This window comes from Dyella sp. LX-66, from assembly GCF_018599165.1.
In the GTDB taxonomy this organism is placed as follows: Bacteria; Pseudomonadota; Gammaproteobacteria; order Xanthomonadales; family Rhodanobacteraceae; genus Dyella_D; species Dyella_D marensis.
In genome coordinates, this window is record NZ_JAHFVJ010000004.1 from 173,015 (window position 1) to 288,357 (window position 115,343).

General features: G+C 67.5%; 58 protein-coding genes (2 of these 58 running past the window's edge). 24 read left to right on the forward strand and 34 right to left on the reverse strand.

Features of this window, described 5'->3' with window-relative positions:
* The 5 genes from KK141_RS09830 to KK141_RS09850 form a co-directional block, all read left to right on the forward strand.
* A protein-coding gene (locus KK141_RS09830) for a LysM peptidoglycan-binding domain-containing protein (protein WP_214570571.1) crosses the window boundary here: on the forward strand, nucleotides 1–4,576 show its 3' portion. The gene continues 5,693 nt to the left of window position 1, outside the view; only the last 4,576 of its 10,269 coding nucleotides appear in the window; its start codon lies off the left edge, out of view; its stop codon occupies nucleotides 4,574–4,576.
* Between the two features lie 138 nt (nucleotides 4,577–4,714).
* Nucleotides 4,715–5,101 carry a VOC family protein gene (locus KK141_RS09835; RefSeq protein ID WP_214570570.1) on the forward strand — a complete coding sequence of 129 codons (387 nt, stop codon included), beginning with the start codon at nucleotides 4,715–4,717 and terminating at the stop codon, nucleotides 5,099–5,101.
* 171 nt (nucleotides 5,102–5,272) lie between these two features.
* On the forward strand, nucleotides 5,273–5,707 hold the full coding sequence (locus KK141_RS09840) for a hypothetical protein (protein ID WP_214570569.1): 435 nt from the start codon (nucleotides 5,273–5,275) through the stop codon (nucleotides 5,705–5,707).
* A 131-nt stretch (nucleotides 5,708–5,838) separates the two neighbouring features.
* A complete protein-coding gene (locus KK141_RS09845; protein WP_214570568.1) occupies nucleotides 5,839–7,443 on the forward strand; it encodes a carboxylesterase family protein in 1,605 nt (534 codons plus the stop codon).
* Between the two features lie 21 nt (nucleotides 7,444–7,464).
* Nucleotides 7,465–8,988 (forward strand): S41 family peptidase, encoded by a 1,524-nt coding sequence (locus KK141_RS09850; protein WP_214570567.1) that lies wholly within the window; start codon nucleotides 7,465–7,467, stop codon nucleotides 8,986–8,988.
* Between the two features lie 46 nt (nucleotides 8,989–9,034).
* Here KK141_RS09850 and KK141_RS09855 read toward each other — a convergent pair whose 3' ends face one another.
* The 12 genes from KK141_RS09855 to KK141_RS09910 form a co-directional block, all read right to left on the reverse strand.
* Complete coding sequence (locus tag KK141_RS09855; protein ID WP_214570566.1) at nucleotides 9,035–10,168, reverse strand: hypothetical protein; 1,134 nt, start codon at nucleotides 10,166–10,168, stop codon at nucleotides 9,035–9,037.
* Between the two features lie 295 nt (nucleotides 10,169–10,463).
* Nucleotides 10,464–11,081, reverse strand: coding sequence for a LysE family translocator (locus KK141_RS09860; RefSeq protein WP_214570565.1), 618 nt, complete (start codon nucleotides 11,079–11,081; stop codon nucleotides 10,464–10,466).
* Between the two features lie 76 nt (nucleotides 11,082–11,157).
* The gene (locus KK141_RS09865; RefSeq protein ID WP_214570564.1) at nucleotides 11,158–11,952 is read right to left on the reverse strand and encodes an AraC family transcriptional regulator; all 795 of its coding nucleotides are present in this window, start codon (nucleotides 11,950–11,952) and stop codon (nucleotides 11,158–11,160) included.
* Between the two features lie 649 nt (nucleotides 11,953–12,601).
* Nucleotides 12,602–13,138 (reverse strand): hypothetical protein, encoded by a 537-nt coding sequence (locus KK141_RS09870; RefSeq protein ID WP_214570563.1) that lies wholly within the window; start codon nucleotides 13,136–13,138, stop codon nucleotides 12,602–12,604.
* 86 nt (nucleotides 13,139–13,224) lie between these two features.
* Nucleotides 13,225–14,046, reverse strand: a complete 822-nt coding sequence (locus tag KK141_RS09875; RefSeq protein ID WP_214570562.1) for a uroporphyrinogen-III synthase — start codon at nucleotides 14,044–14,046, stop codon at nucleotides 13,225–13,227.
* Entirely contained in the window at nucleotides 14,046–15,476 is a 1,431-nt protein-coding gene (gene cysG / locus KK141_RS09880; RefSeq protein ID WP_214570561.1) for a siroheme synthase CysG, read from the reverse strand. The genes KK141_RS09875 and cysG overlap by 1 nt, the downstream gene beginning before the upstream one ends.
* A gap of 31 nt (nucleotides 15,477–15,507) precedes the next feature.
* Nucleotides 15,508–18,219: a nitrate reductase gene (locus tag KK141_RS09885; protein ID WP_214570560.1), complete on the reverse strand. Its 2,712-nt coding sequence runs from the start codon at nucleotides 18,217–18,219 to the stop codon at nucleotides 15,508–15,510.
* The gene (gene nirD / locus KK141_RS09890; RefSeq protein ID WP_167256089.1) at nucleotides 18,216–18,557 is read right to left on the reverse strand and encodes a nitrite reductase small subunit NirD; all 342 of its coding nucleotides are present in this window, start codon (nucleotides 18,555–18,557) and stop codon (nucleotides 18,216–18,218) included. The genes KK141_RS09885 and nirD overlap by 4 nt, the downstream gene beginning before the upstream one ends.
* 4 nt (nucleotides 18,558–18,561) lie before the next feature.
* Complete coding sequence (gene nirB, locus KK141_RS09895) at nucleotides 18,562–21,144, reverse strand: nitrite reductase large subunit NirB (RefSeq protein WP_214570559.1); 2,583 nt, start codon at nucleotides 21,142–21,144, stop codon at nucleotides 18,562–18,564.
* Between the two features lie 10 nt (nucleotides 21,145–21,154).
* Nucleotides 21,155–22,489 carry an MFS transporter gene (locus KK141_RS09900; protein ID WP_214570558.1) on the reverse strand — a complete coding sequence of 445 codons (1,335 nt, stop codon included), beginning with the start codon at nucleotides 22,487–22,489 and terminating at the stop codon, nucleotides 21,155–21,157.
* Nucleotides 22,490–22,774: 285 nt separating this feature from the next.
* The gene (locus KK141_RS09905) at nucleotides 22,775–23,686 is read right to left on the reverse strand and encodes a hypothetical protein (protein ID WP_214570557.1); all 912 of its coding nucleotides are present in this window, start codon (nucleotides 23,684–23,686) and stop codon (nucleotides 22,775–22,777) included.
* A 1-nt stretch (nucleotide 23,687) separates the two neighbouring features.
* Nucleotides 23,688–24,095, reverse strand: a complete 408-nt coding sequence (locus tag KK141_RS09910; protein WP_214570556.1) for a hypothetical protein — start codon at nucleotides 24,093–24,095, stop codon at nucleotides 23,688–23,690.
* Between the two features lie 377 nt (nucleotides 24,096–24,472).
* Here KK141_RS09910 and KK141_RS09915 point away from each other — a divergent pair, with 377 nt between their 5' ends.
* The 3 genes from KK141_RS09915 (at nucleotide 24,473) to KK141_RS09925 (ending at nucleotide 64,176) form a co-directional block, all read left to right on the forward strand.
* Entirely contained in the window at nucleotides 24,473–25,318 is an 846-nt protein-coding gene (locus KK141_RS09915; RefSeq protein WP_214570555.1) for an efflux RND transporter periplasmic adaptor subunit, read from the forward strand.
* 123 nt (nucleotides 25,319–25,441) lie between these two features.
* Nucleotides 25,442–63,337 (forward strand): Ig-like domain-containing protein, encoded by a 37,896-nt coding sequence (locus KK141_RS09920; RefSeq protein ID WP_214570554.1) that lies wholly within the window; start codon nucleotides 25,442–25,444, stop codon nucleotides 63,335–63,337.
* Between the two features lie 203 nt (nucleotides 63,338–63,540).
* The gene (locus tag KK141_RS09925) at nucleotides 63,541–64,176 is read left to right on the forward strand and encodes a hypothetical protein (protein WP_214570553.1); all 636 of its coding nucleotides are present in this window, start codon (nucleotides 63,541–63,543) and stop codon (nucleotides 64,174–64,176) included.
* A gap of 54 nt (nucleotides 64,177–64,230) precedes the next feature.
* Here KK141_RS09925 and KK141_RS09930 read toward each other — a convergent pair whose 3' ends face one another.
* Entirely contained in the window at nucleotides 64,231–65,622 is a 1,392-nt protein-coding gene (locus KK141_RS09930; protein ID WP_214570552.1) for a hypothetical protein, read from the reverse strand.
* 69 nt (nucleotides 65,623–65,691) lie between these two features.
* The gene (bamE, locus tag KK141_RS09935) at nucleotides 65,692–66,009 is read right to left on the reverse strand and encodes an outer membrane protein assembly factor BamE (RefSeq protein ID WP_168648680.1); all 318 of its coding nucleotides are present in this window, start codon (nucleotides 66,007–66,009) and stop codon (nucleotides 65,692–65,694) included.
* A gap of 348 nt (nucleotides 66,010–66,357) precedes the next feature.
* Here bamE and KK141_RS09940 point away from each other — a divergent pair, with 348 nt between their 5' ends.
* The 5 genes from KK141_RS09940 to KK141_RS09960 all read left to right on the forward strand — a co-directional run bounded on the left by KK141_RS09940 (nucleotide 66,358) and on the right by KK141_RS09960 (nucleotide 75,033).
* Nucleotides 66,358–67,758 (forward strand): TolC family protein, encoded by a 1,401-nt coding sequence (locus KK141_RS09940; RefSeq protein ID WP_214570551.1) that lies wholly within the window; start codon nucleotides 66,358–66,360, stop codon nucleotides 67,756–67,758.
* The gene (locus KK141_RS09945; RefSeq protein WP_214570550.1) at nucleotides 67,755–69,602 is read left to right on the forward strand and encodes an HlyD family efflux transporter periplasmic adaptor subunit; all 1,848 of its coding nucleotides are present in this window, start codon (nucleotides 67,755–67,757) and stop codon (nucleotides 69,600–69,602) included. The genes KK141_RS09940 and KK141_RS09945 overlap by 4 nt, the downstream gene beginning before the upstream one ends.
* A gap of 3 nt (nucleotides 69,603–69,605) precedes the next feature.
* Entirely contained in the window at nucleotides 69,606–71,750 is a 2,145-nt protein-coding gene (locus tag KK141_RS09950; RefSeq protein ID WP_214570549.1) for a hypothetical protein, read from the forward strand.
* Nucleotides 71,743–73,731: a DEAD/DEAH box helicase gene (locus tag KK141_RS09955; RefSeq protein ID WP_214570548.1), complete on the forward strand. Its 1,989-nt coding sequence runs from the start codon at nucleotides 71,743–71,745 to the stop codon at nucleotides 73,729–73,731. The genes KK141_RS09950 and KK141_RS09955 overlap by 8 nt, the downstream gene beginning before the upstream one ends.
* Nucleotides 73,732–73,863: 132 nt before the next feature.
* Nucleotides 73,864–75,033: a Fic/DOC family N-terminal domain-containing protein gene (locus tag KK141_RS09960; RefSeq protein ID WP_214570547.1), complete on the forward strand. Its 1,170-nt coding sequence runs from the start codon at nucleotides 73,864–73,866 to the stop codon at nucleotides 75,031–75,033.
* Nucleotides 75,034–75,070: 37 nt separating this feature from the next.
* Here KK141_RS09960 and KK141_RS09965 read toward each other — a convergent pair whose 3' ends face one another.
* Nucleotides 75,071–75,454, reverse strand: a complete 384-nt coding sequence (locus KK141_RS09965) for a hypothetical protein (RefSeq protein ID WP_214570546.1) — start codon at nucleotides 75,452–75,454, stop codon at nucleotides 75,071–75,073.
* 55 nt (nucleotides 75,455–75,509) lie between these two features.
* Nucleotides 75,510–75,677, reverse strand: a complete 168-nt coding sequence (locus tag KK141_RS09970) for a hypothetical protein (protein ID WP_214570545.1) — start codon at nucleotides 75,675–75,677, stop codon at nucleotides 75,510–75,512.
* On the opposite strand from KK141_RS09970, the gene KK141_RS09975 reads away from it, so the two are divergent.
* Entirely contained in the window at nucleotides 75,676–76,035 is a 360-nt protein-coding gene (locus KK141_RS09975; protein WP_214570544.1) for a DoxX family protein, read from the forward strand. The two genes, KK141_RS09970 and KK141_RS09975, sit on opposite strands and share 2 nt — an antisense overlap.
* A gap of 91 nt (nucleotides 76,036–76,126) precedes the next feature.
* Here KK141_RS09975 and KK141_RS09980 read toward each other — a convergent pair whose 3' ends face one another.
* The 4 genes from KK141_RS09980 to KK141_RS09995 all read right to left on the reverse strand — a co-directional run bounded on the left by KK141_RS09980 (nucleotide 76,127) and on the right by KK141_RS09995 (nucleotide 80,369).
* On the reverse strand, nucleotides 76,127–77,875 hold the full coding sequence (locus KK141_RS09980) for a M4 family metallopeptidase (protein WP_250901672.1): 1,749 nt from the start codon (nucleotides 77,873–77,875) through the stop codon (nucleotides 76,127–76,129).
* A 480-nt stretch (nucleotides 77,876–78,355) separates the two neighbouring features.
* Nucleotides 78,356–79,297 (reverse strand): MBL fold metallo-hydrolase, encoded by a 942-nt coding sequence (locus KK141_RS09985; RefSeq protein ID WP_214570543.1) that lies wholly within the window; start codon nucleotides 79,295–79,297, stop codon nucleotides 78,356–78,358.
* A 75-nt stretch (nucleotides 79,298–79,372) separates the two neighbouring features.
* Nucleotides 79,373–79,774: a hypothetical protein gene (locus KK141_RS09990; protein ID WP_214570542.1), complete on the reverse strand. Its 402-nt coding sequence runs from the start codon at nucleotides 79,772–79,774 to the stop codon at nucleotides 79,373–79,375.
* 145 nt (nucleotides 79,775–79,919) lie between these two features.
* Entirely contained in the window at nucleotides 79,920–80,369 is a 450-nt protein-coding gene (locus tag KK141_RS09995; protein WP_214570541.1) for a nuclear transport factor 2 family protein, read from the reverse strand.
* Nucleotides 80,370–80,603: 234 nt separating this feature from the next.
* Here KK141_RS09995 and KK141_RS10000 point away from each other — a divergent pair, with 234 nt between their 5' ends.
* Nucleotides 80,604–80,948 carry a hypothetical protein gene (locus KK141_RS10000; protein ID WP_214570540.1) on the forward strand — a complete coding sequence of 115 codons (345 nt, stop codon included), beginning with the start codon at nucleotides 80,604–80,606 and terminating at the stop codon, nucleotides 80,946–80,948.
* Nucleotides 80,949–81,024: 76 nt separating this feature from the next.
* On the opposite strand, the gene KK141_RS10005 is transcribed toward KK141_RS10000, so the two are convergent.
* Nucleotides 81,025–81,783 carry an SDR family NAD(P)-dependent oxidoreductase gene (locus KK141_RS10005; protein ID WP_214570539.1) on the reverse strand — a complete coding sequence of 253 codons (759 nt, stop codon included), beginning with the start codon at nucleotides 81,781–81,783 and terminating at the stop codon, nucleotides 81,025–81,027.
* 183 nt (nucleotides 81,784–81,966) lie between these two features.
* Here KK141_RS10005 and KK141_RS10010 point away from each other — a divergent pair, with 183 nt between their 5' ends.
* The 4 genes from KK141_RS10010 to KK141_RS10025 all read left to right on the forward strand — a co-directional run bounded on the left by KK141_RS10010 (nucleotide 81,967) and on the right by KK141_RS10025 (nucleotide 83,999).
* Nucleotides 81,967–82,560, forward strand: a complete 594-nt coding sequence (locus KK141_RS10010; RefSeq protein ID WP_214570538.1) for a TetR/AcrR family transcriptional regulator — start codon at nucleotides 81,967–81,969, stop codon at nucleotides 82,558–82,560.
* 82 nt (nucleotides 82,561–82,642) lie between these two features.
* Nucleotides 82,643–83,044, forward strand: a complete 402-nt coding sequence (locus KK141_RS23080; RefSeq protein WP_345777829.1) for a response regulator transcription factor — start codon at nucleotides 82,643–82,645, stop codon at nucleotides 83,042–83,044.
* Between the two features lie 108 nt (nucleotides 83,045–83,152).
* Complete coding sequence (locus KK141_RS10020; protein ID WP_168648696.1) at nucleotides 83,153–83,689, forward strand: DUF4199 domain-containing protein; 537 nt, start codon at nucleotides 83,153–83,155, stop codon at nucleotides 83,687–83,689.
* A 52-nt stretch (nucleotides 83,690–83,741) separates the two neighbouring features.
* A complete protein-coding gene (locus KK141_RS10025) occupies nucleotides 83,742–83,999 on the forward strand; it encodes a hypothetical protein (RefSeq protein WP_214570536.1) in 258 nt (85 codons plus the stop codon).
* A gap of 80 nt (nucleotides 84,000–84,079) precedes the next feature.
* Here the strand turns inward: KK141_RS10025 and KK141_RS10030 are convergent, their stop codons facing one another.
* From KK141_RS10030 to KK141_RS10045, 4 genes are all read right to left on the reverse strand, one after another.
* Nucleotides 84,080–85,900: a hypothetical protein gene (locus KK141_RS10030; RefSeq protein ID WP_250901673.1), complete on the reverse strand. Its 1,821-nt coding sequence runs from the start codon at nucleotides 85,898–85,900 to the stop codon at nucleotides 84,080–84,082.
* Nucleotides 85,901–86,179: 279 nt separating this feature from the next.
* Nucleotides 86,180–86,572 (reverse strand): VOC family protein, encoded by a 393-nt coding sequence (locus KK141_RS10035; RefSeq protein WP_214570534.1) that lies wholly within the window; start codon nucleotides 86,570–86,572, stop codon nucleotides 86,180–86,182.
* 38 nt (nucleotides 86,573–86,610) lie between these two features.
* The gene (locus tag KK141_RS10040; RefSeq protein WP_214570533.1) at nucleotides 86,611–88,503 is read right to left on the reverse strand and encodes an alpha/beta fold hydrolase; all 1,893 of its coding nucleotides are present in this window, start codon (nucleotides 88,501–88,503) and stop codon (nucleotides 86,611–86,613) included.
* Between the two features lie 106 nt (nucleotides 88,504–88,609).
* Nucleotides 88,610–89,326 carry a GNAT family protein gene (locus KK141_RS10045; RefSeq protein WP_214570532.1) on the reverse strand — a complete coding sequence of 239 codons (717 nt, stop codon included), beginning with the start codon at nucleotides 89,324–89,326 and terminating at the stop codon, nucleotides 88,610–88,612.
* Between the two features lie 111 nt (nucleotides 89,327–89,437).
* Here KK141_RS10045 and KK141_RS10050 point away from each other — a divergent pair, with 111 nt between their 5' ends.
* Nucleotides 89,438–90,916, forward strand: a complete 1,479-nt coding sequence (locus KK141_RS10050; protein WP_214570531.1) for a PLP-dependent aminotransferase family protein — start codon at nucleotides 89,438–89,440, stop codon at nucleotides 90,914–90,916.
* Nucleotides 90,917–90,942: 26 nt separating this feature from the next.
* Here KK141_RS10050 and KK141_RS10055 read toward each other — a convergent pair whose 3' ends face one another.
* Both KK141_RS10055 and KK141_RS10060 read right to left on the reverse strand, forming a co-directional pair.
* Nucleotides 90,943–91,614 (reverse strand): glutathione S-transferase family protein, encoded by a 672-nt coding sequence (locus KK141_RS10055; RefSeq protein ID WP_214570530.1) that lies wholly within the window; start codon nucleotides 91,612–91,614, stop codon nucleotides 90,943–90,945.
* A 131-nt stretch (nucleotides 91,615–91,745) separates the two neighbouring features.
* Nucleotides 91,746–92,471, reverse strand: coding sequence for an SDR family NAD(P)-dependent oxidoreductase (locus KK141_RS10060; protein ID WP_214570529.1), 726 nt, complete (start codon nucleotides 92,469–92,471; stop codon nucleotides 91,746–91,748).
* A 112-nt stretch (nucleotides 92,472–92,583) separates the two neighbouring features.
* On the opposite strand from KK141_RS10060, the gene KK141_RS10065 reads away from it, so the two are divergent.
* The gene (locus KK141_RS10065) at nucleotides 92,584–93,018 is read left to right on the forward strand and encodes a helix-turn-helix domain-containing protein (RefSeq protein WP_214570528.1); all 435 of its coding nucleotides are present in this window, start codon (nucleotides 92,584–92,586) and stop codon (nucleotides 93,016–93,018) included.
* A 13-nt stretch (nucleotides 93,019–93,031) separates the two neighbouring features.
* On the opposite strand, the gene KK141_RS10070 is transcribed toward KK141_RS10065, so the two are convergent.
* Nucleotides 93,032–94,555 (reverse strand): FAD-dependent monooxygenase, encoded by a 1,524-nt coding sequence (locus tag KK141_RS10070; RefSeq protein WP_214570677.1) that lies wholly within the window; start codon nucleotides 94,553–94,555, stop codon nucleotides 93,032–93,034.
* Nucleotides 94,556–94,638: 83 nt separating this feature from the next.
* On the opposite strand from KK141_RS10070, the gene KK141_RS10075 reads away from it, so the two are divergent.
* A complete protein-coding gene (locus KK141_RS10075) occupies nucleotides 94,639–95,295 on the forward strand; it encodes a TetR/AcrR family transcriptional regulator (protein ID WP_250901674.1) in 657 nt (218 codons plus the stop codon).
* Between the two features lie 86 nt (nucleotides 95,296–95,381).
* Here KK141_RS10075 and KK141_RS10080 read toward each other — a convergent pair whose 3' ends face one another.
* Nucleotides 95,382–96,854: a carbohydrate-binding protein gene (locus KK141_RS10080; protein ID WP_214570527.1), complete on the reverse strand. Its 1,473-nt coding sequence runs from the start codon at nucleotides 96,852–96,854 to the stop codon at nucleotides 95,382–95,384.
* Nucleotides 96,855–97,267: 413 nt separating this feature from the next.
* Between KK141_RS10080 and KK141_RS10085 the strand changes: the two genes are divergently transcribed.
* A complete protein-coding gene (locus KK141_RS10085; protein WP_214570526.1) occupies nucleotides 97,268–97,636 on the forward strand; it encodes a hypothetical protein in 369 nt (122 codons plus the stop codon).
* 66 nt (nucleotides 97,637–97,702) lie between these two features.
* On the opposite strand, the gene KK141_RS10090 is transcribed toward KK141_RS10085, so the two are convergent.
* The 4 genes from KK141_RS10090 to KK141_RS10105 all read right to left on the reverse strand — a co-directional run bounded on the left by KK141_RS10090 (nucleotide 97,703) and on the right by KK141_RS10105 (nucleotide 113,006).
* Nucleotides 97,703–108,589 carry an autotransporter-associated beta strand repeat-containing protein gene (locus tag KK141_RS10090; RefSeq protein ID WP_214570525.1) on the reverse strand — a complete coding sequence of 3,629 codons (10,887 nt, stop codon included), beginning with the start codon at nucleotides 108,587–108,589 and terminating at the stop codon, nucleotides 97,703–97,705.
* A gap of 716 nt (nucleotides 108,590–109,305) precedes the next feature.
* Complete coding sequence (locus KK141_RS10095) at nucleotides 109,306–110,850, reverse strand: sodium:proton antiporter (protein WP_214570524.1); 1,545 nt, start codon at nucleotides 110,848–110,850, stop codon at nucleotides 109,306–109,308.
* 40 nt (nucleotides 110,851–110,890) lie between these two features.
* Nucleotides 110,891–111,613, reverse strand: coding sequence for a FadR/GntR family transcriptional regulator (locus KK141_RS10100; RefSeq protein WP_214570523.1), 723 nt, complete (start codon nucleotides 111,611–111,613; stop codon nucleotides 110,891–110,893).
* 190 nt (nucleotides 111,614–111,803) lie between these two features.
* Nucleotides 111,804–113,006 carry a glycoside hydrolase family 27 protein gene (locus KK141_RS10105; protein WP_214570522.1) on the reverse strand — a complete coding sequence of 401 codons (1,203 nt, stop codon included), beginning with the start codon at nucleotides 113,004–113,006 and terminating at the stop codon, nucleotides 111,804–111,806.
* Nucleotides 113,007–113,406: 400 nt separating this feature from the next.
* Between KK141_RS10105 and KK141_RS10110 the strand changes: the two genes are divergently transcribed.
* Nucleotides 113,407–113,955 carry a DUF488 domain-containing protein gene (locus tag KK141_RS10110; protein ID WP_214570521.1) on the forward strand — a complete coding sequence of 183 codons (549 nt, stop codon included), beginning with the start codon at nucleotides 113,407–113,409 and terminating at the stop codon, nucleotides 113,953–113,955.
* 603 nt (nucleotides 113,956–114,558) lie between these two features.
* On the opposite strand, the gene KK141_RS10115 is transcribed toward KK141_RS10110, so the two are convergent.
* A protein-coding gene (locus tag KK141_RS10115) for a hypothetical protein (RefSeq protein WP_214570520.1) crosses the window boundary here: on the reverse strand, nucleotides 114,559–115,343 show its end. 2,800 nt of this gene lie beyond the right edge of the window; the window shows 785 of its 3,585 coding nt (coding positions 2,801–3,585); its start codon lies off the right edge, out of view; the stop codon is at nucleotides 114,559–114,561.

Here is a 115,343-nt window from a genome sequence, read left to right on the forward strand (position 1 = left end):
GGAACTGATGCAGCGCATGCCGCGCTACCTGCCTTCGCGCGTGGTCAATTCGGCCTCCGGCGCGGAAAGCACGGTCACGCCGCTCACCGCCTTTGCCTGGGCTACCCGCGTCGACGTACAGATCAAGCGCATGCCGGCGCAGTCGCTGGCCGATGCGCAGCCGCAGGGCGAAGGCTCGGTGCCATCCGGCCCCGCGCTGGCGGCGTCGCTGCCGAATGTCTACGAACTGGTGGCGCCGGCCAGCGAAGTCGGCGCGCAACTGGCCGGCATGATGCGCGCGATGGCCGCGCTCGGCCCTTCGCTGACCTCGGGCGTGTCGCTGCTCTACAGCCAGGCCACGGGTGCCGCGGCGGGTTCCGGCGATGCGGTGGAGCTGGTCTCGCTGGGCGCCGCGGAATTCCTGTCCTTCATCACCCAGACCAATCTCTCCACCGAAGCCAATCCGATGGCGACCTTGCAGGCCGCGCGGCTGGGCGAGATCGAAGCGCCGCACGGCATCGCCAACTCGCCGTCCGAGCTGGCGCGCCTGCTGTGGGAGCTGTCGGTGGTGCGCAGCGGCGGCTATTTCCTGTATTACCGCGTGCTCGACGGCGACGCCGGCCTGCCCGCCTCGCTGTTCGACGCCAACGGCACGGCCACGCTGAGCTTCGTGTTTACGCTCGCCGCCAAGGGCGGCGCGTCGATCGGCGACACCCCGCTGGACTTCGTCAACGGCTTCGTCACCACCGACGACATCGACCGCCAGCGCGACATCGTCGAACTGGTGGCGCAGACCGCCAACACCACCAGCAAGCCGCTGGATGGCCAGGCGTCGCTGGCGATGCTCGCCGCGACTTACGGCATCTCGCCGGGCCGCATCGCCAGCGGCAATCCAAGCGCCGTGGTCACCGCCAGTACGCAGCTCACCATCGCCGGCATCCAGCGCCAGCTCGGCCCCGCCGACGTGGCGAATCCGGCGACGACACTGGAGACGCTCGCCACCTATTACTCGCAAGGCGCCGCCACGCCGATCACCGCGGCGGACATCGTCAAGCTCAATCCCGGCGTCGCGGTGGCGCTGGGCGCGGTGTTCTTTATCCCGGCGGTGGAATATGTGGTTGCCGCTAACGCCAAGCCCGGCCAGACCCTGGGCTCGATCGCGAACTACTACGGCCTCTCGCTCGACGCGCTGGCGGTGCTGATCGCCGCCGTGCCCCGGCTGCTCATGGCCGGCACCGTGCTGAATCTCGATACGCAGGCGCTGGAACCGCGCAGCACGATCGGGCCGGCCAATCTCGGCATCGCGCTGGAACGCGCCAACCTCGGCCAGCCCTCGCTGCCGGTCAACCCCACGCCGGGCGACAAGGAGACCTTCGCGCGCGCCTCGATGTACGCGCTGTACAACACGCTGTCGGCCGGCTTTGCCGCCAATGCCTACTTCACCGCCAGTCCGCTCGGCCTGCCGTTCGGCCCGCAGGCCGATGCCGCGGGCGCGACGCCGGCGCATCCGCTGCGTGCAGCGGCACACCGGCGCGACCGGCTCGCGGCAGCGCTGGAGGAGGATTTCCGTTATCGGCAGATGCTCGGCCTGGGCACCTTCGCCAAGGTCAATCCGGCGATCGATGCGCCGTATGCGCCGGCCGCCGACAATCCGTATGTCGGCGTCGGCACGCCGGCGCAGATCGCGCTGCAGTGGCAGGACCTGTTCGGCAATACCACGATCACGCCCTTCACCAAGGTGCCGCCGGGCTATACCGGCGCCATCAATGGCGAAGCGGTGGCGGTGCGCTACCGCGACACCCTGGTCAATCCCTCGGGCTGGCCGCAGGCGCTGCTGTACTACAACTACTCCGGCGATGCCGGCAGCGCGATGCTGGAGATCGAGCTGCAGCTCAGCGTGCAGAACTACACCGGCCAGCTCGACCAGGCGCGGCGCGATCTGGCGCTGTATCAGCTCGTCTACTACCAGCTGCACCAGGACTACAGCAAAAAGAACGTGCCGAACATCGACGGCAACGCGGTGAGCATACAGCTCGCCAATTCGCTGCTGGCCCAGCCGCTGCGCACGCTGAGCGACAGCGAAGCTGGCGTGATCCGCGGCTTCGTCGCCGCCTGCGCGGCGTATCTGGCCGCCCTGGTCGGCAGCGCGCCGCTGCCGGCCGCGCCGAAGGCCAAGCTGAGCGTGGCAGTGGATCCCGCGGCGCTGGCGGCCGGCGACCTGATCGAACTCGATCTCAGCCTGAGCCTGACCCGCCAGCCGCTGCTGGTCGATCCGGAAGTCGCCACCCTGCCCGGCGGCCTCAGCGTGGATTGCCCGGTGCTGCCCAAGCCGGACGGCGGCGAGAGCATCGCCTATACCGACTTCGCCAAGCGCTTCGAAACCGTGTTCCAGGACAGGACCTGGCGCCTGCGCGTCGGCGAAGGCCTGCGCGCGCAGAGCGATGCCGGCAACGCCAACAGCCGCCAGTTGTGGGCGGTGCGCTTCGGCGCGGGCGGCATCGGCTACAAGATCGGCGATGCCTCGAGCTATTACGCGCCGCGGCCGATCGCGCGCGCGCTGGTCAACCGCTCGGCCACGCTCACCCAGTACCCCGGCGGCGACAGCATCACCTCGGCGTTCACCGGCGTGGACCAGAACCTGTGGTTCCAGACCGTGCTCGATGCCATCGACACCTTCCTGTCCGGGCCGACGTCCACGTCGGTCTATGTGCTGGATGCCTTGCTCGGCGCCGACGATCCCCTGATCGACGGTTATCTGGGCAAGGTGCTGGCGGCCAAGCAGTCGCTGGCCGATTCGATCAGCGCGAGCGTGGCGCCGATCCTGTCCACCAGCGCGGACGACAGCTCCTCGCTGTGGGCCGCGCAGACCACGCTGCGCCAGCAGCTGCTGGCGCAGCTCGGGCCGGCCTATGCGGCCGGCGCCACCCTGGTGTTCGGGCTGGACAACGTCACCGGCGGCAGCGGCGACCTGCCGCCGCGGCTGTACGGCCAGCCGCGCGCCACGCTGGCGGCGAACTCCGCCAACGAGAATTACAGCCTGTCGCCCGCGCGGCTGCCGCTGGGTCCGACCACGGTGGACGGCAATACCTATGCACCGCGGCTGGCCTTCGGGCTGACCACCAAGAACGTGAGCGGCCAGGCCTATATCCCGCTGGACCTGCACTACCAGATCAGCCATATGGAATTCGGCCGCAGCGCGGTGCCGGGTATCGACGGCTATCTGCAGAGCCAGTGGCTGGCCTTCGTCAGCGGCCCGATCGACACCACGCTGGGCGCCAGCACCTCGAACGTGCCGGTGGTCAATCGCGCCCTGCCGGTGCCGCCCAGCATGACGCTGCAAACCGGCGACAAGCTGCACGACGAGCCGGCCAGCGCCGACCAGCTGCCGCTGTGGACCTACCGCTTCAGCTATGCGGGCGAACAGGCGGCGCAGGACCTGGTGTGCGTGACCATCGAGCTCAATGCGCCGATCGACAACCTGTTCGCGCCGCGCGCCAACGCACCGGACCTGTTCACCGCGCTGGCGCAGTTCGTGTCCAGCTATCCGGCGGTATCGGCCGACATGGCGCTGAGCCTGCCGGCGATCGGCGCCGGCACCGCCGACGAAGCGACGGTGGAGCTGGCGCAGCGCGCGGTGCAAGCCTTCCAGCAACAGGTCAGCGCCGTGGCCGCCGCGCATGCGGCCGGCGCGCCGAATGCGCAGGCCATGCTGCTGGTGGAGGCGCCGGCGCGAATCGAAATCACCATGAACACGCGGCTGGACCGCACCGGCCAGGACGAGGCGATCAGCGAGATTCTCGACCTGCAGATCAACAGCGTCGCCGCCACCTGGAACGCGGCGGCCGGCACCATCTCCAACGGCTCGATCGTGCTGCCCGCGCCGTGGATCGAGATCGCGCCGGAAACCTACGAAGCCGAACCGGTCTCGCCGCCGCCCGCCAATGTGGCGATCGCCTACCGCTATCGCGATGGCGAGGGCAATTACCTGTCCTTCGACGAGGCCAGGGCGATCGCCACGCGCAGCGTAGCCATGGAGGGACTCAACGTGCTGATGCACCAGCATGCCTGGTCGTCCCTGCTGGTGGAGCGCAACCGCATCCTCACGCCGATCGCCGACGCCGCGCGCATCAAGACCCGCGAAGACTTCGTGTTCCAGACGCCGACGGTGAAATTCGCCAACCCGCTGGTGCCGCGGCTGGAGTACACCAGCTTCCCGCTCGACGGCGTGGCGCCGCCCACGGCAGGCGTGGGCGAAGTGCTGGGCGCGTTCTATGCAGCACTGTTCACCGGCGGCAACGGCACCATCGATACCAGCGCGGCCATGACGGGCGCCTATTCGTACCGCGTGATCCCCGGCGTGCCGCGCACCGTGCTGCCGATCAGCATGGTGCCGCCGATGGATACGCCGGTGACGCCGACGCCGGCGCCTGCCTTCGTGGCGCCGTTCGCCGGCATGATCGACGAATGGCTGGCCATCGAGGACCCGACCCGCAAGGGCGATGCGCAGCTCAACTACACGCTCACTTTGTTCGCCACCACCGCCGCGCGCCAGCCGCTGCTGGTGGTGAGCGACCTGTGGCGCACGATGCCGCCGTAAACGCGCGCCGCTCTCCCCGCCTCATTGCGGGGCGGGGAGCGGCGGCGCTATTGTCGCTGCGTTTTGCCGCGGCGCCTGCCCAGGCAGACATCGACGCGCGCCCGTCCGCGCCACTGTCCCACTGCACTGGAGCAAGCCATGAAGCGAGTCACCGGCATCGGCGGCATCTTCTTCAAAGCCAAGGATCCCAAGGCGCTCGGCGCCTGGTACAAGACCCATCTGGGCATCGACGTGCAGGCCTGGGGCGGCGCCGCCTTCCGCTGGAAGGGGCCGGACAATCCCGACGGCGGCGGCACCACGGCGTGGAGCCTGTTCGCCGCGGACACCGATCACTTCGCCCCGAGCCAGTCCTCTTTCATGATCAATTACCGCGTCGACGACCTGCATGCGCTGCTGGCCGCGCTGCGCGCCGAAGGCGTGCAGGTCGAGGACAAGGTGGACGAGTCGGACTACGGCAAGTTCGGCTGGATCGTCGATCCCGAGGGCAACAAGGTGGAGCTGTGGGAGCCGCCGGCCGGCATGTAATGCCCGGAGATTTTTAATCTGTAAATCAATACATTACAATAATAATTGAATGTAGTTTCGCCTGGCCGTGCAACCGCTCGTGCGCAAGGATGCGCGCCGCCCGTTCGTGGCGGCACTCAAGTCCGCCGCGCATCGGCCGATGCAGACTGCGTAGCCTGAGCAGGAACCCGAGTGAACGTCAGTTTCAGTTTGTCCGGTGCGATCGCGCCGTTCCCCGTCAAACCCGGCGGCGCCGGCACGGCGCAGGCCGGCAACTCGCCGAAGAGCCATTCCGTCACCGCCACGCTCAGCGCCGCGACCTCCGGCACGCGCCCGTCGGCCGCCAAGAACAGCAGCGATTCGGACAGCGGCAGCATCACGGTGCAGACGCTGCGCAAGCAGCTCGAACGCCTGCAGAAGCAGCTCGCGCAGCAGGAGCGCCAGCTGCGCGCGGCCGTCGCCCGCGACAAGGACAACGATCCGGCCAATGCGCCGCGCATCGCCGCGCTGCAGTCCGCCGTGTCCACCACCATGGGGCAGATCGCCGAGACGGTGGCCAGACTCGCCGCGGCGATCATGGCCGAGAGCGGCAGCAGCAGCGGCGGACTGGTCAATTCGGCGGCCTGAGCGCCCTGCGCTCGCCCCGGCGGAAAAAACATAAGACGGCATGGCCGATATCTGATAAGCCTTGGGCTTCGTCAGATGCCGGCGATGCGCGATGATCGGGCGCCTCGCCTTTCCCACTGAGGGGTTCGAACATGCCCGATGCTTACTCGCTGAAGCGCCGCCGTGGCCTTGCGCTTACTCTCGCCATCTCCTTTGCCATGGCCTGCTCGCCGCTGCTTGCCGCGGATGCGCCGCCGGCGGCGACCGTTGCCACCGGCCGCCTTGCCGGCATCCACGACGCGAAAACCGGCCTGAACGAGTTCAAGGGCATTCCCTACGCCGCGCCGCCCGTCGGCCCGCTGCGCTGGAAGCCGCCGCAGCCGGCGCTGGCATGGAAGGACCTGCGCAAGGCCGACCGCTTCGGCCCGCGCTGCATGCAGCGCCCGATCTTCAGCGACATGGTGTTCCGCTCCGACGGCATGAGCGAGGACTGCCTGTACCTCAATGTGTGGGCGCCCGCGAACGGCGCCGGCAAGAAGCTGCCGGTGCTGGTGTACTTCTACGGCGGCGGCTTCGTCGGCGGCGATGGCTCGGAACTTCGCTACGACGGCGCCGCCCTGGCCCAACGCGGCATCGTGACCGTCACGGTGAACTACCGCCTGGACGTCTTCGGCTTTCTCGCCACGCCGGAGCTGGCCGCCGAGTCGCCGCAGCATGCCGCCGGCAACTACGGCCTGCTCGACCAGGCCGCGGCGCTGGCCTGGGTGAAGCAGAACATCGCCGCGTTCGGCGGCGATCCGGACCAGGTCACCATCGGCGGCGAGTCGGCCGGCTCCATGTCGGTGTCGGCGCTGATGGCGTCGCCCTTGTCGAAAGGCCTGATGCGCGGCGCGATCGGCGAAAGCGGTTCCGTGCTCGGCAATCTCGAACCGCGCCCGCTGGCGCAGACGCTGCAGGAAGGCAGTGCGTTCGCGCGGCGCGTGAACGCAAGCTCGCTGCAGCAGTTGCGCAAAGCCAGCGCACAGTCACTGCTGGATGCCGCCGGCCAGAAAGACGTGCCGGAATTCGGCCCGACCATCGACGGCTATTTCTTCCCGCGCTCGCCCACGGCTATCTATGCGGCCGGTGAACAGGCGCATATCCCGCTGCTGCTCGGCGCCAACTCGCAGGAAGGCAGCTACGTCAACCTGCTCGACAAGGCCACGCCGGATCCGGCCCATTACCGCGCCGCGGTACAGAAGCAGCTGGGCGAACACGCCGATGCCGCGCTCAAGCTCTATCCCGGCACCAACGAGGCGCAGATCAAGGCCAGCGGCACCGCGCTCGCGGGCGACCGGTTCATCGCCTACTCGACCTGGGCGTGGATGCGCGCCCATCGCCAGACCGGTCAGGCGCCAGTGTTCTATTACTTCTTCAACCAGGCACGCCCGGCCAAGCGCGATGGCAGCGCCGGCCCGGATGCCGGCGCGGTGCACAGCGGCGAGATCGAATACGCGCTGGGCAACCTGCCGGGCAACGCCGTGTATGCGTGGACGCAGACCGATCGCCAGGTCTCCGAAACCATGCAGGCGTATTGGGCGCAGTTCATCAAGACCGGCACGCCCAATGGCCCCGGCCTGCCGCACTGGCCGGCCGCGGCGGACAAGGACGGCGGCCTGCTGCGCCAGACCATCGGCGCGGACACGCGCACGCACGTCGACCGCGATGCGGCGCGCTACGAGCTCCTGCAGCGCGCGCTGGCGGGCGAGCATCTCTGAGTGGCATCGATGCGGCGCCGCATGCGCGGGCTTGCGCTGGCCCTGGCCATCATGGCGTCGCCCACCGGCGGCGCCACCCCCGCCACGGCGGCGGAACCCGGGCCGGCGGCATCCACGGCATTGACGCCGGCCCAGACCAGCGAAGACCTGGAGCTGGCCCTGTCCGCGCTCGAAGCCGCCCTGCCCGACCTCTACTGGCATCAATCGCGCGCGGACTGGCAGAGAGCCAAAGCCGCCGCGCGCGCCAGGATCGGCACCGTTTCGAGCGGCGAAGAACTGTGGCGCATCCTGATGCCTCTGCTGGCGCGGATCGGCGAAGGCCATATGAGCCTCGCGCCCAGCGCCGCGATGAAACAGCACGAGCGGGACACGGCCCTGCTGCTGCCGCTCGCCGTGCACTGGACCGAACGCGGCGCCTACGTCATCGACGGCTACGGCGAGGCCGGCGACATACCGCAAGGCACCGCCATCGTGTCCATCGACGGGAAGGACGCGCAGGCGCTCGCCGACGAACTGATGTTCGCCGCTACACGCGACGGCATCATTCGCACCGGCATCCTGCGCGAAGCCTCGGGCAAGGGCTATGGCGAGCTGCTGTACCGCATGACCGGCTCGCGCGCGAACTTCCACCTGGTCCTGCGCACGGCGGACGGCAAGCTGGTGGAGCGTGACGTCGCCGGAGTCGCTCCCGCCTTGCGCAAGGAACGCGCATCGGCCGCCACGCCAGACGTGGCCACGCTCGAATGGCTGGATGCCAGCACCGCGTATCTCGATGTCCCGACCTTCAGCAACAAGAGATACCGCGCGGCGGGCGCCGACTTCGCCGCCACCATGCAGCGGCTGTTCGACGAGCTGCACCGGCACGGCGCCGCCAACCTGATCCTCGACCTGCGCGACAACGGCGGCGGTTCCGAACCCAACGAAAGCATTCTGTTCTCGTACCTGGTGGAGCAGCCGCTGCATAAATACGCGGCGGTGGAGGCGCGCGGACGCCGCATCGCGGTCGACGATGCCAGCGGCAGGCCGTACGAGGTGGAAGTCTTCGACGGCGACGAATTGAAAACGCAGCGCCGCCTGCCGAATGGCCGGCTGACCCGGCGCAATCTTCCGCCGGAAGGCCTGATGACCCGCTGGCAGCGCGCATCGCCGGTGTATCGCGGCCGCCTGGTCGTGCTGGCCGGCGGTAATACCTTCTCCGGCGGCGCCGAACTGGCCTCGATGCTGTTCCACGTGCGGCGCGCCGTCTTCGTCGGCGAAGAGGTGAGCGGAACCCATGAAGGCAATACCAGCGGCTACCGCTGGTCGCTGGACCTGCCCAACAGCGGCATGAGCCTGCGCATACCGCTGCTGCAATTCCGCTTTGCCTGGCCCGGCCTGCCGCACGACCGCGGCGTGCGCCCGGACTGCGCCGCGCCGCCGGATGTCATGGAGCTGGGCCTGCGCAGGGATGCCGCATGGCGCGCCGCCAGGGACATCCTGCGCCAGCCGTGGACGACGCCAGGTGCAGCGACCTGCCCCGTCGAAACGATCGGCGCCGACGCTTAGCGCCGACCGCGAGGGTGTCTTCGAACACCCTCGCGGCCCCTGCGTTTCAATCCGCGTAGTCTTCCGCGTGGCTCACATCGTCGGTGGGCCACCAGTAGCGGCCGTTGTCAGCGGGCGACAGGTTGGTATTGCCGTCGCCGAGCCGCGCCTGGTAGACGTTGTTGCGCCATACCGATCCCTGCGCCGTGCCGCCCCACAGGCCGCCGTACACCGGGCCCCACAGTTCCTTCAGCTCCGCCGAGAACACATTGCCGGTCACCGTCAGGTTGGTGGCGTTGTTCTTCACGCCGAAGCTCAGCGCATAGCCATAGCCCGACACGTAGTTGTTGGTGAAGCTGATGCGGTCGTAGACGCCATCGCCCTGCAACGCCAGCGCATTGGTATTGCCCAGCGAGGCGATGGTGTTGTGGTCGATGATCATCGGCCCGCCGTCGCCTTCGCTCTGCGGCCCGATGCCGTCGTGGTGGTAGACGTTGTGCGAAGTGTCGGCCGCGTCGTGGATGTAGTTGTTGGTCCACGTCGACGGGCGGTCCGGAAAGCCCGTGGTCATCTCCAGGCCCGCATTGCCCCAGATATCGTTGTGATCCATCGTCGCCACCGCTTCGTTCATGGTGGTGACCAGCTGCCAGGACTGCTTGAACGGCGTGCCGGGCGTGGTGTGCGACGAGGACACCGTGCCGTCGTTGCCCGGCGGCAGCGCATAGGCGCTGGGCTTGAAGGTCGAATAACGGAAGGTGACGCTGCTCGCCGCATACAGCTGCACCAGGTTGTCGTTCGGGCTCTTGCCCTCGAACAGGCAGCCGACGAAGGTGAGGTCGTCGCCGTAGATCACTACTTTCGAAGCCAGGAAGCGGGTGAAGGCGATCACGCTGTGATCCGGATAAGTGACGATGATCGGCTTGCTCGCGCTCATGCTCGCGGCGTAGTCGGTGAGGTGGCCCGGATACGCGCCCAGCCCCAGGCCGCCGGTATTCGCCGGCGTGTTGGCATAGCCGGTGTTCGAGAAGTCGGGCCAGTAGCCGGAGCCGTCGTTGGGCCGCGCCGTGAGCGCGGTGGCGGCAGTGGCGTAGCGGCTTAGCGGATCGGTGCCGGGCGAGGCCGCATGGGCCGCGGCGGGTAGTTGCGTCAGCAGGAAGGCGGCGAACAACTGGGAACAGACAACGGTACGCGCTGAATGCATGGCTGATTCCTTGTGAACTTCAACGTGGGAACACGGCGCGGCGCACTGCCGGCCTTGGATCAAGACTTCCGACCACGGATGCACGGCGCTTCGCGGCAAGCGGCTGCCGCGAAACTGACGACTGGACGAGACAGCTGCCTTGCCTGTGACATGCAAGGCGATATGAGCGGTATGGATGGCCCCCGCGGGCTTGGTGAAGCCCGAGTCAAAATGACTATACACATTGTATATGTCGAGCCAGGCGGCCTTGCTGTCGACGCGCTCACACATTCCGCGAAGCGTGTCTTTCGCTCGATTACGTCCGGGTAGTGGCAAGCGCCAGCTTCAATCCGAGGCCGGCGAAACCCAAGGCAAACACGCGGCGCAACCACGTCGTCACCCGCGGGCGCGCAAGCACATGTGTCCGCATGAAGGAGGCGAACGCGCCATAGATCGCGAACACGATCAGGGTCATCAGCATGAACACGCCACCGAGTTGCAGCAGGCTGGCGACCGGCGATGGATCGTCCCTGGCAATGAACTGCGGCAGGAAGGCCAGGAAGAAAATCGGCAGCTTCGGGTTGAGCAGGTTCAGCAGGACCGCTGAGGCCACGATGCGCAACGGCGAGCGCGCTGCTGCCGCAGCGTCAGGATCGAGCGCACTGCGATCCCGCCACGTGCGCCAGGCCATATAGAGCAGATAAGCCGCGCCGGCATACTTGAGCAGTTCGAAGGCCAGGGCGCTGGCGTTGAACACCGCCGCCAGGCCGCATACCGCGGCCGCCATATGCGGCACGATGCCCAGCGTGCATCCGAGCGCCGCCAGCAGGCTGGCCCGCGTGCCGCGCGACAATCCGGTCGACACCGTATAGAGCACGCCGGTGCCGGGCGATGCCACCACCAGCAACGACGTGAGCAGGAAGGCGATGCTCATGCAGCCTCTCCTTAGAATGAGGGAGGCGCGACCATCGCAAAGGCAGCGCGGGCGGTCTTGAAGAAAATTGCGCGGCTCAGCGCAGCGCGTCGCGATAGCGCCCCGGCGTGATGCCGAACTGGCGCAGGAAGGCGCGGGTCAGATGGCTTTGATCGGCAAAGCCGGCGAGCTGCGCGGCTTCCGCCAAGGCATGGCCCTGGCGCAGGTAGCGGCGCGCCAGGCGCACACGCCACTGGATGCGATAAGCATGCGGCGTGGTGCCGACGTCGCGCAGGAAGCCGCGGATCAGCTGGAAGCGGCTCACATCGCATGCGGCCGCCAGCTCCGACAGCGAAGTCTCGGCAGCGGGTTCGGCGTCGATCCATTCCAAGGCACGCGCCACCGAGGGCGAAGCACAGGCCAGGCGCGGCCCGCTGAGGCGATGCTGCTTCACCACCCGCACGAGGCAGGCCAGCAGGAGTTCGTCAACGTGGCCGTCCGGCGATGGCAGCGCATCCAGCAGCTGCGTCACCTGCTGCGCCAGGCCACGGTCGTGCACCACCGGCTGGAGCACCACGTCGCCGCCGCCGAATTCCGCAGCCAGCTCCTGCGCCACCAGCGCGGGTTCCAGATAGGCGATATGCCAACCGCGCGGCCCACCGATCGGCGTACCGTCATGCACCTCGCCGGGATTGACCATGATCACGTCGCCCGCTACGGACTGCACCGCGCCGACCACGCTCCAGGACGTCTGCGCGCCCGCGGTGATCACGCCGAGGCCGAATTGATCGTGGGCGTGGCGGGGGAAGCTGTGCTCGCTGAGCAAGGACAGAGCTTCCACGCCGGGCAGGCCGGAGCGGAGTTGCACTACCTGGTGGATTTTCTTCGGCAAGAGGCGATCGGGCGCTGCGGCGATAGAACCTAAGCATAGGCTTTCTCGGCCCTCAGCTCACGGCTCCGCCCGGCCCCTCACCCCAACCCTCTCCCCGGCGGGGAGAGGGGGATGGAGGGCGCGGCGACAATCGAACGAAGAGCATGCGGCGCAGCCGCAGCGTTCCGCTTGCGCGCTTTTGCTCCGGCTCTTGATCCACCGGGTCCCCTTGGCGCCGGCGGTGAGGGCTGGACGAAAAGGCCCCGCAGGGGGCGGGGACACGATGTCCCCGCCTTTTTGATCAGGGCATGGATGCCCTGTCAAAAAGCCCGGCCAGCCCTCACGGACCCTCAGCAGCTTTGCTGCTGAGGGCGCCAAGCAGGGTGCCCTCTCTTTTTGGTTACTTTTTCTCTGGGCACGCAGAGAAAAAGTAACTCGCCCCGCGGCAGCGGGGCGAAACCCTCGCCAAAGGCGAGACACCCAACCGTCAACGCAACAACCGAGCGACAAAGTCCCTGGATTCCAGCTTTCGCTGGAATGACGAGCGAGGCCTACGCCGGGATGACGAAGTTGAGACGATGAGGCAAGACCGTTGCTCACCCCAACCCTCTCTCCCACGGGGACTACCTTCGAGTCGCCCAGAGGGGAGAGGGGGTACGACGTTCGCCCCTCAGATGGAATGCCGGTAAGGCTTCCCGGACTGGCAATCCTGCACGTCCTCCTGCGTCAGCCGCGCATACGGACGCAGGCTTTCCTCCTTGGCGATCATGACGTCCTGCGTCTGGCGCATCTTCTCCAGCGACGAGCAGAACTGCGGCGAATGCGGGATCTTCTCGGCATCGGCCTCGATGCCCTTCGATGCGCCGTCGGTGCCGTGGATCATCGAGCCGAACAGCAGCCGCGGCACCGCATACCTGGTCAGGCGCGAAGCCGCATCGAACGAGATGTCGATCACTTCCAGCGAGGCTTCGCGGTAATCGAGAATGGCCGAGCGCTGATCGGCGGTCAGCGCCAGCGGCTGCTTGTCGATGGTCACGCCGCCGGTCACGTCGATATAGGCCTTCGGTACGTCCTTGTCGCCGCGCAGTTCCAGCGGCTCCTGGTGCATCTTGATGCGGTCCGCTTCCATGTCGCGCCTGGCCGCGCCGGAGCACCCCGCAAGCACGAGCGCGGCAACGGACAGCAGCAGCAGGGGACGAACTTCCATGGCGCACTCGCATCGACTGGCAAGGCGCCGAAGATAAAGACGCCCCGCACCCCTGCCCCGTGCCAAAGGTCGCCCTCCCCCAGAAGTCAGGGCCGCGCCAGGGCCTCGGCCAGCGCCGTGCTCAACGGCTTCATGTAGTAGCTGTCTGCCGGCACCGCGTGGACGCGCACGCCATGCCGCGCGAGCGTGTCGGCCACCACCGGCCCGACCGCAGCCACCACCACGCGCGACAGGGCCTCCTTCGACACGTCGGCGCCGGCCAGCCGGAACAAGCGCTCCACCTGCTGGATGCTGGTGAATGCGATAGCGTCGATCTCGCCCTGGCGCATGCCTTCGAGCATGACCAGCACGTCGGCATCGTCGGCCGCATCGGCGTAGCGGTAAGGCGCCACCGGCAATACGTGTGCGCCCGCTTCGGCGAGAAACGCCATCAGCGGCGCATTCGGCTCGGTGCCGTACAACTGCACGCCGACCTTGCGTCCGCGCAGATCCAGCTCGCGCAGGCAGGCGATCACACCCGGGGTTGTCGCCGGTTCCGCCACCAGGCTGGGGCGCAAGCCCAGTTCGCGCAGCACGCGGCCCGGTTTGGGGCCGCGCGCGATGATCCGCACCCGGGCCAGGCGGGCGATAAAGCGCTCGCCCCACTCCGGTGCGTGCCGATCCAGCGCATCCAGCAAGCGGCTCAATCCTTCGCCGGTAAACAGCACCAGGTCGTCGCAGGCGCCGTCGTTGAAGCGGCGCAGCCAGTCCAGCACCGGCGCGGGGTCCGCGGCATCGCGGATCTCCACCAGCGGACAACGCAGCACGGTGGCGCCGCGGCGTTCGAGCAGCGTGGCGAAGACGTCCAGCGCGCGCGATTCCGGCACGGCGATGCGGCGTCCCGCCAGGGCCTGTTCGGGCGCCGCCATCAAGCCACTTCCATGCACGGCAGCGCCGCGGCGGTTGCTTCCGCCACCAGCGTGCCGAACCAGCTGTGTTTGCGCGCAAAAGCAGCTACTTCGCCCACGATCAGCAAGGCCGGCGTGCCCACCGCGTGCTCCCTGGCCAGCCTGGGCAGATCGCGCAGCACACCGACCACCACGCGCTGCCGCGGCAGGCTGCCATTTTCGATCAGGGCCACCGGAGTTTCCGGATCGCGCCCGCGCGCAAGCAGGCGCGCCGTCAGCATGCCGATCCGTTCCACGCCCATATAGACGGCCAAGGTCTGGCGCGGCTGGGCCAGCATGGCGTCGCTCAAGGTCTCCGCCGCATCCTTGCCGTGCGCCGTGACCAGGCACACCGACTGCGCCAGCTCGCGATGCGTCAGCGGGATGCCCGCATAAGCCGCGCAGGCCACGGCGGCGGTGATGCCCGGCACGATCTCGCAGTCGATGCCATGTTCGCGCAGAAAGGCCAGTTCCTCGCCGCCGCGGCCGAATACGAACGGATCGCCGCCTTTCAGCCGCACCACCCGCCGCCCCGCCAGCGCATGCGCGAGCATCAGCTCATGCGTCCGTTCCTGCGGCACCTGGCGGCCGCCGCAGCGCTTGCCCACGTCGATGCGTTCGGCATCGCGCCGCGCCAGCGCCAGGATGTCGTCGCCGATCAGCTGGTCGTGCAGGATCACATCGGCCTGGCCCAGCGCGCGCAGCGCCGCCAGGGTCAGCAGGCCGGGATCGCCGGGGCCGGCGCCGACCAGCGCGACGGAACCTCGGGGCTGCCTGTCCGTATCGCCGCTCAAGGCATCGAGCAGCATCCGCTCCGCTTCCTCGTGGCGCGCACGCCGCAGCAGCTTCAGCACCGGGCCATCGTGCAGCCAGCCATAGAAGCCGCGGCGCTGCGCCAGATCGCCGTAGCGCCGCGCGATGCTGCCGCGATGGCGCTGCGCCAGCGCCACCAGCGAACCCAGCGCATGATCCAGCACGCGCTCCAGCATCTCGCGCACGCGGCTGGCCAAGGCCGGCGCGGCGCCGGCGGTGGAAATCGCCACCATCAGCGGCGCGCGGTCGATCACCGCCGGCACGTGGAAGCGCGACAGCACGGCATCGTCGACCACGTTGACCAGGAGGCGCCGCGCCCCCGCATCGGCCGCGATCCGCGCATTGACCGCCTTGTCGCCGGTGGCCGCCACCACCAGCCACACCTCGTCGAGCCAGCCCGGCTCGTAGCCGCCGCGCAGCCATGCCACTGCGCCGTCCTGCGCCAGGCGCGCCAGCCCGGCATCGAGCTGCGGTGCTCCCACCCGCACGCTTGCACCGGCCTCGCGCAAGGCCGCCACCTTGCGCCGCGCCACCGTGCCGCCGCCCACCACCAGCACCGGCAAGCCCTGCAGATCGGCAAACAATGGATACAGCTTCATCGGTACGCCCTCCAGCCGCATCCGTGCCCGCTCATGCCGCGGTAACCGCGCGCGTCTCGGCGATCAGCCGCCGCAACTCAGGAATACAGGAACCGCAATTGCCGCCCGCGCGCAGCTCGGCGGTGATCTGCGCCGGCAGATCAAGATCGTTCGCGCGGATGGCGTCGAGAATGGTGTTGCGCCCCACGCCGAAGCAGGAACACACCACCGGCCCGGGATCGCCGCCACCGCCCGGCGGCTCGCCCGACAACAGGGCCAGCCGGTCGGCTTCGTCCAGCCGCTCGAGTGCGAACAGCGAGGACAGCCATTGGCGCGAGGGCAGATGCGGTTGCGCGGCCAGGAACAGGCAGGATTCGATGCGGCCATCGCGCAGGTGCACGGCGCGGTACACGCCGGTCTCGCGATCCTCGAAGGCCAGCCAGTCCGCGCCGGTTTCAGTCGCGCCCAGCCAGCCCTTCGCCCAGGCATCGCAATCGGCCGGCCGCTCGCGGTGCGCCAGTTCGTAGCGCAGAAAGCGGTCGCCGCGGATCAGGGTCCAGTAACTCAGCGCCGACGCCGGCAACGCCTGCCGCGCCAGCGCAAAGCCATACCAGCGCACCGCGAACGGCTCGACCCGCACCGGCGTGTGCTTGAACTCCGGTTCGCCGGAGACCGGATCCACCGCCGGATTCACTACCCCGCCCACGCACGCATCCGAAGCGAACTGATCGCTCCAGTGGATCGGCACGAACACCTGCCCCGCCAGGATGCCGCCGCCATGGCGCACCCGCCCCACCATCGCCCCCCAGCGCGAACTGACCCGCGCCAGCGTGCCTTCGCGCACGCCGCAGCGCAGTGCATCGTGCGGATGCATGTCGATAAAGGGTTCGCCGATATGGCCGTTGAGGCGCGGCGAGCGCGCGGTGCGCGTCATGGTGTGCCACTGGTCGCGGATGCGGCCGGTGTTGAGCACCAGCGGATACTCGCGGTCGACGGCATGCACCGGCGGACGCGAAGCCGTGATGACGAAACGCGCGCGGCCATGGGCATGGCTGAAGCGGCCATCCGCAAACAGGCGCGGCGTGCCCTCGCCTGCTTCCGTTACCGGCCACTGCACCGGCGCGAGCGTGTCGTAGGCCTGCCGATCGAGCCGCGCCAGGCTCCCAAGATGCAGGCGCCTGTACGCAGCCGGCACGCCGTCGGCGGCGGGCTCGCGGTTGCGGAAGGTGGTGAGCTGCGCATGCTCGACGAAAATCTCGTGCGGGTTGCCGAACTCGAAACCGCGCTCGAAACCCATCCGCCGCGCCACCTCGCACACCACGCGCCAATCCGCCCGCGCCTCTCCCGGCGCCGGCAGGAACGGCCGCTGCCGCGAGATGCGCCGCTCCGAACTGGTCACCGTGCCGTCCTTCTCGCCCCAGCCCAGCGCCGGCAGCAGCACGTGGGCGTACGCATTGGTGTCGGTGCGCTCGACGATGTCCGAGCACACCACCAGCTCGCAGCGCGCCAGCGCAGCGCGCACCTTGTCCGCCTCGGGCAGACTTACCGCCGGATTGGTCGCCATGATCCACAGCGCCTTGATCCGCCCCTCGCCCACCGCATCGAACAGCTCCACCGCCTTCAGGCCCGGCTTGTCGGCCATGCGCGGCGACTGCCAGAACGCCTGCACGATATCCCGGTGCGCCGGCTCGCCCAGCTCCATATGCGCCGCCAGCATGTTGGCCAGGCCGCCGACTTCGCGCCCGCCCATCGCATTGGGCTGGCCGGTGATCGAAAACGGCCCCATGCCCGGCCGGCCGATCCGCGCGGTGGCGAGATGGCAGTTGATGATGGCGTTGACCTTGTCGGTGCCGCTGCTGGACTGGTTCACGCCCTGCGAAAACAGCGTGACCACTTTCTCGTGCCGCGCGAACAGGCGATAGAACGCCACCACGTCCGCCGCCTGCAGACCGCACTGCTGCGCCACCTGGGCCGGATCGCCCGCCTCCGCCTCGGCGGCCGCCAGCGCCGCATCGAAGCCTTCCGTATGCGCATCGATAAACGCGGGATCGATCACGCCATGGCGGAACAGAAACGACAGCAGGCCGTTGAACAAGCGCACGTCGGTGCCGGGGCGAATCGGCAGGTGCAGATCGGCGCCTTCGCAGGTAGCGGTAAAACGCGGATCGATCACCACCACACGCGGACCGTCGCGGCCGTCGCGCGCCTGCGTCACGCGCTGGAACAGCACCGGGTGGCACCATGCCGTATTGGAACCGACCAGCACCACCAGCTCGGCCTGCTCCAGGTCTTCATAGCAGCCCGGCACCACGTCCTCGCCGAACGCACGCTTGTGGCCCGCCACCGCGGAAGACATGCACAGGCGCGAGTTGGTATCGATATTGGCCGTGCCGAGATAACCCTTGGCCAGCTTGTTGACGACGTAGTAGTCCTCGGTCAGCAATTGCCCGGATACGTAGAACGCCACCGCATCCGGACCGTGCTCCGCCACCACGCGCGAGAAGCCGTCCGCCACGCGCTGGATCGCTTCGTCCCATCCCGCACGGCGCACCACGCCATCCGCCTCGCGCAGCAGCGGATGCAGCAGCCGCCCTTCCATCCCGACCGTATCGCCCAGCGCCGAACCCTTGACGCACAGGCGCCCGCGATTGGACGCATGCGCCGGATCGCCCGCCACCCGCGCCGCACCGTCCGCATCCACACTGGCCAGCACGCCGCAACCGACGCCGCAGTAAGGACAGGTGGTGCGTACCGCTTCGCTCATGTATCGCGCCGCTCCACCTGCACGTCCTCGCCCTGCCGCCGCACCGCCCAGGTGCGCACCGCCTGCTGCGGTTGCTCCAGGCATTCGCCGGTACGCAGGTCGAAGTGCTGCTTGTGGATCGGCGACGCCACCACCACGCGCTCGCCGAGACTGCCGACCAGCCCGCGCGACAGCACCGCCGCGCCCGAGCAGGGGTCGAGATTGTCGATGGCGTAGAGCTCCTCGCCGATGCGGAATACCGCCACCTGCTCGCTGCCCACCAGGGCGCAGACGCCGGTGGACGGCACGATGTCGCCGATGGCGCAGATGGACATCCAGCCTGCCTGTTCGCTCGTCATGGCCTCACTCCGTCTCCACCACCACGGGAATGCCGCGCAGCACGCGCTTCTCCTGCACCGTCGCGGGCCGGATCTGCCCGCGCTCCGGCACGAAGGCCACGCGGTCGTCGCCAGCTTCGCTGTTGACGAAGTGGCGGAAGCGCGCGCGCACCGCGGGATCGGTCACCGCACGCTTCCACTCGCAGGCATAGGTGTCGACCACCAGGGCCATCTCGGCTTCGAGTTCCGCGGCCAGGCCCAGCTTGTCGTGCACGACCACGTCGCGCAGATAGTCCATGCCGCCTTCCAGCCCATCGCGCCACACGCTGGTGCGCTGCAGACGGTCGGCGGTGCGGATGTAGAACATCAGGAAGCGGTCGATATAGCGCACCAGGGTGGCCGTATCCAGGTCGCCAGCCAGCAATTCGGCATGCCGCGGCTTCATGCCGCCATTGCCGCAGACGTAAAGATTCCAGCCCTTTTCGGTGGCGATCACGCCCACGTCCTTGCTCTGCGCCTCGGCGCATTCGCGCGCGCAGCCGGACACGGCGAACTTCAGCTTGTGCGGCGAGCGCAGGCCCTTGTAGCGGTTTTCCAGGTCGATCGCGGTGCCCACCGAATCCTGCACGCCATAGCGGCACCAGGTGGAACCCACGCAGGACTTCACCGTGCGCACTGACTTGCCATAGGCATGGCCGGATTCGAAACCCGCCTCGATCAGCTCCTCCCAGATCAGCGGCAGTTGCTCCAGCCGCGCGCCGAACAGGTCCACGCGCTGGCCGCCGGTGAGCTTGGTGTACAGGCCGTAGGACTTGGCGATGCGGCCGATGGCGATCAGTCCATCCGGCGTGACTTCGCCGCCGGCCATGCGCGGCACCACCGAATAGGTGCCGTCCTTCTGGATATTGGCCAGGAAGTAGTCGTTGGAATCCTGCAGCGACGCGTGTTCCTGCTGCAGCACGAATTCGTTCCAGCACGAGGCCAGGATGCTGGCCGCCACCGGCTTGCAGATATCGCAACCCAGCCCCTGGCCATGGCGCGCCAGCAGTTCGTCGAAGCGGCGGATGCGCTCCACCCGCACCAGGTGGTACAGCTCCTGCCGCGAATACGCGAAGTGCTCGCATAGATGGCTGGTCACCGCCAGGCCCTGGCGCGCCATCTCCGCCTTCATGATCTGGGTGACCAGCGGCACGCAGCCGCCGCAGGTGGTGCCGGCGCGCGTGGCTTCCTTCAAGGCGCCGATGCTGGTGGCGCCCTCGCCCACCGCCTTGCACAACTGCCCCTTGGATACGTTGTTGCACGAACACACCTGGGCCGAGGCCGGCAGCGCATCGACTGCCAACCCCGGTTTCGCCTTGCCGTCCGAGGCGGGCAGGATCAGCGATTCCGGGGCCTCCGGCAGCTCCATGCCGTTGAGCATCATCTGCAGCAAGGTGCCGTACTCGGCGGCATCGCCCACCAGCACGCCGCCGAGCAGGCGCTTGCCGTCTTCCGATACCACCAGCCGCTTGTAGACCTGGCGGCGCTCGTCGCTGAACTGATAGCTGCGGCTGCCCGGCGTGGCGCCGTGCGCATCGCCCAGGCTCGCCACGTCCACGCCCATCAGTTTGAGCTTGGTCGACATGTCGGCGCCGGCGAATTCCGGCAGGTCGCGCGCCTCCTCGCGCGTCAGCAGGGCATGCAGATGCTTGGCCACCACGCGCGCCATCTCGTAGCCCGGCGCCACCAGGCCGAACACCTTGCCGCCCCACTGCGCGCATTCGCCGATGGCGTAGACGTCGCGGTCGCGCGTGCGGCAGAAGTTGTCGACCATGATGCCGCCGCGCTGGCCCACGCCCAGCTCGCATTGCCGCGCCAGTTCGTCGCGCGGGCGGATGCCGGCGGAGAACACGATCAGGTCGGTCTCCAGCGTGCTGCCGTCGGCGAACTTCATGGCGTGGCGTGCGCTGCTGCCGTCGACGCCGCTCCCATCGACAATGGCCTGCGTGTTCTTGCCGGTGTGCACCACCAGGCCAAGTTCCTCGATGGTCCGGTGCAGGATGCGCCCGCCGCCGTCATCCACCTGTACCGCCATCAGGCGCGGCGCGAATTCCACCACGTGCGTTTCCAGGCCCATGTCGCGCACGGCCTTGGCGCATTCCAGCCCCAGCAGGCCGCCGCCGACCACCACGCCACGTTTGGATTGCGCCCCCCATTCGGCCAGCTCGGCGAGGTCGTCGAGCGTGCGGTAGGTGAGGCAGCCGCGGCGGTCGTTGCCGGGGATCGGCGGCACGAACGGCGTGGAGCCGGTGGCGAAGACCAGCTTGTCGTACGGGACGACTTCGCCGTCGGCGGTGGTGACCCGCTTGAAGGCGCGGTCGATGCGCGCGGCGCGCGTGGCCAGCCGCAGATGCAGGCCGGGATGATCAAAAAAGCCGGGCGCCACCAGCGACAGCTCGTCCGCGCTGCGGCCGGCGAAGTAGTCGGACAGGTGCACGCGGTCGTAGGCGGGCCGGCTTTCCTCGCACAGCACCGTGATGTCCAGGCCGGGCGTGCCCAGCGCCACCAGTTCCTCCAGCAGCTTGTGGCCGACCATGCCGTTGCCGATCACCACCAGTCTCGTCGTCATGCGCGTCGCCTCAGTCGATGGCCAGGGCCGGCGCCGGCGTATCCACCGGCCCTTGCCGCAATACCCGTTCCTCGGCCACGTGTTCGCGGCTGAAGCGCACGGCGAGCGCGCACAGCGAGCCGGCCAGCACGAAGCCGCCCAGGTACATGAAAGTGAGCTGCACCGAGCCCAGCGATTTCTGCAGGAAGCCCGCCGCCACCGCGCCCACGTTGCCGCCGGCGCCGACGATGCCGGCCACGCCGCCCAGCGCCTTGCGGTCGATAAAGGGCACCAGCGCATACGTCGCGCCGCAGGCCATATGGGTGAACAGGCCGAAGGCGAGCATCGCGGCCACCGCGGTGGCCGCGCCCTGCGCGCTGGAGAACCACAGCAGCCCGATGCCTTCGAAGAACATCAGCAGGCACAGCAGGCGTGCGCGCGCCGGCAGGCCGTGCCGGCGCACCAGCCGGTCGGAAGCGATGCCGCCCAGCGCACGCGCGAACAGGGCGAGCAGGCCGAAGCCGCCGACGGCCAGCCCCGCATCGCGCAGGCTCAGCGAGAAACGATCCACGTAGTAGCTCGCCGCCACGCCATGCACGAACAGCTCGATGCCGAAGCAGCCGGCATAGGTGACGAACAGCAGCCACACGCGATAGTTGCGCGCCGCCGCGCGGAACGCCGCCCAGCCGCCGGGCTTGCCGCCGTCGATGGCGATGCCGCGCGCGCGCAGCTGGCGATAGTCGCCTTGCGGGCTGTCCTGCGTGCAGCGCCAATACAGGATGCCGACGACGACCATCAGCACGCCCGGCAGCAGCATCGCTACACGCCACCCCAGGCCCTGCCCCACGCCCAGCGCCAGCACACCGGCCAGCACCCATGGCATCGCCGCCTGCGCCGCGCCACCGCCAGCGTTACCCCAACCGGCCGCCGCCGCATTCGCCGTGCCCACGACCTGCGGCGCGAACATCACCGAGGTGTGGTACTGCGTGATCACGAAGCTGGCGCCGATCATGCCGATGGCCAGGCGCATCGCCAGCAGGGATGCGTAGTCGTGCACCAGCAGCATGCCGAACACCGGCAGCGAGCCGAGCAGCAGCAAACCGGTATAGACGCGCCGCGGCCCGAAGCTGTCGCACAGCGGTCCGATCAGCAGCCGGCCGAAAATGGTGACCGCGACCGCGGCGATATTGATGTCGGCGACTTGGCCCGGACTCAGATGCAGCTCGCCGCGTATCAACGGCATCAGCGGCGCGGCGGAAAACCACGCGAAGAAACACACGAAGAACGCCAGCCAGCTGAGATGGAACGCGCGCATCTGCGGCGTCCGCCATTGCAGCAGTTCGATCCGAGTCGCCTTGCCCGACATGCGCTTTCCCCCGCAGAGAACGAACACGCTGTGCTGCTATGCAACACGTGTGCCATGGGAGAAAAGCGATGGAATTGCGGTATTTGCTGAAAAGCCGGCGGATTTAGGCGGCTATTTGTGCACCAAGATCATTCGTGCGCTGCGGGCTTGCACCAGTGCAGTGCAGCATGAGCCGCCGCCGTAGGTTGGGGTGAGCCAAAGGCGAACCCCAACAAGCCCGCCATGCATCGCAACGTTGGGGTTCGCCTCTGGCTCACCCCAACCGACGGCGGCGACGGCGCTATCTCAGCGCGCCCCGCCCGTCTGCGAAAAACTCAACTCCGTACACTTCTGCGCGCGCGCCTGCTTGTCCGTATCGCTGCCCGCCGCCATCGCCGCGCCCAGGCAATTGGTATACGCATCGGTCGCCGCCGCGCGCCCCGCGCCTTCGGCCAGGCTCTGCGCCGCGATGCCGGTGGAGAACACCTTGCCGATCGCCAGGCCCACCGCGGTCGTCCCCGCATCGCTCTTGCCGTCGAAGCGGCCATACACCGACAAGGCATCCTCGCGCACCAGCCCAAGCTGCTTTGCGGCTTCCAATGCGGCGGGCCGTTTGGCGGAAGCGGCCTGCTCGGCCGCCGTCAGCGACGGTGTCAGCTGCTGGATCTTGCTGTCGATGGTCTGGTTGCTCGCCTGCGCGCTCGCCAGCTGGCCCTTGGCGTCCTGCAGCTGGCTGGCGGCTTCCTTGGTATCCAGCCGCGAGGCCTTCAATTGCGTCAGCCGCGACGACGCCAGCGCGAGCTGGCTTTTCAGCGGCTCGATCGGCGTCTTCTGGTTGCTCAGGTCCTGGATCGAACCCTTGGTGCTCTCCGCCGCCTTGGCCGCATTCAGATAATCGTTGACCTTGGCCAGATTCGCCGCGTCGGCGCTTTGCGGTTGCAGGTCGTTGGAGTTCGAATACTTGGCGCGGATCTGCTCCAGCACGAGATCCGACGTGCCCGCCTTGTTCGCGCCCGCCACCGACACCGGCACATAGGCCGCATCCAGCTGGTCGTAGCCGATGCTCAGCGTCGCGCCCGACGCGCTCGCCGGATTGGACGTGACGGTGACGCCGAAACTCACCCGCGACGAATACACCAATGCCGCCTGCGGCAACGGCGAGCACGCCGCCAGCGCCAACAGGCTCAATGCCACTGCCGTCCTTGCACGAAGATCCATGTCATCCCCCTTGATGTGTGTTGACCTCACAGACGTGCTCCAACGAAGCACCGCCTTTTTGCAGTTGCTGCCTGATCGCCTCCGCTTCCGCCGCCGTGCGGATCAGCACGATGAGCTGGCATTGCTGCGGATCCTTGCTGGCCACCACCAGTTGCCGTGTCCAGCCCACCGAGGTGCCATTAGCCACCGGCACCACGCCGAAACCAGTGGTCTGGATCACCAGCAAAGGCGCAGCCGGATCCGGCTCGACCCTGAGCACGCCGAACCGGTAAGAGACGGTGGTCTTTCCCCCTTCCACCACGCGCACCTGCGTGCAGGCCGCCAGCGCGAGGCAGGCGACGGACACGGCAAGCCGCGCGGGCGCAACCCGCGCCATCAGGCGCGAGCACGCGTCGCGAACGTCGAACAAGGCATTCCCCCTGATGGAATGGCCGCGGTCGAATAACACAGAAATCGATAGCCGGGCGTGAAACCGGGCCGCCCGGCGCCTAGGAATATTTCTGGTCCCCGGCACCCCGGCCAGGCTCCCGCGACGCCGCCCGCATCTGGCCCGAAATGACAATTCCAAGCCTTTCAGGCACATCCCCGGGCCCACCGAAAACCGCAAAAACTTACGTCAATCAGCCCCTTGCCGGCGCAGGAACGAGCCGCTAGTTTTTGTGAGCGCGGACACGCTTGGACGGGTCACAGGGGGCTCGTCGGCGGCGTCCGCGACTGAAGGGGGACAAAGGAATGACTCTTACGGCTGGGCCTTCGGGCCGCCGCCGGGCATGGAACCGCCCGCGCTTGGCGCGCGTTTGCGCGCGTGCGAACCGCCACCGCCATCTGCTGCCCCTGTACGCCCTGCTGGCCTGGTCCGCAGGCTCCGCGCAGGCCGCCAATCCGCCGTCCTACGACTGCCTGATCGAGCCGACCCAGACGGTCGAGCTGGGCGCGCCGGTGAGCGGGCTGATCGACCGCGTGCTGGTCAAGCGCGGCGACCGCGTGGCGCACAACCAGATCCTGGCGACGCTGGAATCGCATGCCGAACAGGCGGCGGCAGATCTTGCGCATTACAAGTCGCAACTTGCCGGTCCCAGCCAGCAGGCGCAGAGCAAGATCGAATTTTCCCAGCGCAAGTTCACCCGCCGCCGCGACATGGCGGCGGAAAAACTCATGTCCAGGCAGGACAGCGACGACGCCGAGGCCGAGCTGAAACAGGCCCAGGCCGAACTGGTCACCGCCAAGGAAAACCGCGAGGTGGCACGCCTGGAATACGTCCAGCAGAGCAGCCAGCTCGCGCTGCGCACCATCCGCAGTCCGTTCGACGGCGTGGTGGTGGACCAGATGATGTGGCCCGGCGAAATCTTCGAGCCCGGCGCCACCAAGCACGCCGTACTCAAAGTCGCGCAGCTCAATCCGCTGCGCGTGCGCGTGGTGATGCCGCTGCGCGCGTTCGGCGAACCCGCGGCCGGCATGGAGGCCAGCATCGCACCGGAGATTCCCGCCGGCAGCCATTACAGCGCGAAGGTGGCCAGCGTCGACCGCATGGTGGACGCCGCCAGCGGCACCTTCGTGGTCTTCATGGACCTGCCCAATCCCAAGCTCGACATCCCGTCGGGCGTGAAGTGCAAGGCCGTCCTGGCCAAGTAAGCCAGCACCGATTCGAAACGGCGACGCCAGCGCGGCGCCGGCATGCAGCACCGCACGCACCCTATTCATCTCAACGTCGATCGGCCACCGCGCATGCGCGGCAGGGCCTGCCAAGAGGGCAACATGGAACAGTCGCACGGCAACAGCAACGGCAAGCTCAACGAAACCTCCGCCGCGGAAGCGATCGACACCGCACCTGCTTCGAACACACCGGCCATCCGCTTCGAAGCGCTGGAACCGCGCGTGCTGCTGTCCGGCGACGTCAATCCCGCCGCGCTGTCCATCAACGGCGCGCTCGATGCGCCCGGCCAGCAGAAGCAGTACCAGTTCACCGTGCAGGACACCAAGCGCGTCGTCTTCGACAGCCTGACCAACCGCTCGGATCTCAACTGGACGCTGACCGGCCCGAACGGCACCGTGGTCAACGGCCGCCAGTTCTCCGACGACGGCAACAGCAGCAGCATGCCGGCGTTCGATCTCGGCAGCGGCACCTATACGCTGACCGTGGCCGGCTCCGCCGACGCTACCGGCAGCTATGCCATGCGCATCGTCGACGCCACCGCGGCCGCGAATCTCACGCCCGGCACGGCGGTGTCCGACACCCTGGTGCAGGGCAACGAGACCAGCGTCTATCGCTTCGACGCCAGCGCCGGCCAGCAATTCTTCTTCAAGAGCAACAGCGTCAGCGGCGGCTCCGCCTACTGGCGCCTGATCGATCCGTACGGCCGCCAGGTCGGTTCGCACTACAGCATCGGCAGCGACCCGGACACCTTCAGCGTGCCCAGCAGCGGCGAATACCTGCTGCTGGTGGAAGGCGCTTCGTACAACACCGCGCCGGTGAGCTACAGCTTCACGCTCAATCCGGTGGTCAATCCGCAGCTGCCGCTGACGTTGGACCAGGTCACCACCGCGGTGACCCAGCCCGGCCAGACCAACTACTACAGCTTCACCGTCAACGCCGACACCCAGATGGCGTTCGACGCACTGAGCAACAACTTCAACTGGGGCCTGAGCGGCCCCAACGGCGCCATCGTCGCGCCGCATAACCAGTCCGAAACCAGCAACGCCTTCGAACTGTCGGCCGGCACCTACACGCTGGCGGTGCGCGGCTACAACGACCAGGCGGGCAGCTATGCCTTCCGCATGCTCACCGATGCCTCCGCGCACACGCTGGCCGTCAACACGCCGATCAGCGGCACGCTGGACCAGCCCACCGGCTCGACCATCTACAAGGTGGCGCTGACCCAGGGCCAGAAGCTGTACCTGGGCAGCCAGTCGCCCACCGGCGGCACGGTCTACTGGCGGCTGCTCGATGCCTACGGCAACCAGGTGCAGAACAGCTACCTGGGTTCGGGCACGGCGCCGTTCACGGTGGCCTCGACCGGCACCTACTGGCTGATGCTGGACGGCTATATCTACAACTCGCCCACCGCGACCATCGGCTACAACTTCCAGCTCAACCAGGTGCCGGATCTCACCTCCGCGCTGAGCATCGGCACCGCGGTGAACGGTTCGATCCCACTGGCCGGCCAGTCGGCGGTGTATTCCTTCCATCTCGCCGCGGCCACGCAGCTGGCCTTCGATGCGCTGTCCAGCCGCAACGACATGCTGTGGTCGCTGACCGGCCCGCGCGGCCAGGAAGTCAGCAACCGCACACTGAATTCCTCCGACGGTAATTCGGGACAGAACATACTGGCGCTGCCGGCGGGCGACTACACGCTCACCGTGCAGGGTTCCGGCGCGGCCACCGGCGCGTTCGCCTTCAACCTGCTCGATCTCTCCACCGCCGCGGCGCTGGCGCAGGGCGCGCCGCTGTCCGGCACGCTGTCGCCGGGCAACAGCAGCACGGCTTATCAGTTCACCGCGGCGGCCGGCGACAGCGTCGCCGTGCATGCGGCCAGCGCCACCGGCGGCAGCGCGGTGTGGCGGATCGTCGACATGTTCGGCCGCACCGTCGGCAGCGGAAATCTGTCCGGCGACAGCGCGGCGGTGAGCCTGGCCAATGCGGGCAGCTACACGCTGTTGATCGAGGGCTATGTCGGCAACACCGCGCCGGTGAATTTCCAGGCGCGCCTGGACAACACCGGCAACACCGCCCCGGCACCGCTGCCGGCGGGCGATCCGCTCACGCTCGGCAGCGTCACCGCCGGCACCTTGGCGGCGTGGAACAGCACGCAGACCTATCGCTTCACGCTCGGCGCCACCACCCAGCTGCTGCTGGACGCGCAGCAGTCCGGCAACACCTACTGGAACCTGCAAGGTCCGCGCGGCACCGAATTCAACACTTGGGTTTCCAGCGGCGACCAGATCCTCACCCTGCCCGCCGGCGACTATGCGCTGACCCTGCAGGGCGCGCCGTCCAGCGGCTACAGCGCCGGCGCCTACGCCTTCAGCGCGGTGGACCTGTCCACCCTGCCGAACCTGCAGCTGGGCCAGCAGACCATCGCCCAGCGTTCGCCGGGCAGCGCCGCCGCGGGTTACCGCGTGCAGGCCAGTGCCGGGCAGACCCTGCTGCTCAATACCGACTACATCTCCGGCTACAGCCCGACCTGGCGCTTGGTCGGCCCGCAGGGACAGGTGCTGCAGGCGCAGTCCGGCGACAACCTCGGCACGCTGTTCCGCGTTCCGGCCGACGGCACCTACACGCTGCTGGACCTGGGTTACTACTACGACAGCTACGCCACCGACCGCGACACCTTCACCCTCAGCGCGACGGACACCAGCACCACGCCGCTGTCGTTCAACGACGTCGCGCACCTCACGCTGACCGGCCGCCAGTCGATCGCGCAGTACAGCTTCACCCTGGACCACGCGCAGACCGTGGTGCCGGACTTCCTCGCCGGCGCCAACGGCAATCCGTCCAACCTGCAATGGATGCTGCGCTCCACCGCCGGCACCATCGTCGGCTGGCAGTGGGCCAGCTACGACCAGGGCACCATGCAGCTGCTGCCGCCGGGGCAGTACACGCTGCTGTTCCGCAACAGCAACGACACGCCCACCGACCTGTCCTTCCGCGTGCTCGACCGCGGCGTCGCGCAGGAGCTGCAGCCCGGCACGCCGGTGCAGACCACCCTGGTCACCGACCAGACGCAAATCTTCCGTTTCAACGCCAGCGCGGGCGACCACTTCTACCTGCAGAGCGACCCCAGCTCGCAGAGCAACAATGCCGACTGGCGCATCCTGGCGCCGGGCGGCGCCGTCATCGCGTCGGGTTCGATCTACAACGGCTACGACAACGCCGACATCGCCGCGACCTATACCGGTGAGTACCTGCTGGTGGTCTCGCCCTACGTGGGCAACAGCGCACCGAAGTCGCAGCCGCTGAACTTCACCCTGGGCCTGCGCAGCGTGCAGAACGCCGCGCTCACGCTCGGCGCGGATACCGCCGGCGCGATCACCCAGCCCGGCCAGAGCATCCAGTACAGCTTCACTCTGGACGCGCCGACCGCGGTGCTGATGAACACGCCGGTCAACAACGGCTCCTACCTGCGCTGGAGCCTCACCGGCCCGCGCGGCTCGGAAGTGTCGCAGCGCGATTTCAGCTATTCGAGCCAGAACCTGCTCAACCTGCCCGCCGGCACCTATGTGCTGACCGTGGCCTATGGCGACCTCTCCACCGGCAATTTCCATTTCAGCCTGCTCAACCAGGCCGCCATGCCAGCGCTGGCGGCCGACACGCCGACCACCGCCTCGCTGCCGGCCGCCGGCCTGCCGGCGCCGTACCGCTTCGACGTGGCCGCCGACGGCGACTTCCGCATGGAAGGACCGCAGGACGGCAACTCCGAGCAGTGGCAGCTGCAGAACGCGCAAGGCCAGGTGATCGCCAGCGGCAACAGCAACTACGACAACGCCACGCCGTTCCACCTCGCCGCCGGCAGCTATGTGCTCAGCTGGCAGAACGCCTGGAACGCCAGCGCCGACCGCGCGGTGAACTTCGTGCTGCGCCACGTCGTCACCACGGTGCAGCCGCTGGTGCCGGGCACGCCGGCCACGGCCACCATCGCCACGCCGGGCCAGCGCTACGAGTACGACTTCGCGCTGGGCGCGCCGGGCGCGGTGCTGTTCCAGAGCCTGGCCCACCGCAGCGACCTGAGCTGGCAGCTGCAAGGCCCGCTCGGCAGCGTGGTCAACAGCGCGGCGATGGACGGCAGCGGCGACCTGCTGCTGCAGCTGGCCGCCGCGGGCAATTACCGGCTCACCGTCATCCCCAACGGCGCGGCCACCGGCGCCTTCGCCTTCAACCTGTTCGACTTCAACAGCACGGCGGCACTCAGCCTGGGCGCGGCGCAGACGGCGCGCATCGCACCGTCGGGCAGCAGCGTGCTCTACGCCGTGCAGGGTGCGGCGGGCGATTACCTCACGTTCCACTTCGACAGCATCACTGGCAGCGGCGCTTCCGCGCGCGTGCTCGATGCCAGCGGCAACGTGGTGCTCAACTTCGGCAATGTGGCCGCCGGCCAGGACCTGCTGTTCAAGCTGCCGCACGACGGCCGCTACCAGCTGCAGCTGAGCGGCAATGGCGATGGCGCCGAAACCGACATCGGCTACAGCGCCGCGCTGACCACGCCGGCGCATGCCGGCCTCGCGCTCGGCACCGACGTGCAGGGCCACAGCAGTGTGGCCGGGGTGCCGGACAGCTATGCCTTCGCCATCGCCGCGCCCGCCACCGTGCTGGTCGACGGCTTCGGCGATGCCGGCCAGCGCTGGAATATCCGCGCCGCCGACGGCAGCCTGGTGCAGACCGGCCACACCGGCACGGCATCCGCCTGCCTGCTCGGCCCGGGCACCTACACGCTGGAAGTGCTTGCCGACGATGCCTCGCAGCTCGGCGCCTACGGCGTGCGTATCGTCGACTTCGCCAGCGCGCTCGATCTCGCCATCGGTTCGTCCAGCGTCAGCGCCACCGACAGCCACGCCCTGCTCTACCGCCTCACCGCGGGCATGGACCAGTCGGCGATCCAGCTCGCCGTGAGCACGGCGCAGGCCAGCGGCGCCAGCATCCGCGTGTACGACGCCGGCGGCCAGCTGGTCGCTTCCGGCAGCGGCGCGCTCGCCTCCACCGTGATCGCGCAGAGCGTTGCCGCCGGCACGCAGCGTTATCTGGTGATCGACGGCGGCGCCGCCGACTACACCATCACCTCCAGCGAAACGCAGGCGCCGCCGGCGCCGCCGCTGGCCTGGGGCGGCTCGATCAGCGGCAGCTTCAACTTCGTCGGCGACAGCGCACGCTATCGGGTGACGATCGGCTACGCGCAGACCCTCGCCCTCGCCAACCTGCTGCGCGACCTCGGCTCGCACGGCGTGCACTGGCGCCTGACGCCGGCCGGAGCCTCCAGCGAAAACCCGTGGTCCGACGAAGACATGGGCGCCTACGCCGCGCTGCCCAATGCCGGCGACTACGTGCTGACCATCGCCGCCACCGCGGACCAGGCCAGCTACGCGTTCCAGACCGTCGACACCGCCACCGCCGCGGCCTTGCCCACCGGCACCGGCAACGGCCAGCTCGCCGCCGGCCAGGCGGCCCTGGTCTACCGCTACGAAGCGAACAGCTCCGGCGCGCTGCATATCGCGCTGGATTCCAGTGACGACAGCTCGCTGGCCTGGTCGCTGTACGACCTGGGCGGCAACCTGATCGCCTCCGGCGCGGCCGGCTCCGCGGTGGATACGCCCGTGCTGAGCACGGGTTCCTACCGCCTGCTGCTTGCACGCACCGGCAATACGGATGCCGCGTTCGCGCTGCATGTCGACGCGGTGGCGCCACCGGTCGCGCAGCCCGGCGACAACCTCGTCGGCAGCACCGATCCGGTCACCGGCTTCTCGGTCTACCGCATCACGCTCGACCGCGACATGCGCGTGCTGCTGCATAACCTGGGTTCCGACGGCGGCATCCAGTGGGGCCTGACGCCGATCGGCGGCGAGCCTGCGCTGGAGTGGCTGCAGAACAACAACCCGGGTTCGCTGGACGTGGAAAACAGCGCACCCTCGCTGCAGCAGCTCACCGACGGCAGCTACGAGCTGTGGATCCGCAGCGACAGCCCGGGCGCGCATTACGCCCTGCAGCTGCTCGATCTGTCCGACACGCCGGCCCTGCCTGCCGGCAGCGTGCAAGGCAACATCGCCGGCGGCGCGGCCGCCGTGGCGTACCACTTCACGCTGGCCACGCCGAGCGCGCTGCACCTGGCGTTCGGCCTGGCCGACACCTCGTCGCTGCGCTGGAGCCTGTTCGACACCTACGGCAACCTGATCGCGCAGGCCGTCGACGGCAGCGACACCGACCTGGCCACCCTGGCCAGCGGCGATTACGTGCTGGTGCTGAAGGGCCAGGATCCGAACGGCGCGGACGTCGCTTACACGCTGGCGCAGAGTGCCGCCACGCTGCCGCAGATCCAGCCGGGCCAGTACATCGGCGGCACGCTGAGCGGCAATCCGAACAACCCCCAGGGTTACCGCTTCAGCCTCGATCATGCCGCCAGCTTCCTGCTGAGCCGGCTGGTCGACGGCGGCAACATCCAGTACAGCATCTACTACAACGGCTACCCGTACGACGCGCACGTCCAGGGCGACCGCTATTTCCTTGCACCGGGCGACTACGACATCCGTGTCGCCGGCAACTGGAGCGGCGAGAGCTACGCCTTCGCGCTGACCGACCTGTCGCAGGCGCCGTCGCTCGACGCCACCGGCAGCGTGCAAGCGCAGTTCGACGCCAGCCATACCGCCACGGCCTACACGTTCACCAGCGACGGCCAGTCCACCTACGACTTCGGCATCTCTGGCGGCGATGAGGCGATCGGCCTCGAGTGGGTGCTCTACAACGAAAACGGCTACACGGTCAGCTCCGGCAGCAGCGGCTTCGATCGCCAGCAGCTGTCCTCCGGCACCTACACCCTGCTCGTCTACCCCGACACCATCGGCAGCACCGACCCGATTCCCTATACGGTCAAGGGCGCACCGGTCGCCGTGCCGGTGTACGCGCTGACGCCCGGCGCCGACCAGCCGATCGTGCTGGACGATGCGGGCAACTACCACGCCGACTACAGCTTCAGCCTCGATGCGCCCGGCCGCTTTATCGCGGCGGCGAGCAACCTGCCGAACCAGTCGATCTATTTCAACATCGTCGACGCCACCGGCCAGGTATGGAGCAACGGCGACGTCTACCTGCCGAACGGCCAGACCACCCTGCTTCAGCTGCCCAAGGGCAACTACACGCTGCGCATGTACAGCTACGGCCCGGTCGCCGCCGACGGCGATGCGGCGCCGAGCTTCCGCCTGATCGATGTGGACGCCGCGGCGGACCTGTCGCCCGGCACCACCGCCAGCGCCGACCTCGCCGACACTTCCGGCGCGCAGGTGTGGCATTTCACCGGCCATGCGGGCGACAGCATCGGCCTGACGCTGCAGGCCAGCAGCACCAGCATCGGTTCGCCGCAGGCGCTGTGGTACCTGTTCGCGCCCGATGGCAGCGTCATCTCCTCGGGCTGGGTCGGCACCGGCCTCGCCCAGCTCAACCTGGACCTGTCGGCCACCGGCAACTATGCGCTGGTGCTGTCCCATGCCAACGGCCCGCTGACGATCACCGCCGGCAATACGCTCACCAGCCATATCGATCCGCCGGTGCTGCCGACCGCGCCGCTCACGCTGGGCCAGGCCAGCACCGTCACGCTGACCAACAACGACGCGCGCGCCTATACCTTCACTCTCGATCAGGACTCGCTGGTCTCGGTCAACGGCTCGGCCACCACCTGGGGCATCCAGTGGCGCCTGCTCGATGCCAACGGCCAGGTGCTGTCCGGCAACTTCCCCGGCTATGAAGGCAGCTTCACCCAGCCCCAGCGGCTGGCGGCGGGCGACTACACGCTGGAGATCGACGCCTCGCTCGACGGCTCGGCGGATCTCAACTTCAGCGTCGCCACGCAGGCGCAGGCCACCGTCGCCGATGGCCCGCTCGCGGCGCCGGCGGTGCTCGGCCTGTACGGCTTCAAGGTCAAGGCCGGGCAGGACTACTACATCACCGGCGCTTCCGGCAGCCAGGTGCAGCTCTACGACGCCAGCCTGAATACGCAGGGCTCGTACTGGTTCAACAACAACAGCGACTACTACGTGGTGCACGCCGACAGCGACGGCACCTGGTACGCCGCGCTTACCAACACCTACTTGAACGACAACACGGCCACCGCGCTGCGCATCGCGGCGCCCACGCCGCTGGTGTCGGGCCAGAGCCTGGCAGACACGCTGCCGGCCGAAGGCGGCGTGAAGTTCTACAGCATCGACGTGGACCACGACCAGGTCATCAGCCTGTGGATGCCCAGCTACAGCGACGGTGTCTCCGCCGAATTCCAGGTGCCGGGCCGCAACTACCAGCTCAACAACAACGGCTACTACACGCTGTTCCTGCCCAAGGGCCACTACGTCATTCCCGTCACCAGCCAGGGCAACGGCGGTGGCGGCGGCGAGTCCTTCGCCGCGGCGATGAGCGAAGACGCCGGCGCCAACCCCGGCGACGCCAGCTACACGCTGATGTTCCAGAGCTTCGCCGACGCCACCGCGCTGCCGCTGGATACGCCGGCCACCGTGACGCTCAATCCCGGCCAGCTGCAGACCTACGCCTTCCAGGCGCAGGCCGGTCAGCGCCTGCGCTTCGTGCCGCAGGCCGGCAGCACCGGCGACGGCGCGTGGGAGATCTTCGACGCGCAGGGCCAGAACGTGTGGAGCGACAGCTCCTCCAGCAACGACGCGCTGCCGGTGTTCGCCAGCAGCGGCACTTATTACCTGGTGTGGTCCGCCACCGGCGACGCCGCCGGTCCGGCCAGCTACGGCTTTGCGCTGGACAGCACGCAGCCGGCCGCGAACGGCACGGCGCAGATCGGCGACATCTTGCAGATCGACACCCAAGGTGCGTCCGACACGGTCTACTACGACATCAACGTCGCGGCGCCCACGCGCCTGCTGCTCGACGCGCTCGCCAACACCGGCGCGGGCTACGACTGGCAGCTCACGCAGAACGAAAACTATCTCGGCTGGGGCACGTGGGTGCCCGGCAACGCCGCGGTGCAAGGCATCACCCTCGCCGCCGGCAGCTACCGCCTGACCCTGCGCGCCAAGGGCGCCGATGCCAGCCACTTGTCGCTCGCGCTGATCGACGCCGCGGCCGCCGCACCGCTGCCGCTCGATGCACCGCTCAACGACAGCATCGCCCCGGGCCAGGCCAAGGCCTACGCCTTCGACGGCCATGCGGGCGACACCTTGCACGTGGCGTCGCTGGATCACGGCACGCTCAGCGGCCAGTGGATCCTGCTCGACCCGAACGGCAACATCGCCGCCAGCGGCGACCTGGCCAGCGCCACCGACGTGGCGCTGAATGCGAACGGCCAGTACGTGCTGCTGTACCAGGCCGATGCCGGCAGCGACACCACGCCGGTGGCATTCCAGTTCGAACTGAGCCACGTGCTGGTGCAGCTCGGCGACGTGCTGCGCCCCACCGGCCCGAGCACGTACAGCTTCCATCTCGACCGCGCCACCCACCTGCTGCTGGACCTGGGCTATCTCAGCAACGACGGCTACCTCAACTGGCACATCGCGCAGCATGGCCAGACGGTGTTCAACAGCCAGGATGACGCCGCCCAGCCCGATACCGCCTTCGACCTGGAAGGCGGCGACTACCAGCTGGTCATCGACAGCATGCCGTACGGCTTCGACAACGCGCGCCTGCGCCTGCTGGACCTGGACACCGCCACCGCGCTGACCACCGGCACCGCGACCACCGGCAACACCGTCGCCGGCAATGCCGAGCTGTTCCGCTTCGACGCCAACAGCGGCGACACCGTCACGCTGGACAGCAGCGACAACTTCAGCTGGACGCTGTACGACGAGTTCGGCCACTACCTGCAGCAGGTGCAGGGCGCCGGCAGCATCGCCAACCTGCCGCGCACCGGCAGCTATTACCTGGTGCGCGAGACGGAAGACGACGGCAGCGCCACCGCACAGAGTTACGACTTCACGCTCACCACCTCGCACCTGCTGCCGGCGCTGCCGCTCGGCAGCGCCGTGCAGGGCCTGCTGCAGAACGGCAGCCTGGCTTATCAGCTGCAGGCGACCCAGGCCACCTCGCTGTGGGTGACCATGCCGTCCGAACAGAACGTGCGCATGGACGTCTACGACGGCCAGGGCACCCTGCTGTATGCCTTCGATCCGTACAACGCCAACCGCGCGCTGATCCTGCCGGGTGCGGGCAATTACACCTTCCGTTTCGTCGATCTCAACGGCAATGCCGGCACGCGTTCGATCAACTTCAACGTGCTGGATCTGTCCACCGTGCCGTCGGTGCTGCCGGACGTGCTGACCACCGGCACCTATACGCCCAGCAACGGCCCGCAGGTGTTCAAGCTCAGCCTGGCCCAGGCCAGCGAGTTCTGGTTCGACCCGATCAACACCACCGGCCAGCAGAGCTATCTGAACTGGCACCTGGTCTCGCCTTACGGCAGCCCGGTCGCTTCCGGCTCGATGTACTACCAGAGCGGCGCGCTGCCGCTGGCGGCCGGCAACTACTACCTGGTGATCGACAACCCCGGCTACGTGCCGTGGAGCACGGTCAACTACAGCTTCGCCATCAAGGCCGGCTATACCGCGCTGCAGCCCAACACCGTCGTCACCGGCACCGCGCCGGCCTCCGGCGTGCCGCTGCAGTACACGCTGCACCTGGACCACGATTCGGTAGTGGCGTTCGACGCGCTCAACCTGCCCAACGGCGCTTACTGGAAGCTGACCAACGCCAGCGGCTCGCAGGTGTTCTACCAGCAGATGGGCTACACCTACTCGTACAACTACAGCTACGACTTCAACGGCCTGCTCGCCACCGGCGACTACCTGCTGACGGTGTGGAGCAACAACAGCAGCGCCAACCCCTTCAGCTTCCGCATGCTCGACGCCGCGCATGCCACGGCGGTGACGCCCGGCACGCCGGTCAGCACCACCATGGACGTCGCCGGCGGCCTGCAGCTGTACAGCTTCGACGTGGAGGCCGGCGCGCATTACTTCCTCGACGCGCTGCAGGGCCTGAGCTCCACCAGCAGCGGCTACGTACCGACCTGGACCCTGCTCGATCCGCAGGGCCGCACCGTGTTCTACCAGCAGAGCATGGGCAACGATTACGGCACCTGGAACGGCAGCAACTACACCTACCAGTTCAACGGCAGCGGCATCGACCTGGGCCACCTGCTGGTCGGCGGCCGCTACACCCTGGTGCTGGCCAACTCCAGCTACAACAGCGGCGGCAACGTCACGCCGAACGTTTCCTTCAACGTGGTGCGCGTGCCTGACACGCCGGTCACCGTGCTGGACACCCTGGTGGTCACCCCGGCACCCGACCTCACCGTCACCTCGGTGAACGTGTCGCCCGCCGGCCCCCTGCAGACCGGCCAGATGGTCGACGTGCAATGGGTGGTCGCCAACCAGGGCGTGCTGCCGACCAGCGGCAACTGGAACGACCGCATCGTCATCCGCAACGTCGCCACTGGCGTGATCCTGGCCGACATCAGCGTGCCGTACGACGCCTCCGACGCGGCCAACGGCCCGATCGGCGTGGGCGATGCGCGCACGCGCCACCAGCAGATCCGCCTGCCGGACGGCTCCTACGCCGCCGGCACCATCAGCATCACCGTGCTCACCGACGCGGACAACGTGGTCAAGGAGAGCAACAGCGCCGGCAATGCGGAAAGCAACAACGCCGCCAGCATCACCGCCACGGTGCAGCTGTCGCCGTATGCCGACCTCACCGTGCAGGACCTCAGCCTGCAGCCGTCGAGCGCGTTCCAGCCGGGCCAGACCGTCAACGTGAGCTGGAGCGTCGGCAACCAGGGCAATGTCGCCGTGGCGCAGCCGTGGAGCGAAACGCTGGAGGTGCGCAACCTGTCCACCGGCAAGGTGGTCGCCACCGTCACCCTGCGTGATCTGCTCGACAACGGCCCGCTCGCCGCCGGCGCCACGCGCCAGCGCAATGCCAGCTTCACCTGGCCGACCGGCGTGGATGCCTCCGGCAACTTCGCCATCCGCGTGATCGCCGACAGCCTGGGCGAGATTCCCGAGGCCAATGCCAATGGCACCGGCGAGAGCAACAACGTCGCCGAGGTCGACCAGGCGGTCGGCCCCGACATGCAGGTGCAGAACCTGCAGGTGGTCAGCACCACCATCCAGGCCGGCGGCCTGGTCACCATCACCTGGGAAGACTGGAACCAGGGCGCCAGCGCCACCGGCACCGCGTTCAACGACCGCATCACGGTGAGCCGCGTCGACAACGGCATGAGCGTGCTCGACACCAGCCTGGTGTACGACCCCACCGCGCTGGTCAACGGCCAGGTCAACGGCCCGATCGGCCCCGGCGAGCATCGCCTGCGCAGCTTCACCTTCCGCCTGCCGGACGGCCTCAAGGGCACCGGAAACTTAAGCATCACCGTCACCGCCGACCAGAACGCGGCCGGCGTGGGCGTGCTCTACGAAACCAATCTCACCCACGACGCGGAGAGCAACAACAGCGCCGCCACCGCGGTGGTCTCCGCCGCCGTGCCGTACGCGGATCTGCGCGTGGACAGCATCACCACGCCGCCGAACGCGATCGGCGGCCAGCCGGTGACGGTCAGCTGGACCGTGGCCAACCATGGCCAGGCGCCGACCAGCGATGCCTGGTCCGACGAGATCGTGCTGAGCTCCGACGCCATCATCGGCAACGCCGACGACATCGTGATCGGCACGGTACGCCGCAACGGCGCGCTGGCGGTCGGCGACAGCTATACGCAGACCGCCACGCTCAACCTGCCCCTGCTCAACGACGGCCACTACTACCTGGCCGTGCGCGCCGACGGCCAGAACGAAGTGCTGGAACCGGATACGCGCGGCAACAACGCCAGCGTGGCCAAGCCGATCACCGTGGCCGCGGCGTATGCGGACCTGGGCGTGGTGTCGGTGAGCGCGCCCACCACCGCGCTCAGCGGCGAGAACGTGCAGGTGAGCTGGACGGTGTCCAACACCGGCAATGCGCCGACCAACCTGGCGCTGTGGAACGACCGCGTGGTGCTGTCGCGCACCGGCGTGCCCTCGGCCGACGACATCGTGCTGGCCGGCTCGGTCACGCATGCCGGCGTGCTCGCCAACGGCGGCGCCACCTATACCGCCACCGCGACGCTGACCCTGCCGCGCGACCTGGTGGGCGACTACTACATCCTGGTCACCACCAACCTCAACAACACCGTCACCGAGAACGGCCACACCGGCAACAACGCCGGCGCCACCACGGTGCCGCTGCACATCACCCTGGCGCCTTCGGCCAACCTCACCGTCAGCGACGTCAGCGGCCCGGCCGCGGTGCGTCCGGGCGATGCGGTGAGCGTGAGCTATACCGCGCACAACACCGGCACCGGCGACGCCACCGGCGTGTGGCGCGACCGCGTGTATCTGGACGACGGCCAGGGCCACCAGATCGAAGTGGCCAACCAGTTCTTCACCGGCGGCCTCGCCGCCGGCGCCAGCGCGGCGCGCAGCATCGCCTTCACCCTGCCCGCCGGCTTCACCGAGGGCACGTACACCTTCGTGGTGCGCACCGACACCGACAACACGGTGTACGAGCGCGACGGCGAGAACGACAACGGCGCCTCCGCCGCCACGCCGGTGGTGGTGGCGCGTCCGGATCTTTCGGTCAGCAAGGTCAGTGGCCCGACGCTGGTGCTGTCCGGCAGCAACCTGCACGTGCAGTGGACGGTGACCAACAACGGCGGCATCGCCAGCGGCAACTGGCTCGACCGCGTCTACCTGTCGCACAACGGCACGCTGACCCAGGTCGCCGAGCTGGCGCACAGCGGCCCGCTCGCCACCAGCGGCAGCTACGACGCCGCGGCCGATATCCAGCTGCCGCTGGATGCCAGCGGCGACTACGAGATCGTGGTGGTCACCGACGCGGCCAGCGCCATCGACGACCACAGCCGCGCCAACAACACCGCGCAGCAGGACCTCACCGTGCAGCTGGCGCCCTATGCCGACCTTGCGGTGAGCGCCGTGCAGGCGCCGTCCACGCTGATCGCCGACCCGGCCACCATCGACGTGAGCTGGACGGTCAGCAACAACGGCACCGGCGCGGGCAGCACGTCGCAGTGGGTGGATCGGGTGATCCTGTCCACCGACGGCGTGCTCGGCAACGGCGACGACCGCGTGATCGGCGAAGTCGCGCACAACGGCGCGCTCGCCGCGGGCGCCAGCTACAACGGCGCGCTCAGCGTGATGCTGCCGCCGGGCACCACCGGCCGCTACAAGCTGTTCGTGGTGACCGACGCCACGCATCAGGTGTTCGAGAACGGCAACACCGCCAACGACACGGCCCTGCTCGGCCACAACGTCGACGTGATGCCCAAGCCGTACGCCGATCTGCAGGTGGACTCCGTCTCCACCCAGGGCACCCCGGTCAGCGGCCAGCCGCTGACCCTGACCTGGACGGTGAGCAACCAGGGCATCGGCATCACCGACAGCTCGGAGTGGTCGGACCAGGTGTGGCTGAGCGCCAACCCGGACGGCACCGGCGTGATCGCGCAGTTCGGCAGCGCCAGCCATATCGGCCAGCTGGCGGTGAACGACAGCTACACGCGCAGCATCACCGTCACCCTGCCCAACGGCATCCAGGGCAACTACTACGTCAATGTGCGCACCGGCGGGCCGTTCGAATTCATCTACGGCGACAACGACGTCGGCCACAGCGCGGCCGTGCCGGTCACGCTGGCGCCCTCGCCCGACCTGATCGTCAACTCCGCCAGCATCGCGCCGTCCGCGCCGGACAGCCTCGCGGCGGACGGCACCAGCCTGCTCGAGGGCAGCCTGGCCGACGTGACCTGGACGGTGAGCAACCAGGGCCAGGCCGATGCGGTCGGCCCCTGGACCGACACCGTCAAGCTGGTGCCCACCAGCGGCACCGGCGCGGCCATCGTGCTGGGCAGCTACACCTACGACCGTCCGCTCAAGGCCGGCGAAAACTACAAGCGCACCGAGCAGATCCGCCTGCCGGCGAAGATCGAAGGGCTGTACCGCCTGCAGATCACCACCAATGCCAACTTCGGCGGCGCCGGCGCGCAGGTGTACGAGTACGGCGCAGCCGCCAGCAACGACGTGCTGCTGGCCAGCAACCCGACCCCCATCGCGCTGCAGCCGCGTCCGGACCTGCAGGTGGGCGCGGTCAGCATTCCCGACCACGTTACCGCCGGCACCACCGTCGGCATCCAGTACACCGTCACCAACCTGGGCACGGTGCCCGCCAGCGGCCACTGGCGCGACAAGGTCTACCTGTCGCACGACGGCACGCTCAGCGGCGACGACCAGCTGGTCGGCACCTTCGACAATGGCAGCGCGCTGGCGCCGACCCAGAGCTACTCCAACATCAGCGGCAGCATCAGCATCCCGATCCGCTTCCCGGGCGATGCGTACCTGATCGTGGTGGCCGACGCCGACAACAACGTCGACGAGTACCCGAGCGACGGCAACAACGCCAAGGCGGTGCATTTCTACATCGACCCGGTGCCGTTCTCCGACCTGGTCACCAGTGGCGTGACCGCGCCGGACCAGGCCGTGCACGGCGGCACCATCGACGTGCGCTACAAGGTCAGCAACCTCGGCAGCGCCACCACCCGCGGCCTCACCGCCGACGTCAACAGCTGGACCGACACCGTGTGGCTGGCCAAGGATCCCAAGCGTCCGGGCGCCAACAAGGGCGACGTGCTGCTGGGCTCGATGGTGCACACCGGCAATCTCGCCGTGGGCGAGGACTATCTCGGCGACATGCAGGTCGCCATCCCCGACGGCACGCTCAGCGGCCAGTACTACATCACCGTCTGGACCAACACCTACGGCACCATCCTGGAAGACACGCTGGCGTCCAACATCAACCAGGACGACGCCACCCAGATCGACAACAACGACTACAAGGGCCGCCCGATCAGCGTGCTGGGCATCACCCCGCCCGACCTGGTGGTGACCCAGGTCAACGCGCCGGCCAGCATCGACGCCGGCGGCCCGGTCAGCTTCAGCTACACCGTGCAGAACCAGGGCGACCTGTTCACCGGCGGCTGGACCGACACCATCTACGTGGCCGACAACGCGGACCTGAGCAAGGCCACCCGCATCTGGACCATCGGCAGCTACACGCAGAGCCGCACGCTCAACAACGGCGAGAAGTACACGGTCAACCAGACCGTGCAGCTGGCGCCGGACATCGTCGGCAGCTACATCATCGTCAAGACCGACGCGCTCAGCCAGGTACGCGAGCTCAACGAAGCCAACAACACCACGCCTTTCGCCGCGGCGGTGATTCCGCACCCGGCCGACCTGCAGGTGACCGCGGTGCAGGTGCAGCCGCAGAACTACTCCGGCGAGCTGACTCCGATCAGCTGGACCGTCACCAACTTCGGCCAGTCCGTATGGCCGGGCACCGTCAGCTGGCAGGACTCGGTCTTCATCAGCACCGACCCGACCTTCATCCCCAGCCGCGCGATCGCGCTGGGCAAGTTCGAACACCAGAACACCAACGGCCTGGCCGCCGGCGCCAGCTACACCACCACGGCCAATGTGGCGCTGCCGCCGGGCACCAATGGGCGCTATTACATCTACGTCATCACCGACAGCGCGCGCCCGGACAGCTCCGGCCTGCCGCCGCGCGCCGCCGACGAACTGCTCGGCGGCGGCGACAACACCTGGGGGCTCAACCTCTACGCCAGCTCGGTCTACGAAGGCAGCGCCAACAACAACAACGTGGGCAGCAGCCCGCTGGACATCACCTACCGCGAAGCCGACCTGCAGATCGACAGCATCCAGGTCTCCAACCCGGCGCCGAAATCCGGCGACCAGATCACCGTCACCTGGGTGGTGACCAACCGCGGCAATCGCGCTACCCGCGTGAGCAGCTGGAACGACGGCGTGTATCTGTCCAACGACAGCTCGCTCGATCCCACCGACTACCCGCTGGTGGAAGGCTCGCTGTACAGCAACCCGGGCCGCGTGCAGCCGGTTTCCCTGGTCGACGCCAACGGCAAGCCGCGCTTCCTGCAGCCGGGCGAGTCGTACACGATGTCGGCCACATTCCACCTGCCGCAGTCGATCAGCGGCAACTACAACGTCATCGTCAAGACCGACACCGCCACCACCAAGGACTGGTACTACAGCGAGCCCAGCTCGATCCGCGACGGCCTGGACGTGGTCACCGGCAACGGCCCGGGCGCCGTGCTGGAATTCCAGAACGAAGGCAACAACGTTTCCTCGATCGCGCTGCCGATCACCCTGGCCACGCCGCCGGACCTGCAGGTGAGCCTGGTCAGCGCGCCGGCCTCGGTGGTGGCCGGACAGAGCTTCAGCGTCGACTACCACGTGACCAACGCCGGCGGCGATACGCCCAGCGACCAGGGCCAGTGGAACGACCTGATCTATCTCTCGCGCGACCGTTTCCTGGACGTCAACCAGGACCGCTACCTCGGCTACCTCGGCCATAGCGGCGGCCTCGCCGCGGGCGGCGGCTACGACGGCCACTTCTCGGTGACCGCGCCGCGCGACCTGGACGGCCCGTACTACGTGTTCGTGATCACCGATCCCGCGCGCGCGTTCGGCGCCGGCCCGTACGGCCAGGTGCTGGAATTCGGCAACGACCAGAACAACGCCACCGCCGCGCCGCAGCCGATGCTGGTGCAGACGCCGCCGCCGGCGGACCTGAAGGTCACCGACGTGACCGTGCCGCCACAGGCGCAGGTGGGCGATACCGTCACCGTCAACTACACCATCGTCAACGACTCCACCAACCCGGCCTACGGCCAGTGGACCGACGCGATCTATCTGTCGATGGACAACGTGTGGGGCCTGGACGACATCCTGCTGGGCAAGGTCACGCACAGCGGCGACCTGGCCGGCGGCGCCAGCTACAGCGGCAAGCTCACCGCGCAGCTGCCGCCGCTGAAGGACGGCCACTGGCGCATCATCGTGCGTCCGGACCTGTACAACGAAGTCTACGAAGGCGGCATCAGCTATGGCCCGAACGGCCTGGTGATGGCGCCGGGCGAGGCCAACAACCTCACCGCCTCGGCCGCCACCATCCAGACCCAGGTGCCGCCGCTGGCCATCGCCAGCCCGCTGCAGACCACGCTGTCCAGCGGCGACGTGCAGCTGTACAAGGTGACCGTCGCGGCCGGCCAGACCCTGCGCGTGATGCTCGACTCGATGGCCGCCAGCGGCGACAACGAGCTGTACATCCGCTATGGCGATATCCCGACCACCTATGCCTACGACGCGGCCTACAGCAATCCGTCCGCGGCCGACCAGCAGGCGCTGATTCCCAGCACGCTCGCCGGCGACTACTACATCCTGGTGCGCTCGCGCAGCGGCAACGCGGTGCCGGCGACCCTGCGCGCCGACCTGCTGCCGCTGTCGATCACCAAGATCACGCCGGACAACGGCGGCGTCAGCGACGACGACCACCGCTGGGTGACGCTGGACATCTACGGCTCGGCCTTCCAGGCCGGCGCGCTGGTGAAACTCAGCCGTCCAGGCGTCTATGAGGCCGAACCGGACCGCTGGCAGGTGCTGGACGCCACGCACATCCGCGCCATCTTCGACACGCGCAACTTCCCGCTGGGCCTGTACGACGTCAGCGTGATCAACCCGAACGGCCAGAGCGTCACCGAGGCGAACCGCTATCGGGTCGAGCGCGGCATCGAGGACGACGTCACCATCGGCATCGGCGGCCCGCGCAATCTCAATCCGGGCGACGGCGCCACCTATTCGGTCTCGCTGCAGAGCCTGACCAACGTCGACACGCCGTACGTGCGCTTCGACGTCGGCGCGGTGGAGATGGGCTACAACCAGTACCTGCTCGACGGCCTCAACCTGCCCTACGCGATCTTCGGCTCCAACGTCGGCGGCTCGCCGTTCGGCAACGTCAGCGGCTCGCCCGCCAACAACCAGGCCTACGGCCAGACCGGCTCCAGCCTGCCGCGCACGGATATCCCGTGGGCTTCGCTGGACGGCACGCTCAACACTGCCGGCTACAACCTGGCGCCGGGCTATGCCTTCGACGTGGCCGCGCACGGCTTCGTCGGCATGAGCTTCCGCCTGCAGACCTATCCGGGCCTCACCGCCTGGATCAACCGCGACTTCGCAGGCCTGCGCGACGCGCTGTACGCGACCCATCCGGACTGGAAGGCGCAGGGCATCCTCGATGCCGGCGTCAGCGGCCTGGACAAGATTTCGCAAGGGCTGACCGCGCGCTTCCTGTCCACCGACCCGGAAGACATCATCTACAAGATCGAAGCGCTGTCCGAGTCGTTCCAGTTGAACGTGGTGGCCGCCGCCACCGCGCTCACCCGCGACGAGTTCATCGCCGAGCAGACCGCCTACGCACTAAAGCTGCGCACCGCCGTGCTGGCCGACCCCAGCGCGCCGAGCAACCTGGCCACGCTGGCCGCCGACGCCTCGCAGTGGGTGAACGGCTGGCTGGCCGCGCTGGAAAGCGCCGGCATGCTGCTGCCAGCCGACCAGGCGCCGCCGATCACCACCAACCCGCAGGTGGTCAGCCTCAATGCCACGCTCGCCGCCGGCATCCTCATGTCCAAGGGCGGCGACAGCTACCGCACCCAGGCGGACCTCCTCGGCTTCTTCGCCAAGGTGCAGCAGTGGTACGGCGATACGTCCACCTATGCCGGCGATCCGAATGCCGCCAAGGGGCCGATCGACCACTACGAGACGCGCACCGACGACGACGGCGACGAGATCGAAGTGCCGGTGCCCGCGCTGGCCAATCCGGCCGACTACGACCAGCACGCCGGCCGCACTCTGCAGTTCGAGAACTTCCAGATCTTCGTCGGCAGCCAGGCCGAGCTGGAGTACCTGCGCGCGCAGGGCCTGCTCGACGACAAGTTCAATCCGCTGCCGGGCAAGAGCCTCAACCTCACGCAGTACCTGCAGCTCGTTGCGCAGCAGGCCGGCGCCACCAATGCGGCGATCAGCGTGCAGGGTCCGCAGGGCCAGGCCGTGGCCGCCGACGGCAGCGTGTACGTGCCCGCGGCCACGCCGCTGCCGTACACCTTCGCCTTCAGCAATCCGACCGGCCAGGGCGTGGGCCAGATCCGCATCGTGTCGCCGCTGGATGCGGACCTCGATCCGCGTTCGGTGCGCCTGGGCGACCTGAAGATCGGCGACATCAACATCCATATCCCCGCCGACCGCGCCAACTTCCAGGGCGACTTCGACTTCACCGGCAGCAAGGGCTACATCCTGCGCGTCAGCGCGGGCGTCGACGCCGAGACCGGCATCGCCACCTGGCTGCTGCAGGCGATCGATCCGATCACCGGCGAAGTGATGCAGGACGCCAGCCGCGGCCTGCTCGCCGGCAGCAATGCCGGCGGCTTCGTCAGCTTCACCGTGGCCGCCGCGCCGGGTGCGGCTTCCGGCGCGAAGATCGCCATGCAGGCGCGCGTGTTCTTCGACGACACGCCGCCGATCGACAGCGCCACGCTCAACGTCACGCTGGACGCCAAGGCGCCCGGCACCACGGTCGCCGTCACCTCGCTGGGCAACAACGCCCAGGGTGCGCCGACCTACGACGTGAAGTGGAACGCGCAGGACGATGCCAGCGGCATCCGCTTCGTCACGGTCTACGTCGCCACCAACGGCGGCGACTTCAAGATCTGGCAGCGCCAGGTCGCCGCGGGCACGAACGAGGCGGTGTTCACCGGCGAAGCCGGCAACCACTACGAGTTCCTTGCCGTGGCCACCGACCTGGCCGGCAACCGCGAGGCGGCCTCGGTCAGCAATGCGGTGCTGCCGGACGACGGCGCGCGCCAGCAGGTGCTCGACGGCCTCGGCGTCACCCCGGGCGTGGACCAGACCGCGCAGGTGCCGCAGGCGCCGCAGGACCGCGACTACCCGAGCAACCCGCTGTTCCAGCAGGCCACGCAGATGCTGCCGGGCGCGGTGGCCAGCGTGAATGCCGGCGATCTGAAGAACGTGCTGGCGCCGTTCGCCGCGCGCGGTTTCGCCGACGGCTTCGCCACCGGCGCGGCCGACATCGGCGCGATGGCGATGGTGCAGTTGCCGGATCAGTCGATCCTGATCAGCGCCGGCCAGCAGCGCAACGAGGTGTACCGCTACGGCAAGGACGGCGGCCACAGCACCACGCCGCTGTTCGTGCTCGACCAGCCCGTGCTCGACATGGCGGTGGACGCGTACGGCCAGCTGTGGGTGATGACCGGCAACGAACTGCTGCAGGTGGACGCCGGCAGCGGCGCCATCGTGCGCCGCATGCAGGGGCCCAGCCAGCAGCCGCTGACGCACGCGCTGGCGATCCAGCCCGGCACCGGCGACATCTACGTCTCCGACGGCGACGGCATCGAGGTGTTCCACCCGAACCAGACCGACCCGAACAAGGCCTGGCAGCACTTCAGCAACACCCGCGTCGGCGATCTCGCCTTCGGTCCGGACGGCCGCCTGTGGGGCGTGCGCTGGACCGGCAGCGACATCACCGCGGCGGACCCCAACGGCACCACCGACATCGTCAGCTTCCCGATGAGCGGCATCACGCTCGGCCGCGCCGAGCTCGAATACCGCATCAAGGGCGTGGTCGACAGCATCGCCTTCGGCGCACCCGGCTCGCTGCTCGACGGCATGCTGGTCGCTTCCGGCGCGCTGCCGCAGCACGTGCAGGTAGCCGGCGTCGCCGACACCACCAGCGGCTCCTCGGTGTGGACCATCGAACTGGCCACGCGCCGCGTGCTGCAGCTGGCCGGCGGCGGCACCCAGGGCGAGGCGATCCTCACCACCGCCGACGGCCGCATCCTGGTCGCCGAAACGCACCACATCGACGAGATCGCCCCGGCGCGCGCGCCCAAGGTGATCGCCACCAGCGTGCCGGACGGCGCACTGATCCCGCTGCCGGTGGGGCAGATCGCGGTGCAGTTCGACCAGGACATGTGGCTGGGCACGGATGCGCAGTCGGCGCTGAGCGACGCGTCGAGCGTGCTCGATGCGGACAACTTCCAGCTGATCGGCGCCACCACCGTCACGCCGCACAGCGTGCGCTGGGATGCCGCCACGCATACCGCGTACCTGGATGTCACCGGCCTGCCCGCCGGCCATTACCAGCTCACCATCAACGGCAATCTGCGCAGCGCCGCGCAGCTGCGCATCGGGCAGGACACCGTCAGCGGCTTCACCGCGCTGCTGGACATGAGCACGCAGGTGCAGCTCACCTTCACCAACACCCGCTCCGACCAGAGCACCGGCGCGGTCAGCTACGACGTCAGCCTGAAGAACATCGGCACGGACGACCTGCACGGGCCGCTGATGCTGCTGCTCGATCCGGGTGCGTATTTCGGCATGAACATCAATGGCGCCACGCAGGGCACAGGCGATCAGTCCGATCTGTGGGTGCTCGATCTCACCAGCGCGCTGCAGGCGCTGGGCGGCAAGCTGGCGGTCGGCGCCACGCTCGCCAACCAGACCATCAGCGTGGTGCCGGCCAGCCACTTCAGCGGCGGCCTGGCGGACCTGGCGAAGTTCAACCTGGGGCATGGCGTGTATGCGGTGCCGCAGGCCAATCTGCCGCCGACCATCGCTCCGGTCGGTGCCAGCGCCGATACGCCGGACACCTTTACGCAGCCGGCCACGATCGGCCAGCCGTGGAGCGCCTCGGTCGATGCGATCGATAGCGACGGCACGCTGTTCTATTGGCAGGTGGTGCAGGCGCCGCCCGGCCTGGTGCTGACACCGCCGGCCACGTACACCGTCGGCGCCGACGGCAACTACCACTCCACCGCCACGCTGAGCTGGACCCCGGGCGCGGGCGCGCTGGCCGATACCGTGGTGGTGCTGCGTGTGCAGGACAGCCGCGGCGGCGTGGCGCTGCGCACGCTCCATCTGACGGTGAGCAACGGCGACCACGCGCCGACCCTGGCCGCGCAGGGCAATGTGACCCTGCTCGAAGGCCAGACGCTCAGCCTGCCGCTCTCTGCTGTCGATGCCGACGGCGACACGCTGACCTTCAGCGTGGGCAACCTGCCGGCCGGTGCGGTGTTCGACGCCGGCACCGGCGTGCTGACCTGGACGCCGACCTACGACCAGGCCGGCACCTACCGCAACGTCACCGTGCGCGTCAGCGACGGCAAGACCACGGTGAGCGAGCAGTTCGACATCGTGGTGCAGCAGGGCTTCGCGCAGCCGGTGCTCGGCACGGTGCCGGCGCAGACCCTGCGCGAGGGCGATGCCTTCGCGCTGCAGCTCGCCGGCAGCCTGCCCGGCGGACTGAGCCGCGCCGACGGCACCGCGATCGCGCTCAGCTATTCCGCGCCGACTCTGCCGGGCGGCATGCAGCTCAACAGCGACACCGGCTGGCTGAGCTGGACGCCCGGCTATGCGCAGCACGGCAACTACAGCGTGGTGGTGACCCTGACCGCCACCTACACCCTGCCCGGCGGCGACGTCCGCCGCATCAGCACGCAGCAGGTCGTGCAGCTCAACGTGCTCAATGCCAACGGCGCGCCGCAGTTCGACCCGCTGGTAAGCCAGGCCTGGAACACGCTGGAAGGCCAGCCGCTGCAGATCAGCGTGTTCGCGTTCGACCCCAATAATCCGGGTTTCGTACCCAAGATCCGCCTGCAGCCGGGCGGTCCGCTGCTCGACCAGGATGGCGGCGGCACGGCGCCGGCCACGGTGAGCTACCAGGTGCTCGGCCTGCCGGCCGGCGCCGTCTTCGATCCGGATACCCTGACCATCAGCTGGAAGCCGGGCTACGACCAGGCCGGCACGTATCACGTGACGGTGATCGCCACCAACGACGGCGACGGCACCGGCACGCCGGCCTCCTCGCAGGTAACGATCCCGATCGTGGTGGGCGACACCACGCGCGCACCGGTGATCGCCTCGATCGGCAACGCCTTCGTCGATAAGGGCGCCACGCTCGACGTGCCGTTCGACATCACCAACGTGGATGGCAATCCGATCCTGGTCAGCCTCGGCGGGCTGCCGCGTTTCGCCAGCTACACCCAGAATCCGCCCAGCGCGAACGGCCATATCACCGGCACGATCCATTTCGCGCCGGGCGACGGCGACCGCGGCGACTACACCATCACCCTGACCGCACAGGACACCGGCGGCGCTACGCCGAACCAGGCGCAGGCCACCTCGGTGAGCTTCGTGGTCACCGCGCGCAGCGTGACCGAGCCGCCGGTATTCAGCCTGCCGCAGCAGATCGTGGCCGTGGCCGGCCAGCCGCTCAGCCTGCCGATCGCGATCAGCGACGCCGATCAGGACGCGCTGCACCTGAGCGCCAGCGGCCTGCCGCTGGGCGCGCAGTTCGCCCTGCAGACGCAGTACGGCCAGGCCCTGCTGACCTGGACGCCGAGCGCCGACGACGTCGGTCCGCACGACATCGTGCTCACCGTCACCGACAGCGGCCTGCCGCCGCAGGACCAGGGCCAGACCAATCCCGCCAACCCGGTGCCCAACGTGGTCAGCCACACCATCCGCGTGGTGGTGCGCGCCGCCGATGCCGCGCCGCAGCTGCTGGGCGTGCAGCTCAACGGCAACACCGTCGCCGACAGCGGCGATCCCGCGGTGCCGGTGGCGCTGGCCGGCAGCGAAGGCAGTCCGCTCACGCTGGATCTGTTCGCCGCCGACCCCGACGCCGATCCGCTCAACTGGAACGTGACCGGCCTGCCGCCGGGCATGACGCTCGACGTGCCCGCCGCCGGCACCGGCAAGCAGGCCACCCTGCGCTGGACCCCCGGCATCTACGCCGCCAGCGGCGGCAATGCCGGTGCCGCCAGCCCCGGCGTCTACCGTTTCAGCGTGACCGGCAGCGACGGTTCGGCCAGTTTCGTGCGCACGTTCGAACTCCGCGTGGCGCACGTGAACCTGGCTCCGACCATCCTGCCGATGCCGATGCAGCTGGTGACCGAAGGCAATACGCTGTCCTTCAGCCTGCACAGCGCCGACCCCAACGGCGATCCGGTGCACGTGAGCATGGTGTACGACGACAACACGCCGGCCGGCGTGTCGTTCAACAGCGCCACCGGCTACTTCGAATGGACGCCGGGCTATGGCGTGGTCGACAACGCCAGCGCCAGCAGCCGCGATTTCACCTTCACCTTCAAGGCCACCGACGGCGACCTCAGCACGACGCGCACCGTCAGCGTGCGCGTGCTCGACGTGAATCGCGCGCCCACCCTCGCGGTGAGCAGCCACGCCGTGGCGGTAGGCCAGGCGCTGAGCCTGCCCGTGCAGTTGGGCAGCACCGGCGCCGCCGGCGGCATCCTCGCCGGCGATCCCGACGGGACAGCACAGACCGCCGCGCTCACGGTGAGCTTCAGCGGCCTGCCCGAAGGTGCCAGCTACGACGCCCAGGCCGGTGAGCTGAACTGGACGCCGGGGCCGGGCCAGGTCGGCGACTTCGTCATCACCGCGCAGGTGAGCGATGGCCAGGCCAGCGTGCGCAAGACCTTCACCGTGCGCGTCGTGGCCAATGCCGCCGCCAACGCACCGGCGATCCTGATCGACAGCGTGCCGAGCACGCCGGCCCTGCCCGGCCAGACCGTGCTGGTCACGGTGCGCGCCAGCAGCTTCAGCCCGATCGCCAGCATGATGGTGCAGGTGCGTGGCGCCGGACTCGGCAGCGACCAGTGGCAGACCGTGGCGCTGGACAGCAGCGGACGGTTCCGCCTGCAAGCCACCCAGCCGGGCCTGATCGACGTGCGCGTCACCGCCACCGATGCCGATGGCTTCAGCGGCACCCAGGACGGCCAGCTGCGCGTGCGCGATCCGGCCGATACCCAGGCGCCGGCGCTGAACTGGCTCGGCACACTCGCCGGCGCCACCGCCACCGGCAAGCCGGTGGAAGTGGATGCCCCGGCCGCACTGCAGGCTTCGCTGCAGGAACTGCAGCTGATGGGCTACCGCCTGGAGCTCGCTGCCGCCGGCAGCGACCAGTGGCAGACACTGGCGCAGCAGGACGGCGGCGCCGCCAGCGTCGACCAGGCGCTCGCGCTGGCCACGCTCGACCCGTCGCTGCTGCGCAATGGCGTGTACCAGCTGCGCCTCACCGCATGGGATCTCAGCGGCCGCACCAGCGAGATCGACGCGCGCGTGATCGTCGATACCGCGCAGAAGAATTTCGGCCAGCAAGCCGCCGTCGATGCCAGCTTCCAGCTCGGCGGCCACGCCTTCGTCGTCGACCGCGAACTCGACGGCGCCGCCGGCGCGGCATTCGGCAACTGGGGCCTGCCCGGTTTCGACACCGCCCTGAGCACCGACCAGCTCGCGACCACCGCCACCGGCACCACCGCCGCGTGGACGCTCGGCTCGCGTGTATGGCTGCGCATGCCCGACAGTCTGGGCGACGCCGGCGCCAGCATCCGCAACCTCAGCTTCACCCTCGGCGCCATCGCCACCACCCTGCCCGGCGGCGCCGGCGCACCGGTGGTGTACCAGGCCAGCTTCGGCAGCGACCAGGGCTGGCAGCTGCAGGCGGCCAACGGCAACAACCTGCTGCGCCAGGGCAGCCATCTCTACGATCAGCTCACCGGGCTGCCGTGGGTGCCGAACGGCTACGTGCTGACCGCGCCCGACGGTACGCACTACAGCCTCGATGCGCAGGGCAAGCTCACCGGCGTCGCCTTCGCCGATGGCGCGCAGTGGCTGGTCTCCGACGCCGGCATCGCCCTGGTCGGCGGCCGCAGTTCCGATCGCGTGGACATCGTGCGCGACGCGCAGGGACGCATCACCCGCATCAGCGGACCGCTCGACGCCGCCGGCAACAGCCGCAGCATCGTTTACCGCTACGACATGCAGAACCGCCTGGTGCTGGTACGCACGCTTGACGACAGCGCGCTGGGTACGCCGTACGGCTACGACGCTTCCGGCCAGCCCTATGCCGACAGCATTGCCGCCAACCTGGGCACGGCCGCCAACTGGCTGGGCAACAGCACGGCCAATCAATGGAGCGGCACCCTGGCCGCCGGCCAGACCACCACGCTCGCCTTCCAGGTGCGCGACAGCGAGCTGGCCTCCACCGTCGGCGCGCCCGGCAGCCAGGGCGCGCTGATCGTGGCCATCAGCCTGCACTTCGGCGATGCCGCATCGGACTTGCAGGTGATCGGCGGCGACGTGCTCGGCAGCAGCGTGCACGACGGCGTGCGCACGGTACTGGTGCGCGTGACGTCGGCCGGCCTCAAGCTGCTGCGCCTGACCGGCACCGGCAGCGCCGGCGTCAGCATCGCGGTGGCCGGCGATCTCAATCGCGACGGCCGCATCGACGGCGCCGACAGCGCGTTGTGGGCGCAGGACGCGGCCGGCGGAAACCTCGCCGGCGATCTCGACGGCGACGGCACCGTGGGCCAGTCCGACCGGCAGATCCTCTATGCCAACTATGGCTGGCACGCCAACCTGCCGCCGCAGGCGGCCGACTATGGCGCAGCGACCACCCACGTCGGCCTGCCGGCGCAGATCGCGCTGGACAATCTCGCCACCGACCAGGACGGCGACCCGGTGTTCTGGCGCGTGGTCGGCGCCACCCACGGCCAGGCGCGGCTGAGCGAGGACGGGCAGACCGTGATCTTCACGCCCGACCCCGGCTTCAGCGGCGCGGCCAGCTTCGTGCTGCTCGCCGACGATGGCTACAACGCGTCGGCGCCGCTGACGGTCACCGTCAATGTCAGCGCGGCGCCGCTGACCCGCATCGACGCCGGCGGACTGGGCTTCCTGACCCCGGGCAGCTCGGTGCCGCTGCATCTGTACGGCGAATTCGCCGACCAGGCGCATGTGCTGCTCACCCAGGGCTACGTGCAGTTCAGTTCCAGCGATCCGTCGGTGGCTACGGTGGATTCGGCCGGCGTGGTGCACGTGGTCGGCAAGGGCAACGCGGTGATCTACGCGCAGGCCGGTGGCCTGACCGCGGCGATCGCCTTGCAGGCCTCCGGCAATACGGTCGACCAGAACCTCTACAACGCCAACAACCAATACGCCTATGACGTCTACCCGGGCAGCGTAAGCCTGGTCGAGAACCAGGGCACGCGGCAGATCCGCATCAACGCCTCGACCGGTCCGGACCAGTCCGGCGCGGCCAGCGGCGTGATCTACCGGGTGCAGAATCCGGCTATCGCCACGGTCACCGCGGACGGACTGATCGTCGCCAGGAGCCCGGGCTTCACCATCGTCAGCGTGATCACCAACGGCCTGCAGCGCGATATCGAAGTGCAGGTCATGGCGCTGCCGGCAGCCGGTGCGCAGCAGATCGATCCGGCGGCGGGCGGCATCGTCAACGGCGGCAATGGCCTGGTGCTGCAGGTCCCGCCGGATGCGCTGGCGCAGGCCACCCAGGTGTCGGTTACCGCCACCGACCCGGCCAGCCTGCCGATCGCGCCGCCGGCGTTCCCGGCCGACTTCAGCATGGCCGGTGCCTTCAACCTGCAGATGGGCTCGACCCAGCTGCCGGTGCCGGTGCAGTTGTCGATGCAGGCGCCGGCCGGCGCCGTCGCGGGACAGACGGTGTACTTCTACAAGTACACCACCTTCCTCAATGAAACCGGCGCAACGCAGGGCGTGTGGCTGGCGGTCGAATCCGGCAAGGTCGGCGACGATGGCTTCATCCATACGTCCTCGCCGCCGTATGCCGGCCTGGCCAATTCAGGCTTCTACGTCGCCGCGGTCAAGCGCAACCCGGACGACGGCAGCCGCCAGGTGGTGCTGGGCGTGCAGCCGGCGTTGCTGTTCAACCCCGCGACCAATATCGCGATGATGGCCGGCGGCCTGATCGGCGCGGCGATCTCGCTGGACGCGATCGCCATCGGCCTCAACTCGGTGATCAGCGCCTACGCGTTCCGCTCAGGCATCACCTATGTCAGCCAGGCGAGCATTCCGCCGCTGGCGTCGGGCCAGCCGCCGGTCTCGCTCGACAGCGTGCTGCCGCTGCCGCCGCCGGACCTCGCCTTCGCGCAGCCGAAGATCGACAACGTGGCGCTGGACGACAGCGGCACCACCCTGACCATCAGCGGCTCCAACTTCAGCCCCTCGCAGCCGGATGCGCTGTACGGCGACCTGCTGCTGCGCATGACCGCACCCACCGGCGATCACTACGACGTGGTGATCCCGCCCGGCGGCATCGGCGCCAGCCAGGTGCAGGTCGCCGTGCCTGCCGGCATGCCGCTGGCAGGCATGACGCTGAGCCTGGTACGGGTGATCCATCAGCAGACCATGACCGCCAGCGGCGACAGCTCGGTGCAGGACATGGAAGTCACCAGCGGCAACGCCAAGGTAGACGGCCGCCACAACCTGACCATCGTGGCGCAGGGCGACCATATCCTGGTCATGCAGGGCGGCAACCTGATCAAGACCATCAACCAGGATCAGAACGGCGGCGCCATCAGCGTGGTCGGCTGGCATGTGCAGGACGTGGTGTTCTCGGCCGACAACGCCCGCGCCTACGTCGGCGGCCAGAACGGCAAGATCTATGCGATCGACACCGCCACGCTGTCCGTCTTCGATACCTTCACCATTCCCGGCGCCAACGCCGGCACCACCATCACCTCGCTGACCATCGCCAACGATTCGCTGTACGTGGCGCTGGGCGACCGCTATGGCACCGGTTCCGAAGGCCTGTACCGCTTCGACATCGACCCGTACTCGTCCACTTACGACACCCAGCAGGCGGTGCTGCAGCTGAAGCTCGGCGATGCCTCGGTGATGCCGTTCGGCATCTACGGGCTGGCCGTCGGCGGCCATGGCCGCTACCTGCTGGCCACCGCGCCCAGCCAGGAATACACGCTGTTCCCGAGCGGCCCGCGCGTGCCGGGCAACCTGATCGTGATCGACCTCGATTCGGTCGACCCGCTGACCGGCAAGTGCAAGACCTGGAACGTCGGCTCGGCGCAGGGCTTCAACGGCGTCACCCCGCTGTTCATCGAGGCGGCCGCGGACGGCTCGCACTTCATCGTCTCCAATGCGCAGAGCTTCAACGACGGCATCGCCACGCTGCAGCTGGTCACCGACCCCACCACCGGCGACCTGCAGCGCGTGAACGTGTCGCCGCTGATCAACATGGCGCCCCCGGGTTACACGCAGAACCGCTACTGGCAGAACATCAACCAGGCCGCGGGCATCGTGATCACGCCGGACCTGAAGTACGCCTTCATCGCCGACTACAACCTCACCCGCACCAAGCTGGAAATGACCGGCGACCTGGATATCTACAACCAGATCTCGCTGGACTTCATCGGCGGCAAGATCGGCGTGATCCAGGATCCCTTCGGCCTCGACGGCCCGCCGGTCTACATGGGCGCGACCACGCCTATCGATGGCGGCGCGCTCAGCGGCCTGAGCCTGACCCCGGACGGCAAGTACATCTACGCCCAGGTGTTCAATGCCGACGGCCCGGCCGGCCTGATGCAGTACACGGTCGATACGCTGATCGCCGACGCGCATGCCGCCTACGGCTACACCTCGGACACGCGCCCGATCGACCAGCCGCCGCCGGGCGTGCAGCCGCCCGCGGGCAGCCTGCCCACGCTGTACCCGATCGGCTTCGCCCATGGCATCGGCAGCCAGGCGCAGGATGCGACGCTGAAGGACCATAGCGTCGATGGCATCGATTCCTATACCGATGCGACCAAGCTGATCCAGCCGGTGTTCCACTGGAGCATCGACGATCCGGACTACGTCGACGGCGACCCGATCGAAGCCACGCTCTACATCAGCGTGTTCGATGCGAACCACGGCCTGTTCCCGGACCCAAACGACAAGTACGGCCTGGCCGCCAACAACCTGCTGCCGGGCAGCATCCGCACGCTGCTTCCGTCCATCGACGGCACCAGCACCGTGGACTCGCACGCAGCCCGCATTCTCACGGTCAAGGTGCATGGCGAGTACCGCAACGGCAAGCTGGAGTTTGACTACGACACCAGCAAGGCGCCGAACTTCGCGCTGACCGCATCGCAGCAGTACTACTGGGGCGTCACCTACGACTCGCTCAGCGACGGCAGCACGGTCATCCGCGAGTCCTACGCCTTCACCACGCCGTCCTATCGCGCACCGGGCGGGCAGTATGCCGGCATCACCCTGATCACGCATGGCTACCAGCCGTCGCTGGAACAGGGCTTCGTGGAGACCACCTCGGCCTATGAGCTCGGCCGCGAACTGGCCCTGCGCACCGGCGGCGGCCTGTTCGTCTACGCGCCCGCCACCGGCGAATGGGTGGAGTACGACCCCACGCAGGAGAACCCTTACTTCGCGCGGCCGAAGGGCACCGACTCGCAGGCGGCGCTGGCGGCCTACCGCGCGGCCGGCAAGCCGATCTTCCTCATCTCGGACTGGTATTCGCAGTCGGGCATGAGCACCACCGGCTTCACCGAGGCCGCGGCCGACGCGATCTTCGCCAGCCTGATGCAGCTGGGCGCGGATGCACTCAACAACGCGCCGCTGCAGCTGATCGCGCATAGCCGCGGCACGGTGGTCAATTCGGAAATCGCGCAGCGCCTGGGCCAGTGGGGCATCCACCCCAAGGACCTGCAGATGACCGACTTCGATGTGCACGACTACGACCAGCCGTCGCTGGACCTGGGCAACCTGATCAACGACGACTTCAACGACTCCAACGTCATCGACTGGCGCAACATCGGCTTCGAGGACAACTACTACGAGCAGGAGGCGCTGGAACTGCGCATCGCGCTGACCTTCAACCCCAACGGCCGCTCGCTGTACGACACCAACAAGGAGCCGTTCTACCGCAACGACCAGATCTCCTCCGATTACTGGCTGATGCTGGCCGGCGGCTACAAGCTGATGCTCAGCGACGCCAATATCGACTTCGACCTGAGCCAGCTGCCGGGCTTCACCGGTCTGTCGGACGGCATCGGCGCATTCGGCTCCGCGCTGCAGGCGGGCCCGCACTCCATGACCCAGAACTGGTACCTGGGCACGGCGGCACTGAACCTGATCGCACCGCCCAAGGGCAGTCCCACCGGCATCGAGAACGGCAAGCCGATCTGGCGGCATTTCTCCGACTCGCCGGCGTATTCCAGTTCGCTGCTGAGCCCTCCGAACTACACGCCCTGGTACATCAACGAACGGCAGAACCTGCGCAAGCCAGGCAACGTCACCATGTACTCGGCGGGCGACGGCCTGCTCAGCAACTGGCAGACGGACTTCTCCGACAGCTCGTTCGAGGGCGTGGGCGAAGGCTGGTTCTATTCGATTCTCGGCGGCGGCTCGAGCCGCCGGCCGCCCCTGCTCGCCCCGGCCAGCAACCAGCCGAGCACCGGCTACAACAATTCCGAGCGCCCGATCGTCACCGTCAACCACGGCGCGCCGGGCGAGACCAATCTGCAGGCGTTCGAGAACGGCGACCAGGTCTACGACGACGGGCTGCAGGTCTTCAACGGCACCTTCGAGCAGAGCCGCAATGGCTTCGAAGGCCGCTACATGACCTCGTACGACGTCCCCGGCTGGAGCATCGACAACGGCGAGGCCCTGAGCGGCAACTATCCCAACAGCCACGACACGCGCGACAGCCGTGCGCAGTTCCTGGACCTGCGCACCAACTGGAACTACTCGGACTTCGAGTACAAGTTCGTGCACGCCTTCCCGAGCTTCGACAACCCCACCTCGAAGGCGGCGATCCACCAGCTGTACGACGTGATCGTCAACCAGGTGCAGCCGCTGCTGGACCAGGCCATCGCCGCCAATTACTCGGCGATCGTGCAGGAGATCAAGAACTCGCCGATGGACCGCTCGCTGCTGGCGACGCTGGGCTTCGTGACCGGCGGCACGCCGATCTACAACAGCATCCTGGGCGTGGTCGACAGCGTGGCCCGGCAACTTTACAGCTCGGGCCTGGAGCAGACCCTGGACAGCATCGCCAACTCGCTCGGCGGCGACCTCCTGGCGCCGACGCTCAAGTCGATGCTCGGCCTGGACTTCAGTTCCAGCGGCAGCCTGGCCGTAAAGGACCAGAACAACCCGTTCGCCATCGAGCAGTACCGCAGCTACAACCTGATCTACTCGATCTTCGAGGCCAACTCGGACGGCGACTACGACCTGAGCTACGTGCTGGGCACCAACAACAGCACGCTCACCCACGACCGCATGGCGATTCCGCCGACAGCCGACAGCCTGTCGTTCCAGTTCTCGACCACGGCGACGCAGCCGGGCACCACGCTGAAGGTGTTCTGGATCCCGCAGGTCAACGGCAAGGACGGCACCGCCGCGATCCCGCTCGACAGCATCGCGCTGGGCACCCCGGCCTATAGCGGCCAGGGTTTCCAGACTGTGGTGATCAGCGGCCTGCAGAGCCTGCTGGGGTCCAGCCAGATGCAGGGCCGGCTGCAATTCGTGGTGGTCCCCGATGGAGAGCCGGCCAGCGTCGCCGGCGACCTGGTGCGCCTGGACAACCTGCGCTTCCTCAAGGCACAGGCACCGGTGACCCACGCCATGTCGCTGGCCGGCGTCGCGGCCGGCGCAACGGCGGCAGGCACGGATGCCGATGCGGCGGCCCCCGCCGCGGATACCGGCGGCCACTACACCATGGCCTCACCGCAGGCCGGCGCTGCGCTGCCCCAGGCCACCGTGAACCCGACGCTGTCCAACGGTGGCTTCCTCGACGGCTCCGGGTGGGCAACCAGCGGCCTTGCGACGCTGGGCAACGGCGCTGCCACGCTGGGCGAGACGGCGTTTGCGCAAAGCCGTGTCGGCCAGTCCTTCGTGGTCGGCGCGAACGACCGCTTCCTCAGCTTCACCGTCTCCGGTGTCTATCTGCAGAACCCCGGAGACATGCCTGAAGACGCGTTCGAGGCAGCGCTGGTCGACGCGTCCACCGGCAAGGCCATGGGCGGCACCATCGCCCTGGGCGGCACGCAGGACCTGCTGAACCTGCAAGGCGACGGCACGTCCTTCCTGGCACAGGGCGTCAGCTACGTGACGAATGCCGACGGCAGCCGCACCTACCTGGTCGACCTGCGCGGCATCGCCGCCGGCACCGCGGTGAACCTGTCCTTCGACCTGCTCGGCTTCGGCCCGGCCGGCAGCCATGTCACCGTCAGCGACGTGGCCCTGATGGGCCTGCCGCAGGCGAACGACGACCTGGTGCAAGGCCAGGAAGACAGCAGCGTCAACGTCAACGTGCTCGGCAACGACGTCAACGCCACCGGCGCCACGCCCACCGTGGTCACCGGCCCGGCGCATGGCACGCTCACGTTCAACGCCGACGGCAGCTTCACCTACGTGCCCGACGCGCTGTACTACGGCAACGACAGCTTCACCTACCTGCTCGACAACGGCGAAGCGCAGTCCAACCTCGCCACGGTCAACCTCGCCATTGCGCACGTGAACCACGCGCCGGGTGCGAACGACCTGACGGTGACGCTGCAGGAAGACGGCACCGCGCTGATCGACCTGAGCAAGCTGGTTTCCGACGTGGACGGCGACGCACTCACCTACCGCATCGTCGACCAGCCGCAGCACGGTTCGCTGACGCAGAACGCCGACGGCACCTACACCTACACGCCGGGCGCGCTGTTCTACGGGGACGACAGCTTCACCTACGTGGCCAACGACGGCACCGCGGATTCGCCGGTGGCCACCGTCAGCCTGGTGGTGATCCACGTCAACCACGCCCCGATCGCCATCAATGCGCAGGTGCATACGCCGGAGGAACAGGCTTACAGCGGCCAGGTGCTGAACTACGGCACCGACGTCGACGGCGATCCGCTCACCGCGGTGCTGGTCAGCGGCCCGCAGCACGGCAGCCTGCAGTTCAACGCCGACGGCAGCTTCACCTACACGCCGGACGCGCTGTACCGCGGCACCGACAGCTTCAGCTACCAGCTGAGCGACGGGCAGCTCACCTCGGCGGTGGCGACGCTCACCTTCACCATGGATCCGGTGAACCACGCGCCGACGGTGGCCGACCTCAACGCCGTCGTGGCCGAGGAAGGCCTGCTGGCGATCGATCCGCGCAGCGGCGCCACCGACGTCGACGGCGATGCATTGAGCACGGTGATCGTGAGCGGCCCGCAGCACGGCACGCTCACCCGCCTGGCCGACGGCAGCTACCAGTACGTGCCGGATGCGCTGTACCGCGGCGACGACAGCTTCAGCTACAAGGTGAACGACGGCACGGTGGATTCGAACGTCGCCACGGTGAAGATCACCGTGACGCCGATCAACCACGCGCCGACCGCCGCCAATGCCAGCGCCACCCTGCCGGAGGACGGCAGCCTGACGCTGGATCCGCGCAGCGATGCCAACGACGTGGACGGCGATACGCTCACCGCCGTCATCGTCGGCGGCCCGGCCCACGGCACGCTCACGCAGAACGCCGACGGCAGCTTCACCTACGTGCCTGACGCGCTGTACCGCGGCAGCGACAGCTTCAGCTACAAGGTCAGCGACGGTACCGCCGAGTCCAACGTCGCCACCATCACCTTGACCGTGACGCCGGTGAACCATGCGCCCACGGCCCAGGACGGCAGCGCCACGGTGGCCGAGGACGGCGCCGTCGCGCTCGATCCGCGCGGCAACGCCAGGGATGTCGACGGCGATCCGCTGTCGGTGGTGATCGTCAGCGGTCCGGCGCACGGTGCGCTGGTGCGCAATGACGACGGCAGCTTCACCTACACGCCCACGGCGTACTACGCCGGCAGCGACAGCTTCACCTACAAGGTGAACGACGGCACGGCCGATTCGAACGTGGCCACCATCGTGCTGACGGTGACGCCGGTGAATCACGCGCCGGTGGCGGTGAACGACACCGCCACCACCGACCAGGGCGTGCCGGTGACCATCGACGTGCTGGCCAACGACAGCGACATCGACAACAGCACCGGCCTCAACGCCGGTTCCGGCCGCGCCGCCAACGCCGGCCTCACCGCGCGCATCGTCAGCCAGCCGGCCAACGGCACGCTTACCGTGAATGCGGATGGCACGCTGACCTACACGCCGAACGCGGCGTTCAGCGGCACCGACAGCTTCAGCTATGTCGCCAACGACGGCACGCTCGACTCGGCGCTGGCTTCGGTCACCATCACGGTGCGCGCCACCAACCATGCACCGGTCGCCAACGACGACACCTTCAACGGCAAGCAGGGCCAGCCGCTGAACTTCAACCCGCTGGCCAACGACACCGACGCCGATGGCGATGCGCTGTCGCTGGTGCTGGTGTCCGGCCCGGCGCACGGCACGCTGACGCGCAATGCGGACGGCAGCCTGAGCTATGTGCCCAGCGGCAGCTGGACCGGCACCGACACGCTCACCTACCAGGCCAGCGACGGCAAGTCGCTGTCCAACGTGGCGACGGTGCGGCTGGTGGTGGCTTCCGCCAACCAGGCGCCGGTGGCGGCCAACGACACGGCGCGCGTGCACAACAACCAGACCGCCAACATCCGCGTGCTCGCCAACGACACGGATGCCGACGGCGATGCGTTGACTTCGCGCATGGTGGCGGGACCGAAGCACGGCAGCGTGGTGCACAACGCCGACGGCAGCTTCAGCTACACCGCCGACTGCGGCTACACCGGCACCGACACGTTCACCTACGTGGCCAACGACGGCAAGGCGGATTCCAACCTTGCCACCGTCACCATCACGGTGCTCGGCCCGAACCTGCCGCCGCTGGCTTTCGACGACGGCGCCTGGGTCAACGAGAACGGCACGGTGAAGATCGATCCGGTCGCCAACGACTGGGACATCAACGGCGACCCGCTCACCGCGCGCATCCTGTGCGGCCCCAGCCACGGCAGCCTGGCGCTCAACGCCGACGGCACCTACACCTACACGCCGGATGCGAACTGGTACGGCCTGGACGGCTTCACCTACGCCGCCAACGACGGCCAGTTCGATTCCAACCCGGCGATGGCGTGGATCCACGTGGCACACGTGAACCAGGCACCGGTGGCCAACAACGATGCCGTGACCACCCGAGCGGGCCAGGCCACGCGCATCGACGTACTGGCCAACGACAGCGACGTGGATGGCGACAGCCTGCATGCCACGGTCACTGCCACGCCGAAGCACGGCACGTTGACGCGCAACTGGGACGGCAGCTTCAGCTATACCGCGCAGGCGGGCTTCGTCGGCACCGATACGTTCGTGTACGTGGCCGACGACGGCCAGCTGAAGTCGGCTCCGGCCACCGTGACCATCACGGTGCTGGCGCCGAACCACGCGCCGGTGGCCCGCGACGACCAGACCACGACGAACGCCGGCACGCCGGTGCGCATCGACCTGCTCGCCAACGACAGCGATGCCGACGGCGACAAGCTCGCCGCCCGCATCGTCTGCGGCCCCTGCCACGGCACGCTCAGCCTCAACCCGGACGGCAGCTACACCTACACGCCGAACAAGGGCTGGTACGGCACCGACAGCTTCAGCTACCGCGACAATGACGGCAGCGCCGACTCCAACACCGCCATGGTGTGCATCACGGTAGCGCCGGTGAACCACGCGCCCACCGCGCGCAATGCCAGCTTCCAGGTGCAGAAGGACGGCAGCGTGTGCATCGACTTCGGTTGCCTGATCGGCGACGCGGACGGCGACTGCCTGACACTCACCCTGGGCAAGGCTGCGCACGGCACGCTGACGCGCAACTACGACGGCAGCTACACCTACCGTCCGGCGCATGGCTATACCGGCACCGACGGCTTCGTGTACATGGTGAGCGACGGCAGGCTCAGCGCCACGGCGACGGTGAGCCTCAACGTGGTGGCCAATGGCGGTTGCTGGAACGGGCAAAGCGTGATGGTGTCGGCCGATGCGGCGGTGTACGGATGGTCGGCCGGCAGCGGCGGCTACATCATCGTGCGGCGCGCCAACATCGACGACGACAGCACGCCGGCAATCGACTGGTCCGGCGACGCCGCGCCTGCGATCGGTTCCGCCGCGAACGTCGGCGGCGCGTGGTGGAACACCCTGGTCGCCGATCCGCTGCTGCCGCCGGACGACCTGGCCAGCCAGACGGGCCTTTCGGTAAAGCGGCTCAACTGATCGCATAAGGGGCGGGCACGGCCCGCCCCTTATGCCTCACCCCATGGCACCTGTGGCGGCGCCAGCTGCGAAGCGGTAGCGCTTTTCGCGCAGAATGGCGAACGCGTATCCAACCGCAGCTGGTCCTTGCGGCAGGGATCACGGAGGATGGTGGTCGACCCACCTATGCTCGTCGCCGGCCACCAAGGAGAGGTTCGAACATCATGAAGCCCGCTCGCCCCGCATCACTGCTCGCCACGGCGCTCGCCTGCCTGGCCGTGGGCTCCGCGCCCGGCCTGCGCGCGCAGGCGGCACCGGACGAACCCGCCCAGGGCAGCCTCTGCCCGGCCGGCCAGGCCACGCTGTTCGCCTGCACCTCCGGCCAGAAGCAGATCGCCGTCTGCGGCAAGCCCGGCGACGACACCTACGACGAGCTGCGCTACCGCTACGGCACCGAGCGCAACCTGGAAGCGGATTTCCCCAACGAACGCGAACCGGTGCCGCCGCGGCTGTTCGCCAGCGGCAATCAGGCCAGCAACGGCGCGGGTGGCACACTGACCTATCTGCGCCTCAGCGACGGCCGCTCGACTTTCACCGTGTTCTCGGAAACCAGCTCGCCCGCGGAAGGCGCGGCCGGCTACGAAAGCAGCGGCGTGCTGGTCGACAACCACGGCCATACGGAAACCCACCTGTGCGACGGGCAGACGCCCGCCCAGGTGCAGGGCTTGTCGGACAAGAAGCTGATCGGCAAGGCGGTGCCGCGTGACCCGCGGGTACCGGAGGGCTTTCCCACCTACCAGGCCTCGCCGCCAGCGGCGGAACCGGCAGCATCCGAGCTGCCGGCGCAACCTTCGTCCTGAGCAGACACGGCATGGGGCGATGCCGGGGCTTCGCCGCGCGAACCGCTTTCCGCTTCAGCTGAGCGCGCTGCCGGCATCCCGCCGCTGCCCGGCACCACCGGCAGCCATCAACAGCAGAAACACCAGGTTGACGCCGGCCAAGCCCCAGAACCAGGGCGAGTCATCGGCCAGCGGCCTGGCAGGCACGCCGGGACGCGGACCGGGATCGGACGCGCTGCTGGCGAAGTAATAGCTCCACGGCATCGATACCGCCGCCTTGGCCATGAAACCGAGCGTGCCGCTGAGCGGTGCGCCGCGAGTGGCGCCGGTGGGGCGGTCCACCGCGTTCACGCCGATCGCCAGGACGAACAGCAGTGCATAGAGCTTGGCGAGGGTCGGCCAGAAGCGGCCGGTGCCGCCCTGGCGAAACCGGTAGACGACCAGGCAGGCCATTACCAGCAAGGTCAGCCCCGCATGGATGGCGGCGGGACTCGTCGCCTGCTGTGCCATGCCGCTGGCGCAGTTGCCCAGCGCCTCGCACGGCGCCGTCTGCAGCCGCTGCCGGGCTTCGGTCGCGGCCGCGGCGCGCCATGCGCCCTCCAGGGTGGCTCCGCTCGCAGTGTCGATGGTGAGGTGCAGCTCGCCGATGCGGACCGTGACCGCTTTCGGTGCAGGCGCAGCGGCCTGCCGCAGTGCGAGCAAGCTGTCGTACAAAGCGGTTTTCTGCTCAGGCATCAAGGCCATCCAGTGGCTGCCTCCCGGGCTGGCCACCTGGCCAGTCAGCATGACCTGGCACAGGCCGCTGCGATGGTCTCCTGCGGGTACCTCGCCCGCTTCGCAGCTCAGCGTCAGTCCGGACGGCAACTCGTACTGGACGTGGAGATCGGCCTTCATGGCCAGCCGGTTGCGCATATCCGCGGCGAGGTAGAGCGCCTCGGCCTGCGCGGCTGTCTCCGCGGGGTCCGCTTGCCCGCCTTTGAACAAGCCCCATGCACCGGGTGCGAGGCGATCGATATGTTCCAGCCCCTGCTGGCTCATCTGCAGCTGCGGCGCGCTCGCGCTTTGCGCGTCAACGGCGGCGGGAAACCCCACCGCCACGCCATCTGCCGTGATGCGCGCGACGGCGGCGCGCAGCGCGGCTTCGACACGCGCCCCAGCCACCACGTCGCGCAGCGTTGCCGCTGCCTCGCCCGGCGGCGGCATGGCCGCACCCAACAGGCGCAGGCGTTGATAGTCGTCGAGCCGGTCCGCGGCAGCCTTGAAGCCCAGCAACTCAAACTGCTGCTGCAGCACGGCGGATTCAAAGGCATCCAGCGGCGGTGCGCGATCGAGCGCCTGCCGCAGCATCGGTATGGCATCCATCGAGGGCGCAGCCGCTGGCGCATCGGCGCAGGCAGGCGCGATCCACGCCAGTACCGGCACGATCATGATGGTCGCTGCCACCAGGCCGCGAATCGACTTAGCCATCCAGCGCTCCTTGTATGCGCAGCTATTCCGCAGAACCGGCACGGCGAACAATCATCCGCACGCCGGCTCTCACGACTCCGGCGGCACGATCACCACGTTGTGCAGCCCTTCGCGCCGCGCCAGCCCCGGCCCGAACTGCACCACGTGCCCTTCCTTCATCACCACGGTGTAGTCGGTGTGCGTCACCGACATGCGCGAGCGATGGCGCGCCAGATAGGTGTAGACCTCGAAATCGCCCATCGTGCTCAAGGCATCCGGACGGCCCAGGGTGGCGACCACCTGGTCGCGGCTGTTGCCCGGATCGAGCGTGGTGATTTTCTGGCCGGTGGTGTGGCAGCCGGCCAACAAGGCGGCCGCCAGTACGGCCGCTCCCATGATGCGCTTCATGACTCCCCCTGAGACTGGCGCTGGATGCGCCGCGCGCTGGTGAACGAGGCGGGATGGTAGCGCAACTTCGTGTGCGCCAAGCGGGCGTCGGCCAGCGCAAAACCTTGCGGAAAACCTGAACGCGCCAGCCCTTGGCACACCCCCGGCCCGATGCCAGAATGCCTGTGCTTCAGGGGGAAATCGTCGGAACTAACGCCAGAGCGCACCGTGCGGTTTCCGGTGTGCGTCCAGTCGTTGCGGTCCACGACGGACCGGCCTCTCCCTCCGGGCACTACGAAGGGATTTGAGGTGCGACGCGAAAGTCTTTACGCGAGGGAGCTGGTTCCGGTACGTCCCGGAGGATCGCCGATGCGCCGCCGCGCCCTGCCGCTGGCGCTGCTGTGCGCCAGCCTGCTGGTGGCGATGCCGGCGCTCGCCGCCGACACCGTCACCTCGCTGGGCGAACTGTTTTCCATCGCCCACGACAGCGAACCCGGCTACCGCGCGGCCAAGGCCAGCCTCGATGCTTCGCAGGCGCGCACGCGCCAGGCCTTCGGCGCGATGCTGCCGCAGATTTCCGCCACCGCCAGCAGCAACGGCAACCGCCGCCGCTACGACACGATGGACCGCGTCACCCACACCTTGCACGACCGCTACCACGGCGACACCGGCCAGCTCAGCCTGACCCAGCCGCTGTGGCGTCCGGCCAACACCGCCAGCCTGCATCAGGCCGAACAAGTGGAACGGCAGAGCGAATACCAGCTCAAGGACACCGAGCAGCAGCTGTACCAAAAACTCGCCTCCGCCTGGTTCGACCTGATGGAAGCGCGCGACGCGGTGGAGTTCACCGCCGCGCAGCGCGACGCCTTGCGCGCGCAATGGGATATCGCACGCCGTGCCGTGGAACTGGGCGCACAAGGCGAACCGCAGGCCGAGGACGCGCACGCCAAGTACGAGGAAGCCGCGGCCGATGCGGAGTCGGCGCAGGCCGACCACGCCACCAAGCTGGCAGCGCTCGAGCAGTGGGTAGGCCCGGCGGAAGACCTGCAGCAGCCGTATCTGGACGACCAGCTCGAACTGCCCGACCTGATCGGCAACGACATCGACAGCTGGCTGGGCCAGATCGACACCAGCAGCCCCGCCCTGCGCGCCGCCGCGCGCGCGGTCGCCGCGGCGGAGGACGAAGTGAGCAAGCAGCGCGCCGGCCACCAGCCGACCCTGGACATGGTGGCGAGCTACGGCAACACCGACCAGAACGTCGGCAACTTTCCCGGCCAGGCCGGCTACCGCATCCGCACCTTTACCGTGGGCCTGCAGCTCAACGTGCCGATCTATTCCGGCGGCACGCAGTCGGCCAAGGTCGCCGAAGCGCTGGCCCTGCGCGACAAGGCGCGCGACGACATGGAAGCCGCGCGGCGGCAGGCTGTCCTCAACGTGAAAACTTCCTTTCTCGCCTGGCGGGCGGGCCTGGCCAAGGCGCATGCCGCGCGCATCGCCATTGCCTCCGCGCAACGCGCGCTGGCGGTGGCCGAGCGCGGCACCGACCGCGGCTTGAAGACCGAAGCGGACACCCTCGCCGCGAAGCAGCAGATCGCCGCCTCCCAGCGCGACATGCGCAAGGGCCGCTACCAGCAGCTCACTTCGTACATCAAGCTGCGGGCCACCCTGGGCGACCTGAGCATCGCCGATATCGACGAGCTGGATCAGTGCTTCGTGCCCGCGCGCATGAATGCCACCGCTTCGCTCAAGCCGGAGCGCGCGCCGCGATGAACGCCCTGCCCGCCACGCCCGATCCTTCCGCACCCACGCCCTTGCCGCTGGACGGCTGGACGCGCTTCATCACCGCGCGCACCTCGGCCGAATTCTGCGACGCCTGGCTGGCGGTGCTGCGCGACAAGTTCGCGGCGATCGCGCAGGCGGCGATCCTGGTCGAATCCGCGGACGGACAGAACTTCGTGCCGATCGCGGTGTTTCCGCAGGCCAACGGCGATATGGCGCGCATGGGCGAAGCGGTGCAGCGCACGCTGGCCGAGCGCCGCGTGGTGGTGCAGCCCTGCGCGGAGCCCGCCGGCCTGTGGCACGTGGCGGCGCCGCTGTCGGTGCACGACCGCGTGGCCGGCGCGGTCGTGCTGGAGCTGAGCGCCCACGACGAAAGCCTGCCGCTGCTGCTGCGCGAGCTGCATTGGGGCAGCGCCTGGCTCAGCAATCTGTTCGCGCGGCGCGAGCACGATGCCGCGCTCGCTTCGAGCGTGCGCTCGCTGGGCGTGCTCGAAGCCATTGCGATTGCGCTGCGCCACGAACGCTTCCAGCAGGCGCTGTTCGACCTCAGCAACGAATTGCGCCGGCGTTTCGGCGGCACGCGCGTGGCGATCGGCTTGATGCGCCATGGCGAAGTCAGGCTCACGGCCTTGTCGGAAGCGGCGACGTTCGAGAAATCCTCGCCGCTGGTGCACGCCTATACCGCCGCGATGAACGAGTGCTGCGACCTGGCCCAGCCGGTGGAAGCGGCGGCGCCCGAACACGATGCGCCGGACAGCTTCCGCGCGCATACCGCCCTGCTGCAGCGTACCGGCGCCGGCCGCCTGCTCTCGCTGCCGATCGCGCAGCAGGCCAGGTGCGTGGCGGTGGTGACGATCGAGCGCGAAGCGCCGACGCCGTTCGGCGACGACGAGCGCAAATGGATGGACACCTTCGGCGCGCTGCTGGCGCCGGTGATCGCGCAGCGCGTGGATGCGGAGCGCGGTTCGTGGCAGCGCTTGCGCGATGAAGGCCGCCGCTTCCTGGCCGCCTTGCTCGGCCCGCGCTATCTGCTGTGGAAGGCCGGCGCGCTGGCGGCAGCGCTGCTGCTGGCCCTGCTGGTGTTTCTGCCGGTGCCGTACCGCGTCTCCGCCAAGACCGTCACCGAAGGCGAGATCCAGCGCGTCGCCGCGGCGCCGTTCGAAGGTTTTCTTGCGGCCAGCTTCGTGCGCGCCGGCGACACCGTCGCCAAGGGCCAGCCGCTGGCCCAGCTCGACGACCACGATCTGCGCGTGGAACGCAGCAAGTGGGCCAGCGAGCGCGATCAGTACGACAACAAGCTGCGCGAGGCGATGGCCGGGCACGACCTCACCGCCATGCAGGTGGTCGGCGCACAGCTGCGCGAGGCGCAGGCGCAGCTGGACCTGCTGGACGACAAGCTGTCGCGGGTGAAGGTGCTGGCGCCGTACGACGGCGTGGTGGTCACCGGCGACCTGAGCCAGCAGATCGGCACGCCGGTGGAAGCCGGCAAGAAGCTGTTCGAGATCGCGCCGCTGCACAGCTACCGCATCATTCTTCAAGTGGACGAGCGCGATATCGCCCAGGTGCGCGAAGGCCAGGACGGCCAGCTGGTGATCACCGGCTTGGCCGGCGAGCCGATGGCGTTCACCGTGGCCAAGATCATGCCGGTGGCCACCGCGCAGGACGGCCGCAACTTCTACCGCGTCGAGGCGCGCCTGAAACAGGATTCGCCGCTGCTGCTGCCGGGCATGGAAGGCGTCGGCAAGATCGGCGCCGGCCGGCGCAAGCTGGGCTGGGTGCTGCTGCACGGCCTGTTCGACTGGCTGCGGCTGAACCTGTGGAGCTGGGACCTCTAGCCCATGGCGCGCAGTCCGTTCAGCCCTTCCTGGCATAGCGTGGCGCAGCTGCGGCCGCGGCTGATGCCGTATGCCACGGTGCAGCGCGTGGTGTTCCGCGGCAAGCCCTGGTACGTGGTGCAGGACCAGACCGGTGGGCGCGTCTATCGCCTGTCCACCGCGGCGTATGCGTTTATCGCCGGCATGGATGGGCGGCAGACGGTGCAGGCTTTATGGGAGCGAGCCAACACCTCCGAATCGCGCGATGCCTGCACGCAACCGGAAGTGGTGGATCTGCTGGTGCAGCTGCACGGCGCGGATCTGCTGCAGACCGACGTGGCGCCGGATTCCGCCGAAGCGCTGGACCGCCACAAGCGCAAGCGCACCGAGACCATCCGCCAGTGGCTGCTCAATCCGATGAGCGTGAAGCTGCCGCTGCTCAATCCCGACCGCTTCCTTACCCGTTTGTCACCCTATCTCTCGTGGTGCTTCGGCCCGGTCGGCGCGCTGCTGTGGCTGGCCGTGATGCTGCCGGCCATGGTGCTGGCGGCGCAGCATTGGGGCGAGCTGACGCACAACCTGTCCGACCGCGTGCTGTCGTCGAGCAACCTGCTGGTGATGCTGGCGGTGTATCCGGTGGTGAAGCTGCTGCACGAGCTGGGGCACGGCTTTGCAGTGAAGCGCTGGGGCGGCGCGGTGCGCGAGCTGGGCGTGATGTTCCTGATCTTCGCGCCGGTGCCGTATGTGGAGGCGTCGTCTTCCGCGGCCTTTCCGTCGAAATATCGGCGCGCACTGGTCGCAGCCGCCGGCATGCTGGTGGAGCTGTTTCTCGCCGCGCTCGCGCTCTACGTGTGGCTGGCCGCCGAACCTGGCGTGCTGCGCGCGGTGGCGTTCAACGTGATGGTAATCGGCGGCGTGTCCACCTTGCTGGTCAACGGCAACCCGCTGCTGCGCTACGACGGCTATTACATCCTGGCCGACCTGATCGAGATGCCCAACCTGGCCCAGCGCGGCACCGCCTGGTGGACCTGGCTGCTGGACCGCTACGCCTTCGGTTCCACCGACGCGGTGAAGCCGGACGAGACGCCGGCCGAGCAGCGCTGGCTGTTCTTCTATGCGCCGCTGGCGTGGTTCTACCGCACCACGGTGACGCTGTCGGTGATCTTCCTGGTGGCGGGCAAGTACTTCATCGTCGGCGCGCTGATGGCGTGCTGGAGTGCATACGGCTTGCTGGTGGGGCCGATCCGCAAGGGGTTGAAGCATCTGCGCACCGCCGGCGCGCTGCATCGCGTGCGCGCCAGCGCCTATCGCCGTACCGCTGTGGCGGTCGGCGTCCTGCTCGCCGTGCTGCTGTTCGTGCCGGTGCCGCTGCATACGCGCGCCGAGGGCGTGGTGTGGCTGCCGGACCGCTCCATGCTGCACGCACAGGAGAACGGCTTCTTCCATGCCTGGATGGCGGCGCCGGAGCAGGCCGTGCGGCGCGACCAGTCCGTCTACCTGATGGACAACCCGCAGCTGCAGGCGGAACTGGCGGTCGACCAGGCCAAGCTGGACGAAGCGCAGGCGCGCTACGACGCGGACGCCTTCATCGACCCCGTGAAAGCCCAGGTCAGCGGGCGCCAACTGGCCGAAGCACGCGAAGTGCTCGAACGCGCCGAACTGCGCGCCGCACGCCTGATCGGCCATGCCGGTGGCGACGGCCGCCTGATCGCCGCCACGCCGCAGGACATGCCGGGCCACTACTACAAGAAGGGTGAGTTGCTGGGCTACGTGCTGGCGCCGCGCGACCTGATGGTGCGGGTGGTGGTGCAACAGGACGATATCGATCTGGTGCACCAGCGCCTGCACGGCGTGCAGTTGCGCCTGGCCGATTCGCTGGGCGAGGAACGCGCCTCCAGCGTGGTGCGCAGCTTCCCCGGCGCGGTGGACGAATTGCCCACCGCGGCGCTGGGGCTCAACGGCGGCGGTGCCATTCCCACCAACCCGAACGACAACAACGGGGTGAAGACGCTGCAGCGCGTGTTTATCGTCGACGTCGCCCTGCCCGCCGGCATCGCGCCGCCGTTCGGCGAGCGCGTGCACGTGCGTTTCGATCACGGCAGCGAATCGCTGGCCCGCCAAGGCTTGCGGCGCCTGCGGCAGGTGTTCCTGGGGCATTTCGGTGTCTGACGTGCGCGCCCTGCTGGCGGATCGCGATCTGCGGCTGGGCGATGGGCCTTATCTGGAACGGCTGGATGCGAAGCGCTCGCGCTGGGAGGACCGCTTGCGGGCGATGCTCGACAGCCTGCCGCGCTTCGACCGGCGGCGCGTGCGTGGCTTCCTGGCCGCGACGGCGGCACGTGAGGAAGCCGCACGTGCGGCGAGCGACGAGCAGGTGCGCGAACGCCTGCGCGCCGTCGCTCACCGCATGCATCTGGAAGGTTTTACCGATGCGATCCTGCCGGATGCGTTCGCGCTGATCCGCGAAGCCTCGCGCCGCACCCTGGGAATGCGCCATCACGACGTGCAGCTGCTCGCCGGCCGTGCGCTGCTGCAAGGGCGGCTGGCGGAGATGTCCACCGGCGAAGGCAAGACCCTGGCCGCCACGCTCGCCGCCTGTGCCGCGGCCGCGACGGGTGCCGCGGTGCACGTGGTGACGGTGAACGACTATCTCGCCGAGCGCGATGCGGAACACAACCGCGCGCTGTTCGATTTCCTCGGCATGAGCGCCGGCGTGGTGCTGCAGGACATGTCGGTGGCGGACCGGCGCAAGGCCTATGCCTGCGATATCGCCTACGTGTCGAACAAGGAGTTGACGTTCGATTATCTGAAGGACTGCATTGCGCTGGGAGAGATCTCGGCAACCCAGCAGCGCCTGCGCGAGCTGGCCGGCGGCGCGCGCGGGGAGCCGCCGATCCTGCGCGGCCTGCATTTCGCCATCATCGACGAGGCAGACAGCGTGCTGATCGACGAGGCCAGCACACCGTTGATTATTTCCGAGACGCTGCCGGACGATCTCGATCCGGCGGTGTATACGCAGTCGGTGGAGCTGGCGCGGACGCTGCTCGCGGGCACGGATTACATCAAGGGCCCGCGCCGCGATATCTGGCTGACCGAAACCGGCCGGCAACGCGTGCGCGAACTGACAGCCTCGTTCGGCGGCCTGTGGCGCTCGCCGCTGTGGCGCGACGAGTTCGTGCAGAAGGCCTTATCGGCCGTGCATTGCTTCACCCGCGACCAGGACTACATCCTGGCCGAGGACAAGGTGCAGATCGTCGACGAATCCACCGGCCGCGTGATGCCGGACCGCACCTGGGAACGCGGCCTGCACCAGATGATCGAGTGCAAGGAAGGCTGCGAGATCACCGGGCAGCGGCGGACGCTGGCGCAGATCACCTATCAGCGGTTCTTCGGGCGCTATCTGTTGCTGAGCGGCATGACCGGCACCGCGCAGGAAGTAGCCCTGGAAGTGAAGCAGACCTACGGCCTGCCGGTCACGCGGATTCCCACGCACAAGCCGAGCCGGCGCCGGCGGCTGGCGGACCGCATTTGCGCGGACAGCGCACAGCGGTGGCGCGAAGTGGCGCGGCGGGCGATCGAGCTGGCCGCGGATGGGCGCGCCGTGCTGGTGGGCACGCGATCGGTCGAAGCCTCCGAAATACTCGGGCGCCTGTTCGAGGAAGAAGGCGTCGAACACATCGTGCTCAACGCGCGGCAGGACAAGGGCGAGGCGGAGATCGTCGGCGACGCCGGCCAGCCCGGCCGCATCACCGTCGCCACCAACATGGCCGGCCGCGGCACCGACATCAAGCTCACCAAAGACGTGGAAGCCGGCGGCGGCCTGCACGTCATCCTCACCGAATTCCACGAATCGGCCCGGGTGGACCGGCAGCTGTTCGGACGCAGCGCGCGCCAGGGCGATCCTGGCACGACCGAGGCGATCATCAGCGTGGATGACGATCTGTTCAAACGCTTCGCACCGGCAGCGGGACGCCGGCTGATGGGGCTGCTGATCCGCGATATGCAGCACAGCGAGCGGTGGTTCCGGCGGTGGGTGACCTACGTGCAGGACCGGGCGGAACGGCATTACCGGAAGCAGCGGGTGGAGACGACGCGGAGGGATGCGGAGTGGGTGCGCGCCCTAGGATTTGTAGGAAAAACAATGAAATAGGGGGATACCCCTAGCCCTACCCCCACTTGCGCGAACTTCAATTAATCGTACTTTTATTAAAGATTTTGATCAAAAACTTTAATAAGGTGCCGACTTATTGAAGGTTAGCCTTCGAAGAGCCGGAGCCTCTCAGTGCGCAAAGCAGACCTCAGCCAAGATCGGCAGCGGCATTTAGTGAAATGCGCCAAACCGCATGAGCACTGTTATGCCCTCATCCCGCCCGAGACGCCTCGCGCATTGCCGCAAAGCCCCGCCATGCAAACTCAGCTGCAGCGGGCGCACGAAGCCCTCGGCACGCTTCGCGCTGAAGCGGCGAAGCTTCCAAACGCCGGGCTGATCACTCGCACTCTGGTCAGGCGCGAGGCCGTCCAAAGCTCCCAGATCGAAGGGACCAAGACCAATCTTCCCGAGCTTTTGGAATACGAAGCCACGCAGGGTCAAGATGGCGCGACCCCCGATGTGACGGAAGTGGAGCGATACGTCCATGCGCTGGCAGAGGGACAGCGGGCTCTGCACGAAAAGCAGGCACGCTCCGCCATCGGTATCGACCTGATCAAGCGCATGCATCGCATCTTGCTGGATGGCGCGCCCGCTCGACTAAGGCCCGGTGAATATCGCGATGCACAAGTCTGGATCGGCGGCGGCCGGATCGAAGACGCCACTTTCGTTCCACCACCACCCCATGCGGTCGCGGGCTGCATGGAAGAACTCGAAAACTCCATGCTTCGCTACCAGCCACGCGAGGACGAAGTCGCCATCATCTCGATCGTGGCGCAACTGGCCATCGCGCATGCCCAGTTCGAAACCATCCACCCGTTTTTTGATGGCAACGGCCGCATCGGCCGCCTGATCATGCCGTTGATGCTGGCAGCGGAGGGATATCCGCCCTTGTACCTTTCGGGCTATCTGCTTCGTTACCGCCGCGCCTACTACGACGCCCTGACCAATGCGCAATTGCGGGGAGATTGGAATGCCTGGGTTGTCTTTCTTTGCGAGGCGGTCATCCGCTCCACCGAAACCGCCATCGCGATCGCCAAAGATCTCAACCACATTCATGATGAGTGGATGGAAGCATTGTCCGAGTTGAAGGCACATTCGGCGGCGCGCCAATTTCCCCGGCTATTGCTGGGCCGCCCTGTCGTGTCCGTCACTCAAGCAGCCGAAGTCCTGGGCATCTCGTTTGTCTCCGCCAACAATGCGATGAAGGTGTTGGTTGAGAAAGGCATCCTGGCGGAACCCAAAGGCAGGAGGAACCGCGTATTTCATGCAACGCGGATTCTCGATCGACTTGGACAGGACTGACGCCACCATCAGTCTCAATCACTGCCAGCTGCCGGCGCTACATATCTATCCGGTAAACACCATCGGCACCGCTGACGCTTTCATATAACCCGCGCTGGTTTGCCGCCACGAAGAAAAGATACCTCCCACCCGCCACGCAGCAGTCCAAAGAGAGTTCGGCGATCCCGTTGGTCCAGATAATCTGGACATCGTCACCCGGCGCGCCCTTCAGCACCTTGTCGATCCGCACCAAGGCCGCGCGTTCATTGCCGGCCAGGCGCAGATCTCGATAATTGGCTTCCTTGACGGTGCCGAAGAATACCAGCGTCGATCGCGCGGCCTTTTCGTTCAAGGGCATCGTGGGACGGTTGAAGGCGTACAGCGAGCCGGCGCCGATCGATGCCACACCCAGGGCTGCGATGACGAACTTGGCGATGCGCATGACGTGCCCTTGAATGCGAGCGGTTGGCCGCTGTGAATTTTCCCGATGCCGCCTATCAAGAAAAGGCGAACTTCTGCTGACGGCCGATGATACGGCAGCCGATCGCCAGCAGGTTTCCACTTTCGATGGCTGGCGTGTGGAACCGTCGGTCCGGATCGCGCCATTGCATTGCACCTGCCCTGCCCCATAATCGCGGCGCATCGGCAAACCACGGCACACCCATGAATAAATTCACCCGGATTGCGCGCAATGCATTGGCCTGGCTGCTCGCCATAGGCTTCGCTCTAGGCGCATGGGGCAATGTGTTCATTTCTCCCAAGGCCACCGCCAGCTATGAACGCTGGGGTTATCCCTCCTGGTTCCATTACCTCACGGCCGCTTGCGAGCTGACGGCAACGATCCTGCTGCTTGTTCCTGCCACGCGGCTTATCGGCGCGGCGATCGGCGTGGTCGTGATGGGTACCGCGGTCGTCACCATCGTCGCTGCCGGGGAAGCCCCACATGCGATTCCCGCTGCCGTAGTGCTGGCCGTCTCGATCGCCGTATTCGTGCTGGCCTATAAGGCAAGACGCCGGGCATGAAAAAAGCCGGTGGACGCATCGCGCCCACCGGCTTCGCACTCACTTCCCTGCATGATTTACCGCCGCCGCAGCGGTGGTTTCAGCATGCCGGTCAGGGAGTCCAGGTCGCCTTCAGCGTCACGCCCGAGAAGGACGTATAGCCGCGGATCATCACGTAGTACGTGCCGGTCGACGGCGTGCTGAAGCTGCAGCTCTCGTTGTTGCCGGTCAGGTACGGACGGCAGTTGTAGCTGGACGTGGTCGGCGCGGAGCCGAACTTCACGTACAGGTCGCCGTCGCCGCTGCCGCCCGAGATCGCGATCTTCAGGTTGCGCGCACCCGCCGGGATCGCCACGGTGTAGGCGAGCTGCGTACCGGTGGAGCCCGACAGGCCGGTGACCGGCACGCCGTTCTGCAACGCGGTACCGCCACCGCCGCCGCCCGAGCAGCTCACGCCCACGGCGGTGAACGCCGCGGTCACGTCGGCCTTGGTGTAGCCCTTGTCCACCGCGGCCTTCTCCACGCCGCAGGCGCCGTCCTTGTAGTCCGACGTCGCGGTCCAGTACACCGCATTGGCGCCTTCGAACACCTCGAACGCCTTGCGGGTGTTCCAGCCGCTGGTCTTGGCCAGCACGCAGAACGCCTTGTTGTACACGCCGCTGGAGTAGTGCACGTCCAGGCCGTCGTAGTAGTCGGCCGCGTTGTCGATCGACGAGCCGTCCTGGGTCGGGTTGCACATATAGCGCAGCGCGCCGCTGCTGGACTTGAAGATCTCGGCGCCGACCAGGAAGTCGTTGTTGCCGTTGCGGTCGAAATACTCGGCCGCTTCGCCGGCCATGTCCGAGAAGGCCTCGTTCATGCCGCCGGACTGGCCGCTGTACTCCAGGTTGGAGTGCTGTTCGGTGAAGCCGTGGCTGATTTCATGGCCGGTCACGTCCAGCGACACCAGCGGATAGAACGTGGTGGCGCCGTCGCCGAAGGTCATCGAGCTGCCGTCCCAGAAGGCATTCTCGTAGCTGCTGCCGTAGTGCACCTTCATGATCAGCACCTGGTTGAGCGGCGGTGCGCCGAACCAGCTCTGGTAGAGGTCATGCACCACGCCGCCGAAGTGGTGGGCGTCGTTGATCGGTGCATAGGCGCCGTTGACATCCGGCTCGTCGCTGTTGGAGCAGGTGAAGCTCCACAGCGTGCCGGTGCCGCTGGTGGAGTGGTTCATGTTGTAGGTCTTCACGTTCGCGTTCTGGAACGTGCAGGTGGTGCCAGACTGCGTGACGTTGAGATACGGATACTGCGTACCGTTGTACTGGTACATGCCGGTCTTGGCGTTGCCGCCCGGGCCGGTGGCATTGGCATTGGTCAGGCCTTCCCACTGCTTGATGACCTGCCCGGTGTTGGCATCGACGATGGCCGTCGGGCGCGAGGCCTTCGGGCTGTCGACCACGTACGAGGTCAGGTACACCAGCCGCGCGCGGCCGCTGGCATCCGGATACACGTAAAGGTCCGCGCGCTCGTTGCGCGGCGCCGTCGCGGTGGTCGGCAGGAAGCCCTTGGTGGCGCGCAGTGCGGACAGAGCCTGCGCCGTGCCCAGGCGCGGCGTGACCGAGCCCAGATCCACCTGCACATTCTGCAGCACGGCGCCGTCGGCGGTCAGCGAGTTGCCGGCCGCGTCCTGCTCGACCGCGATGCTGCGGCCGTAAACCGGCACGCCCTTGTAGTACTGCTGCATGCGCACCTTCTGCGTGCCTTGTACGGTCTTGACCGCACTGCGTGCGACGAAGGTGTTGTCGGCGCTCAGGCCCAGCTTCGCAGCGAGCTGATTGCCCGGCGTGACGCCCAGGCTTTGCGCCTGGAGATGCTTCATATCAGCTGCATGCACACTGGTGACGCCGATCAGCCCCATCACGGCGAGCCACAGACATGCACGCTTTTGCCCCATCTTTGCACTATTCATTTGCGGTGTTCTCCAAAGGGTTATGAGAAACCACCGGGCAGCGCGAAACACTCCCCAAAACAGGAACGTTTGCTTGCAATTACGATTGTGAGAAGCAAGCCGTCCCCATTCCTGCCTGTCGGAAAACAGGCAAGAACCTACGCCGCACCGGCGATGCGCTTCTGTGCAAACGAGTTACTAGGAATAGCCGCCGAGCCCCTATTCGACGGCGGGGGGACGCTATCACGGGAATAGGTCAACAAAGCGTGACAACTTGCGGTTGACAGAAAGATTTGCGAACTCGGTTGTGAATCTTGCGAAACGCCGAGAGAAGCTGCTTTTTTCGATTAGAGCGATCCAAATTCTTGCGCCTGACTGACGCCGCTCATCGCGACGTCCGGCCAGCAGTTATCAAGCGATCGCCAGCCGCCGCTTCCGCCTGATGCGCCGGAACATCGCGCGAATCGCGAGAGCCAGCACGATCACCAGCGCCACTCCGACAACGAGCAGCACACCGAGCACGCGATTCTGGTTGTAGACGACGTAGTTCCCTTCCCGGCTGAAGAAGCCGTTGTAGTCCGCGAGCATGCGCGGCAGCGTCGCCAGCTCGTCCTTGCTCAGTTCGAGCGGCCTTTCGTCGACGCGCTCGGTGCCGCCGATGATCAGCTGGCCATGCCTGTCCATCTCGACGTGGCCACCCAGCACGTGCGACACCGGCCGCTCCTGCAGAAACGCCACCAGGCGTTCCGCGCTGCGCCGTGCCGCGGCGGTGTCGTCGATCAGCAACCTGCCCGGCAGGAAGGCATCGCCGGAGAAGACCAGCGCGGTGGAGCGGTCGTAGTAGCTCACGTGCGCGGGATGATGGCCGGGTGTCGGGATGACGTCGACGATGCGGTTGCCGAGATCGACCTGCGCCACATCGTCGGGCCAGTGCTGGAACTTGAAGTACTGCTGCACACTCGGGAGATCCGAACCGATCACCTGCACCTTCGCGATCGAGGCGAATTGCCCATCGCCTGCGCGGTGATCGAGATGGCCATGCGTGTGGACGACGACCAGCGGCAGCTTTGCGCCGCCAAGCTCGGGCAGCAAAGACATCACCGTGGAGGCGAGTGGCGCGGCCTTGGCATCCGCCACGTCGCCGCTGTCGATCAGCAGCGCCTTCGACGTGCCGACCAGCAGGTACATGAAAGGCGCTTCGTCGGTAACGCAAGGATTCTCGCGCAGTACGTAGGTGTCCTGGTTGTAGCGCTGCACCTGGATTGGCGGCGGCGCATCGTGGCTGCAGTCGGCCTTGCCTGCTTGCCATGGCGCGGCGAGCTGGCCCGGTGCCGGCGTCGCTTCAGCCGACACCGCAAGAACAAACGCCGCTGCGAAGAGAAGTTTCGAGAGAGTTGAATAGCGCATGGGCGGCGAGAGTAAGGCAGATCAGACGTAACGTGCTGCTGCCATCGTCACGATCGCAATCATCAGCAGGCCGGCGGCGACGCGATGCCCGATCAGGACACGCGCAGGCAAGGCGGCATCGCCACCTTCGGCGTTCGCCTTGCGCAAGGCGCTGCCCACCACCGCCAGCTGCACGATCAGCGCCGCGAATGCGCTCAATGCGCCGATCATCAAGCTGCGCTCCATCGGCCCCACGGCGCCTTGATGGATCGCATGCCACAGATAGCCGCCCGTAAGGATGGCAACCGCCGCCGCACCCATCTGCGGCCGGAACAGGCGCTTTGTTTCGCTACCGCCGGTGCGTGCCAGTGCGGCGGTACTGCCTGACCAGAACACGGCGGCGAGAACATGCAGGGAGATGGCAACCACTAATACGTATGACATCGGATGGCTCCAGCGTGACGGATTTCATTGACTATACATAGTGTATATGTAAACGCAAGAGCCATCGAAACCACAGTGTCAGCGCATTAAAAAAGGCCCGCGCTTACCGCGGGCCTTCGCACTGCGCATGTCACTTCAAGCGTGCTTATTTGACCGGATGAATCTGCGTAAAGATGACCTGCCACTGCCCGTTGCGTTTCGCCCACACATCGACGAAGCGCCCGCGGAAAGTGAACTCCTTGCCCTGGCTGCTGCCTTTCGCATCCACCATGCCGGCAAGCACCGCGCCGTCGCTCCACACCTTGCTGACCTGGTCGTAGAGATCGACCGAGATGGTCTTGTTGCCCGGCGCCGTCTGGTCGGCGATGAATTGCGCCTTGGTCAGATTCTTTCCGGCGGTGCCGGCCAGCGTGTAATCGTCGGCGAGCACGCGTTCGAGTTCCGCCTTGTCGGCCTTGAACTGCGCGATGTCGTAAGCGGTGGCGGCGGCGGCGAGGTCCTTCGGCAGCTTGCTGTAGTCGCCGACTTCCTTGGCCTGTGCCGTGGTGGTGATCAAGGCGGCCAACAGCGCCGCAAAGCCCAGTACTGAACGCATATTCCCTCCAGGTAGATGCTGACGCACGAAAAGCCGGAAAGCGGAGGCAACAACTCGCGCATTGAACACCCCGCGAGGTAATCGTGCCTATGGGCTGGAAGTCAGCAAATGATGGCCATGGCAGCCATGCGCCGGCGAAGGCCATCCCTGCAGCGCACTCGAAAAATCCGGGTGATACGAGAGCTGGCGCAAACCTAGCATCGCAGGCCTATTTTTCTACGCAGGATCATTGCCATGCTTCGCTCGGTTCGCCCTCTCCTACCGCTCATCGCCATGCTGGCGCTGAGCGCCTGCACCGAATGGGTTCAGCCCGGCGTTTCGGAAGACCAGCGCGACCGGGATCTGGCCGCCTGTACGGCCAATGGCCATCGCAGCATGCCGACGGACAACGTCGTTCTGCGAACCTCAGGCCATTATCAGAAGGGAGAAAAGCAATGCAAATGGCGCAATGGCAAGAAGGAATGCAGCCGCAAAGAGGAATGGATCGGCCCGAGCGAATATGTCAGGGACGCGAATGAAAAAGCCCGCGATGCGCTTATTGAGGATTGCATGTACCGCCGCGGCTACGTAGAGAAGTAAGCACTGTTCGCGCCGCGCCAAAAGCCGGATGTCCGCAACGGACATCCGGCTTTTTCATTTCCACGAACGAGTCGATTCACGCGCCGCCGAACAAGGCCTGCGCCTGCTCATTGAAGCCGTTGACGAAGCCATGCTCGTTCGGACCCACATTGGCGCGGAACGCCTTGGCGTTCTCCACCAGCACTTCGTCCACATCGGTGCCCAGCACCTCGATGGTCTCGGCAATGAACTGGTCCAGCGGCATCGCCTGCTCCGCTTCCTGGCTGTTGAGCAGCTCGGTGCGCACCCACGGCGGCGCGATCTCCAGTACGCGCACGCCGGTGTCGCGCAGCATGAAGCGCTGCGACAGCACATAGGAATGCAAGGCCGCCTTGGTCGCGGAATAGACACCGGACACCGCCAGTGGCACGAAGCCCAGCACCGAACTGGTGTACGCAACGACTGCGTTCTGCTTCGTCTTCAGATGCTCGATCAGCGCGGAGGTCATGCGGATCGGACCGAGCACATTGGTGTCGACGGTTGCGGTAAGCATCGCGTCGTCGACCTGGCCGCCCACGCTGTCGATCTGCATCACGCCGGCGTTATTGATCAGCACGTTCAGATCGGGATGCGCTGCAACCAGCTGCTTCGCCACGCGCTCGATACTGGCCGGATCGGTGATGTCCAGCTCGACCGCCTCCATGCCGGGGTTGGCCGCGATCACGGCATCGAGATGCCCGCGCCGGCGCCCGGCGATGATCACTTTGTTGCCGCGCTGGTGCAGCGCTTCGGCCAGGCCGCGGCCAATGCCGGAGGCGCCGCCGGTGATGAAGATGGTGTTGCCGCTGAGTTTCATGAGGGGTGTCCTTGAAGGAGGCTGCGCAGGGCTAGAAAAGCCCGGTTCGTGCCGGAGGGGATTCACAATGGCGATCACCATTGACGAGGCGTAGAATCCGCCCGAACCCGGATGATTGTCAATGGCGATCACCATCGTATTTTTGAATCGGTCCGATAGACGGCCACCGGAAAGGAGCGCGCCATGGGCGTCAGCAAGCAGCAAGCCGTTGAAAACAAAAAGGCTATTGTCGAAGCCGCGGAAAAGCTGTTCCGCCAGCGCGGTGTCGCCGCCGTGGGCCTGACCGAGCTGACCAAGGCCGCCGGCTTTACCCAGGGCGGCTTCTACAACCACTTCAAATCCAAGGACGCCCTGGTCGCCGCGGTCATCGACAAGGCGATGGAAGACGGCGCCACCCTGTTCAACTCGGGCGTGCAGGCCTCCAAAGCCGCCAAGGCCACGCCGATCAAGCGGCATGTCGAGTGGTACCTGTCGAAGGAGCACCTGGCCAATATCGAGCAGGGCTGTCCGCTCACCGCCTATGCCGGCGACGTGCGCCGCCTAGGCGACGAAGCGCGGCAGTCGTATGCGCACGGTCTGCAATGGAATATCGAGCAGTTGGCAAGCCTGATCGACAACGAGGACCCGCAAGCGAAACGCCAGCTGGCGGTGGCGCTTTTCAGCCAACTGGTTGGCGCGCTGGTGTTGTCGCGTGCGGTGGCCGATGCGGATCCAGCACTGGCCGACGAGATCCTGGAAGCCGGACGCCAACAGCTGCTGCTGGCATTGGAGAACTAAGCGCCCCGCCCCCGCTGCCGCCCGCGCACCGGCGCTAAGATGCCCGTCTCAAGGGGAGCCGGGGACGGCGATGTGGAAGCGGGTGGCAGGTTATGGCGCGCTGCTGGCGGCGGGAACGCTGGCCCTGCAGTGGCTCGACTACCAGCGCATGGCGCGCCTGCATTCCGGCGACATCTATGTGTTCCTGGTCGCCGCCGCCTTCCTGGTGCTCGGCATCGTGCTGGGCGTACGGGTGTTTGCCCGGCCCGAGGCGCACGCTTTCGACGGCAACCCCAAGGCGCAGACGGCGCTGGGCCTCAGCGGCCGCGAGCTGGAAGTGCTGCACGAACTGGCCGCCGGCCACTCCAACAAGGAGATCGCTGCGCACCTGCACGTGTCGCCGAACACGGTGAAGACCCACGTGGCCCGGCTGTTTGAAAAACTGGGGGCGAAGCGGCGCACCGATGCCATCCGGCGGGCGCGCGAGCTGGGCATCGTGCCCTGAGGCCACGGCATTTGGGGTGAAAGCACGCAAATCATCCATTCGGGCGATTGCCGCCGGGCGCCGGATCGCGGCCAATGGCGCCACCATCCATCGCTGAGGAGCAGCACCGTGTTACGCACCATCCTGAAGTACGGCCTGATCGCCGGCCTGGTCGTCGGCGGCTTCGAACTCGCCACCTTCGTGCTGTTCTCCGGCATGCCGCCGCTGAAGTACGGCATGGTGGTCGGCTACACCACCATGCTGATCGCCCTGAGCGCCGTGTTCGTCGGCATCAAGCGGCACCGCGACGTGGACCGCGGCGGGGTGATCGGCTTCTGGCCGGCGCTCGGGGTCGGGCTGGGCATCAGCTTTATCGCCGGCATCTTCTACGTGGCCGCGTGGGAGGCGGTGCAGTCGATGATGCATATGGATTTCGCCAGCTCCTACGCGCAGGCCATCATCGCCAGCCAGAAGGCCAAGGGCGCCAGCGCCGAGGCCCTGGCGAAACTGACCACCGAGATGGAGGCGTTCAAGGTCCAGTACGCGAACCCCATGTACCGCCTGCCGATGACCTTCGCGGAGATCTTCCCGATCGGGGTGCTGGTGTCGCTGGTGTCGGCGGGGTTGCTGCGCAACAGCCGCTTCCTGGCAGTGCGGCGGGGATAAAGAGCATAAGCTTGAGGTCATGGATCGAAACCTGAAGCGGAGAGGAAACGCCATGACCAGGGATGACGCCGAACGCTTGAACGTGGTGTTCCTGCAGATCGTCAGCCGGCGGGACGAAACCGCGGCTTTTGTGCAGGAAAAAGGCGACAAGGCGGAGTGGCATCTTTATCGCAAGGCCGTCGGCAGCGCGATGGCCGGGGTCTTCGAACTTGCGGAAGGGCTCTGGGCGCGCTTTCCCGATCTCAAGCCCGAGCAGCTTGGCGGCACTTACCAGGTCGATCTGCTTATCTACGAGCCGCGTTTTTACTGAATCGCGATAGGCAGAGCTTGGAAATGGAACGGGCGCGGTGAAGTATTTTCACCGCGCCCGCTGTTTTTTCCTCTTGGAAATCAGAGCCCGATCGCCGAAACCCGCGTCGCCCAATTACCCAGCGCGCCGCGCGTGCCGCCGCACTGGAACAGCGGCGGCGTCAGGTACTGCGCCAGCGTGCAGGTCTGCGCGATGTACTCCGAAGCCAGCCAGATCGTGTTGCCGTCGACCGCGGCCGCACCGTAGTCGCCCCAGCGCGGACGGTTGTCGCCCAGGTAGGGAATGCCGGTAAAGCCATCCCACGGCCCCGCGCCCGCCGCGGCGATATGCACGTCGCCGGCACCGGCCTTCGCATCCAGGCTGGCATAGCCAGCGCTCGGATAATCATTGGGTCCGACCACGGTGAACGCGATCACGCCACGCCCGCTTTGCGTCACAGCTGCCGCGCCGTACGTGAGGTTGGCATCGGGCAAGGCCAGCGTGCCGTTGGCGAAGATGCCGCCGGAGTCCGGATTGATCACAAAGTAGTTGATGCCCGAACCATGGCTGCCGTCGCCGAGCAGCACATCAGTATCCAGCGTGCCCCAGAGCTTGCCATTGGCGTAGCTCACCTGCTGCATGCGCGAGTCGTTCACCGCGAGATCGCGCGGCGCGGCATAGGTGAAGTTCGGATAGCCGAGGTAGTTCGGTGCGCAACCGGTCAGCGCAAAGCAATCACGCAACGGCGTGCTGCCAGGCTTCTGCTTCGCCAGGCTGCTGGGCACCGCGTACGGCTGCACGGCCAGGGGGACGACGTCCAGGGCGACAGCCGATGGCGTGGTGTCGATCGCCCGCGTATTGGTCACCGTCCACAGCCACAACGTGCTGGACGTGCCCGAGTCGTAGAACACCGCATCCGAACTCAGCAGATACTCGGTGCCGTTATGGCCGCCGGCGTACTGTCCGCCGGACGAAATGGCCGGCCACACCGTGAATGCAGGCGCAGGGATATTCGGGTCGCCGCCGTTGAACATCGTCACGTTGGCCACTTGTCCCGCAGCCAGTGCCTGCTTGGAAATCACGTAGATCTGTGCGCCGTAAAAGCCGTCCGCGAACAGCGAGTACTCATTGGTGGTCAGGAAGATCGCATTCGCATCGGCACCGATATGCGGATAGTCGCCCAGGCAGAAGCCGCCCGCGCAGCCGTGATCCGGCGTGCCTTGCGTGCCGTTGTTCTGCACCGGCAGGCGGTAGATGTTCCAGGCGCCGGTGGGATCGGCGGTCTGGCTGACCGCGATGTCCAGATGATTGGTGCCGGCGAAGGACGACGTCGTGCCGAAACGGTCCAGCGTCAAAACGACATGGAACCAGCGCTGCGTGCCTGCATCGTAATAGCAGCTGGGATCGGTGATCTCCGGCCCGTAGGCGCCCGTCGCGCGATTGATCGCCGCCGGATAGTGATAGAACGTATTGAGATCGACCGGCCCGACCAGCTTGTTGCCGGAGCTGCTGTAGATGGCCATCACGTCGTTGACGCTTTCCACGATAAAGCCGTTGCCGGCGCACATCCCTTGATCGGGTGGTTCCAGCGAGAACTGATTGCCACCGTTGGCATAGCGCTGGTCGTGGAAATTCAGGCCGTCGAAACCGCCGAGCAGTTCGGGGCTGGATTTGGCCCGCTTCGCATTCGCCAGCCGGTTGCTGCCGGCGTTCCCGTGCGGAAGGCCGCGGTTGATCACCGGTTTCGAGCCGACGTCGCCCACGTCGCCCGAATCGGCATCGCCGGCGCTGGTGGCCGGATCCAGTTCGAGGCTGGTGATCGGTGCGCCGCCCAGCGGCGTGGTGACCGGTACGGTGGTGCCGCTGCGTTGCAGTTTCAGCGTGGCTGGCGACGCCCCCAAGGCGCACGTGGCGAATGCCATGGATGCCATGGCGAAGAGCAATCGAGTCTGCATAGCACTGGGTCTCCCGTTCGTATCGATAGGTGACCGCGCCCCCGGTAGAACGCCCAGATCGGCTGCACCGACCAGCGCTCGCGCAAGTACGCATATGTTGCATATGCGTGCGGGGGACGATAGGCGCATCGGCCGATGGGCGCCATCGTCCATAAGGCCGGGAACAGCGCTGAAAAGACAGCTATGCGTAAGCCGCGGGCTGCGCAGGCGATCATCGCCAGATCGACGGCGGCACTCGGCAAGACGTCAAGCGGTCTCCCACGAGAAATCGTAGAAGACCCGCAGCAGGTTGCCGTCCGGGTCGGCCGCCGTGAACTCGTGCAGCTTCCATGACTTCGATTCCGGCGGCGCCACGATCCTGGCGCCGTTGCTGCTCCATAGGCGGTGAAGCTCATCCACCGCGTCCCTGCTCTGCAGATTGATCCAAAGCAGGATGGGCGCTGCGTTGCCGTAGCTCTGGCGGAAATCGGCGTCGGTCAGAAAGAGGCGGCATGCCCCTTTCGAGATGCCGGCGATGCCGCCGTGATCCGCGCCGCCCCAGTCCAGAGTGAAGCCCAGGCAGCGCTGGTAATAGTCGATCGCCCTTGCGATATCGCCGACGGGCATTTCAGGGACGACGGCGGGAAAGTTCGCGCTCATACTCGATCCTCTCTTACGGAAGGCTCCAGCAGCTGCGCCTATGGCGTCGAGCCACCCGTCGCCGCGACATGCAACCGCAATATCCTGCGTAACTCCAGAATCGCCGCCGGCGTTTCCTGCACGCTATGCCACGAAGGCACCGCCAACTCCGATTCGGCGCCTTCCAGGTGCGCGCTCTTGTAGGGCACCACGCCGTCGCTGCTGTCGGCCAATGGCCCCGGCGGCGTATAGACGCCGACGATGGTGTGGTAACGCACCGCGGGCGACATCGGCAGGTCCGCCGCCGCCATGATGAAAGGATCGGTATCGCTGAGGTTGTCGACGCTGTTGGGAATGCGCACCGGCGTGCCGCTTTCGCCTTCCTTCAGCAGATCGGCCACGCCCGCCACTTCCTTCAGCACATTGGCCGGCAGGCGGATCAGGTTGGCCATCCAGCGCGCCAGGGTGTTCTGCGCATACGGCGTGCCGCGTTGCGGCGAGGCCAGGAACACCGCGCGCGTCACCTGCGGCATCGGCGTGAACTGCAGGTACGGCGCCAGCCGCTCGCGCAGGCGTGCCTGCTTCGCCTTCGAAAGATTGTCGCGCGCCGGCATCAGGCTCCACAGCTTGTCGCCGCTGGAAGACACCAGCAGGCGTGCGATCACGCCGCCCATGCTGTGGCCGATCAGCACCACGTTGTTGGAAGCGCGCGCCTGCCCGCCCGGATCGAAATGCTGGAAGGTGGCGTCGAGCGCCTTGCGGATATTGGCGAGGTTGACCGCGATGGGCGCATTGGTCGGGTAATAGATTTCCCACACCTGGTAGTTGCGGCGCAGATCCTCGTCACCCATCACCTCGTTGGATACGTTGATCCATGCCTCCGGGCTGCTGGCCAGGCCGTGCAGCATGATGATGGTCATGCGGCTGGGATCGTAGGGCTGCATCAGCAGCACGCGCGGCGTCTGGATGCCACCTTCCCTGCCCAGCAGCGAACGGATCGACTGCGTGGCGAAGCCCGAACGCGCCAGCCACACACCGTAGGCCGCGGTGAAGTTACCGGCCAGCGGCACCTCGTGCCCGGCCACAGTCATGGTGTCGTCGTGATAAGGATCCTCGACCTGCACCGTCGCCTGCCTGGTGGCGAGCACCTCATCCAGATTGGCGCCGTCGAACAGGATGGCGCCGGTCATCGACACATAATCGGGATCGCGCCACGGCACATCCTTGGACGGCGCATCCGGCGGCGCCACCGCCACGAATTCCGAACCGAAACCGTCGCGCCGGTACACATTGCGCACGCCGTTGAAGCGCAGCGTCGAGGCGGGAATCAGCTCCGCCGGATCGGTAGCCGCGCCTGCCCAGCGCACCGCCGGCTCGTTGCCGGTGACATACCAGCCGGCCAGCTCGGCATGCCTGGCATGGCGCTCCAGCCGCGGCAGTTCCTGAAAGAAGCGCGTCATCGAGCGCTGCACGGCAAAGTTGTAGAAGCCGATCACCCGCACCTGGCGCAATTCGAAGGAGCGCTCGGAGGGTTGGCGCTTCGTATAGAACAGATAGGCATAGGCGTAGCGCCCCGCCTGCAGGTACGCATCGAGCGCCTGGTCGCTCATCTGCGTATCGCGCGTGCTGCGGTCGATGCGGATGGCCAGGCCCAGCCACAGTTCGGACAGCGCCGAAAGCCGCTGCTCGTCGTCCAGACCCGGCGAATGCAGCACGGTGTCCACGCAGGCCGAAAAGGCGCGCTCGCAATCGCGCGCCGCGAGCGCCACCACGTTGAGCGATTGCACGGTCTGGTCGCTCAAGCGCCCGGTGCTGATCACGTCGCCGCGCTGCTCGCTCACCGAATCGTGGGCATTGATGCGGCTGACGCCTACCATGGCGCAGCCGTTGAGGCATAGCAGGACCGCCAGCAGGGCGCAGCGCGCGAGCAAGGCGTGGCTTGGGTGTTTCATGCGTACGGAGGCCCTTGGGTGCTTCGGAATGAAGCACGCGTGGGCGGATTTTGTCACAGGAGGGTTGCCGTTCCGCAGGGGGCGCTCATGGACAGCGCCCCCTGCGTTACACCTGCTCCGCGCGAATGGCCGCCAGCGAGCGGCGCTGGTTGCCTTGCCCGTCGAAATTGCCGGGCGCCAGCCAGGCGTCGAACGCCGCGGAGAGTGCCGGCCAATCGCGGTCCGTCATGGCGAACCACGCGGTGTCGCGGTTGCGCCCCTTGTAGACGATGGCCTGGCGGAAGGTGCCTTCGTACTGGAAGCCGAGCCGTGCGGCGGCCGCGCGCGAAGGCGCGTTGAGGTCGTCGCATTTCCATTCGTAGCGGCGGTAGCCCAGCCCGTCGAATACATACGCCATCAGCAGGTATTGCGCTTCCGTCGATACCGGCGTGCGCTTCAGCGCCGGCGAGAACGCCACGAAGCCGACTTCGATCGAACCGTTGGCCGGGTCGATGCGCAGCAGCGCGAGGGTGCCGACCGCGCGGCCGCTGGCGCGGTCGATCACCGTGTAGTGCAACGGGTCAGCGCTCGCTTCCACTTTGTGCGCGTGGACCAGGTAACTGGCTTCGTCCTCGAACGGGCCGACGGACATATAGGTCCAGTCGCGCCCGTCGGGGGCCATGGCGTAGGCGGCATACAGCTCGGCCCCGTGGCGTTGCGCATCGAGCGGTTCGAGGCGGCAATAGCGGCCGTCGAGCGCCACGCGGTCCGGCCGTGGGCGTGGCGTCCAGCCGGACACGGGCAGTCCGATGGGTTGTCCGTAGGTGTTGGCGGTGTGGGACAAGGCGCAGTCTCGCTGAGTGAGGCCGGCGGCGGGCCGGCGTGTTTGAAGATCGTAGGCAAGCCTAGGTACCATGAAAAGCGCCAGATCATGGCAGTTTTATGGTGCCACACGATGACGCTTCCCCGTGCCCACCGTCCGACCCGGCAGCAGCCACTGGATGCGCCGCTGTCGCGCGCCCGCAGCGCGCCATCGCTGCAACGCCAATTACTGCTGCGGCTGCGCGAAGCGGTGCTCGGCGGCACGCTGCCGGCCGGCAGCCCCTTGCCTGGCACGCGCGCGCTGGCGGAGGCGCTCGGCATCTCGCGCAACACCGTCATGGCCGTCTACGAGCAATTGCTGGCCGAAGGATTCGTGCAGTCCGACCGGCGCGGCACGCGCGTCACCGAACTGACCCGGCCAGCGCGCACCAGGCAGGCGGCGGCGCCACCGGTGGTTGCGCGCCGGGTGGCGAACCTGCGTCCGCGCGCGGCCACGCCACCCGCGCACGAGGGCGGTTATTTCCGGCCCGGCGTACCGGCGCTCGCGCAGTTTCCGACCGGCACATGGCGGCGCGCGCTCGATCGCGCGATGCGCGACCACGGCCCCGCCGCGCTGGGCTATGGCGACCCGGCCGGCGAACCCGCACTGCGCGCGGCGATTGCGCGGCATCTCGCCGTCACTCGCGGCGTGCACTGCGCACCGGCGCAGATCGTGGTGACCGAAGGCGCGCAGGACGCTCTGGCCTTGTGCATGCAGTTGCTGACCAATCCGGGCGACGTGGCCTGGACCGAGGAACCCGGCTACCGCGGCGCGCGCACGGCCATGCATGCCGGCGACCTGGAGGTGGTGCCGGTGCGCGTCGACGCGCAAGGCATGTGCGTGGAGGCCGCCAATGCAAACGCGCCGGCGCCGCGGATCATCTATACGACGCCGTCCAATCAATACCCCACCGGCGCCGTGCTCTCGGTCGCCCGCCGCCTCGCGCTGATCGACACGGCGCGCCGCCATGGCGCCTGGGTGATCGAAGACGACTACGACAGCGAGTTTCGCCACACCGGCGAACCGGTGGGCGCGATGCAAGGCCTGGTGGCCGATGCACCGGTGCTGTACCTGGGCTCCTTCAGCAAGACCATGTTTCCCGCGCTGCGGATCGGCTTCCTCGTGCTGCCGCATGGTTTGATGCCCGCGGTCACCGATGCGCTGCGCGAACTGCAGCGCGGTGCGCAACGCCATGCGCAACTGGCGCTTGCCGATTTCATCGACAGCGGCGAGTACGCGCGCCATCTCGGGCGCATGCGGCGCTTGTATCGCGACCGGCGGCGGGCGCTGCTGCAGGCACTGGAACGCGTCTTTTCCATCGAGCACCAGATCGAGGGCGGCCCCTGCGGCCTGCATCTGATGGTGCGGCTGCCGGCCCGCTATGCGGACCGCGAACTGGTCGGCGCAGCGCGAGCGCACGGCGTGGGAGCACTGGCGCTGTCCTCGTTCATGAGAAAGCCAGGCTCAGCCGACAACGGCCTGGTGCTGGGGTACGGCAATACGCCCGAACATCTGTATCAGCCGTTGCTGCGCACCCTGGCGAAGCTCGCCCGAGGCATCGGCACGCGCTGAGCACCGATGCACGGGCGCCATCGGATTCAAGCCGGCCCCGCGGTATCGCCGAGATAATCCGGCAAATGGACCGGCGGCAAGATTCTGGCCGCCGCCATCCATTCGACGACCGCCGGCCGCTGCAGCAGCGCATCCATCCACGCCTTCACATGCCCCCAGCGCGCGGGCACTTCCACATGGCTGAAAATGCGCATGACGGTAGGTACGAAACCGAGGTCGGCCAGGCATGGCGCACCCATCAGGAACGGGCCGCCCGAGCGGTCGAGATAATCGCCCCATACCGTGAGCAATCGCTCCGCCGCGATTTTCTCGGCCTCGGACGCCTGCCTTTTTTGCGAGTAGAAGACGCTCTCGAACGACAACGCCGGGCAAATGCGTCCGACATCGCTGTGCTGCCAGGCAAGCAACGAACGGGCCACCGCCCTGGCCTTCGCCTCCGCGGGCCAGAGATGGCCGCCACCGAGTTCGTTGGCGTATTCCATGATGGCCAGCGAGTCGAAGATCGCGGTGTCGCCATCGATCAGGGCCGGCACGGCCGCCGTCGGGGAAACGCGGCCGACGCGTGCCAGTGCTTCGCCGCGCGCCGGCTGGCGCAGATCGATGTCCACTTCGTCGAAAGCCAGCCCCGCCTCCTTCAGCCCGAGCCATGCGCGCAACGACCAGCTCGATGCGTTCTTCGTACCGCAATAGAAAAGCAAGGCGGATCTCCTGCCTGGACGATCGGCAGATTATCCGCCCGGCTGGCGCGCCATGGTCAATCGGCCGGTCGCTGCTTGTGGAAGGTTTTCAACCTGGCAGCCACGGTGCGCCGATGCTCATCGCGTGGACATCACGCCTGCGGCAGCGGCGGCAGGATCGCCTCGTTGCGCCCGCGCTCGGCGACCATCGTCCAGATCTCCTGCGCAATGTCGTCCGGATCCATGGTGGGCAGGTCGCCTTCGATCTTGATGCCTTGCGCTTCCAGTGCGAGCTTGCCTGCCGAGCGGTCGATCATCGCGCCGATGCTCACCGAGGCCGCATAGATACCCTGGCCCTTCGCCTCGGCATTCAGCGCGAACGCATAGTTGCGCGCCGCCGCCATCAAGGGACTGAAGGCGGTCAATCCCGGCACGGGAAGCACGGCGGAAAGACCGCTGACGATGACCACCGCGCCTTCGCCACGCTTCAGTTGCGCGGGCAGAACCGCACGCGCCACTTCCACCGGCCCATACATGAAAACGTCGGCGGCCGACTTCAGTACCGATGCCGACACCTCCGCCGCGGGAATGAAACTGAAGATCGACGGCACCGGCGCATAGACGGCGACATCGATCGCGCCGAAGCGCTGCTCGATCGCCTGGACCAGTGCGGGAATGCCGTCGAGGTCGCCAAGGTCCGCCGTAAACGCCGCCGCCTCGATGCCGGCGCTGGCCAGCTCGGCCACGCGCTCCTGCAACGGCGCCGCCCGGCGCGCCACCAGCGCCACCCGATAGCCCTCGCTGCCGAACCGGGCCGCCAGCGACGCGCCGAGGCCCGGACCGGCGCCGAAAATGGCGATAGTCTTCTTGTAAGTCATTGAATATTCCTTAAGGGTAGAATCGGAACCAGGTAACTAATGATTCGTGAGTTACCGAACCACACCAGGGATGGTATGGACGCCGTTCCCCGTCCCACAAGAAGGCACATGCATGTCACCGACGCACACCGGCATCACCGAGGCGACCCGTCCCACCGTCGACAACTGCCGCGCCACGCGCGAAATCCTCGACCGCATCGCCGACAAATGGAGCCTGTTCGTCATCGCCATGCTTCGCGACGGGCCGCGGCGCTTCAATGAATTGCGCCGGGACGTGACGGGGATTTCGCAGCGCATGCTGACGCTCACGTTGCGCACGCTGGAGCGCGATGGCCTGGTGACGCGGACGATGTATCCGACGATCCCGCCGCGAGTGGATTATGAGTTGACGGAACTGGCGAAGGGCTTGCTGGGGCCGGTGATGGGCCTGGTGATGTGGGCGGAGACGAACAAGGAAACAATCGCCGCGGCGCGAAAGGCGTTCGATGACGAAGCGCAGGCAGGCGCTGCCCTCTCAGCCCAGCGGGCAGCGCAGCCGTGGAGGTAAAACGGTAAGTCCATCAATGGACGGACTTACCGAACCACCGAGCCATTGCACTCTGGGCTTCGTCAGGATCTGGCATGCCCTCGCTCGCCCAGGCGACGAAACCATCGGGCCGGACCAGGACAGCGCTCACGCCCAGGCTGTTTTTCGCATGGCTTGAGATATAGGCGACCCGATCGCCCCAACGTTCCGCCAACGCTTGAAGCGGTGCGCTTGCATCGAAATCGACGACCAGGCCCTTGCCCGCTTTCAGCCATTCGCCAAGCCTGGTTCCATCGGCCAGCTCGAAATCCGGCGCGCTGTATCCCACCAGCGGGTGGCTTTCGCCGAGGTCATAGCGAAGCGCCACGCCCCATACGCGCTCGGCGAAATACGTCGCGCCATCACGCGTATCGATCAGGTCGCGGATGATCGCCTCCAGCGCACGCGAGCTGGCACTGGGCCGCATCAGCGCCACCTGCGCACGCGACCAGTCCAGCACCTTGGCGCCCACCGGGTGCCGCTCGCGGGTGTAGGTGTCGAGCAAACCTTCGGGTGCGTGGCCGTGGATGGTGGCGGCGAGTTTCCATCCAAGGTTCATCGCGTCGCCGATACCGAGGTTGAGGCCTTGCCCGCCCAGCGGCGAATGGATATGCGCGGCGTCGCCGGCAAGCAGCACGCGTCCGTTGCGGTACGCCGTCGCCTGTTTGGCGCGGTCCGTCCAGGTGGTTGCCAGGCGCAGGGCGGTGACGGTGAGGTCCACGCCGGAAACGCGGCGCAGCACAGCCTGCACGTGCTCATGCGCGACCGGCTGGGTGCGGTGATAGGCGCCGCCGTCAAAGTCGACCATCGCGATCGTTCCGGGCGCTGTGTAGGTGTACATGCCCGTGGCGGTGTAGTGACGTCCGGGGCGGAGCTGATCCGGATCGGCGAGTTCGACTTCGAGGGAATAGCCGGTGAATTCGGGATCGGTGCCGGCAAACGCGAAGCCGCCCAGCTTGCGCACCTTGCTGCGGCCACCATCGCAGCCGACCAGCCAGCGTCCGTGAAAGGTTTCGCCTCCCGCGCGAATCGCCACGCCGCCATCGAACTGATCGAAGCCTTCGACGGCGGCGCCGCGCCGTATCTCCACGCCAAGCGCGCCAGCACGCGCGGCCAGAGCGGTTTCGAGGGATTCCAGCTCGATCATCATGCTGGTGCCTGCCGGCGTGGGCAGGCGATACGGCCACTTCGAAGCATCGACCCGGTCCTGATAGAACTGGATACCGGCAAAGTGCCCTGCCGGCCGGCGCGGCTGGCCCAGCCAATGCGCGGCGGCGGTGCCGTTGGCGCCGTCTTTTGAAAGTTGCGGCACGGGAATCTCGTCCAGCAGTCCGCGGCGGTAGAACGCCTCGGTGGTGGGCGCGGACAGGCCGCGCATGCCGAACGGCAGGCGCTTCAGCGGCGAACGCGGATCCTCGGCCTGCTCCAGCACCAGCACCGAAACATGGGCGAGGCGCAGCTCGCAGGCGAGGAACAGGCCGACCGGGCCGGCTCCCGCGATAACGACGTCGTAAATCAAGGCGATTTCCTTGGGCGGAGACCAGGCTGAAGGGGGTGTCGGGCGCCCGGCCAAAATGTTACACTGAGTGTAAGTTTTGCGGGATGAGCACCGACATGTCAAATCCACCCGGTCTGCGGGACAGCAAGAAGGCGGCCACGCGCCAGATGATTTCGGACGTGGCGACACTGCTTTTCGTCGAACGCGGCTTCGAGAACGTCTCCGTGGACGAGATCGCACAGGAGGCCGGCGTCTCGCGGAAAACCGTGTTCAATTACTTCCCGCGCAAGGAAGACATGGTGTTCGACCGCGAGGACGAAAGCCGGGAGCTGGTGCGCCAGGCGATCGCCGCGCGCGCAGAGCAGCCGCCGATCCCGGTGTTCCAGGCCTTGATGCGTGCGTTGCTGGATGAGCAGCACCCGATGTTCCGCATCAACAAGCGCCCCATCCAGTTCTGGAGCACCGTCGCCGACAGCCCCGCACTCACCGTGCGCGCACGCGAGCTGCAGGGAACGCTGGCCGACGATCTCGCGGCGATGCTCGCCGATGCCGTCGGCCGCCCGCATGCCGATCCGGAGGCACGCCTTGCGGCGACCATGCTGGTGGGCACGCTGGTAGTGGCTTACGGGGAGGCACTGCGCGCCTTCCGTGCGAAGCGGAAGGCCGGCGAGGCGTTTACCGCCGTGATGGAACGCGGCTTTGCCGGCGTGAACGCCGCGCTCTCGGCAACACCCTACGTCGAAGCCAAAACCGCAAGGTAGGTTGGAGTGAGCGCAGCGAACTCCAACAGGAACGCCACGGCCGGGCGCCTGTTGGGGTTCGCCGTTGGCTCACCCCAACCTACGCCTCAGAGTTGTGAAAGCGTCGTCGCATTGAACTTCATGCCGAGGCTGCTCTCGAGATTCCCGATCGCAAACTCCAGCACGCTGAAGAGCTTCGCCCGGTCCGCGGCATTGCCGATATCCAGGCTCGCCGTGCCGGCCACACCCGCTTGCCCCAGCGCCGTATTGAACGCCGCCTGCGCCTGCGCCGCCGAGATATAGCTGGACGAAGTGCCGGAAGCGTTCGCGTAAGCCAAGGTCTGGAACACGCTGGAGAACACGCTTCCCAGCGTTCCTGCGCTGACGTACACGTGATTGGCCGGTGTCACCAGCGTGGTCGCGCTCGTCGTCGGTATCGGCTTGTCGTACAACTGGTCCAGGTAATAACGCACCTGGTACGGATACTGCCGATACGTATCCTGCACGCCCCAGATCGAGCTGTACGCATCCACGGATGCCACCGTCGCCGGCGTGGCCGTCGCCCCCAGCCGGCTGTAGCTTCCCACCAGACCGCCGTAATAGCCCTGGTTGTAAGCCACGTTCAACAGCACGTCGAAGAAGTTGTTCGGCAGCGTCTTGAAATTGACCAGCGCATTATTGAAGGCCGGCTGCCATGGCGTGACCCATCCGCCTTCGCCGGTGCCGGTCACGATCAGCGCGACAAAATCGTTGTAGTGGAAATAGGCCGTCAGCATCGGCCCGTAATACTTGTTGTTGAACGAGGCCGGCGTCGGCTTGCTGTACTGCGTGGCGGCCGTGGCCATGGTGTAGCCGATATTCTTCTGGATCGCGATGTAATTGATCAGCGAATGCCCGGCCGGCGCATAGCTGCCGGACACCATGTCCGCGGCGTAATTGTTGATCTGGTACGGACCGCCCTGCCCCACGCCCATCACCGCCTGCTGGTCGGGCGAGGGATCGATCAGCGGACCGGTGCCGACATAATCCTGCGTGGCGATATTCTCCTGCAGCAGCTGTGCCAGCACCGAGCCGTAGACGTAGTCCTTGTTGAACTGCAGGCCGGGGTAGTACTCCTGCACCAGATGGCCGTACATCACGCCGGCGATCAGGTTGGACACGATCAGGTCGGTGTAGTTGTCGCCCGTGAGAACCAGCTGGTCCTGCGCATTGCCCACGCCCAGCAGCAGATGGAAGTTGATCGTGCCGGAGGTGCTGCCAACCGGCGGCGGTGGCGGAGGTGGCGGCGGCGGATTGGTGCCGCCTCCGCAATTGGCCACCACCGTCCACGGCTGGCCGCTCCCGGAAGCGCCGCTGTGCGCGGCTGGATCGTCGCCGCGCGTCCACCAGTTGGCGGTGTAATTGACGCCGTTCTCGCTCGCCTTGTCGCCGCCGACGTAAATGGTCGAGGCGTTCCAGGCGGCCGAACAAGCCGGTTGCGATTGCGCATGCGCACCGATGGACACGACGGTCAAAGTCGCCGTGGCGATCGCGCGCATGCCGAGGGTGGACCACTTCGCCAGATGCTGCTTGCTGGGCATGGGCATGTCTCCGAGTGAAGGCTGCTGATGGGCCGTGGTATCCATCGGCCGGAATGACAACGATTCCCCTCTTTCCCGTCAGCCGCGCGCAGCCTCACGCATCCACGCCCTTACCGGACGGGATGAAAAAGGCCCAAGATACGAACAGCAGCACCCGTCGAACGGCGATGACAACGTTGTCTATCCTTGCGCTCTTACCGCACCGGCGACCGTGACGGGGATCGCAAAGGCAGGACCAGCCCAGCAAGGGCGGCCAACATGACGAAGCGGTCGAAGGCCGGCGAACTGTACGAGGGATAACGGGCAAGGCCTTGCTGGCCCCGGCAGCCGCCGGTGCTCGAAAAATCCGGATGATCGGCGTCCCTGCGCAAACCTAGCATCGGCGGCTCGTCATCTCCGCCAGGACGCCTTTCATGCGCCGCTCATTGCTGCCGCTTTTCATCGCCATGCTGTCATTGACTGCATGCAAGACCACCGAATGGACCAGGCCGGGCACCTCGTCCCTCACCCAGCGCCAGGACTGGACGCTCTGCAGCGCCGAGGCCTATCGCAGTGCACCGGTCGACCTCTATACCGTGGTCATCCCAGGCCACACCGAGTACGGACTCGAAGAATGCACAAAGGTCGACGGCAAGAAGAAATGCAGCAGCAAGGATCGCTGGGTACCGACCGAGAAGAAGGAGGTCGACAGGAACGACGACGCCCGTTCCGACATCAGGAACGATTGCATGCGCAAGCGCGGCTACCGCGAAGAGACCACCAGGTCCTATCGCGTGTTCTGATCCCGGCGCGTTCCTTCAGCCGTAAAAAGCAGCCCCTCTCCCACGCGGGAGAGGGGCTCCGGGCCATTACCACCGCATGCGGAAGCCCAACGTCCCGTTGAGCGCATGCGAATCCCCGAAGTGCTTCAAGCCGGTCGAAGCCTGCACCTCGCCGTAGACCGAATAGCGTCCGTCCGCCCAGTCCAGCGACGAGCCCAGGCCGAAGCCGCCCCACAGGCGCTCGTTGCGCGAGGTGAAGTCGGTGCCGGCCACGTTCACGCGCGCATCGCCGCCGAAGTTGCGATACAGGTTGGCAATGGCATAGACGTGCGTGGCGACCGAGCCGGACTCGCCCTGGCGCGCACTGCGGTAATCGGCCATCACGCCGGCACGCGCGGTGGTCGTGGTGCCCTGCTGCTGCGCCACGTGCGCACCGAACGCATCGTTGAAGCTGTCGAAGCTGGCCTTGCCGTACGTCAACTGCGCCTGCGGAATCAGCGACCACTGGTCGCCCAGCCGGAAGCGCCGGCCCGCTTCCACGCCAACGGCATACGCACTGCCCTTGTTGCCGTCTTCCAGCAACTGCGCCAGCGTGGTGGAACGCAGATCGGTATCGAGACTGGACCAGCGCGCCTGGCCGTCGACGTAGAAGCCGTTCTCGCCATACCAAGTCAGCGTGCCGCCGATGCCGTAGCTGCGCGTCTTCAGGCGGCCCTGGCCGTATACCGACTGCGCATTCGACTGATAGCGGCCGTACTGCAGCGTGGCGCCGCCCACCAGCTTGCCGCCCTCGCCTTCGCTCAGCGTGGTGTCGATGCCGGCCTCGGCTTTCCAGGTCGACAGGTCGTAGCGCGTGGCGCTGGTGCTGGTCTCGGGCTTGAAGCTCTGGTCGCCGCCCTCGACACGCATCCACAGGCCTTCGCCGGGCTTCATATTGTCCTCGGCCTGCACACCGGTCCACAGGCGGTCGCCGGTGCGCTGGAACAGCGTGCCCAGCGTATTGACCTGCTGCAGGATGCCGGCATAGGCCTCGTACAGTGGCACACCGGGCTGGTACAGCGGCTGCGGATTGCCGGGGTTGCCCGGATCCGTCGGGCCGGTGGAACCATTCACCAGCGCCGAACGCAGATACCAGTCGCCGTCGTTCGCATTGGCCGTGCCCTGGTACAGGCGATACGCATACGCACCGGCCACCACCGCCTGCTGGCCCTGGAACACGTAGTCGCCCTGCAAGGCGAACGTGCCGCTGGACGTGCCCTGCACGTCGATCAGCTTGATGCCCTGCACGGTCTGCGCACCCGCGCCGCCGACGTTGTTGACACGCACCGTGGTGTTGCCGGAGGTGTTGCCGGCGACCACCAGCTTGTCGGTGGCGGAGCTGTCGTCGCCAAGCACCGTGTTGAACAGCAGCGTGCCGCCCTGCCCGGTGTAGTCGCCGCGCACCGTCAGCGTGGTGCCCGGCGTCGCACCGAAGTGCACCGTGCCGGCGTTGCTCAATGCGCCGATGCTTTGCGCGTGGCCGGCGAGATCGAGCGTGGCATTGCCCTGCACGGTGAACGCGGAAGCGGCATTGAATGCATTGTCCACCGCCGCCGCCAGCGTGCCCGCCGCCACCGTGGTGGCGCCGCCGTAGTTCGACGTGCCGGCCAGCACCAGCGTGCCGTTGCCGGCCTTGGTCAGGCTGCCGCTGCCGCCGATGCCGTTGGCCAGCTGCAGCGTGGTGCCGTCGTCGGTGTCGATGGTGGCGGCGCCGCCCACGCCGACCGTGCGGCTGCTGAGGATATTGCCGGTGGTGTGCAGCGTGCCGTCGTCGATCGACAGGTTGCCGGAGGATTGGCCGAGGCTGCCGTCGTTCGATACCTGCAGCGTGCCGGCATGCACCGTGGTGCCGCCGGTATAGGTATTGGCGCCGGTCAGCACCAGGGTGCCGAGATCGTCCTTCACCAGCATGCCGCTGCCGCTCAGCGCCGCATCGATCGTGGCCGTCATGCCGGCACCGGCCGCGGTGCCGTCGCCCACGCGGATGGTGTCGGCGCCGCCGGCCAAGGTGACGGAACCACCGGTCACGCGATAGCCGTCCACCTGGAACTGCATGCCCGACGCGCTTACCTGCCCGTTGGCGTTGTCCACCGTCACCGTGCCGCCCGTGCCGCCGAACACCGCAAAGGTGCCATTGGTGTACGGCGCATTGAGCGCGCCGCTGGCGTCGGTCCAGTAATCGTTGTCGGCCAGGCGCCAGGTGCCGGTGCCGCCGCTGATAGCGCCGTCGTTGGCGTGGCCCGGGCCGTCCCAGAAGCTCAGCGTCAGCCCGGCGCTGTTCACCAGGTTGACCTGATGGGTGATCGAGGTCTGCACGAAGGCATCGGTACTCGGCACCGCGCCGAGCGCGAGGCCGTTGTCGGTCAGTGCGCCGTCGTAGCTGAAGAGGCGGTACACGCCCGCGCCGAAGCTGCCGCCCGCGGTGGCGGTCACGTCGAGCGTGCCGTCCAGCGTGAGGTTGCCATGCACCGCGGTGAGGTCGTTGAGCGCGCCGCCGGACGTGCCGGCCTGGCCGAGCTGGTAGGCGAGCTTGCTGTTGGCACCCAGTGCGAGGTTGCCGTTGATGGTGAGCGTGCCCGCCGCGCCGGCATCGCCCGGACTCAGCGTGGCGCCGTCGGCCACCGTTACATTTCCGCCAATGGTGCCCATGCCGCCCAGGGTGGCGCCGCTCTGCACCGCGGTGGCGCCAGTGGCGGCGGACTGGTTGCCGTTCACCAGCAAGCTGCCCGACTGCACCGTGGTCGCACCGGTATATGTGTTGGCGCCGCTGAGCACGGTGGTGCCGCTGCCCTTCTGCATCAGCGCGCCGGTGCCGGAAATCACGCCGCCGAACGCGTAGCTGTCCGAGCGATTGAATGCCAGCGTGCCGTTGTTCGCCACATCGCCCAGGATCGAGCCGGCCGTGCCGCCCTCGCCCAGCTGCAGCACGCCATCGGTGATGGTGGTGCCGCCGGTGTAGGTGTTGTCGCCCGCCAGCACCAGGCTGCCGAGATCGGACTTGGTCATGCCACCGGTACCGCTCAGCACCGAAGCGATGGTCGCCGTCATGCCGGTGCCGGCCGTGGTGCCGTCGCCGACGCGGATGACGGTCGGCGACGCACCGAGCGCGATGCCGTCGCCCTGCACGCGATAGCCGTCCACCGCGAACTGCATGCCGCCGCTGTTCACTGCGCCGAGGCTGCCGTCCACCGTTACGGTGCCGCCGGTGCCGCTGAAGATGGCGAAGGAGTTGTCCTGGTACGGCGCGTTGATGCTGCCGTCGGTCACCGTCCAGTTGTCGTTGCCGGCATTGTTCTGCCACACGCCGTCGCCGCCCTGCACCTGGCCGTCGCCGCGCGCGCCATTGCCGTCCCAGAAGTTGACGTTGAGGCCCGCCGTGTTGACCAGGTTCACCTGGTGCGCGATCGAGGTCTGCAGGAAGTAATCCGGCGAAGGCACCGAGCCGATGGTCATGCCGTTGTCGGTGAGCGCGCCGTTGTAGCCGACGATGCGGTAGATGCCCGGATCGAAGTTGCCGCCGGAAGACACCGCCACGTTCAGCGTGCCATCCAGCGCGAGATCGCCATTCACCTGCACCAGGTCGTTGAGCGGACCGCCCACCACGTTGGCCTGGCCGAGATTCACGTTGAGATTGCTGGCATTGCTCATGCCCAGGTTGCCCTTGACGGTGAGCGTGCCCGGCGCGCTGCCCACATCGCCCGGGCTCAGCGTGGCGCCGTCGGCCAGCGCCACGTCGCCGCCGATGACGCCCTTGCCGCCGAGCGTGCCGCCGGCATCGACCGAGGTGGCGCCGGTCGCGGCACTCTGGTCGCCATTGATGAACAGGCCGCCCGCGCGCACGGCGGTAATGCCGTTGTAGCTGTTGTTGCCGCTCAGCACGGTGGTGCCGGCGCCTTGCTGTTCGATCGAACCGGTGCCGGAGACCTGGCCGGCGAACGCCAGGGTGTCGGCGCGGTTGAAGACCAGGGTGCCGTTATTGGCCACCGCGCCCAGGATCGAACCGCTGCTGCCACCGTTGCCGATCTGCAGCGTGCCGGCCTGGATCAGGGTGCCGCCGGTGTAGCTGTTGTCGGCGCCCACGATCAGCGTGCCACCGCCGTCCTTGTTCAGCGATCCCGCACCGGCGATGGCGCCGTTGAGCGTCAGGTCGGCATCGTTGAGGAAGCGGCCGCCCGCGCCGTTGAGCGTGATCGCGCGGCCCGAGGTGACGGCGGCCGTGTTCTCCAGCACGCCGTTGTTGAAGGTCAGCGCACCGCTGGCATCGCCGAGGTTGGCATCGCCGGACACGATGACGCGGCCGGCGTTGATGATGGTGCCGCCCGTATAGCTGTTGCTGCCGTCCAGGGTGAGGTTGCCGTTGCCGGTCTTGGTAAGCCCGCCCGCGCCGGTGACGGTGCCGCTCAGCTCCAGGTTCGCCTGCGTCTCGAAGGTGGCGCCGCCCTGGTTGATCGTCACCGCGCGTGCAGAGGTGATCGCCGCGGTATTGCGCAGCGTGCCGCCGTCGAAGGCCAGGCCGCCCGCCGCATTGCCGAGATTGGCATCGCCCGCCACCTGCAGCACGCCGCTGTTGACGGTGGTGCCGCCGGCATAGGTGTTGGCGCCGCTCAGCACCAGGGTGCCGAGATCGTCCTTCACCACGCCGCCGGTGCCGGCCAGCACTGAGGCGATGGTCGCCGTCATGCCCGCGCCCGCGGCGGTGCCGTCGCCCACGCGGATGATGTTCGGCGCGCCGCTCAAGGTGAGCGTGCCGCCGGCGATGGTGTAGCCGTTTACCGCGAACTGCATCCCTGAGCTGGTTACCGCGCCCAGGCTGTTGTCCACCGTCACCGTGCCCGGCGCGCCCATGAAGATGGCGAACTCGCCATCGGTATACGGCGCGTTGTACTGGCCGGTCTGGTCGGCCCAGTTGGCGTTGCCGGCGGAGCTCTGCCAGACGCCGCTGCCGCCGTCGATAGTGCTGTTGGCATTGCCGTTGGGGCCGTCCCAGAAGTTGAGCGTGAGCCCGCCGCTGTTGAGCAGGTTCACCTGGTGCGCCACCGAAGTCTGCACCTGGAAGCTGCCGGACGGCGTGGTGCCGAGCGCCAGGCCGTTGTCGGTGAGCGTGCCGTCGTAGCTGATGATGCGGTACAGGCCCGGGCCGAAGCTGCCGCCCGGCGTCGCCGCCACGTTGAGCGTGCCGTCCAGGCTCAGGTTGCCGTGCACCACGGTGAGGTCGTTGAGCGCGCCGCCCACCACATTGGCCTGGCCGAACTGGTAGTTCATCGCGGCGCCGGCATTCAAGGCCAGGCTGCCATTGACGGTGAGCGTACCCGCCGCGCCGGCATCGCCGGGATTGAGCGCGCCGCCGTTGGCCACCGTCACGTCGCCGCCGACGATGCCCTTGCCGCCCAGCGTGCCGCCGTTCTGCACGGTAGTGGCGCCCGTTGCACCGGACTGGTCGCCGTTGACCAGCAGCGTGCCGGCCTGCACGGAGGTGGCGCCCTTGTACGTGTTGGTGCCGGTGAGCACGGTGGTGCCGCTGCCCAGCTGGGTCACGCCGCCGGTGCCGGAGACCAGGCCGCCGAACGTATAGACGTCCGAACGGTCGAAGGCCAGCGTGCCGTTGTCCACCACGTCGCCGAGGATGCTGCCGTTGGCGCCGCCGTTGCCTAGCTGCAGCGTTCCGGCGGTGATCGTGGTGCCGCCGGTGTAGGTGTTGGCGGCGGTGAGCACCGTGGTGCCGCTGCCCTGCTGCACCACGGTGCCGGCGCCGGAGATGGTGCCCGGCACGATCGAGGTATCCGAACGATCGAACGCCAGCGTGCCCGCCGCGACGATGACGTTCGCGCTGGCGATCGAACCGGTGGTGCCGCCGGCGCCGAGCTGCAGGATGCCGCCGTTGATCACCGTATTGCCGGTATAGGTATTGGTGCCGGTGAGCGCCCAGGTGCCGGCGTCGTTCTTCGCCACCGTGGTGATGCCGCCGGAGGCGTCGATGATGCTGCCGCCCATCACGTTGAGGCCGGTGTTGGTGCCGCCCAGGCCCAGCGTGCGGTTACCGGCGCCGGCATAAGCCGCGGAACCGGTGTTGGCGAACACGATGGCGCCGGTGCCGGAGGACTCGATCACGCTCGAACCGGTGGACAGCGTGAACAGGCGGTCGGTGGTGTCGCCCGCGCCGGTGTAGCGCAGCGTCGCGCCGCTGCCGATCACCAGGTTGGCGGCGGCACTGGAGGATTGGCCAAGGCTGCTGACCTGGCCGCCGTTGGCGAGCTTGTCCACGCCCAGCACGCCGCCGATGATGGTGGTGGTGCCGGTATAGGTGCTGGCCGGGTTGCGCAGGATCCAGGTGCCGGTGCCGGTCTTGCGCACCGAGGTCTTGCCCGTGCCGTTGTCGGACAGTTGCAGGGCCAGGCTGTTGTTGTCGGTGCTGGTGCCGGTGAGCGTCACCGTCTGCGTGGTGTTGGGGCTGCTGAACGCAAGCGCGCCGGTGTTGGTGAACTGCACCGCGCCGGTGCCGGAAGCATCCAGCGCGCTGCTGGCGGAAGCGCCCAGGGTCAGCAGGCGGTTGCTGCTGTCGCCTGCGCCCAGGTACATCAGCGTGCCGCCGTTGAGCACGAGATTGCCGGCGGCATTGCTCGATGCACCGATGGAACTGGCCGCGCCGCCATCGGCGAGCTTGAACACCTGCAGCGTGCCGGCGTTGATCGTGTTGGTGCCGGTATAGGTGCTGGCGGCACCGGAAAGGTACTCGAAGCCGCCGCCGTTCTTCACCAGGTTGCCGCTGCCGCTCATGACGCCGCCGAAGCTGGCGGCCGCGCCGCTGCTGGCGCCATTGGTGACGGTAAGTGTCGCGCTGCCCAGGTCGATATTGCCGCCGGTGGTGCAGCCGCCATTGAAGTAGCTGACGCTGGTATTGAAGTTATTGAGATCCAGCAGCACGCCCGCGGTGTTGTCCAGCGCCATGTAGCCGGTGCCGAACGCATTCGTCGCGGCAGCACGCAGTACGCCGCCGCGGATATACGTGCCGCCGGTGTAGGTGTTGGTGCTGCTCAGAACGAGTGTGCCCGCGCCCTGCTTCTGGAACTGCCCGACGCCTTGCATCGGACCGCTGATGCCGAGCGTGGTCGCGGCATTGCTGATATTGATCACGCCATTGCCGCTGAGCAGGATGCCGCGGTCGATCGCCACGCTCGCGCCGGTGTAGAGCAGCGTGCCGCCGTACAGCGTGAGGTTGGCCGGCGCGCTGCTGGAAGCGCCCACGCCGCTGGCCTGGCCGCCGTTGGCCAGGCAGTCGGTGCTGAGCGTGGAGGAGTTGAGCGTGGTGGCGCCGGTATACGTGTTGCCGCAGCCGCTCATCGTCTGCGTGGCGCCGTTGATCGACACGCCGCCGGTGCCGCTGATGGCGCCGCTGAAGTTGCCGGTGGTGTTGGTCTGCAGCGTGCCGGCGCCGAGCGTGACATTGCCGGCGCCGTACAGGCCGCCCACCCATACGTTGTGGCCGGCCAGATCCGCCGTCGCACCCGCATTGACCGTGAGGCGTCCCGCGCCCGAGCCATTGGCGGCGCCGCCGAACGCCTGGTTGGAACCGGCGCGCAGGATGCCGGCATTGACCGTATTGCCGCCGTTGTAGGTATTGGTGCCGGACAGCACCAAGGTGCCCGCGCCGTCCTTGGTGAGCGAACCCGCGCCGGTCACCGTGCCGCTGTCGGTAAGCGTGGTGGAAGCCTGCGCGACGTCGACATGGCCGCCACCCGAACCGAGCGTGAAGCCGCGGTCGGTCGACGTGGTGGCGCCGGTGTATTGCAGGCCGCCGCCGGTCTGCAGCACCAGATTGGCCGGATCGCTGGTACCGGCGCCGATACCGCTGGCCGTGCCGCCGTTGGCCAGCGTACCGACCGACAGCGTGCCGTTGCTCACCGTCAGCACGCCGACGAAATCGTTGGCCGCATTCGCCAGCGTCAGCGTGCCGGTGCCGGTCTTGTTGAAGCCGGCATCGTCGGGGCTGGTGACCACGCCGCTGAATGTCACGTTGGCCGTGCCGTCCACCTGGATGGTGCGCGACGGCCCGCCATTGACCAGGGTAAAGCCGCGGTCGCTGCTGGCGGTGGCGCCGATATAGCGCAGCGTGCCGTTCTCGATCACCAGGTTGGACGAGGCATTGCTCGACGCACCGATCGCACTCGCCACGCCGCCGTCGGCCACGCTGTTGATCCGCAGCGTGCCACCGCTGACGGTGGTCGCGCCGCTATAGGTATTGCTGCCATTGAGCGCCACCGTGCCGGCGCCCGAGCCACCCGAAATGAAGCTGGTGGCGCCACCGTTATCGACGATGGTGGAGCTGATACTGAAAACGCCGCCGCCGTTCTGCAGCACGCCCAGCGGACTGCCACCGGCTCCGCCGGTCATGCTGCCGCCCTGGAAGACCTGCGACGCGGTACCCGACAACGGCGACACGATGATGCTGCCATCCACGCTCAGCGTATTGCCGGCACCGATATTCACTCCCGAATTGGACGGCGCGGTGACCTTGAGCCCGCCCAGCGCCACGCTGCCATTGACCGTACCGAAGTACGGCGTGTTGGCATTGCCGCCTTCGTCGCTGACGATGTCGCCGTTGAGCCAAGTGCTGGCATCGTCCTTGTTGGCATATGCGTTGAAAGCGGTGATCACGCCGCCGGTGACCTGCGCGTAGTCCGTGCCGTTGACCGTGGCCCAGCCGCCGAGCGCGCCGTCGGCATGCGTGGTGGTGATGGTGCTGCCGGTGTTGAAGCCGAAATCGACCAGGCCGCCGCTGCGGTTGATCGCGCCCAGGCCCAGCGTCAGCGTGCCGCCGGTGCCGGCGGTGGCGCTGATGCGGTTGCTGCCGGCGGTGACGTTCAGGCTGTTGAAGCTCTGGCTGTTGGCGCCAGCCTTGCCCTTGATCGAGAGCGTGCCGCCGGCAAGATTGAGCGAGGAGCTGGCGCTGACGATGTTGCTCGCCGGCGCGCCGGCCACGGTGAAGTCCAGCGCCAGCGTGCCGCCGCCGATGGAGGTGGCGCCGGTGTAGGTATTGGCACCGCTGAGCGTCTGCGTGCCCGCACCGAGTTTGGTCAGGCCACCGCTGCCGGCTATCGCGCCGCCATAACTGGCGGTGCCGCTGGCGGCGTTGAGCGTGAGCGAGCCGCTGCCGAGCTGCACCGTGCCACCGGTGCCGGCCAGCGAAGGCACGGCGATGTCGAAGTTGTTGAAATCCAGCGTGCCGCCGTTGACGACCAGGCCCTTCGAGCTGCCGAACGCATTGGCACTGCCCGCGGTGAGCGTGCCGGCCTGCACCGTGGTGGTGCCCGCGTAGGTGTTGGCGCCGCTCAGCAGCCAGCTGCCGCTGCCGTTGACCACCAGGTTGCCGGTGTTGGATATGGCGCCGCTTACCGTGTTGGCACCGGCGTAGCTGCCGCCAAGGGTGAGTGTGTCGGTGCCGCCGTTGACGAAGGCGACCTGGCCGGTATACGAGAGCGCGCCCGTGCCATCGTTGTAGAACGCACTGATGCCGTCGGAGGTGAGCGTGCGGTTGGTCGAGGTGGCCGCGCCGACATAGCGCAAGGTGGCGCTCTGCAGGTTGAGGTTGCCGAGGTTGTTGACGCCGAACGAACTGGCGGTACCGCCGTCCGCCAGCACGGGCGCGATCACCGTGATGGTGTTGATGGTGGTTGGCCCGCCATAGGTATTGGCGCCGCCCAGCGTGATGGTGCGGCCTGCGCTGCCGGAGTAGCCGACCGTGCGGTCCGAGGTGCTGCTGATGATGCCCAGCAGCTGCATGTCGCCCGAGACCGCCTGGAAGCTGTGGCCGGTCGTCCATACACCCGTCAGTCCGACGTTGCCGGTCAGCGTCAGCGTGCCGGCGCCGACCTGGCGCAGCGCCGTGCCGCCGCTGGACGTATTGGCGAAGCGAAAGTCGCGATTGGTCACGTTGCCGGCGCCGCCGTAGTTCAGCGTGCCGCCGAGGCCACCGCCGGCCTGTACCACGATCAGGCCGTTGGCCGCCGTGGTAGGCGCGCCTACCGCGCTCGCCTCGCCAATGTTGCCGATGGACGTGATGCCATACGTGCCGCCGGAATAGAAGTTGGTCACGCCGTCGTAGTTGCTGACAGCGTTGCCCATGACGACACCGCTGGCGGCATTGACGTTGCCGGTCCCGGTGTAACGGGCGTAGCCGACGCCGTTGCCGGTCAGCACGACGGTGCCGCCGGTCAGCGTGACCACGCGAGTCGAGGCGAGCTGGCCGCCGCTGGCCGACAATCCCGCGCCATTGGCCATGGTGATGCCGTTGCTCGCGGCACCGAGGGCGGCGTCGTTGGTGACGGAGATCGAGCCCCCGGTGATGTTGATGCCGCCACTGAACGTGTTCGCTCCATTCAGCGCCAGCGCGCCACCGCCGCTCTTGGTAAGCCCCGCGGTGCCGGCGATCACCGAGTTGATGGTGGCCGTGCCGACCACGCCCGGCGTGGTGCCGGCCAGGGTGAGCGTGCCGCCGTTGATGCCGTAGCCGGCCACGTTGAAGGTCAGCGTGTTGACCGTGACCGGCGCCTTGAGCGTGACGATGCCCGCGGTGCCGGCGAAGATCGCGTTGTCGAGCGCCGCGTTGTTCCAGGTATAGAACGGCCCCGCCACGCCATCGTTGGCGGCGTTCCAATACGGCGAGACGAGATCCCAGTCGCCGGTGCCGCCGCTACCGTTGGAGCCGCCGTTGACGTCCCAGTAGCGGTCGGCGGCATGCACCTGCGGCACGGCCAGCGCGGCGAGCACCGCCAGCCGCAGCGTCCATGCGCCGAGGCTCGAGCGCGCCGGCGCTGCGCGCTCGTCCGCGCCCGCAGCGCCGGAGCAGCCACGCCCCTTGCCATGCTTCCCGGTCAGTTCGGAAGCGACGACCCAGGCGTTCAAGGCCCGCGACCACACGATGCGGAATACACGATTCATCAGGTTTTCCCCTGTAAGGAGCAAGCAGCGTCCGCGCGGCGGCCTGCGGCCACCGGGGATGGAAAGTGGATTGCGCGGCATGCCGCGCGTGGCGATGGCCGGCGTGACGCCGGCGGATCAGGTGAGCGGAGGCGGCCGTGGCTGGTCGACACTGCTCAGCGCGAGCGGCGTGGAGCGGCGTTGCGGATGCGCGCAACTGCCGGCGAGTCCAATGGCTCGCGACACGTGCGCCATGGCTTGCCTGAACACGACAGCCTTGCCAGTTGAAGAGCTCACGATCCCCCTCCGGCGCTGCTCCATGCGAGCGCCAGTGTCTTCAAACACGTCGGACGGCGGCCGGCGATTGCCGGTGTCGTTAGCCAGTAAGGCGAGACACCCCTGTCCCTTGTCGGACCATCATACGAAACTTTTCACCCGTGTAAGGTGTGCGTAAGGTCACTGCTTTACGCATCCGCTTATTCACGTTGATTTCGCAGGCAATACGCTTGGGGCCGCATGCAAAACGTGGCGAGCGCGACGATGTGAGCGCCAATGTCCTGGCAAGTGAGCGCGCTTGCGGTTGGTGGCAAGCGATTGGGATCGGTGCGATGAGCTTATGAGGTCGAGTCCGGACTCCCGCCTTCCACGCCGATCTTTTGCATGGGCGGAGCAATCGCTCGCTATGCATGACGCAAAATCACGCCTGACGTGACGAGCCTCATCCACGCAGCAACGCTTCAGGCCGGACGCTCCGGCTCACCCGTACTCAGCTCCACCCAGTCGAGTTCGGCCTCGACCTGCCGGAACGCATCGTCGCCGATCGCACCGGACAGGCGCAGGTCCTGCACCGCGTGCCGCGACTTCGCCACCAGGCAGCGGCGCAGTACGTTGTCTTCGTGGCTGCCGGGGGCGCGGCCGCGCTCCACGTTCTCCAGCGCTGCGGCAAGTTCGGCGCGCACGCGCATCGATGCCGGCGTCTGCTCGGCGGGCAGTTCGCCCATGGCCGCTCGGATCGCTGTCGCACGCGCCAGCTGCAGTTCGCGCTGCACGGTGCTGTCCGACGGCAGGCGCACCAGCTTCAGCAGCGGACCCAAGGTCAGGCCCTGGATCACCAGCGTGCCCAGCACCACCACGAAGGCGGTCAGCTGGATGAAGTCGCGATACGGAAATCCCACCGGCAGCGCCATCGCCGCGGCCAGCGTGACGATGCCGCGCATGCCCGACCAGCCGATCACGGCGGCGCCCTTCAAGGTGGCCGGCGGCCCGGGCTTGCCGGACTGGCTGGCGCGCAGGCGGTTGAGCCGCACCAGCAGGTGATGCACGAACACCCAGCCCAGGCGCACCGCGATCACCACCGCCAGAATCACCAGCGCCATGCTCAATGAGTGCAGGCGCTCGCCCGCGCTCGACTTCTCCAGGATCGGCCCCAGCTGCAGGCCGACCAAAGTGAAGGCCAGGACGTTGAGTACCACGGTGGCCGTTTCCCAGATCGGAAAGGACGCGGCGCGGATATGCGTCTGCATCGGCCGCGTGCTCAGCCGCGACATGGCCAGCGCGAACGTCACCACGGCCACGATCGGCGACAGCCGCAGACGCTCGCTGAGCAACCAGATGCCGAAGGTCAGGCCGAACTGGAAGATCACCGCGCTGGGCGCTTCCTCGAAATGCCGCATGATGCGGGTGATCGGCCAGGTCAGCGCCAGGCCGAACAGCACGCTGCCGAACACCACCAGCACGAACATGGGCAAGGCATCCGCCGCATGGAACCCACCGGCCGCCACCGCGCCGACCGCCACGCGATAGATCAGCAGCGCCGACGCATCGTTCAGCAGGCTCTCGCCTTCCAGCACCATGCGCATGCGCAATGGCACGGGGAGCTTGCGCAGGATGGCGGTCGCCGCGACCGCGTCGGGTGGCGCAAGCAAGGCGCCCAGCGCGATGGCGGCCGCCCATGGCATATCCGGAAACAGCCAGCGAGCCGCCAACGCCACCGCCACCGTGGTGAGCACCACCGCCACCAGCACCAGCGACAGCACCGGCAGCCACATCGCGTGTAGGTCGCACAGCGAGGTATCGAAGGCGGCGTCCATCAGCACCGGCGCGACGAACAGCACCAGCACCAGGTCGGGCGGGAATTCCAGCTTCGGCGCATCCGGCAGGCAGGCCAGCAAGGCGCCACCCACCGCCAGCAGCACCGGATAGGGAATATTGATGCGCTTGGCGAACGAGGAAACGACTGCCGCGCCGAGCAGAAGTACCAGGATGGTTTCGAAGACCTGCATGGGCCGGGACTCTACATCACCGGCCACCGCACCCGCCGCGCTACGCTCCGGCCTTGCGCGCCTTGCCGCGGCTGCGCCGCACGTTGGCCAGGGAGTCGCGGATCATGGCTTGCACGGCCGCGTGCGCCACCTTGGGCTGCTTGCGGCGGATCGCTTCCAGCACCTTCTGGTGGTGCGGCAGCGAATAGCGGAAGTCCGTGGCGTTGCGCGCGGACAGCACGAAGAAGGTGCCCAGCGCGGTATCGATCACCGCGAACAGCGAGGACAGCAGTTCGTTGCCGGTGGCCTGCAGCACGGCCTCGTGGAAGCGCAGGTCGGCTTCGGCCCAGGCATCCAGGGTCTGCGCCGCGTCCATCGCCTCGTAGGCGGACTGGATCTCGGCCAGCTGCGCATCGGTGCGGCGGCGCGCCGCGGCCGCAGCGGCCGCCGGCTCGATGACTTCGCGCATTTCCACCAGCTTGTCGATGAAATCGTCGGTGGGCATGGAAGCGCAGCGCCAGGCCAGCACGTCGGCGTCGAGCTGGTTCCAGTGGCGCGGCTCCTGCACGCGCGCGCCGACGCCAGCGCGCGATTCGATCAGGCCTTTGGCCGAGAGCACCTTCATCGCCTCGCGCAAGGCGGTGCGGCTGACCTTGAGGCTTTCGGCCAGCGTCTCCTCGCGCGGCAGCACCTCGCCCGGCTTGACCTGGCCGCTGACGATGCGCTGGCCGATCTCCTGCATCACGTGTCCGTACAGGTTGCGAACGGGGTTCGGCTTCCGCATGGAGGGCGCGTCCTTGGCGAGGTGGCGAGAGTGCATGTCGGCGCGATCTTGCCAACTTTTTCCGGCAACCGCGACCGGCGCAGGTTGGGGTGAGCGCAGCGAACCCCAACGGTCACGCCCTGGCAGGCGCCATGTTGGGGTTCGCTGCGCACACCCCAACCTACGCCAGCGCCGGCGCTGGATGGCCGGCTTACATCGCCGAGATCCGGTACATCACCGTCGCATGCGGCTCCAGCTTCACCTTGATCGAGCCGTCGCCCTGCGCATCGGCGTGCTTCCACAGATCGCGCATGCGGTACTTGCCGGCCCTCAGCCCCACTTCCTGGGCCGTCACCGCCACGTCCTGCGCGGCATCGCCTTCATTGAACACCGCCACCGCGCTGCCGCCATCCTTCAGCGGCTTGACGATCACATGGATGCCCTTGGCATCGCGCACCTGCTTGCCCTGCTTGCCCAGCGGATCCTGGTCCACCGCGATCACATCCTTGTTCAGCAGGATCTCCAGCGCGGACGGGCTGATCTTGCGCAGGTCGGTGCCGATCAGCAGCGGCGCGGCCATGATCGACCACAGGCTGAAGTGCGAGCGGTATTCGACGTCGGTCATGCCGCCATTGCCCACTTCCAGCATGTCCGGGTCGTTCCAGTGGCCGGGGCCGGCATAGGCGTCGAGAACCACGTTCTCCTTGAAGATCTTCAGCATCGAATCGTACTTGTCGCTGATGTCGCCGGTGGTGCGCCACGACGAGGCGCCGACGGACGGATCCGTGCCCCACAGCCAGGCCTTGTTCTCGCCCCACTCGCACAGGCTGTAGAAGATCGGCCGGCCGGTGGCGCGCAGCGCCTCGCCCATGGCGGCGTAGCGTTCCTTGGCCGGCTTCTTCTCGTTATTGCAGTTGTCGTACTTCAGGTAGTCCGCGCCGACCGAGGCGAAGAACGCCGCGTCCTGCTTCTCGTGGCCCAGGCCGCCGGGAAAGCCGCGGTTGGCCTGGTGCGGCTCGCAGGTATTGGTGCCGGCGCTGGAATACAGGCCGAAGGCGAAGCCCTTGGAATGCACGTAATCGGCCAGCGCCTTGATGCCGTGCGGAAAGCGCTTGAGGTTGGGCTGCAGATTGCCCTTCTTGTCGCGCTGCCAGTCGGCCCAGCAGTCGTCGAGGTTGATATGGCGATAGCCGGCGTCGCGCAGGCCGCTGCTGATCATCTTGTCGGCCACGCCGCGGATCATGTCTTCGTTGAATTCGTCGCGGCAGTGGGTGGAGTTCCAGTTGTTGAAGCCCATCTGCGGCACGGCGGCGCTGGACCATTCCGGCTTGACGTCCTCGGCCGACGCCGCGGTGGCGAAGCTCACGGCGACACAGACGGCGAGGCGGGTCATCGTTGCGGCAAACACTTTCATCGACTCTCTCCAGGCGGCATTCGAAAAAAAAACGACGGGCGGCGCGCAGAAACCTGTGGGGGAGGCGCGCCGCCCGTCCGGGGAAACTCGTTGCGAAGCTCGGATGGTGCTGGACTGGTGTTCGAACCGTGCTGAGCCGGTGCGCATCGAGCGCGCCGGGCTTAAGTCGTTGTACTCCCCTGACATCCCCAGATAGTCAGTTAATCATACAAATATGGCCAGAGCCCGAATCATTGGTTGGGCATGCCCATGAGATCAAGCTGCGATGCAACATCCGCGTGCCACGAGCTGTGCTCGCGGCAGGGCTCGCCCACCGGATCACGCGCGGTCGATGAAAATTAGACGTCCAAATCGACGGGCATGGCGCAGGATGGATCGCGTATCGACGATGGAGCGCTGCATGGCTTTGCCATTTTTCACGATTGGACATTCCAACCGGAGTCTTGCGGACTTCATCGCGCTGCTGCACGAAAGCGAGGTGGGCCTGGTGGTGGATATCAGGGCGTTTCCGCGCTCGCGCACCAACCCATCATTCAATGACGACGTGCTGCCCAAGTCCCTGTCGGCCGAGGGCATCGCCTATCGGCACCTGGCTGAACTCGGCGGCCGGCGGCGCAAATCCGAAACGGTGCCGCTCGAAACAAATGGCTACTGGACCCACCAGAGTTTTCACAACTATGCCGACTACGCCTTGACCAATGTCTTCCAGGTCGGACTGGAAGCACTGATCGGCCTGGGCCGCGAGCAGCGCTGCGCCATCATGTGTTCCGAGGCGGTGTGGTGGCGCTGCCACCGGCGCATCGTCACCGATTACCTGCTGGCGCGCGGCGAAACGGTGTTGCATATCCTGGGGCCGGGGCATGTGGAAACTGCCGAGCTTACCGAGCGTGCGAGGCCGCATGCGGACGGCTCCGTGACGTATCCGCCGGCGGGTGATTTGTTTATGTAGAGCTGTGGCGAATGGAGCCTGTTGCGAACCTCGGCTCAGCGCTCCGGCCGGCCCCTCACCCCGACCCTCTCCCCGGAGGGGAGAGGGGGATGGAGGGCGCGGCGACAATCGAACGAAGAGCATGCGGCGTAGCCGCAGCGTTCCGCTTGCGCGCTTTTGCTCCGGCTCTTGATCCACCGGGTCCCCTTGGCGCCGGCGGTGAGGGCTGGACGAAAAGGCCCCGCAGGGGGCGGGGACACGATGTCCCCGCCTTTTTGATCAGGGCATGGATGCCCTGTCAAAAAGCCCGGCCAGCCCTCACGGACCCTCAGCAGCTTTGCTGCTGAGGGCGCCAAGCAGGGTGCCCTCTCTTTTTGGTTACTTTTTCTCTGGGCACGCAGAGAAAAAGTAACTCGCCCCGCGGCAGCGGGGCGAAACACTCGCCAACGGCGAGACACCCAAGCGCCAACGCAACATCAAGCGATACCGCCACTGGATGACAGGTAGCGAGAAACTTGCGGGCTGCGAAAAAAAGACGCCCAGGCGCGCGCGGAGAAGACAGGGACGGACGTCTCCCCCGCCATGCCCCCTCGCGGAGGCACGGCACCTGGGCATCAAGCTCGCTCAGTAGTAGCCGACCACGTTGAGGAACACACCCTTGTAGCGATAGCCCAGCTTGGTCATGTCGTCGTTGAAGTCGGTGAAGTTGTAGCCCAGCCCCATGCGGAAGTGCTTGCTGACGTCGTAGTCCACACTGGCCAGCCAGCCCTTGCGGGTGCCGCCTTCCGAAGCACGCAGCACGCGGTACTCGCCCATCACGCTGAACCCGCCCATCACGTAGCGGCGCGCCTGCCCCGCCAGCATCGTCGCGCGGTTGTCGTACCACGCACCGGTGCCGCGCCCCTCGCGCGCCTCGCCCTCACGGGTGGCCAGCTTCGCCGCGAACTCCCACTGCGTATCCAGCCGGTACACGCCTTCCAGCGAGAACACGCTGGAGCGCTGGTCGTAGTAGCTGTCGGACTCGGTCTGGCCCGGCGATGACAGGTCGTACAGGTAGGTGTACTTGCCCAGCACCGTCCAGCGCACGCTGTTCCACGGACGCCAGGCGAAACCGACATTGGTTTCGTTGAAGCGCGCGTTGTTGCTCGGGTCCACCTTGTCGCTGGTGCGCGACCAGTTGATGCGGCCGGCCACCTGCCACGACTCGTTGATCTTGTAGCTGATCCGGTGCGTGGTCACCCACTGGTCGCGCTGCTCGGCGCCACGGTCGCGGCGGTATTCCAGCTTGCTGGCCCAGCTGGTCGAGGCATCGGTCAAGCCAGCATTGAGGCTGCCCGCATGGCGATTGACGCGCCCTGCCCCGCTGGCCGCATCGAGCTGGCCATCCTGCAGAGTGAAGCCCAGCGTCC

What these genes read in the sequence shown, in the direction of transcription:
- KK141_RS09835 (WP_214570570.1), top strand. Translation starts at nt 4,715, where the DNA reads ATGAAGCGAGTCACCGGCATCGGCGGCATCTTCTTCAAAGCCAAGGAT.
- KK141_RS09845 (WP_214570568.1), top strand. Translation starts at nt 5,839, where the DNA reads ATGCCCGATGCTTACTCGCTGAAGCGCCGCCGTGGCCTTGCGCTTACT.
- KK141_RS09850 (WP_214570567.1), top strand. Translation starts at nt 7,465, where the DNA reads ATGCGCGGGCTTGCGCTGGCCCTGGCCATCATGGCGTCGCCCACCGGC.
- KK141_RS09855 (WP_214570566.1), bottom strand. Translation starts at nt 10,168, where the DNA reads ATGCATTCAGCGCGTACCGTTGTCTGTTCCCAGTTGTTCGCCGCCTTC.
- KK141_RS09860 (WP_214570565.1), bottom strand. Translation starts at nt 11,081, where the DNA reads ATGAGCATCGCCTTCCTGCTCACGTCGTTGCTGGTGGTGGCATCGCCC.
- KK141_RS09870 (WP_214570563.1), bottom strand. Translation starts at nt 13,138, where the DNA reads ATGGAAGTTCGTCCCCTGCTGCTGCTGTCCGTTGCCGCGCTCGTGCTT.
- KK141_RS09875 (WP_214570562.1), bottom strand. Translation starts at nt 14,046, where the DNA reads ATGGCGGCGCCCGAACAGGCCCTGGCGGGACGCCGCATCGCCGTGCCG.
- cysG (WP_214570561.1), bottom strand. Translation starts at nt 15,476, where the DNA reads ATGAAGCTGTATCCATTGTTTGCCGATCTGCAGGGCTTGCCGGTGCTG.
- KK141_RS09885 (WP_214570560.1), bottom strand. Translation starts at nt 18,219, where the DNA reads ATGAGCGAAGCGGTACGCACCACCTGTCCTTACTGCGGCGTCGGTTGC.
- nirD (WP_167256089.1), bottom strand. Translation starts at nt 18,557, where the DNA reads ATGACGAGCGAACAGGCAGGCTGGATGTCCATCTGCGCCATCGGCGAC.
- nirB (WP_214570559.1), bottom strand. Translation starts at nt 21,144, where the DNA reads ATGACGACGAGACTGGTGGTGATCGGCAACGGCATGGTCGGCCACAAG.
- KK141_RS09900 (WP_214570558.1), bottom strand. Translation starts at nt 22,489, where the DNA reads ATGTCGGGCAAGGCGACTCGGATCGAACTGCTGCAATGGCGGACGCCG.
- KK141_RS09905 (WP_214570557.1), bottom strand. Translation starts at nt 23,686, where the DNA reads ATGGATCTTCGTGCAAGGACGGCAGTGGCATTGAGCCTGTTGGCGCTG.
- KK141_RS09920 (WP_214570554.1), top strand. Translation starts at nt 25,442, where the DNA reads ATGGAACAGTCGCACGGCAACAGCAACGGCAAGCTCAACGAAACCTCC.
- KK141_RS09925 (WP_214570553.1), top strand. Translation starts at nt 63,541, where the DNA reads ATGAAGCCCGCTCGCCCCGCATCACTGCTCGCCACGGCGCTCGCCTGC.
- KK141_RS09930 (WP_214570552.1), bottom strand. Translation starts at nt 65,622, where the DNA reads ATGGCTAAGTCGATTCGCGGCCTGGTGGCAGCGACCATCATGATCGTG.
- bamE (WP_168648680.1), bottom strand. Translation starts at nt 66,009, where the DNA reads ATGAAGCGCATCATGGGAGCGGCCGTACTGGCGGCCGCCTTGTTGGCC.
- KK141_RS09940 (WP_214570551.1), top strand. Translation starts at nt 66,358, where the DNA reads ATGCGCCGCCGCGCCCTGCCGCTGGCGCTGCTGTGCGCCAGCCTGCTG.
- KK141_RS09945 (WP_214570550.1), top strand. Translation starts at nt 67,755, where the DNA reads ATGAACGCCCTGCCCGCCACGCCCGATCCTTCCGCACCCACGCCCTTG.
- KK141_RS09950 (WP_214570549.1), top strand. Translation starts at nt 69,606, where the DNA reads ATGGCGCGCAGTCCGTTCAGCCCTTCCTGGCATAGCGTGGCGCAGCTG.
- KK141_RS09965 (WP_214570546.1), bottom strand. Translation starts at nt 75,454, where the DNA reads ATGCGCATCGCCAAGTTCGTCATCGCAGCCCTGGGTGTGGCATCGATC.
- KK141_RS09975 (WP_214570544.1), top strand. Translation starts at nt 75,676, where the DNA reads ATGAATAAATTCACCCGGATTGCGCGCAATGCATTGGCCTGGCTGCTC.
- KK141_RS09970 (WP_214570545.1), bottom strand. Translation starts at nt 75,677, where the DNA reads ATGGGTGTGCCGTGGTTTGCCGATGCGCCGCGATTATGGGGCAGGGCA.
- KK141_RS09980 (WP_250901672.1), bottom strand. Translation starts at nt 77,875, where the DNA reads ATGAAGCATCTCCAGGCGCAAAGCCTGGGCGTCACGCCGGGCAATCAG.
- KK141_RS09990 (WP_214570542.1), bottom strand. Translation starts at nt 79,774, where the DNA reads ATGTCATACGTATTAGTGGTTGCCATCTCCCTGCATGTTCTCGCCGCC.
- KK141_RS09995 (WP_214570541.1), bottom strand. Translation starts at nt 80,369, where the DNA reads ATGCGTTCAGTACTGGGCTTTGCGGCGCTGTTGGCCGCCTTGATCACC.
- KK141_RS10000 (WP_214570540.1), top strand. Translation starts at nt 80,604, where the DNA reads ATGCTTCGCTCGGTTCGCCCTCTCCTACCGCTCATCGCCATGCTGGCG.
- KK141_RS10005 (WP_214570539.1), bottom strand. Translation starts at nt 81,783, where the DNA reads ATGAAACTCAGCGGCAACACCATCTTCATCACCGGCGGCGCCTCCGGC.
- KK141_RS10010 (WP_214570538.1), top strand. Translation starts at nt 81,967, where the DNA reads ATGGGCGTCAGCAAGCAGCAAGCCGTTGAAAACAAAAAGGCTATTGTC.
- KK141_RS10025 (WP_214570536.1), top strand. Translation starts at nt 83,742, where the DNA reads ATGACCAGGGATGACGCCGAACGCTTGAACGTGGTGTTCCTGCAGATC.
- KK141_RS10030 (WP_250901673.1), bottom strand. Translation starts at nt 85,900, where the DNA reads ATGGCATTCGCCACGTGCGCCTTGGGGGCGTCGCCAGCCACGCTGAAA.
- KK141_RS10035 (WP_214570534.1), bottom strand. Translation starts at nt 86,572, where the DNA reads ATGAGCGCGAACTTTCCCGCCGTCGTCCCTGAAATGCCCGTCGGCGAT.
- KK141_RS10040 (WP_214570533.1), bottom strand. Translation starts at nt 88,503, where the DNA reads ATGAAACACCCAAGCCACGCCTTGCTCGCGCGCTGCGCCCTGCTGGCG.
- KK141_RS10050 (WP_214570531.1), top strand. Translation starts at nt 89,438, where the DNA reads ATGACGCTTCCCCGTGCCCACCGTCCGACCCGGCAGCAGCCACTGGAT.
- KK141_RS10060 (WP_214570529.1), bottom strand. Translation starts at nt 92,471, where the DNA reads ATGACTTACAAGAAGACTATCGCCATTTTCGGCGCCGGTCCGGGCCTC.
- KK141_RS10065 (WP_214570528.1), top strand. Translation starts at nt 92,584, where the DNA reads ATGTCACCGACGCACACCGGCATCACCGAGGCGACCCGTCCCACCGTC.
- KK141_RS10075 (WP_250901674.1), top strand. Translation starts at nt 94,639, where the DNA reads ATGAGCACCGACATGTCAAATCCACCCGGTCTGCGGGACAGCAAGAAG.
- KK141_RS10080 (WP_214570527.1), bottom strand. Translation starts at nt 96,854, where the DNA reads ATGCCCAGCAAGCAGCATCTGGCGAAGTGGTCCACCCTCGGCATGCGC.
- KK141_RS10085 (WP_214570526.1), top strand. Translation starts at nt 97,268, where the DNA reads ATGCGCCGCTCATTGCTGCCGCTTTTCATCGCCATGCTGTCATTGACT.
- KK141_RS10090 (WP_214570525.1), bottom strand. Translation starts at nt 108,589, where the DNA reads ATGAATCGTGTATTCCGCATCGTGTGGTCGCGGGCCTTGAACGCCTGG.
- KK141_RS10095 (WP_214570524.1), bottom strand. Translation starts at nt 110,850, where the DNA reads ATGCAGGTCTTCGAAACCATCCTGGTACTTCTGCTCGGCGCGGCAGTC.
- KK141_RS10100 (WP_214570523.1), bottom strand. Translation starts at nt 111,613, where the DNA reads ATGCGGAAGCCGAACCCCGTTCGCAACCTGTACGGACACGTGATGCAG.
- KK141_RS10105 (WP_214570522.1), bottom strand. Translation starts at nt 113,006, where the DNA reads ATGAAAGTGTTTGCCGCAACGATGACCCGCCTCGCCGTCTGTGTCGCC.
- KK141_RS10110 (WP_214570521.1), top strand. Translation starts at nt 113,407, where the DNA reads ATGGCTTTGCCATTTTTCACGATTGGACATTCCAACCGGAGTCTTGCG.